Below are 113605 nucleotides of genomic sequence, written 5' to 3'. Positions count from 1 at the left end.
GAGCGCTGGGCACCCGGACGACGGATGATCAACGCGTACGGCCCCACCGAGACCACGGTGTGCGCGACCATGAGCGACCCGCTCTCCCCGGGATCCGGCGTACCGCCCATCGGCCGGCCGATCGCCAACGCCCGTGTGTACGTGCTGGACGACCGGCTGCGGCCGGTGCCGCCGGGCGTGACGGGAGAGCTGTACGTCGCGGGCGCGGGCCTGGCTCGCGGATACCTCCGCCGGCCCGGCCTGACGGCGGGGAGGTTCGTCGCCTGCCCGTTCGGCCCCGGTGAGCGCATGTACCGCACCGGCGACCTGGTGCGCAGGCTGGACGACGGCCAGCTGGAGTACGCCGGCCGCGCCGACGACCAGGTGAAGGTGCGCGGATTCCGCGTCGAGCCCGGCGAGGTCGAGGCCGTCCTGGCCGAACACCCCGCCGTCGCCCGGGCCGCCGTCGCGGCCCGGGACGACTCACTCGTCGGCTATGTCGTCCCGCGCCAGGACACGGCCCGGGACAGCGACTTGGAGGCGGACCACGTGGGCGAGTGGCAGGACGTCTACGACGCCCTGCCCATCGCCCCCGACGCAGCGGCCTTCGGCCACAACTTCGTGGGCTGGAAGAGCAGTTACGACGGCGGACCGATCCCCCTCGAGCAGATGCGGGAATGGCGGGACGCGACCGTGACCCGCATCCTGGCTCTGAAGCCGCGCCGGGTGCTGGAGGTCGGTGTCGGCACCGGTCTGCTGCTCTCGCAGATCGCACCCCGGTGCGAGACCTACTGGGCGACCGACTTCTCCGCCACCGCGATCGACGCCCTGACCGCCCAGGTCGCGAAGGAGGAGCGGCTGGCCGGGCGCGTGGTGCTGGAGACCCGTCCGGCACACGACACCGACGGGCTGCCGGCCGGTGAGTTCGACACCATCGTGATCAACTCGGTGGTGCAGTACTTCCCGTCCGCCGACTACCTCGCGGACGTGATCGGGAAACTGATGAACCTGCTCGCCCCCGGGGGCGCGCTCTTCGTCGGCGACGTCCGCAACCTGCGGCTGCTTCGCCCGCTGGCCACCGCTGTCGAGCTGCACCGGGCCGGCGACGGCTCCGACCGCTCGACCGTGCGCCGCGCGGTGGAGCAGGCTCTCAGGGTGGAGAAGGAACTCCTGGTCGACCCGGACTTCTTCACCGTCCTGCGCGAGCACGGCACGGACATCGGCGCGATGGCCGTGGAGGTCAAGCGCGGCCGCCACCACAACGAACTGACGCGGTACCGCTACGACGTGACGCTGCACAAACCGCTCGTCGCCCCGAAGACCCCGGCCGCGTCCGTCGAGCTGGCCTGGGGGCGGCAGATCACCGGGACGGCCGGGCTGCGCGAGCTGCTCGCCCAGCCGCCCGCCGAGGTGCTGCGGATCACCGGGGTGCCGAACGGCCGTGTGGTGGGGGAAGCCGCCCTTGCCCGGGCGGTGCAGCACGAGGACGGGCCGCTCGCGGAACTGCTGGAGCGGTTGCACGCCCAGGAGGAGAGCGACCTCCCCGACCCTGAGGACTTCCACGCCCTCGGCAGGGAGTTCGGCCGCACGGTGGCCGTCACCTGGTCGGCCACCGCGGCCGACGCCGTGGACGTCGTCCTCGCCGGTCCGCGGGCGCTCCCCGGCTCGGCGTTCGAGCCGGCCGTGGCCTCCGGCCGGTCGCTGTCCTCGCTGACCAACCGCCCGGCCGGCAGCCGTGGCACCGGCGCCCTCCTCGGCGAACTCCGGGACTGGCTGCGCGGGCGGCTGCCCGACTACCTGGTCCCGTCGGCGTTCGTCGCGATGGACGCGCTGCCGCTGACGGCCAGCGGCAAGCTCGACCGCCGCGCACTGCCCGCCCCCGACCTCGGCACCGCCGCTGTCGGACGGGCGCCGCGCACCCCGCAGGAGCAGGTCCTCGCGGAGCTGTTCGCCGAGGTGCTCGGGCTGGCACAGGTCGGGGTCGACGACAGCTTCTTCGACCTCGGCGGACACTCGCTGCTGGCGACCCGTCTGGCCTCCAGGGTCCGGGCGACCCTCGGTGCCGAGCTGGAGGTCCGGACCCTGTTCGAGACCCCGACCGTGGCCGGGCTGGCGGCCCGTCTGGACGGTTCCGGAGCAGCGCGGCCCGCGCTGACCGTCCTCCCCCGTCCGGAGCACCTGGAACTGTCCTTCGCCCAGCGGCGCTTGTGGTTCCTGCACCGGATGGACGGACCGAGCGCCACCTACAACATGCCGCTCGCGCTGAACCTGACCGGCAGCCTCGACCGGCCGGCCCTGCACACCGCACTCGCGGACGTGATCGCCCGGCACGAGAGCCTGCGGACGGTCTTCCGTGAGACCGACGGCGTTCCGTACCAGATCGTGCTGAGCACCGCGCTGGCACACCCGGCGCTGCCGGTGGTCGAACTCGACGAGAGCCGGCTGGCCGAGCGCCTGGCGAACACGGCCCGGCGCGGCTTCGACCTGGCAGCGGAGCCGCCGGTCCGGGCCGAGCTGTACGCGCTCGCCCCCGACCGGCACGTGCTGCTGGTCGTGGTGCACCACATCGCCGCCGACGGCTGGTCGATGGGGCCGCTCTCCGGCGACCTCGCGACGGCCTACGCGGCGCGCTGCCGGGGCGAGGAGCCGCAGTGGTCCCCGTTGCCGGTGCAGTACGCCGACTACACCCGCTGGCAACGCGACCTGCTCGGTGACGCCGCCGATCCCGACAGTCTGTTCGCCAGGCAACTGGCCTACTGGAAGGACGAGCTGACGGGCATTCCGCAGCAGGTGCAGCTGCCCGCCGACCGGCCCCGGCCGCCGGTGGCCTCCCAGCGGGGCGACCGGGTCGTGGTCCGGCTGGACCCCGAGCTGCACCAGGCGCTGCGGGACCTGGCCACCGCACGCGGGGCCAGCATGTTCATGGTGCTCCAGGCCGGTCTCGCCGCTCTCCTCAACCGGCTCGGCGCCGGTACGGACATCCCGATCGGCAGCCCGATCGCCGGCCGCACCGACCAGGCACTGGACGAGCTCGTCGGCTTCTTCGTCAACACGCTGGTGCTGCGCACCGACACCAGCGGCGACCCCTGCTTCAGCGAACTGCTCGGCAGGGTGCGGCAGAAGGCGCTCGCCGCGTACGACCACCAGGACGTGCCCTTCGAGTACCTGGTGGAGGTGGCCAACCCGGTGCGGTCGCTGGCCCATCATCCGCTGTTCCAGATCATGCTGGCCCTGCAGAACGCGCCGCTCGGCGAGTTCGCCCTGCCAGGACTGGAGACGGGCCACCTGGAGGCGCCGACCGGGACCTCCCGGGTCGACCTGACGTTCAGCCTGGCCGAGCAGTTCCGCCCGGACGGAGGCGCCGACGGCCTGGTCGGCGCGGTGGAGTACGCCACCGATCTGTTCGACGCGTCCACGGTGGAGCTGCTGTTCGAGCGCTGGGCCCGCCTGCTGCGCGCGGCGGTCGCCGACCCCGGCCGGCCGATCAGCCGGATCGACCTCATGTCCGAGGCCGAACGCCACCGGCTGCTGTACGGCTTCAACGACACGGCGTCGGAACTGCCGTCGGCCTCGGTGCCGGAGCTGTTCGCCCGTCAGGTGCTGGCCGGTCCGGACGCGGTCGCGGTCGTGGCGGGCGGCACCGAGCTGACCTACGCGGAGCTCGACCTGCGGGCCGGTCGTCTGGCGAGGGCGCTGATCCGCCAGGGCGTACGGCCGGAGACGCCGGTCGCGGTCCTGATGGACCGCTCGGCGGAGCTGGTCGTGGCGATCCTGGCGATCGTGAAGGCGGGTGGCGCCTACGTACCGCTGGACTCCCGCTTCCCGTCCTCCCGGATCGACCTGATCATGCGGGAGAGCGGGGCCGCCCTGGTCCTCACCCCCGAGGTGCTCGCCGCGCTCATGCGGTCCGAGCCCGCCGCCCCGTACGACGTCGACGTCGCCTGCGAACCGGGGCAGGTGGCGTACATCATGTACACCTCCGGCTCGACCGGACGGCCGAAGGGCGTGGCCGTGACCCACGGGGACGTGGCGGGCCTGGCGCTGACGCCCGAATGGCGTGGTGGCGGGCATGAGCGGGTGCTGATGCACTCCCCGACGGCCTTCGACCTCTCGACCTACGAGCTGTGGGTTCCGCTGCTCAACGGTGGCCGGGTGGTGGTCGCACCGCCCGAGCAGCTCGACCTCGACCTGCTGCAGCACACGATCAGCACGCACGGGGTGACCGGCCTGTGGCTGACCGCCGGTCTGTTCCGCCTGGTCGCCGAGGAGCGACCGGGCGCACTCGCCGGGGTCCGCGAGGTGTGGACCGGCGGCGACGTGGTCTCCCCCGCCGCCGCCGCGCGGGTGCTCGCGGCCTGCCCCGGCATCGAGGTGGTGAACGGCTACGGGCCCACCGAGGCCACCACCCTGGCCACCTGTCACCCGGTGCGCGACCTCCCCGAGAACGCCGCGACCGTGCCGATCGGCGGGCCGATGGCGAACATGCGCGCCTACGTGCTCGACGACCTGCTGCGGCCGGTGCCGGCAGGCATGGTCGGTGAGCTGTACCTCGCGGGGACGGGCGTGGCCCGCGGCTACTTCGGCCGCCCCGGCCTGACGGCCGAGCGCTTCACCGCCGACCCGTACGGGCCGGCCGGAAGCCGGATGTACCGCACCGGCGACCTCGCCTGGTGGCGCCCGGACGGGCACCCCCGGGCGGAGGCCGGGGGCGGCACTCTGGAGTTCGCCGGACGCGTCGACCACCAGGTCAAGCTGCGTGGCCAGCGGATCGAGCCCGGGGAGATCGAGGCGGTGCTGACAGGCTGCCCGGGCATCGCCCAGGCGGCCGTGGTCGCCCGTGAGGACCGGCCGGGAGACAAGCGGCTGGTCGCCTACCTGGTGCCCGCGCCCGAGGGTGCGCCCGGGACGGCCGAGCTGGCCGGCCGGCTGCGCCGCGAACTGCCCGACTACATGGTGCCGGCGGCGTTCGTCACCCTGGGCACACTGCCGCTGACCGCCAACGGCAAGCTCGACCGAGCCGCGCTGCCGGCCCCCGACTACGGGGCGTCGGACGCCGGGCGCGGCCCCCGGACGCCGCAGGAACAGCTGCTGTGCGGTCTGTTCGCCGAGGTCCTCGGCCGGGAACAGGTGGGCATCGACGACGGCTTCTTCGATCTGGGCGGGCACTCGCTGCTGGCCGCCAGGCTGGCCTCCCGGGTCCGCGAGACGCTCGGCCTGGAGCTGGGGCTCCGCCTGCTGTTCGAGGCGCCCACCGTGGCCGGGCTCACCGAACGACTGGGCATGAACAGTCCGGACGACGCCCTGGACGTGCTGTTGCCGCTGCGTTCGACCGGGACGGACACACCTCTGTTCTGCGTCCACCCCGGCGGCGGCATCAGTTGGTCCTACAGCGGGCTGCTGAACCACCTCGGTCCGCAGCACCCGGTGTACGCGATCCAGGCGCGCGGCCTCGGCCGCCCCGAACCCTTGCCGACGTCGTACGAGGAGATGGCGGCGGACTACGCCGACCACGTCCAGAAGGTCCAGCCGGAGGGCCCGTACCTGCTGCTCGGCTGGTCCGCGGGTGGGCTGATCGCCCACGCACTGGCCTGCGAACTGCAGGCGCGTGGCGAGCGGACCGCGCTGCTGGCGATCCTCGACGCCTACCCGGTGAAGGACGTGCGGTTCGAGGAGGAGCCGGTGCCCACCGTGCGGGACGTGCTCGTCGGGGTCCTCGACGTCGACCCGGACGAGCTGGACGACCAGGAGATCACCTACGCCGAGGTCGCCGAGGTACTGAACCGGCGAGGCAGCGCGCTGGCCGGCCTGAATGAGCGTCAGGTAGAGGTGATCGTCCAGATCATGATCAACAACGCGAAGCTCGCGGTCGACTTCGTCCCCGGCAGGTACGACGGGGATCTCCTTCTCTTCAACTCCACGATCGACCGGGGCCACGACGACGCCGGTCCGGAGGTCTGGCGCCCGTACATCACGGGCCGGATCGAATCCCACGAGATCACCACCCGGCACGACCAGATGACCCAGGCGGGATCGCTGGCCCAGATCGGTCCGGTCCTGGCCGCCAGGATCGCCGAGGCCACCAGTGATGCCGGTGACACCAACCATTCCCTTCAGGAGGACTGACCCATGACCAACCCCTTCGACGACCAGGACGGCACCTTCCTCGTCCTCGTCAACGACGAGAACCAGCACTCGCTCTGGCCGCAGTTCGCGGACGTCCCGGCCGGCTGGACCGTCGTCCACGGCCCCGACTCCCACGCCGCCTGCCTGGAACACGTCGAGCGGTCCTGGACCGACATGCGGCCCAAGAGCCTCGCCGACGCCATGAACGCCCAGCGGTAGCAGGGCCGACATGACCTCCACCGACACACTGGGCGGGGCCCGCGATACCGCGGGCCCCGCCCGGCCCGACGACCTCGCCGCGGCCCTGCTCACCTCCGGGGCCCGGCGGGACCCGTACCCGCTCTACGCCCGAATGCGGAGCGAGGACCCGGTCCATCGAAGCCCCCAGGGCATCTGGTACCTCACCCGGTACGCCGACGTCGAGGCAGCGCTGGGCGACCTGCGGCTGTCCAACGACCGGGACCGGATGACCCGCGCCTACAGCGCGCTCGGCGGCGACCTCAAAGCCTTCAGCCGGCTCACCGACCGACTCGGCCGGGTGATGACCAACACCGACCCGCCGGACCACGCCCGGCTGCGTAAACTGGCCAACAGGGCCTTCACCGCCCGGCGGGTGGAGGCACTGCGCGACGGCGTCCAGCGGATCGTCGACCGGCTCATCGACGAAGCGGTCGCGGCCGGGCCGTCCATGGACCTGATCGAGGCCGTCGCCTCCCCGCTGCCGATGTCCGTGGTCTGCGAGCTCTTCGGCATTCCGGAAGAGGACCGGCCGCAGGTCAAGAGCTGGTTCCGCCGCTTCGGCCGGCTCAGCGAGGACATCGACAAGTCCGAGGCTGCGATCGACCAGTACGAGGAGTACCTGTCCGGGCTCATCCGGCAGCGCAGGCGTGAGCCGGGCGACGATCTGATCAGCGCCCTGGTCGCCACCCAGACGCAGGACGACCGGCTCACCGACTCCGAACTGCTGTCCACCTGCTTCGTCCTGATCACCGCCGGCGACGAGACCACCACCCATCTGATCGGCAACGGCACGCTGGCGCTGCTGCGCCACCCGGACCAGCTGGCCCGGCTGCGCGCGGACCCGGGCCTGATCCGCGGCGCCGTCGAGGAGCTGGCCCGCTACGACACGGTGACCCAGGCGATCGTCCGGGTCGTCGCGCAGGACCTGGAGATCGGCGGACGGACGCTGCGTGAGGGCGAGTTGGTCTACCTGTTCCTCGGCGCGACCAACCGCGATCCCGAACGCTTCGAGGACCCCGACCGGCTCGATCTCTCCCGCCCGGGCAACCGGCACCTGAGCTTCGGCCACGGCCCGCACTTCTGCCTCGGCGGCCCGCTGGCCAAGCTCCAGGCAGAGGTGGCCGTCGGCACGCTGGTGCGCAGGCTCCCCGAGCTGCGGCTGGCCGACGCACCGGCCCTGGACTGGCGGGACAACCCGCTGCAGCGGCGGCTGACCGCCCTCCCGCTCGCCTACTGACACCTGAACGACGAAGGAGTACCGACCATGGCCCGAGAGTTCGAGGTCTGCCGGGAGCAGTACCTGCCCGTCCCACCCGACCAGGTCTGGAACGCGGTCGCCACCGGCCCGGGCAATCTCGGCTGGCTCTACCCGATGGAGATCGAGCCGCGCGTCGGCGGAAAGGTCACCCGTGGAGATGCCACCGTCGTGGCGTGGGAGCCGCCGCACCACTTCGCTGTCCGGGCAACGCAGGAAGGCGGGTTCTCCAACACGCTCAGCTACCGCATCGAGTCGTCCGACGGCCTCACGAGCCATCTGCGTATGGGAATCCACTGGGTGCACACGGGGGTCGTCGACGACGCCTGGAACTGGGACGCCAAGACGGACGTGGCCGAGAAGTACGTCGACTTCCATCAGCACGCCCTCGCCGAGTATCTCCGGCACTTCGCCGGCCGGCCGGCCGTCTACATCCGGTCTCAGCGCCGGCAACCCACCGCCGACCCGGCCGACTTCGCCACCCTGCGCCGACGCCTCGGCCTCGCCGACGACGCGGCCGTCGGTGACCGCTTCACCCTCCTGGCCCCCGGCCCGGAGCGTGAACCCGTGGAGGTGGCCGTCGACTGGCTCAGCACCGACTTCGTCGGCCTGCGAGGCCCGGACGCCCTGTACCGGTTCTTCAACGGAAGCAGCTGGAACGTGCCGATCTGGCTCGGCCACCACCTGTTCGCCGAGGAGACCGACGAGGAGCAGATCACCAAGGCGTGGACCGCCTGGCTCGACGACACGCACGCCCGGGAGTTCTGATGGAAACGTCCACGCAGACTCTGCTCTTCGCCGCCGAACTCATCGAGGAGAACGGCACCCACACTCTCATCGTCCAGGACATGAGGAGAGATACCATCCAGTCCACTCCAGTCCCCAAAGCCATGGTCGACAAGCTCCCGGTATTCCTTTCGGCGCTCGTCGCCAAACTCCACCCGGCGCCGGCGCGACCCCGCTGGTAGCCCGCCCCGGAAGCCGGCCCGGGCGCGGGAGCGCCGGGGCCGGCGCACCGACGGCAGGGCAAGCGCGAGCGCGGACGCGCGGGGAATGCGGCACGGCGTGCAAGTCAGCCGCAGCAAGCCCGGTGAGCCATCTCTTGCTCGGCCCGCCCCACCGGCTCGTCGGCGACGGAAGAGCGACGGGAGGCCGCCAGCCTGGTGCTCCAACGCACCATCAACCGCCTCAAAGCGCGAGGCTAGTGTGGTCGCCTGGCACCGGGTTCTTGACTGTCATCGGGTTCTTGACTGTCATCGGTTGGGGGGCCGAACGGGAGGGCCGTGGAGGCGGTGTCGGCCTCGGCTGCGTCGGCGAGAGCCTCCGCGGCGGCCTTTGCGGCCTGTGCGGCGTCGTCGGCGGCTTCCGCGGGCCTGTCGTCCGAGGGCTTCTCGCGGGTTGCGGGTGACGGGGGCAGTTTCTCGCTGAAGGCCCGGGACACGCCTTCCAGTGCGGAGGTGACTTCACCGGGGATGACCCAGAAGGTGCTGCCCGCGCCCTGGGCGAGCTGGGGCAGCATCTGCATGTACTGGTAGGCGAGCAGCTTGGGGTCGGGGTCGTTGCGGTGCACGGCCTGGAAGACTTCGTCGACGGCGCGGGCCTGGCCCTCGGCCTTGAGGATTTCGGCGGTGCGGTTGCCTTCTGCGCGCAGGACGGCGGACTGCTTGTCGCCTTCGGCGGTGAGGATCTGCGACTGGCGTTGCCCTTCGGCCCCGAGGATGGCGGCCCGCTTGTCCCGCTCGGCCCGCATCTGCTTCTCCATCGCGTCCTTGATGGACTGCGGGGGGTCGATGGCTTTGATCTCGACCCGGTTGACCCTCAGTCCCCACTTCCCGGTGGCTTCGTCCAGAACGCCGCGGAGCTGGTTGTTGATGGTGTCGCGCGAGGTGAGCGTCTTTTCCAGGTCCATGGATCCCACGACGTTGCGCAGGGTGGTCACGGTGAGTTGTTCGACGCCGTGGAGGAAGTCATCGATTTCGTAGGCGGCCGCTCGTGGGTCGGTGACCTGGAAGTAGAGGACGGTGTCGATCTCGACGACCAGGTTGTCCTCGGTGATGACCGGTTGCGGTTTGAAGGAGACGACCTGTTCTCGCAGGTCGATGAGCGGATAGACCCGGTCGACGTACGGGATGACGAGGTTCAGGCCGGGTTTCAGTGTGCGGCGGTAGCGGCCCAGGCGCTCGACATTGCGAGCGCGTGCCTGTGGCACGATCCGAACCGCCCGCACCACGGTGAAGACGGCGATCAGCGCGACGATCACACCGGCTATGAGCAGCGCCGAGACTTCCATGGGTTTACTCCCGGGGGTAGACGAACGCGGTGGCGCCACTGATCTCCATGACGTCGACGGCTGTACCGGGTGGGATGGTCTGCGTCTCGTCGTAGGAACGGGCCGTCCACTCCTCGCCGCCGATGCGCACCCTGCCGCCCAAAGCTGTCACCTCCGAGACGGTGCGAGCGGTTTGGCCCACCAGGGCGTCGACGCCGAACCGTTCGGCCGGAGGGGCCAGCACGTGACGCACCACGAGAGGGCGTACGAACAGCAGGCTGACGGTCGCGACTGCGGTGAACACCACGAACTGCAGAGGGACCGGCAACCCGAGCGCCGCAGTCCCGGCGGTGGCCAGTGCGGCCACCCCCAGGATTCCCAGCGCGGCGGTCAGAGTAAAGATCTCCACGACCCCAAGAACGCCCGCGGTGACGAGCCAGATCAGCCAAGAATCCATGGGCGCTCCTCCTGCTGCGCACCCGCGCAGGGAAAGCGGGCCACGCTTCCCCAAGGCTGCAAGTCCACGTCAAGCACCTACAGCCCCTACGTTGCACATGCCCGCATTTATCACATGAAAACCGATTCATACTCACGGATGTAAGGGTGACACCTGGGACGGTCCGATCATGATCGTGTTACGAGCTCACAGCGCTGCCGTTCCGACCGACCACCGGGCCGGGCCGACACCCCGGTGCGCTGGAAGAGCGCACCGGGATCGGCCATTCGCGTTGCGTTGGCCGCAGCGTTCGCGTGTGCGGAATCCCGGCCGCCGAACCCCTGAGGTACTGCGGGAACTAAGGAAATGAGCAGCCCCAGGGGATCTCGGATCGCCGGTGGCCGATCAAGGGCGGATGCCGCAGTGGGAGAAGAAGAGCAGCCGGCGCGTTCGAGCGACCTCGCTTCCAGGAGGTTACGGACCGTGCCGTGGGCGTACGTCTTCTGCGTCTTCCCCGTGGGCCTCCTCGTGCTGGCCTCGTCGTTCGCTCGTTGGGTGCGGCCGAGTGGCGATGAATGGTGCTTCCTGCCAGTCATCCGTGAGCACGGATTCTCCGGGATGGTCAGCAAGTTCTACTTCCATGACAACGGGCGGGCCATGAATGGTGTGCTGGTCTGGCTCTACGGGAGGTTCGGCGTCGCGGGGCACCAGTGGTTCGCCCCGCTCAGCGCCGTGTTCGTGCTGGGGATTCTGTGGGCCTTGACCGCGCTGGCCCTGCGCCGGGCGGCATTCACCGTGCCGCGCGGGGTTCCCCTTCTTGTGGCGTCCATGGTGGCGGTGGTCTTCCTGCTGGGCTCGCCCAACACGTACAAGACGTTCTACTGGCCCGCCGCGTCCGTCTCGCACACTCTGCCGCCGGTCCTCGCCTGTGCGGCGGTGATTCCGTTCCTCCTCGCCCGGTCGCGCGGGGGCAGGGCCGTCGCACTGGCCATCGGGCTCGTCATCGGCCTCTGTATCGGAACGTTGTCGGAGCAGGCCACGATCGTCGTGCTGGTGGTCCTGCTCGCCTCGCTCGTGCTGACCTTCTGGACGGCGGACGGGCAGCGACGCCGCCGGTTGCGGGTCTGGTTCGCCGTCGGCCTGACCGGAACGGTGGGCGGTGCGCTGATCCTGGTGACATCTCCGGGCTCGCGGCACCGACGGGGCCGGTTCGGCGCGGCGAAGGACACCTCGCTGATCGCCCCGGATTCGCTGGCCGGGGCTGCCCGCAGCTTCGGGCACATCATGATCGACACGTTCTCGGCGTGGCAGTACCTGGGCGCGGTCGCGGCGGGTGTCCTGCTCGGACTGGTGATGCGGGGCCCCGGCGGCGCCACGCCGGTCTCACCCCGCCGCCCGGTCCTGCTGGTGGGCGCCGGGGCCGTCACATTCCTCGTCAGCGGCTATCTCGCCACGCTCGTCGCGTATCCCGTCTTCCACGCCGGTGTGGTCGCCTCCACCCGGCTCTGGAACGACTTCCTCTTCCTGTACATCGCGCTGCTGACCGGCCTCGGCATCCTGCTGGGGCAGGCGCTCCAGGGATTCCGGCCACACGACGGAGCCATGCGCTGGGGCGCCGCGGTGCTGTGCGCCGGCACATGTATCGGCCTCGCACCCCCGCTGATCCACCTGGGAAATCAGATGGAGGCGAGGGCGCACGACTGGGAACGGCAGGACCAGTGGATCCGCGCCCGAGTGGCACACGGGGCCGAGGTCGTTCCGTACACACCGACACCGATCGGCAAGATGACGGAGCCGTTCGGCAACGGGAAGCGAAGCTGGTCGACGGCGTGCGTCGCCCGCTACTACGGCGTGAAGCACGTGGACTACTCGCCGCAGTTGCCCTGACTGCCCGTGCCAGCGCCTCTCGGCGCGTTGAAGGCCATCAGCGGGTGGCGCCGAGGTAAGCCCAGAAGCCGCCAGAACTTGATCTTGGCGGATGTGATGCTCGGTCCGCTCAGCGCAGGCTGGCGGTCGGGAGTGCGTTGACGCGGTTCTCGTACTCACGGCGGGCCTTGCGCTGGGCCGGGACTGCTGCGGTTCCGTCGAGGGGCTGACAGCGGGCGAGGAGTTGGCGGTGGACCGCAGGCGCCGCGGTGATGCGCAAGGTGTAGCCCTGGCCGCGGCGTACGGTCACGCCCTGGTCGAGCGTGGCGCGCTCGGCGGGCTCCAGGTCGGTGGCGCGAAGAAAGTCGGCGATCTTGCCCGGCATGTCGAGGACCACCGGCAGCTCCTGGGCCGGGGCGCCCGTGTCGACGGCCGTGTACTCGGGCAGGAGATCGGCGACGACCGTGCGGATGGCGCCGCGGCTGACGTCGTGGTCGCGGGCCAGGGCGGCGATGGACCGGCCCTCCAGGTACGCGGTACGCACGGCGGCAGCGTTCGCTGCCGTGACGGCTGGGCGGCGCCCACCCTTGTTGCCCTTCGCTTCGGCGGCCCGCAATCCGTCGTAGGTCAGCTCGCGTTGGAGATCGCGCTGGAGCTCCCCGGCGGCCGCGAGAGTCTGCACCATGAACTTCACGGTGGACAGCAGTTCTCCGGTGCGCGGGTGGCGGGCGGTGAGGTCCATCGCGGAGAACGCGCCGTCGTGGATGCGCAGGGCGAAGCGGTCGCGGTGCAGGATGTCGAGCACGTCGAGGATGTGCCCGGTGCCGCGTACGAGGCGGAACATCTCGGAGATGTGCACGGTGTCGCCCGGCCGCGCGTACGTCAGCGGCTCGCCGAACTTCGGGCGCTGAAGCGGGTGGAGGCGACTGGAGGTGCCGGCCGCCTCCTCGAACGGGATGGGGTCTTCGATCCCGGTCTCTTCCAGGACGAGGTTCTGCCGGGCGGTCGACTGCTGGTCGGTCGGGACGCGCTTGTAGACCAGGTTCGCCACCGAGGACCCCTTCCGGACGGTGGATCGGACCCTATCTGTCGTCAAACCCTGTCAGCAATCATCATCGGGTCTGATTGGATTCGAGCCGCCGTGAACCCACGGATTGCATGGGTTCATTGGCCGCGTCGGCCGCCTGTCGCCAAACGATCGTTTGCCGACAGGAGGGCTGGAGCCCGAGTTCAGACGTTGGCGTCCTCGACGGCGACTCGGCGCACTGTGCGCAGCGTCGACCGGAGACTGTCCAGATCGGTCGAGCCAAGGGCGAGGCGGATCGCCTGTGGTGTGTGCGTCGAGGTGGTGAACGGCTCCGCCGTGGTGACCGAGATGTGTCGGCGCGCGAGGGTGGCGGTCAGGCGGTCGGCGCGCGCGTCGTCGGGCAGTGGCAGCCAGGTGAAGTAGGACGAGGGGTGGCCGATGAGCGGGAGGCTCGTCAGCTCCTGCCTGACGAGAGCTTGGCGTGTCTTGGCGTCGTCTCGTTTCTGCGCTTCCAGGTGGTTCACTGTGCCGTCGTCGAGCCAGCGGCAGGCGATGGCGGTGGTGAGGGCGGGGGTGTTCCAGGTGGTCGCCCGGATGGCGCGTTCGAGCGAGGGCACCGCAGGTGGCGGGGCGAGGACGAAGCCGACCCGCAGGCCGGTGGCGATGCTCTTGGACAGTCCCGAGACGTAGACGGTGATGTCCGGCGCGGTTGCGGCCAGAGGCGGTGGAGGGTCCTCGACCAGGTAGGCGTATGAGGCATCCTCGATGATGAGCGGACCGTGCTGTCGAGCGATCCTGATCAGGCGGGTGCGGTCGGTTGCCGACATGACCCAGCCCAGAGGGTTGTGCAGGGTGGGCATGGTGTAGACCGCGCGCACCGGACGGGTCGCGCACAGATTCTCCAGGGCATCGAGATCCGGTCCGTCGGCGGTGGTGGGGATGGGCTCCAGGTCGAGATGGAAGGCGTGCGCGAGCACCTTGAAACCCGGGTAGGTGAGCGCGTCGACCGCGACGATGTCGCCTGCGCTCAGCATGGCCATGATGGTGATGGCCAGGCCGTGCTGGGCACCGTTGGCGATGAGGATCTGATCCGCGTCGGCGGTGATTCCCCGACGTCTGAGGTGTCGTGCGATGGAGGCTCTGTCCTGTGGACGCCCTCGATGCGGTTGGTAGCGCAGCAGCGAGTCGAGATCACCGGAGGCGGCCACCTCTCGCAGGGCCTGCCGCAGGAGATCGGCCTGGCCGGGCAGCGACGGGTAGTTGAAGTTGAGGTCGACCGCGTCTGTGGCAACGGCTTGCTGATCGATGCCGTGACCGGCGGGGACGGCGATGTCACGCACGAACGTGCCGCGGCCCTGTTCCCGGCTCACCAGGCCCATCGCTTCCAGCTCGGCGTACACCCGGGTCGCGGTCACCACGGCGATGCCCTCGCGGGCGGCGAGCCCGCGGTGCGTCGTCAGCCGCACCCCCGCGGCGAGGCGCCCGGTCCGGATGTCGGATGCGAGCGCGTCGACCAGCTTTTTGTATCGCGAGGCTGCCATGCACCGGATTGTATCCATGACAATTCTTTGACTGTCCTGCTCGCGGGTCCTTACCGTCGAGTCCCACTCATCCGGAAAGGACAGCCGTCGTGCACATCGCCATCCTCACCTTCGAGGGTTACAACGAGCTCGACTCCCTGATCGCGCTCGGTGTGCTCAACCGCATCGAGACCGATGACTGGCGCGTCACCATCGCGACCCCCAGCCCCAAGGTGACGTCAATGAACGGGGTGGTCATCGAGCAGATGTCCACTCTTGAGGAGGCCTGCGCAGCGGACGCCGTCATCGTCGGCAGCGGCATCGCCACCCGCGAAGTCACCGAAGATCCGGCGATCATGAACGTCCTGCGGGGCCTGGACCCCTCGCGCCAGCTCATCGCGGCGCAGTGCTCCGGCGCGCTCGTGCTGGCCAGGCTCGGCCTGCTCAACGACATCCCCGCCTGCACCGACCTGATCACAAAGCCCTGGGTCGTCGCCGCCGGCGTCGAGGTACTCAACCAGCCCTTTTACGCCAAGGACAACATCGCCACCGCAGGCGGCTGCCTGGCCTCGCACTATCTCGCCGCCTGGATCATCGCCCGCTTTGAGGGCAACGACGCCGCCGAAGGCGCGCTGCACTACGTCGCCCCGGTCGGTGAGAAGGAGGAATACGTCGAGCGCGCCTGGCGCAACATCACCCCCTACCTGCCCGCTCCCGCACCGGCGTTCCTCTGACCAACCAGTCGCAAGCAGCGGGCCGACCAGGAAGCCGCGACCTTTGCAACGACATCCGGACGGCGCAGGATCTCCGGAGCTACCGCAGCGGCGACGTGATCCTCCCTCGACAACTCCGCGACCGCCGTCTCCCACGCGGTCTCGTCGAACCACTGGGCACGGGTCGGGCAATACCACTGCTCAGGGTGGCTGTTGGCAGTGGTCACGGGTCCTCCCCTTCGGTCAGGCCGCTTCGGTGAAGCCGGTGCTGGTCAGATCCTGCTCGGGCAGGGGAGCGAAGTCGACGTCGAGTTTCGGGTCGTACGCCTCCGGCTTGATGCCTAGTTCGTGGGTGGAGTACTCGCCGGACCGTTTGATGTGCTCGGTCAGGTACGGCGAGATGTGGGCCAAGTCCTCCGGGTCGATCTCCCAGCCCTCCTCAAGGAGCTGACGGACGATCTCCGCGATGTCCAGGGCGTTGTGGAAGATCACCGCTTCGTGAGCAGGGCGTTGAACTTCATCGCTTTCTCCTTCTCGATGGGGTCGTTGTCGGCGAGGACGCCCTGGTTGCCGAAGCCGACCCGCTGGAGAACCGGTTGAACGACTCGACCTTGTTCGTCGCGGCGGTCACGCGCCGGCGAAGCGGCGCGTGACGAGAGGTACCGCAGCAGCTGGACGGTTCGGATCACCCGGCCGACCTCGCGGAACGCGGTGTAGGTGGAGTTCTTGTGCGAGCCCGATCGCAGCCGTTTCAGCAGTGTCGAGGAGGAAATGGCGCCCTCGCGTACGGAGACAGCGACCCGCATCCGCGCCTTGTGAGCGAGGCAGGCCAACGGCGCGATCCGCTTGACGACCGTGTAGTCCCGCAGTTCGGAGGCGTCCGCCGCATCCGCTTCCCCGGCGAAGTCGGTGACCTTCGGCGAGGCGATGCCGTCCACCCACATCGCGGTGGCGCCGAGCTCGTCCAGCCACGCCAGATACGAGAACAGACGCTTGAAGTGCGACCAGCTGGGGCCCTGGGCGGTCTGCTTCAGCCGGTTGAACCGCGTCGTGCCGTCGCTGTCGCGCTCTTCCAACAGCCGCAGCATCCCCGCCTGCTCGGCAAGGCTCATCCGGTCGTGGATGCCGCAGCAGATCGAGGCGTTCACCTCCGTGCGGATCGTGGAGGTCATCGTGTCGAAGGTGGAGAACGCCGGCAGTTCCAGCCCGGCCGCCACCACCTTCTCCAGCGCGATATTGATCAGGTCGGCGGGCCGGTTCTTCGACACGGCCTCCTTACGGATCGCCGCCTCAGCGATCTGCCGCGCCTGGGACTGCCTGTACTTCGTCCCCACCCGCTCGCGCACCTCCGTACGCTGCCGCTCAGCGGTGCGGCCCGTCTCGTACAGCGGGAGCGTGCCCTCCGGTAGCTCGACCGTACGGTGGACGAAGTCGACCACCATCTCCGGATACTCATCCGGCTTCGGGAACCGGCCCATCCGTTGATACGACTTCAGCGCCAGCAGCAACGCGAGCTGATGACCGTCGGAGTCCATCCGCTCAGCGGCCCACGCAACCTCCTCCCGCGTCGGCGCGAAGAACAAATGCAGCTCATGCGCGGTGATCAACCGCTTGAACCGCGGATACGCGGTCCGCTCAATCGAGGTCACAAGTCCCGCCCCAGGCCCAGAGATCAGTCAGTATCAGCACCACCGACCTTCGGCCAAATGGGTGACGGCTGTTACCGCACAGGGCGACAAGATCAAGTTCTGGCGGCTTTTGGGCTTACCTCGGCGCTACCCCATCAGCGGCGGCTTGGGATGAAGGCGCGTGCACCGTTGGCCGGGTCGGCCACGGAGCGCCCTGCCCGTCCCCGGACTCACATCACGCTGCTGTTCCCGCAGCCCGGGCACGCGTGAAGTGGTTGGCCAAGAGCTTCTGAAGAAGGCTGTAGGCGAGAACGGGGAGCAGGATCTGCGGCCGGTCGGGCATCGCGGTGGTGATGAGTACGGCGCCGGCGCTGCTGTTGCTCATACCGCAGGCCAGGGTCACGGACGTACCGGCGCGGGCCTCCAGTCGCAGGACTCGGACCGCGAGGCGGCCCCAGGTGAAGGCCAGACCACAGACCACCGAAGCGGTGCCCGCCCCGGCCACGAGCAGCAGCGGACGGGGGTGGGAGAGGAACTGGCCGATGGCACCGCTGGCGTTGATATAGGTGAGGGCGAGCGAGGCGAGCAACGCGCCGAGGGCAGCGATGGGGAGTACGGCCCGCGACGTGGGGCCCGGCAGGAGAAGGCGGCAGACGATGCCGGCGACGCAGGGCAGCAGCACTCCGGTCAGGGCGAAACTTCTCCCCACGTCCTGGACGGCGGAGGCCAGGGTGTGCGCGTAGTCCGGGCTGAGCAGAGGGGTCAGGGCACTGACCGTAGCGGGGACGGTGATCGGGCTGATGAGGGTGGAGACGAGGACAAGACCCAGCATGGTCGACTCGTCCCCGCGTCCCCCGCCGCTCCATACGGTGGCTCCGGCGGCCACCGGCATGACTACGGTCAGGATCATCGCGGCGGTCATGCCGCTGCCGCCGTCGGAGTCGGGTGAACAGCGCAGTGCGATTGCGATGCCCGGGATGATCAGCAGCGGGGCCGTCAGGTGGAGCGCCAGTCCGGCCAGCAGGATGCGGGGGCGGCGCAGTATCCGGGCCAGGGCGTGCGGACAGGAACGCAGACCAGCGGTGAAGAGGACGGTGGCGAGCAGGATCTGAGCGGTGTTCACGCCGACGCTCAGGTTCGTGCCAACGGAGACGCTGTGGATCCGGCGCAGCCACAGGCCCGGCGCGGGAAGAACCGCGGCGGCGGCGTAAGCCGCGCAGGAGGCCCAGCCGAGCCGTCTGCGAAGGAATTCCAGGGGCCGGAGCGTCGGATGCACGGACTCTGTCGCGGTCAGCATGGCGGGGACGTTATCGCCGCAGACGGGCCCGCCGGGCCGAATGAGTATGCCAGGGGTACACGTGCTCAGGATGTGTTCAGGTTGGGCCTGGCAACCTCTGGCGGCATGACATACGAGAGGCCGTAGCGCCCTGCCGCTGGCAGCTTCACGGCTCGGTGGCCTGGAACAAGGTCCCCGAGATCGGGCCGGGTGCACAGCCGCATCGGCTCTTCGCTGTCCCGGGTGACGCAGCGTTTGCCGCCGCCGGGGGCGGCGAGTGCAAGCGGCCCGTCGCCAGCGGCGGTAGGCACTTCGATCCGATGGGACCGGACCCGGCCTGGATCCGCACGCCGGTGTCGAGCGGGTTGCCGTGCGGGACTTCGACGACAGGGGCCGAGACGCCCGTGGTGTCCGTGGTGTCCTTGGTCGCAGCGCCGGCAGCGGGCCTGGTATGGAGGTGGGCGTCGGCCTGCCGCTGGAGCTGCTGCCGCGCGAGTTCGTTGAGAGCGACGGTCGGTGCGAGCCTCACGAGCGCCGCGACGGTGAAGGCCACCAGGGTGAGCCTCCCGGGCAGCGCGTGGGGCCCGGGCCCGCGTCGGTGGAACCCTAGGAGAGGCTGGCCGGGCCGGACCAACTCTCAGCGCTGCACGAGGCCCCCGGCCATGGCGATAGGGACGGCCGGGAGAGGGAACTCGGTCGATGTGAGGTCGACGGGCTGCCCCACCGCGGTGCACGTGAAGCGGACGGGATCGAGCGCCAGGTGCCCTGCCACGGCCGGAGCCTGGGACTTGCCGGCCTGAGGGCCGCCCGCAGGCGGGCGGTGAGCTCAGTGAGGTGGAACGGCTTGGTCAGGTAGTCGTCACCGCCGGCCGACATCCCGGGGAACCGGTCGGTGATCGTGTGGTGTGCCGCGAGGAACACGAAGGGGCGAGGTACCCGTTGACCCGTAGCGCATGGCACACGTCACGGCCGTCCGATTCCGGCATTCCGACGTCCAACGCGACCGCGTCGAAGCCTTGGACGGCCAGGCGCAGGGCGCTCGCACCGTCCCGGGCGGGCGCTGCGTCGAAGCCCTCGTCGCGCAGGCTGCTCAGGGAGTAGGTCGCGTAGGGCGCGGTCATTCGTTACGACGAGGACATGGCAACGTGTCACCGGATGGTCGCCTGCGCGTACCCACCGAGTACGCGCAGGCTGCCAGGGCCAGCCATGCGGTAGCGAAGAGCCAGCCGCTGATGACGTCGCTGAACCAGTGCACGCCGAGGTAGACCCGGGTCAGTCCCACGGCCGTGCCCCAGATGCCGATCAGGACGGCGGCCAGGCGCGGCATGCGCGGGCCGCGTAGGAACAGCGCGGCGGTCAGGAGCCCCGCAGTCATCGCGCCGGTCGTGGCATGGCCTGACGGGAAGGACCAGCCCGAGGCATGCGTCGCCCAGTCTGCGAGCGGTGGCCTGGGACGTGCGACCAGCATCATGACGGCGTAGCGCAGCGCCTGCGCAGAGCCGAGACAGAGCGCCATTGCGGCGGCGGTGATGACCCGCTGCCGTATGGTGCCGCCCACGGACAGGCCCGCCAGGATGACCACGGCGAAGGGGATGACGCCGGTGCCGGTGGCGGTGACCGCACGGGCCATGGTCACCGCGGCGCCGGGCCGGTGCGTCAGAGACCAGTGGTGCAGCGCCGCGTCGCCGGGCAGCGTCCCCTGCGTCGAGTGGAGCACGGCCACGGTAACTAGAACAAAGGCTGCCGTAGCGGTCAGGGCCACCCAGCCACACAGGCGTGCGGGTGGGCGGCGGGTCACGCTGCGGCCAGAGGGACGAGGGACAGCAGGCGCGACACGAGGGGCAGCGCGAGGGGGGCCGCAGCGGAGGCAGGGGTGGCATGGTTGCGTGGGACGGACCAGTCACCAGATGCGCGGCACTCCTCGGGTGTGGCTACGTGCAGTTGTTCGCACCGCCGGTCTTCATGAACAGCCGGCCTCAGCAGGGAGTCGACCCTCAAGGCGGGGACAGTCCTCATGGGGACGGCCAGCGCGGCAATCGCGGCCAGGGTTCCCACGCGGCGGGCCTGCCACCGCGCGGGAAGCGTTGCCACTTCGACCTTTCTCGGCCCGTACGCCAACCCGTCGGTGATGAGGCTGTCGACCCAACTGAGCGCCCGGCGGGCGAAGTCGACGCTCTTGAAGTACATGAGGCCGGCTATGGCCGAACCGGCGTACGCGAGTTCCATCAAGGTGCCTCATTCCGGCGTTTGGCCGCCCGCCGGGAACGGAGGAGCTCGGCTGCCAGCGGCAGCAGGGACACAGCGACGATCAGGGCGATGATCGGCAGGAGATAGCGGTCGACGTTGGGGACAGAGGCGCCGAGCGCGTATCCGGCCAGGACCAGACCGACAGTCCAGACCAGGCCGCCGACGACCTGCCAGATGGTGAAGACCCGGGCCGGGACGTTCAGAGCCCCGGCGAGCGGGTTCAGGACCGTGCGCACAACGGGGACGAAGCGGGCTAGCACGATCGCTTTGGCGTGGCCGTAGCGCTCCAGAAGTTCCTCGGCGCGCTCGGCGCCCTCGTGCAGGCGCTTGGAACCACTACGGGAGAGCGCCGCTCCGCCTGCCCGGCGCCCGAGGAGGTACCCGCACTGGGCGCCGGCCAGCGCACCACCCGCCGAGGCGACGAGGACCCAGGGCAGGGACAGCGTCGCCGCCTTGTCAGCGGTGCCCGCGCACAGCAGTCCCGCGGTGAAGAGCAAGGAGTCGCCGGGCAGGAAGAAGCCGACCAGCAGCCCAGTCTCGGCGAACAGCACCACAGAGACGCCCAGGACACCGAAGGTCGCCAGCAGCGACTGGGCATCGAGGAGGTTCACCGCGAGTGGAGATGCGGCGAAGACGGGTACGGCCATGAGTGGGTGGCCTCTCACTGAATGCGGGCAGGGGGCAGCAGGGCTGGAACGACCGGGCGAATGCAATCTCGTAGACGGTCTACAGGACTGTAGTCGAACTGGAGGTGAGGGAACATCATGTCGGGGGGGGCGAGAGCGGAGGCGGGGAGTTGGGGGCGAGCGCGCTCGCGACTCATGGATCGTTGGCCAGGTGCAGCACGGCAGGTTGGCGAAGCCTTCAACGAGCGGATGAAGGGAATGTCTTGGCCGACGACCTCCGTAATGAACTGCCGGAATCCTTCAGCCGTTGGAGCCGCCTGCGTCCGCCGTGATCAGCAGGCAGGTGGCGGTCGGATGGTCGTGCCGGCCCCGGGCCTGCCACCAACCCCGTATGGAGGCGACGACAAACGCGGCGGTGTCGTGATCGGTGCCGGCGTTGATCCACCCGGTGTTTGCTGCGACGTCGTAGCTCCCGCAGTGGATCGCCTTGCCCGGTCCCTGCCGGTCCAGGTTCTTCGCCGAGGGCGGGGCCGGGAAGCTCCCTCAACTCAGGGTTCGCAGCAATACGAACGGCACACATACCGCGCAGGCGGGTGAAGGCCCGGCCCGGCGCCTGCTCGAGAGGCCAACCGGTAGGGATCATCGAACACGTGGCGGTGCGCCTGACCGCTGTGGAGTGGCGGAGGGCTGGCTAGGCTGCGGAGGGCCGGAATGCGCGTGCCACGTGCGAAGAACGTCTGGAGCCGTTCGAACCTGTTGCGCTGGGGTACGCCGTCCCTGGCGGCGACCCTTCTGCTCCTTCCGCTGGTCTACCACCCGGCCGGGGCGTCCCATGCCCCCGCCGCAGCGCTGCTCGACGGCCCGGAGAGCCGGAGCAGCGCTCGCGTGTGTGAGCGCACGATGGTTGGGGTGGCACACGAGGACGACGATCTGCTGTTCATCAATCCGGAAATTCAGCAAGCCGTGGGCCCACGGTGTGCGTTCAGCACTGTCTACTTGACCGCCGGGGATGCCGGCCGCCAGTACACCGGGGGCGACTACGTGCAGAGCCGGGAAGAAGGCGTCCGAGCCGCGTACGCCGAAATGGCAGGTGTCCCGGACCGCTGGACGAGGAGTGACCTCCATGTGAGTGGCCACACCATCGCCTCCTACAGGCTGAAGGGGAAGACCAGCGTACGGCTCTCCTTCCTCCGGCTTCCCGACGGCACTCCAGACGGCAGCGGCACCCCGACGTACTCCCATCAGAGCCTGCTGAGACTCTTTCGCGGCGAGATCCGCACGATTCAGCCCGTGGACAGCACGCGGAGCTACACGGAGCAGCAGCTCATCGACACTCTCTCCGTTCTCGCCGAACAGGACGGCATCAAACGGATCCTCACCCTCGACTACGACAACGCAGCCTTCGGACACACGTATACGCAGGGCGCCGACCACAGTGACCACGGAGTGGCCGGACGGTACTTCCGACGCGTCGCCTTCCGCTTGCCGGGCGGTGTCATGACGGAGGTACGGGGTTTCCTCGGATACGACATGTCCCGTCTTCCAGAAAACCTCAGCCCGATCCGGGGCCGGCAGAAGGACGCGATCTTCCAGTCCTATCGCAGGGGTGCGGGCTGCGAGTCCAGATCGTGCCCGGCCGGGCACTACATGAGCGGGAAGTACCAGCAATGGGTGCGCCGTGAGTACTCCCTCAGGCCCCGGACGGCGCAGCCCGGCCAGATCGTGTCGGCGATGGGGCTGGCGAATCAGGCGGGACGCCACGAACGCTGCCTGAGTTCGGCGGGGAATTCGCCGGCCTCCCACAAGGCGGTGGACGTGAACACCTCCGACTGCGACGGCACATCCGGCCAGGACTGGCACATCCACGCCGGCACCATCGAATCAGCGTCCGGACGGCTCTGCCTGACCGCTGCCGCGCGACGGGCCACCACGTCGGTATGCGCCCACAGCCCTCGGCAGAGGTGGGCGATGGACAAGTACGGACGGATCGAATCCGGCGGACGCTGCCTGTTCCAGGACGACTTGGCAGCCAGAGATCCGCGACTGGTCCTGCGCCCGTGTGCTCCTCTACGACCTGAGCTGACCTGGCACACGCCGGGATAGCACGGTGAGCCGGGAGAGCCCGTACATCTGCCCGCCGTCCGTCGCAGTCACGGGCCGGTGGAACACCGGGTCCACACGGGCCGGGGAGCCAGATCCGGGTCAGCCCGTCGCATGGGTGATCCGTTTCAGGTGGTAGTAGTCGGCAACGCAGGTCCCGGGCCACAGCGTGCGGCCGTGATTGCCGAAAGGATCGCGCATCTGCCCCACCGACGTCGGTACGTACGGCAGGACTTCGGCACCCTGCCGTACCTGCTCCCGCAGACGTCCGTCCTGGCGATCCCAGTGGGCCGCCCGGTCGGCCATGTCCCGCTCGAGGCCGATCAGGGGAACGGCGAGCCCCACGCAGGTCACCGCGCACAACAGCGCCGCCGCAGCCGTCAGCGCAGCGGCGGATCCGGGGGCGTCGCGCAGGGTTCTGCCCAGCAGGGCGCCGACTCCGGCGAGCAGCAGTACGTACACGAAGAGGTAGTCGTTCCAGGTGCGGGTTCCATACGTCAGCATGCTGTGCCCGAAGGCGGGCAGGGTGATCAGGGTGCAGAGGTATCCGGCCACCAGGAGCGCGGCCACGCCGGCCAGGGCAGGAAGGAGCGGCCGGCTGAGCAGCGGGCCGTCTGTCCGCGCGTCGGCGTCACGCAGCAGGACGCCCAGCAGAACGCCGACGGACACCGCGCCAAGGTAGGTCCAAGTGGTCAGGACGATGGTCAGGATGTCGCCGAACATGCGCAGTGCCGTGCTCAGCGACTGAGGGTCCGCGATGGACGTGGCATCGGTGCCGAACCGGGCGCGGCGTACACGTGAGCCGGGCGACGTGTAGAGGACGATCACCCCCACGAGCAGGGCGGCCAACGCGACGCCGCACCAGCGGCGGGTGCGGGTGCGCTCGGGCCCGGGCACCCAGCGGAAGCTGAGGAGCAGCGCGGTGCAGAGCAGCACACCCGCCGTGACCGATGCCCCTTCGGACAGAGTGCCGATGAACAGACCCGCCAGGACACAGACGCAGAGGGCGAGTACGTGTCCCCGACGCGTCCGGGCCCGCAGGAACGGGATCACCGCCGCGGCTGCCAGGACCGGGGCGAGTGTGTGGGAGACGGAGGAAGCCGGCCAGTAGAACGTCTTGTACGTGTTCGGGGTGGCGAAGAGGAACACCGCCACAACCATCGAGGCGACGAGGAGCGGGACCCCGCGTGGTGCGGTCCGCCCGGCACGGTGCAGGACAGCGACAACCAGCGCCCACACGGCAGTAAGGATCAGCACCCCGCTGACTGCGGCGTACCACTGGTGCCCCGCCACGCCGAAGGACCCGTACAACGCGACCATCAGGGCGTTCGCGATGCGCCCGTTGTCGTGGAGGTAGAACTTCCCGATCATGCCCGCGACGCCGTCGTCCCGCAGCACGGGCAGGAAACACCAGTCGTCGCCGCCGGGCCGCACCAGCCGGCCGATCCACATCGCCGCGCCCAGCAGGCCCAACGGGAAGACGGCCAGGACGGCCGCCCAGAACGCGGCGCCGAACCTGGGTCCGGTGCCGCGGCCGATCTGGCGATACGTGTCCCCGGTGGACTGCGGGGTGCCTGCCGTTCCCGATGTCTCCGTGGTCATGGGTGTGACGGTGCCATTCGTTCGATGCCTCTGTTGGGTGTGGCGGGGTGGTGCAGTACGAGTTCAGTCGCCGGTCCGGCCGGAGCGGGTGCCGGCAGTCACCTGCTCGGGCTCCGGTGGCAGGGAAGCAGCCGCGCCGGAGGTGATCGCCCACCGGGCGACCAGGAACGAGAACGGAGTGGCGAGAATCCCCGCAGCAAGGGCAGCGATGTTCTTGCCGATGCCGAGATGACTCACCCCGATGTAGAGAAGGGCCCCGGAAAGCACGAGATTGACGAGGCTCGACAGCGGATAGCGGAGAAACGACCGCCATGTCGGCCTGATCCGCAGAGTGATGAAGGAGTTGAGCATGAATGATCCGACAATACTGACGCAGTATCCAATGAAATGTGAGGCCAGATACGGGATCCAGCTGTTGAGTGTCGCGTACGTTGCCAGATAGACCGCTGTATTGACGACGCCGATCATCGCGAAGGCGAGGAACTGGCGCAGGGTGCGGGATCATGCGGAACCGGAGGATTTCGAAGCACTGCTCCTGGTGCCTATCGGCGGCTTCGGAGCAGGCGGGCCCGGGTGGTCACTTGATTCCCGGACCAGGTAGTGCGGCCGGTTCTTCGTCTCGCCGTAGATACGCCCGACGTATTCACCGACGATCCCGAGAGTCACCAGCTGAATCCCACCGAGTGCCACCACAGCCGTCAGCAGACTGGTGAATCCCGGAACTCCGACGCCGTTGCGCGCCACGCCCACGATGATCCACAGGGCGTATCCCATCGCGGCCAGGGCAAGCAGCAGACCCGCGTAGATGGCGAGACGCAAGGGACGATTGTTGAAGGAGATCAGCCCGTCGATGCCGTAGTTGAGCAGCCGTCTGCCGCCCCACTTGGAGCGCCCCGCCACCCGCTCGGCATTGTGATATGTGAAACTGACGGTATCGAAGCCGATCCAGGAGAAGATTCCCTTGGAAAAGCGGTTCGACTCGGGGAGGGAGATCACGCTGTCCACCGCGCGCCGTGACAGCAGCCGGAAGTCCCCTTCGCCGTCGACCACAGACACGTCCATGAAATGGCCCATGGTGCGGTAATAGGAGCGGCTGACGAATGATCGCAGCAGCCCTTCACCCTCGCGGTCCCGGCGGGCGATGACCTGGTCGTAGCCATTCCGGTGCAGCTCCAGCATCCGGGGCACGAGTTCGGGCGGATGCTGAAGGTCGGCGTCCATGAGAACCACAGAATCACCACGGCACATCCGCAGCCCGGCCAGCATGGCAGCTTCCTTGCCGAAGTTGCGGCTGAAGGCCGTATAGCGGACCCGTTCGTCGGTGAACGCCAGGTCGGTCAGCCGGGTCCTGGTGAGGTCATCACTGCCGTCATCCACATAACAGACCTCGAAACTCTCACCCGTCGGCTCGAGGACGTCGACAAGCGTACGGTGAAACACCCCTACGGCCTGCTCCTCGTTATAACACGGCACGACGATCGATAGTTGACAGTTCCTCATCCATTCCCCAATCAGGCGCGGGCATGAGCCCAATTGACCAAGATCATATTCCTGCAGCCTGACAAAGTAGCTGATCGACAGAAGGTGGCGGGGCGGTTCGGATTTCTATCCGGCCGAGTCGGCACCCGTGGCAAGCACCACCTGATCCGCGACGGACGTGGCATCCCGCTCAAGGTCATCACGACCGCGGCCAACGTCAGGACGTCACCCGGACGCTCCCCTTGGCCGACGGCATCCCGCCCTTCGCGGGCCGCCCAGTGCGGCCCCGCCGCAGACCTGGAGCTCTGCTTGGAGACAAGGGATACGACTCCAACGCCCCCGCGACGCACTGCGTCATCGGCGGATCCTGCCCATCATCTCCCGCACGGCATCACCGAACATCAAGGGCTTGGGCAAGCTCCGTGGCGGCCGTCATCGGTCCGCCTGGTACTCCAGCTTTAGATCGTGATCTTCATGCTGGAATCGCGGCTTGCCACGCGTGACTGGCTTGGGCTCCTGGCGGCGGCCTCGGGCTGGTGCGTAAGGTTCCCGGATGTTCGAGACACCAGAGGCGTTCGCGCGCAGCACTATCGAGCGCGAAGGAGAACGCGGAGCGGCGTGGCTCGCCGAACTGCCCCGGATCGTGGAAGAGCTGCTGGAGCACTGGGAGTGCGTGCCGGACGGGGAGGTCATGCACGGTGGTGTCGGAGTCATCGTCCCGGTGCGGCGGAGCGCCGGGGACACGGCTGTGTTCAAGGTGTCGTTTCCGCACCCCGGCAACGTCCACGAGCCAGATGCCTTGGCGGCGTGGGGTGGGCGCGGAGCCGTTCTGCTGCACGAGCGCGACGATGAGCGGTTCGCGATGCTGCTCGAACGTGCCCAGGCGTCAACGCTGGCCGAGATCGAAGACAGTGAGGAGATCGTGACGGTAGCAGGGCGGATCAGCCACCGGCTGGCCATCCCCGCGCCTGCCGGCCTGCCCCGGCTGCGGGAGCAGGCCGACGCCTGGGAGGAGCAGGTGCGCAAGGACGCCGAGGAGCTGACGCACCCGCTGTCGCCCTATGTGGTGGACGCCGCCGTGGCGACCATCCGCGAGCTGGGTCGCATTCAGCCGGACACCCTCATCCACGGTGACCTGCACGCCGGAAACATCCTGCGCGCCGACCGCGGGCCATGGCTGGCAGTCGACCCCAAGGGGTACGCGGGCGACCCGGCCTACGACGGCGGCACGCTGCTGAAGTCACGTGCGCTGACGCTCCTTGAATGCGACGACCTGCGTATAGCTCTCCACCGCGCCTTGGACGTCTTCACTGAGGCCGCGGAACTCGACCGCGACCGCACCCGGCGTTGGGCCCAGTTCCATGCCGTCCAGGCCGCATTCTGGGGCCGCCGTCATGGATTCCGTATTGCGCGCGGCGGACCACGCCTGGACTGGCTCACCGAATTCGCGGACCGCATGGCGGAGTTGCTCACGGCGCCGCACTTGGGATCGTGATCCTTCCGGCGGGGCGGAGCGGGAACGGGTGCGGCCACCAGTGATCATCGTGGTCTGTGAAGACAACGAACGATCAAGCAGTGGCCGCAGGTCACAGCGGACGGCATGCAGCACCTGCTCAGCCGGGCCGGCCGCAGGGCCAGGGGCGCTGGGAGGTGTGGTGCCTTCCGCACCGTGTCGGCAGCGCTGTCCCTCTCGTCGGGCGACGGTCTTGTCCGGGTGGAGGGGGCAGACAAGGATGGGGATCTTGTGCCGCGGTGGGCGGTACAGCGGAGGAGGGGCACAGGAACGTACGCACAGCACGGTTCCCGGGCGACGCAGCGGGGCGGGTATGGACGGACCAGGACTGGTTGGAACTGTTCAACAAGCGCAGCAAGCAGGTGTTCGACACCGAGGTCGCCGGGACCCCGGGAATCGCGGTGGACCGGGCGGGCCGCGTGGTGGTGCTGGTTAGGGGCGCGGCGAAGGGCACCTTACACGTGACCCGCCAACAGCCGGACGGGAGTTGGACGGAGCCGGCGGACCTGGGCGAGCCGATCGAGGGTGATCCCGTGGCCTCCCGGGCGGCCGACGGCCGGATCGGGGTGTTCTATCGCGGCCCCGGCAATGAACTCCGCGTCCTTGCTGAGAAAGGCGACGGCGGATGGGGGCCCGCCCTCACGGTGGCTGGGGAAATGACCGGGAACCCAGTTGTGGCACACCTGGCCGACGGCCGGATGGTGCTGCACTACATCAACGCCGAATACGGTGCGTTGTGGCATTGCTGGACCGCGTCGGCCGGACCAGAGGGATTCGCCCCCGAACTGCTCGGCGGTGGCAGCGCCGTTGCGCTGGCCGCCGGGCGGCTTGCGGACGGGCGTCAGGTGGCCTGGCACGTCAACGACCGTGGCGAGCTGTGGGAGATCGCGCAAGAAGGTCCCAACTCCAGCTGGGGCGGCTTCACTTACCAGGGCAATGGCGTGACTCCGACCCTTGCGGCGGGGATCGACGACAGGGGACACGCCCACCTGGCGTGGATCGATGACTCGGCGCTGACCGTACGGACCCGCAGGGGCGACGGCGTCTGGACGGACCCGGCCACCACCCGCCCCGACAGTGAGGAAGAGGGAGAGGAGTACAACCCCGGATACTCCGGCACCCCCTCGGTGATCTACCACCCGGCCACCGCGACGCTGGCGATCCTCACCTACAAAAGCCTCGCCCACTCCGCCTACTTCACCCCTCAGGGAACGCCACCCGAAAGGTCCGACGGCGCCTGGAATTCTGAATGCTGGGCCGTCAACATGGAAGAGCAGGTCGGCGGCGGCGTCGTGGCGGTTCCTGGAGGAGACGGCCGCATCGTCATGGCCTACATCACCAACGATCCCCGGCCCCGGCTCGGCGTTTCCGTCCTCGGCGCGCACATGTAGGCGTCACGCCCCGTCGATCCGCGCATCTTCCCCGTGCTCGGTATTCAAAGCGCCGACGCCGTTGCGCGGCGGGCAACGCGGGGTGAGGACAGGACCGGTCAACAACGCCCGTCCTGCCTTCGCCGCCTGGAGTGCGGACGAGGCTCCGGAGGAGTGGGCCTCTTGTTATTTGGGAGGGCCGGCTTGCCCGGCGCCTGAATGGGGTCCGGCCCCAGGGCCCCGGGGAGAGTCGCGATCGCCCGGTTTGATCATGGAATTCCGTGGAGGGTGAGGGTGGCTGCGGGATGGGTGTGGGCTCGTCGGCCGCTGGCGATGTTGGCCCATCCGGCGCGGTGGAGGGTGGCGCGGGCGAGATCGCGCAGGGCACTCATGACCGCGGGGGTGTGGTGGCGGCGGATCTGGCTGTCGTCTTCGGCGGAGGTCACGTCTTTGGTCCAGTGGACGGTGTTCTCAATGATCCAGTGGCCGCGTACCCAGGCGGCGATCTCAGCAGGAGACGCCTGGTGGGCCGCGAGATCGGTGACGGCGTAGACCGTCTCGGTCTGCCACTTCGATGTGCCGGTTCGGCGGCGTTTTCGGTGGATGCGAACAACCTGGCGGGCATGAGGAAACAGCAGGCCGTCCACGCTCACCACCTTCACCTCGCGGACCTCGTCACGGCCGTGTCCGCGGTCGCGGGAGCGGTTGAGGACCGGTGCCTGCTTCCAGGGCAGATTCGTCAACTGGCGAGCCAGGGTGGGCTGGTTGTCTTCACCGACAGCAAGTAGTGAGCCTGTCGGTCCTCGACGAGGTAACGGGCGTGGCTCGTCTGGGCGTGCAGTGCGTCGACGGTGACGACGGAGCCGGTCAGCTCCTGATCATCGAGGGTGTCCAGCAGCGGAGCGAACTCGGGTATCTCGTTCGTCTTCGCGCCGATCTCGCGCAGAGCGGCAGTCAGCGCATCGTGGTGGCGCACGGCGGTCAAGACGAAGACGCGGCTGCCGTCCGCGCGGACCGCTCCGCGCAGGCATTTGCCGTCCACGGCGAAGGCCGCCCGACGCGGTCGCGGCCGATCCGTCTCGCGTCGGGCGGTGTGGTGGGCGCGGCGCTGCTCGCGCTCGACGGTCCCGTCCGGGCCGGTCGGGCTGACCGGGCAGGGCTGGAGTGCGGTGAGCCTGGTGAAACCGGCGGCGGTGAGTAGCCCGGGGTCGAGGCGGGCGAACACGTCGCGCAGCGTGCGCTCGCCCGGCGCCTTGAACCGTCCGGTGAAGGGATCGAAGGGGCAGCCCAGGCGGGCCAGGACATCCTGGTCGCAGTGGCGTACCCACTCGGCGATGGCGGTCAGGGAGTTGTGTCCGGCGCTGGTGAGCGCACACACCCCGACCGCGAGCAACGTTGCCAGCCGGAACCGCACCCCGCGCGGATTACGCGGATCGGGCACCCGGGCCAGCGCGTCGAGCAGCCCGGACGGCACCAACGCCTCGGCCCGTGAGACCCCGGACGCGGCCTGCGGCAGGAGCGGAGCGGACGGGAAGGATGACGGCGCAACGAGCACGGCGACCTTACCGGGCCCGAACTGATGCGCCGCTCGGTGCGGTGAGTTCTTTGGTCATGAAGACGCGGCTGGTGCCCAGCGGATCACAGGGCACCTCGCCCAGACGCTTCCACCCGTGCTTCTGGTAAAAGCCGGGGGCCTGGAAGGTGATCGTGTAGAGCACGGCTGTGCGGCAGCCACGGGCGCGGGCCTCGTCCTCGGCCTGCCGGAGGATCCGTGTTCCCAGCCCGCCGCCACGCAGCCGGGGCGGCAGGTAAAAGAGGTCGAGGAAGAACAGCCCGAGCGAGGTCCGCCCGGTCAGCCCGCCGACCACCTGGCGCGTTGCGGGATCACGGACCAGGACGCCCAGAGATCTGCGGTCCGCGATTCCTGTGTGCTCGATGTTGAAGCGGTCCAGCGCGTCGGAGATCGCTGCGACGTCCTGTGGGGTGGGGGCGTCGGTGAGCACGAAGCCCGTGCGGGGTTCGGACTGGTGGGAGCCGGTGACGGCAGTGTCGGACGAAGTCATGATTGCTCCAATGTGTGTGCGGAGGCGGTTCGGCCCTGCGCGCGGGTGCGGTGAGGGTGAGCCCGGCGCACGTGCTGACGCTAGGACGGGGACGCTTCGACGGACGTCGAAGGGACGTCGGAGACAATGGACACCGTGGACATTCAGCGCGCAGGTCAGGACGTGGGGGTGGACCTGGCAGGGGTGGCCAAGCTGCTGGCCGACGGCACCCGGGCTGCCTTCTGCCTGGCGCTGCTCGACGGCCGGGCGTGGACGGCGAACGAGCTCGCGCGTTACGCCGGCATCGCAGCGTCCACCGCGACGTCACACCTGAACCTGCTCGTGAACGGCGGACTCCTCGTCGAGGAGCGACACGGACGCCACCGCTACGTACGGGTAGCCGACCGCAGAGTGGTCGAACTCATCGAGAGCCTCGCTGCGCTGGCTCCACAGCGCAACGCCCGGCCACTTTCCCTGTCGGCCTCCGGCCGACAGCAGGCACTGGCCCGCGCCCGGCTGTGCTACGACCACCTCGCCGGAACCGTCGCACTGGCCATCACCGACGCAATGGTCGAGCGCGGACTGCTGGAGTGGGGACCCGAGCCGGCCCTGACCGGCAACGGCGCCCTCTGGCTGTCCGAGACCGGCATCACAGTGCCCACCGGCTCACGCCGACCACCGGTACGCGCATGCCTCGACTGGACCGAGCGCCGTCCCCATCTGGCTGGCGCCGTGGGCGCCACGCTGTGCACCCACGCACTCACCTCTGGATGGATGACGCGCATCGGCACCACCCGCGCTCTCCTCGTGACACCCGCAGGACGCGAGGCATGGAACGACCTCCTCGGCCTGCCGCCGACTGAACTCTGATCCTGAACCGGGCCGGACTCCATCTCCTCCGGAAGCGGGTTCTCCTCGCCCAGTAGTCGATGCGGAACAAGTACCTTCTCGGCACTAGGATCTGGACGTGGCGATCAAGTATGAGTGGCAAGGCGACTTCGACGACGCATCCCTCAACAGATTGCACGCCGACGGTTTCGGCTCCCCGGTCGCTCAGACTGACTGGCAAGCACGGCTTGAGCGCCACAGCCTTGGCTGGGTCTGCGCGAGGGAGAACGGCAATCTGATCGGCTTCGTCAACGTTGTCTGGGACGGCGGAGCACACGCCTTCATTCTGGACACGGTGGTCGCCCGGCATCTTCGGTCAAGAGGGGTTGGCGCCGCGCTTGTCGCAGTCGCAGCCAAAGAAGCCCGTGCCGCGAAGTGCGAGTGGCTCCACGTCGACTTCGAGGAACATCTGCGTTCGTTCTATTTCGACGCCTGTGGCTTCCGGGAGACAGCAGCAGGGCTGATCGCGTTGTAACACCACGGGCCGACCCCCTCGGCCCCGTGCACACCGCCCCACTCATTCCCAGCGGTCACCCACCGTGTCGGCACCACAAAACCTGAGCCAGAACCCGAGAAATGACGTCGGTTCGTGGGACGGCCCGCCGCCCGGAAGGGCGTCGGGCCGTCGAAGCGGGTCAGGTTGAGGTCAGCCAGTTTGGGCGGAGTCGAGATGGCGGGTGTCACCGAGGCTGACGACTTGGCGGTTGTGGAAGAAGTCGTCTTCGCGCAGTGTGGTGATGCTGCCGGAGGGCGCCCGGAAGCTGGCATAGCCGGCTGACTCGATCGGCATCTTGATCCAGGACGCCACGACGCACGTGAGAGAGCCGCCGTGGGTCACGATGATCTGGTGTTCGCAAGGGTTCCGCAGGATCTCGTCCATGGCTGCGTAGATGCGCCGTGCCCACGACGCCTTGGTCTCCGCACCCTGCACGCCCTCGTCGTGGTCCATCCGTTCCCCGGCAGCCGGCGGTGGGATGAAGCGCCGGTCGAGCCACTCCTGCGGCCTCCCCTCCGCCTCGCCGTAGGACTTCTCCCGCAGCCTGCGATCCAGGACCGGCTTCACGCCGAATGCTTCGGCCACCTCATTGGCCGTCCGCAGGGTGCGCTGCAGATCCGAGGAGAACAGCTCCACCTCGGCGCCGTCCGGAATCTGGGACCGCATTGCCTGGGCGATGGAGACCGCCGCACGGACGCCGGCGGACGTCAGCTGCGAGTCATGCCATCCGCCAACAACTCCCTCGACGTGATGTGTCGCTTCCGGATGGGTGACGACGTAAAGAGTGCGCATGAGTGCGTGCCCTCCTGTATGTAGCGTCCTGCCTGGTTGCAGGCCGTAACTATGGAAGAGCGGGTTCGGAAGCATCAAGCGGGTTCTTCGGCTCGGGCTCGGGTGCTGGCGAGGCGGTGGGAGTCGGTGCCCGTCTCGATGATGGTGCCGTTGAAGGTGAGGCGGTCGACGATGGCCGCGCAGAGGCGGGGGGCGGTGAAGGTCTTGGTCCAGCCGCCGAAGGACTCGTTGGAGGCGGCGAACGCTGTTCTTCTCCTCGCGTTCGGTCAGGACCTGGAAGAGGAGTTCGGCTCCGTGGCGGTCGAGTTCCATGTTGCCGAGTTCGTCAATGCACAAAAGATCGACGTGGCCATGGCGGACGATGGTCTTGTTGAGCTGCTTCTCGTCGGCGGCCTCGACCAGTTCGTTCACCAGCTTCGTGGCGAGCGCGTAGCGGACGCGGTAGCCCTTCATCGCGGCCTCGGTGCCCAGCGCGATGAGCATGTGGGACTTGCCGGTTCCGGAGTCGCCGATCAGGCAGAGCGGCTGGCTCTTCTTGATCCATTCGCAGCTGGCGAGGGTATGGATGGTCGCCGCGTCGATGTTCGGGTTGGCGTCGAAGTCGAAGGCCCGAAGCGACTTCTCCCGCGGGAAGCCCGCTGCCTTGATCCGTCGTTCCGAGCGCCGACGGGCCCGGTCGTCGCACTCGGTCATCAGCAGTTCGGCGACGAAGCCGCGGTAGGTCATCTGGTCCTTGACCGCCCGGTCGGCGATCTCGTTGAACTCGTTACGGATCGACGGCAGCCGCAGCAGGCGGCAGGCGGTGTCGATCGCGGCGTCGGACGCCTCTTCGGTCAAGCCTCGCTGGCGGGGCAGAGTCACTGTGCTTCTCCCTCATGGTGGTCGCTGCCGCTCGTGCGGCGGCGTCGTAGCAGTTGGTCGTAGAGGGTCACCGACGGCAGTGGTCGGGTGTCCGGCGGCAGGTGCGCGAGGCGCCACTCGTGCAGCAACGTGACGGTCGCCGGCGTCTCGCCGGGCAGCCCGGGGGCGGATGCGCCGACGGTCGGCTCGTCCTCCGCCTGGGCGGCCTTGCGGGCTTCCAGGGCAACGGCATCAGCGGTCGGGGCGCCGGCCCGCAGGGCGGTCGCCAGACCCGCGACAACGTGTTCGTGGGCGAGGTGCCGGTTCAGCAGCAGGACCTCGATCAGCGCCCGGGTGCCGTCCCGCTCGCCCGCCGTAAGCCTTGCGGGCCTGGGCCCACCAGGCGTCATGGACCGGGATGAACTTGCCCGCTGACCGGGCCTGTTCCAGGGCCGAGGCGCCGGGGAAGGCGCCGGGCCTTCGGATGAGCGCTTCGAGGTTGCGGTGCGGATCAGGGTACGGCGGCCGCTCCGGTTCTGCTTGGGCAACTGGGCCAGGGCCAGCCGGGTGGTGGTGCTGTGGTCGGCCGCGGTGTAGCTGCCTGCATTGCCCGGCCGCAACACGGCGGCCGGCCACGGGCTCCCCCGACCCGCCCGGCCCATGGTCGACGAACGCGACCAGCGGACGATGCCCGAAGGTTCGCTTCCAGGTCGCGGTGGCGCCCTGCTTCTCGGAGTGCGCCAGGACCAGTACGCCGTCGATGTCCACGATGACCTGGCCGTTCGCGTCGGGGGCATCGGCCCTGGGCCAACTTCCTTACGCGCTCGCGCGCTTCGGCCCTGGCCCGGCGGATCGCCGCCAGCGCATGAGAGCCGGCCCCGGCCAGGGTGTCCACCAGGCTGGAGTCGGTGGGATCGGAGGCCACTGGTCCGAACAGCGCGGGCTCGGTCCGCAGCACCGTCAGGTCTGACAGGCAGTCCCTCTGACAAGCAGTCCCCGCGCACGCGGCCGCCAGTGCGAGGTCCCAGAAGGATCTTGCCCGGCTCGTGCACCGCCCTCGGCTTGCGCCACGGCGCCGGCGCCGCCGATATCGCCGTGTCCAGACCGGTCTTGCGGACGGTGTCCGCCGGCAGCACCCCGCAGGCCTGCGAGACCACCGCGCCGCCGTCGCCCTGGCCGCGGACAGTCAGATACGGCCCGATGCGCTTGCTCACCTGCTGGCAGGACCCTCACCGAGTCCCATCGTTGCAGGTCAGAAGCACTCTCCGTATATCTGATCAAAACCCGGACAAGCCCGCTCGCAAGGGCGCGAGGTTAGCCGTTTTCCCGGCCCGGCAGGGGCGCGCCCTCCAGGAAGGCGTGATAGGTCTCGACGGCTTCCGGATCGATTTCAGGGCTGGAGGGACCGTAGCGGGTGTCGGTGCGGTCCCGCTTCGGCCCGGAGACCCAGAACTCCTCGTTGGTCTGCACGTCGTAGAAGTTCGCATCGGACATCCCTCCTGCCCGCCGCAGTGTCCTCCCGTGAAAGAGCCCAGTGCTCCAGGTCTTCGAGAAGTCCACCCACCCGATCCACGAGGGTCCGCGGTCGGTGTTGTAACCAGTCATCAACTGCACGAACATGAGACGTCGAGGCATACGCTCAGGGTCCAGCACAGACCGCACTTGTGACCAGCCATTTTGCGGGCACCTACGAGACCCCGCGCCACCGCCGACAAGAGCTCGGACAGGTGGGTACGGCCCGATGCGCTCGTTCACCCGGAGAGTCCTTCCTTGCAGCGGGCAGAACCCCTGGCAAGTCCCATCGTTGCAGCTCAGCAGCGCTCTCCACCTCTCCGGTCAAGACCCGAACGCGCCCCCTCGTGAACGCCCGAGGCCAGGTGATCACGCAGCAGACAAGCTTGAGGAACGCTTCGTGGATGCCATCGCGGATCTCCCAGCGGACTCACAGGCGGCGAAAGCCGTGGATCCGGCGTTCGCGCGTTCCACGACCCAGCGGCCGGCGCCAAGGCCGGAGCAGTGTGGCACGCCGCGTCGTGCGATGACGGGCTCGATCCCACGTTTCCACAACAGGCGGCGGTACGTGTCGAAGTCGTAGCCACGGTCGGCGAACAGTTGCCGCGGCCGGTGGCGGGGCCTGCCGGTACGGCCCTTGACCGGGCACGGAAGGCTTCCCGGCAGGGGGCCGTGGTGCCACGTCTCACGGCCTCGGAAGCAGAGCCCCTCAGCCAACACCATCGGGCGGCGGCTCAGCGAAACGCGGACACCCCCGCGAAGAACACGGTCAGGACCGTGCACGCCGTCCCGCCGGCAACAAGGGCCGCCTGGGCCCGTCCGTTCCCAGCGAGGCGTGCCGCCCAGCCCGCACAGCAAGCGAGGTTGAGCGCGACCGACAGCGCAAGGAACAACGACAGCATCTGGACCTGACTCATGGCATCCCTCCGGGATTCTCCTCACGCCGGGCGGCGGAGGCGGATGCCGACACGGTCCGCGTCCAGGCACCTGTCCCGCTGCCTTCCGCCCACGGGTTGGACACACGGACGGCAAAACCCCATGTCCGGGACGTACGCTTCGCCATGTCCAGGAACGTCCTGGACACCACGCCGGATACGCGGGACGCACACGACAGTCGGGACAAGGGCGGTGGAGGAGATCCGGGCAGCACAACAGGGCTGCGGCGAGGAGGACTTCACGACGCGGATCAGGGCTCTGGGCGCGTTCCACGCGGAGCATCTGGCGGACGTCGCCCCCTATCGCCTCCTCGCGCGGCAGGCCAAGGTCTCGCCGACCACGGTGAGCGACTGGCTGCGCGGGGAGCGATTCCCCCAGGACGTCGCCAAGCTCAAGGTCGTCGTACGGGCCCTGCGGACCATCGCGCTCCCGCTCGGGATCCTCGACGACGACGCGGCCGCACGCCTCCTCGACGAGGAGGGGTGGGCGCGAGTCCATCGTGCGGAGGCCGGCCGCAGGGCCGATGCCGTCGGCCACGCGGTCCTGCGCGCCCAGGCCAGAGCCGCCCTCTCCCGCGGTGCCACCGCCGACCCCGCTGCCCCGGCCACCGGCCTGCTCCCCGTGCACGCGGTGCGGGACGCCGCGCCCGCGGCCCGGCTCCCGCAGTCGCCACCCCTCCCCCGCTCGCGCCCCGTCGAGGCCTGGAACCCGCGGCACCTCGGCGTCAAGCCCGCCATCGAGGTCCCCGGCGCCCCGGGCGACCTGCCCCTCTACATCCCGCGCGACCACGACCGCGCGCTGCGCCGCACGCTGCGGGGAATGAAGGCGGCGGGCGGCATGCTCCTACTCGTCGGGGAGCCGTCCGCCGGAAAGAGCCGCTCGGCCCACGAAGCCGTACGCGACGAGCTCTCCGACTGGTGGCTGCTGCGCCCGCAGGACGTGGCCGAACTCCAGGAACTGGCACGGGTGACCAGTACGGCGCCCCTGCCCACCGCGCCCGGTCTGATCCTCTGGCTCGACGACCTCGACCGTTTCCTCTGCGCGCACCCCGCCCTGACCGCCCCCACCCTGGTACAGCTCCTCGACCCCCGTACCCCCACGATCGTCGTCGGGGCCCTGTGGCCCGACCAGTACGACCGCCACAGCGATCCGGGCGGAGCCGACTCCGAACACGACACCCGATCCGCCGCGCCCGCGGCGCGCGACATCCTCGCCCTCGCGGTCACCGTTGACGTCGCCGCGGAGTTCAGCAACAGCGAACGCGAACGGTCCCAGGAGATCGCCGACAAGGACCCGCGGATCGCCGCCGCGATGCAGGTCGCGGACTTCGGCGTCGTGCAGACCCTCGCGGGCGCCCCCATTCTGGAACGGCGCTGGCGCCACGGCAACGCATACGGCCGCGCCCTGATCACCGCCTCCGTCGACGCCCGCCGGCTCGGTGCCCCGGAGCTCATCACCCCCGCCTTCTTGCGTGCCGCTGCCCCCGGATACCTCGACTCGGCCTCCTGGGCACGTGCCACCGGCACCTGGTGGGACAGCGGCCTGCGGTACGCCACGGCACCCGTTGACGGCGCAACGGCAGCCCTCTCGCCCCGGGCCGGCAGCGAACCCGGCAGCGTCGTCGGCTACACCCTCGCCGACCACCTGCTCCATGTCGGTACCCGCAGGCGGGACTTCGAGGCCGTGCCGGACAGCGCCTGGCGCGCACTCCTGGCCACATCCGACAGCCATGACCTGGTACGCATCGGCTGGAGCGCACAATGGCGTCTGCTGTACGAACTCGCCGACAGCTTCTACGCCGCCGCCGGAGCCGAAGGAGTCCTGCACCGGGCGCGGTTGCTGCGGACCCGTGGCCGCACGGCCGAGTACCTCGCGGCGCTGGAGTCGCTGGCCGCCGAGGGGAACCCGGAGGCGGTCAGCCAGCTCATCACGCACGTCCAGCGGGACCTGGTGCAGGATGACCACGAGACACAGATCGCACTGCTGTCGCCGTACGCCGACGCCCACGAACAGGCCGCCGACGCCCTCGCGGACGCGTTGGCATCCGCCGGGCGCCACGACGAGGCGATCGCCGTTTGGACGCGCCTAGCGACGGGCGGCGACGGGGAGGCCGCGCGGAACGCCGCCGAGGCGCTGCTGACGGCCGGCCGGCGGGACGAGGCACTCGCCCTACTGCGGGAGGGCGCCGGCCGGGACTCCGGCGTACGGGACAATCTCGTCGCCCTGCTCCTCGACGACGGCACGGCGAACAGCGCCGCCGAGGCCGAACGCGTGCTGCGGGCCTGGTCGGCCGAGAACCCCGACGACTTCACCTGCGAGCAACTACGCGTGGACCTGCTCGTCGCGGCGAGCCGCCTCGACGAACTGGAGGACATGGCGGTCGACGGCTCGGAGGCCGCCAGGCGCTTCCTGACCAGCCACTGGCGGGAACACGCCGCCGAGAACCCGGGGATTGTCGCCCACGCGTCGGCCGTCTGCGCGGCCTGGAAGCCCTCGCCGTACGGACCGTGGGCCGAGATGCACCTGTACGAGGAACTGGGCATGGTGGAGGCGGCGCTTGACGTCGCGCTCGCTTTCGAGCGTGACCACGGCCACAACGACGACCTCGACACCGTCGTTGCGTCGATGCTCGTGGACGCCGGCCGGTGGGACGAGCTGACCGCCCGCGCGGAAACGGGGAACTGGCGTGCCCAGGATCGGGTGGCGCTCACCCTCGCCGAGCAGGGACGGATCGCCGAGATCGAGGAGCGCGCGGCCCTCGGTGATCTGCCTGCCCGCTCGTACCTGTCCGATCACCTGGAGCAGAGCGGCCGCGTGGACGAGGCCATCGCCCTCTGGCGCCACGCCATGGCCGCGGGCGAGGACGACGGCAGGAGGCGGCTGGTCAGCCTGCTCGAACGACATGGCAGGGACGTGGAGTTGCTGGCGCTGCTCCGCGAGGAGACCAGGCCCCTGGGCAAGTACGACGCCCGGCGGCTCGCCGATCTGCTGGGCAAGGCCGGCCGTCTCGCCGAACTGGCGGACCGAGCGGCGGCGGGTGACTACTACGCGGACGCGGAAGTGGTCAACCATCTCGCGGAAAGCGGCCACGTCGATGAGTTGTGCCGCCGCGCCGTCGCGGGCAGCGGCAGCGCCACGCGCGCCCTGCTGTACCTGGCCGACCAGGAACCGGAGGCCGCGCCGGGACTGCGCGGCCTCATGGAGTACGGCCTGCGGCTCGACGGCACGGTGGCCGCTCCGGGTGAGCCGGGCCAGGACGGTGTCCTGTGCGGGTTCGGCTCGCCGGCCTGAGCATGGGGCGGGGTACGCGGAGTGGGGACGCCGGTCCAGCAGGAGACCTTCTCCTGAGGCACTCTCAGTCGCCTCCAGACCTCCCCCGCCCACAGTGCGACGCAGGCATGGTCGAGTACGCCTCGAAAGCCAAGAACCCGTAAGAACCCGCAGCTCAGCGCACGCGCCCCCTGGGCTTCAAGGGCACCGGGGGCAATGCTGGGGCAGGGATCGGTGCACCGTCATAGCCACGTACAGTGCCGAACCGGCCACCGTTCATCCAGTCCTCCCGCGCCTGAGTGATCTCGTCCTGGTTCCTGGCCACGAAGTTCCACCACATGACGATCTCCTCCTCGAAGGGTTCACCACCCAGAAGCATCAGACCCGCGTCGGACTCCGCACGCAGAGGGAGTTCGGCGCGGCCGCAGCCGAGGTAGAGCATCGAGCCGGCCTCGACGGGGACGCCGTCGACCTCCGCCGCGCCGGACATCGACAGCACGGCGTACTCGAAGTCGGGGTCCAGCGGGAGCCGCGCCTCGGCGCCCCGGCTCAGGGCGAGGTCGGCACCGACGATCGGGGTGTAGGCGGTGCCGGGCGAGGTGGCTCCGTCCAGTTCGCCGAGGATCACCGTGGCCGTGAGGCCGGGGGCGGTGACGGTCGGCAGGTCGGTGTGGTGCTGGAAGTGCGGTTCGACATCGCGGTGGGCACCGGGGAGCGCGACCCAGAGCTGGGCGCCGTGCAGCAGCGCGGCATGCGGCTTGGGGCTCTCCTCGGAGTGGCTGATCGCGCGGCCCGAGGTCATCAGCCCGAGTTCGCGCGGGCGCACCGTCTGAAGGCTGCCGAGGCTGTCGCGGTGCAGGACCTCCCCCTCGTGCAGCCAGCTGACCGTCTGCAGGCCCATGTGGGGGTGGGGTGGCACCTGCATCCCGGGTTCGTCGGCGATGTCGTCGGGGCCGTAATGGTCGACGAAGGCCCAGGCCCCGACCATGCGACGGCCCAGGTTGGGCAGCAGTCTGCGGACCTCGGTGGACTCGCCGAGCCGGACCCGGCGCGGGGTGAGGAGTTCACGTACCGGTTCGGCGACGACGAAGCCCCGCCCTCCGCAGACGGAGGGCACAGCCTGGCGATCGAGATTGCTCATGGCGCTCAACCTATTCCTGTGCGAGTCCGGGCGTGCGGCACCCACGCCGAATATTTAGTGGAATGTTAAACTACCTCTGGGTGTTGTGGCCCTTGGACGCGCACGGGACCGGCCCGGCGGGCACCCTCGACCGAGGAGGTCACATGAGCGACACGTACTACGAGTTCGGTACCGCCGCAGAGCGCTGGGAGCGCGCTCAGTTCTTCTTCGAGTCGAAGGAGTACACGACCGCGGCCCGGATTCTGGGCGGGCTCGTCGAGGAGGTCCCGGAGCAGGTCGCACCGCGGCTGCTGCTCGCCCGGGCCTACTACCACTCGGCGCGGCTCGGCCGGGCCGAGGCGGAACTGCGGGCGGTACTGGAGCGCGACCCCGTGGAGCACTATGCGCGGCTGATGCTCGGCCGCACGCTGGAGCGGCAGGGCCGTCGGGCCGAGGCGGGCACGCAGCTGCGGATGGCGGCCGCGCTGTCCGGCGACTTCGGCCCCGGCAGCGGTGTCCGGGCCGCCGTCCCCGGTGGCAGCGCGTAACCAACGGCCCGGTGGCGGCGCGCAGCCGGCAGCCCCGTGGGGGCGTGCAGGCAACAGCCCCGTGGCGGCGTGCAGCCGGCCTCTCCGACGGGCCGCACCCGGATATCCGGGTGCGGTCCGTCGGCGCCCCGTGATACTCCACTCGACCATGAATGCACTTCGAACCACCCGTCTGCTCCTGCGCCCGATGGGCGTCGCCGACGCCGAGCAGATCATCGCGGGCGCGCCCGCGAACGGGGCGTCCTGGGCTCCCGGGTACCCCTCCCCCGGTGACCGGGCGGCGGCCACCCGATTCCTCGGGGCCTGCGCGGACATCGGAGACCCGAGCCCGTTCGGTTCGTACGAGATAGCGCGCCGCGAAGACGGGCTGGTCATAGGCGGGATGGGTTTCCACGGGGCGCCCGACGCGCAGGGGCACGTCACGATCGGCTACGGGCTCGCGCCTTCGGCCCGCGGCATGGGGTACGCGTCCGAGGCACTTCGCGCGCTGCTCCACTTCGCCCGGGACCGCGGCGTCGTCTGCGTGCACGGGGACACGGACCTCGACAACATCGCCTCTCAACGTGTGATGACCGCAGCCGGCATGCACCTCGTCGACGAGGACGCGCAGCTGAAGCACTACCGGATCGACTGGGACGGCTCCACCGGGCAGCAGTGACCGGAGACGGTACGCGGCAGAGCCCGCCGGGGGCCTCCCGGCGGGCTCTGCCGTTGCGCACTCGCCCGGCGCGGCGCCACGTGACCGCGCCGCACCATACGCACCTGTCCGCGCCGCGATTCCGCACCGGCCGGTGCGGAATCGGCCGGCCGGTGGGGCGGGGGTCAGCCCACGGCGGTGGCGGCCCGCTTCACCTCTCCGTTCCCGGCGGTGACCGCGGCGGGCCTCGGCACCAGCAGTCGTTCGGTGAGATAGCCGAAGAGCAGACCGAAGGTGGTCCAGAGCGTTACCTGGACCGCGAGCGTGGCCAGCCGGAACTGCCACAGCAGGGTGGCCGGGAAGTCCTTTCCGACCTCGTTGAACGACGGCAGGAACGCATAGGAGAGGCCGATCAGCAGCACATAGCCTGCCGCCGCGGCGATCGTCGCGTTCCAGTGGCCGAGGCGAGGGGCCAGCCGCTTGCCGAGGATGACGGCGGCCACGGCCAGCAGCACGCTCAGGGCCACCATCAGGAAGAACAGCGCGGTGCGTTGGCCGATCGTGTCGGGGTTGCCGACAGCCGGCGGATTGGCCGGGTACTTCAGGAACGGCACGATGTACACGGCCAGCAGGGCCGCCCCCGAGATCAGCGCAGCCGTGGCCCGCGGGCCGAACCGGCCCATCCGGCCGAGGGCGTAGCAGAAGACGAGTGCGGCGATGCCGCCGATGGCCACGCCGAAGACGAGCACACCGGTGGCCAGGCCGGCCGTGGACTGCATGGTACGGCTGACGAGTTCCTCGCCGCCGCCGTGGTCGTGGCTGTGCGCCTCTTCGAGGGCGATGGCCGCGTCCACCCGGGACTCACCGAGGAAATAGGCGACGAGCAGCGCGAGCGCACCCGCGACGAGGCCGGCCAGCATGCCGCGGACCAGCAGGGCTCTGACAGATATGGAGTTCATGAGGGATTCCCCTGGATCAGCCGGATGGATCAGTGGCAGGGGAAACCGAGCAGGTGGCGCCCGTCGTGGACCCACTCGTGCACGCCTTCGCCGGAGATGAGCGCGGTGGCGCCCTGCTCGGCGCCGACGAAGTAGAGCAGGATCAGCATGACGATGCCGAAGAGGACCGCCCAAGGGGCAATGGCCTTCAGCGAGATGGGGGTGATGGCGGGTGCGCCGGTGGCGGGGGCAGCAGTCTGTGCCATGGCAGAACCTCCTGTGGGAACACGCGTCCCGATCGTGGTGCCTGAGACGAAGGTGCTGGGTCTGACTTCCCGCACAGGTACGGGTTCACAGTGGCGCGACCGTGCCGGATTCTCACCGGACTTCCGTCACACCCTCGTCATGTCGTCGCGACCATACCGCCTGGACGCGGACGCCGCCATGGTGCCGCCGAGGGGGCCGCGGGCCCCGGATGCCATGGTGTGCTTGGCCAAGTGGCCACAGTTCAGGGAGTTGAGAGCGGTCTTGACGGTACGGGTGATGTTGATCTCACCGGCGATGAACGCCGCGTTGCGCGAGGCCCGGTTCGCGGGTGATGCCCCGCTCGACGAGTCCGGGCTCCGGCAGGCCCGGGCCGCGGCGGAGGCGGTACCTGACGCGGACCTGATTCTGCACGGGCCCTCCGGACGCTGCGCCCTGACGGCCGACGCACTGGGGCTCCGGTCGACTGCCGACAACGCCCTCGGTGACTGGGAGTTGGGCCGGTGGACCGGCGCACGGCTGGAGGAGGTGGCTGCGCGCGAGCCGGACGAGGTGGCTGCGTGGCTGGCCGATCCGTCAGCCACGCCGCACGGCGGAGAATCGCTGCTTGACCTGTGTGCCCGAGCGGGCACCTGGCTCGACTCGCTGCACGACAGTGACGCGGGGCGGGTACTGGCGGTGGTCGAGCCTGCCGTGGTGCGGGCCGCGCTCGTTCAGGCGCTGGCCCTGCCGCCGCAGGCATTCTGGCGTCTCGATGTGGCCCCGCTGACCCTGACGGAGTTCAGTGGCAGGTCGGGGCGGTGGAACCTGCGCTGCGGCCGGCCGCTCACGGCGGAAGCGGCCGCCTGAGCCGCGGACGGAGCGGGGGAGAAGCCGGAGAAGCCCCGGTGCGCGTCGGGCTCCTCGTCGAGGTGGGGACTGGATCCTGCTCGTACCGCCTTTGCGGACCGAGCAGCTGCCGGTCGCAGGTGATTTCCCCGGCATCGTCAGGCGGGGTGGTGAGGGCAACCGGGTAGGTTCCGGCCATGGTTGATGACTGGCGGACGGACCGGATCGGTAGTGCCCTGCGAGGCGAGAACCCCGCAGTCCTGCGGCGCTTGAACGCGGGGTTCGCGGCTATCGGCGATGTGCAGTTCCTCCCGGGCTACTCAGTGCTCCTGGTGGACGATCCCGAGGTGGAAAGACTGTCGGACCTGCCCGTGGAAAAGCGGCTGGCCTTCCTGTCCGACATGGATCAACTCGGAGAAGCAGTCGAGCGAGCGTCCCGTCGCATGGATGCGGCCTTCCGGCGGGTCAATCTGGAGATCCTGGGCAATACCGACGGGTTCCTGCATGCGCACGTATGGCCCCGGTTCGACTGGGAGCCGGCCGACTTGGTGCGAAGGCCGGTATGGCTCTATCCCCACGACAGGTGGACCGACCAGCGGTACTCACTCGGTCCGCAGCACGACTCGCTGCGCGAGGCGATCGGGGAAGAGCTGGACCGGAATGCAATTCCGGTCACAGCACCGGCGGCGGTGCCTAACCCCGGTACGTCTCCAGCAGCCGGAGCCAGATCTCGCTGATCGTCGGGTAGGCCGGGACCGCGTGCCAGAGCCGGTCGAGGGGTACCTCGCCCGCGACCGCGACGGTCGCCGAGTGCAGCAGTTCACCGATCCCGGGGCCCACGAAGGTGACACCCAGCAGGATCTCCCGGTCGAGGTCGACGACCATGCGGGCCCGGCCCCGGTAGCCGTCCGCGTACAGGCCGGCACCCGCCACTGCCCCGAGGTCGTGGTCGACGGCCCGGACCCGGTGGCCGGCCCGTTCCGCCTCGGCGAGGGTGAGGCCTACCGAGGCTGCCTCCGGGTCCGTGAAGACGACCTGGGGGACGGCCGCATGATCGGCAGTCGCTGCGTAGGGGCCCCAGCGGTCGTCCTCCCGGAGCGGTACACCCTGGGCGCGGGCGGCGATCGCGGCCCCGGAGATGCGGGCCTGGTACTTGCCCTGGTGGGTCAGGAGCGCGCGGTGGTTCACGTCGCCGACGGCGTAGAGCCATGTCGTGCCCTCGACCCGGCAGCTGTCGTCGACGGTGAGCCAGGAGCCCGGCTTCAGGCCGACCGTCTCCAGGCCCAGGTCGTCGGTGCGCGGGGCACGGCCGGTGGCGAAGAGGACCTCGTCCGCCTCGACGCGTTCGCCGTTGTCGAGCTCCACGGTGACCGGTCCGTCCGGGTCGCCGCGCCGTACCGAGGTGACCGAGACGCCGGTACGGATATCGGCTCCCGCCTCGGTCAGCGCCTCGGCGACCAGCTCACCGGCGAACGGCTCCATCCGGGGCAGCAGTCCCTTGCCGCGGACCAGCATGGTGATCTCGGCGCCCAGGCCGCCCCACACCGTGGCCATCTCGACGCCGACCACTCCCCCGCCGACGACGGCGAGGCGCCCGGGGACCTCCTTGGCGCTGGTCGCCTCCCGGCTGGTCCAGGGGCGGGCGCCGTCGATACCCGGCAGACCGGGGACCACGGCCCGGCTTCCCGTGCACACGGCGACGGCGTGCCGGGCGGTGAGCCGGTGCTCCGTGCCGTCGGGCGCCGTGACGGCGACCGCTTTCGTGCCGGTCAGCCGGCCGTGGCCGCGGTAGATGTCCGCGCCGATGCCCTCCAGCCAGGCGACCTGTCCGTCGTCCTTCCAGTGGGAGGCGTACGCGTCGCGGTGGGCGAGGACGGCTGCGGTGTCCAGCGGCCCCTGGACGGCTCCGGCGAGGCCCGGGACACGTCGGGCGTCGGCGCGGGCCACGACCGGGCGCAGCAGGGCCTTGCTGGGCATGCACGCCCAGTACGAGCACTCTCCGCCGATGAGCTCCGACTCCACGATCGCGGTGCTCAGCCCGGCGGCCCGGGCGCGGTCCGCCACGTTCTCACCGACGGGACCCGCCCCGATGACCACGACGTCGTACACGACAGGCTCCACAACATGTGTCATGGGCTCCATCTTGACCGGGGGTGTGGGCGGGGGCCACATGGGCAGGCGGAATAGCGCAAGGCCAGGCACCGTTGTCCCGGACACGTCCGAACGGGCACAGGAAGAGGTAGCAGAGCATGAGCACCGTAGAGCTCACCAAGGAAAACTTCGATCAGGTCGTCAGTGAGAACGAGTTCGTCCTGATCGACTTCTGGGCTTCCTGGTGTGGCCCGTGCCGGCAGTTCGCGCCGGTCTACGAATCGGCGTCCGAGCGTCACGCGGACCTGGTCTTCGCCAAGGTCGACACGGAGGCGCAGCAGGAGCTGGCGGCGGCGTTCGAGATCCGGTCGATCCCGACGCTGATGATCGTCCGGGACAACGTGGCGGTCTTCTCCCAGCCCGGCGCGCTTCCGGAGGCGGCGCTGGAGGACGTCATCGGCCAGGCCAGGAAGCTGGACATGGACGAGGTCCGCAAGTCCGTCGAGGACCAGCAGAAGGATCAGAAGTAGGCGACGCTTGCAGCACGACGGCCGGGCCCGGCCGGTGATGGCCGGGCCCCGGCCGGTTCGTGCGATGGCGGCAGCCGTCCGGGGAGTGGTGACGCGGCGTCCTCAGCCGTTCGCGTTCGGCTCCGGGTCTGTCTCCGTGCCGGATTCCGCGTTGCCGGTATCCGCGCCGGGTACCGCGTTGCTGGTCCCCGCGTCCGACTCCGCGTTCGTCTCCGCGCCTGATTCCGCGTCTGTTTCCGAGATCCGGACCGAGAGCCCGTAGTCGAGTTCCGAGCCGTCGATCAGCAGCGCCTCGACGGTGTGTGTCGCGGGGTCGATGTCGGCCACCATCCCCTCACCGGAGTACCGGGGGTAGCCCGTCTCGCCCATCTCCCCGGTCGCGGCCACGACCGCCGAACGGATGGCGTTGCCGTGGACCCGGGCGGCCGGTGAGGCCCCCGTACGGGGGACGTCGGCGGACGCCTCCTGAGCAGCGGACACCTCAGGAGCGGAGTCCGTGTTCCCGGAGCCGTTCTCGTTCGCGCCCTCGTCCCCGGAGTCCTCGCTCTCGGTGCCCTCGTCTTCGGCGCTCTCGGTGCCTTTGTCTTCGGCGGCCTTGCCCTCTTCGCCCCTGTGGTCGGTGAATGCGGGGACCAGCAGGATCTCGTACCTCTGCGGATGACTCATGGTCATGACGCTAGGCAAGGGGTGTCCGCCGCGCATGTTGCCGCGCTGACGCGCGGGCTCAGCTGGACTCCCGGTGGACGGCCCGGGCTCTCAGCAGGTCGTGCCGCTCGGGTTCCGTCCTGGGGCGGCGCACCAGTCGGTCCACGAGATCGGCCAGCGGCTGGACCGTCGCCAGCTCCATCCGGACGCTGCTGAGCCGTGGGCGCAGCAGCCGGCCGAGCATGGAGTCGTCCGCGCCCACCACGGCGGCCTGGGCGGGTACCTCGATGCCCGCGTCCTGCAGTGCCCGCATCACGAGCATCGCGTAGCTGTCGTCGTGGGCGAAGACGGCGTCCAGGGCGAGCGAGCGCCACCGGGCGGCGAGCGCGGCGGCCGATTCCTCGTCGTAGCTCAGTGGCAGCGCCTCGATCCGGGCGCCGCCGGCCGTGGCGGCCTGCCGGGCACCGGCGAGCCTCGGGGCGGCGAACAGGGCCGGGCCGGGTTCCTCGGGCATCACGACGCCGATGCGGCGCCGGCCGCGCTCCAGCAGATGGCGGACGGCGCAGGCGCCGACCTCCCGCTGGTCCATGATCAGCGCGTGGGCCCCCGGCACCGGATGCGGTCCGAGGGTGATCACCGCCTTGGCGCCGGAGCGCCGGAGCACCGCTATGCCCTGAGGGGCGAGGGGAACGGAACCCGGCACGATGACGGCGACGGGCCGGAGCTCGGCCCAGGCACGGGCGGCGTCATCGGCGTCGAGTCCGAGGGAGCCGTACTGGACGACTGTGTAGTCCAGGCGCCGCAGCCCCGTCTCCAGCTCCCGCAGGAATCGGAGGTGCAGGGGGCCGGCCGGGAAGTTTCCGGTGGGCAGCAGCACCATGCGGGAGTGTCCTGCTCGCAGGCTCCGGGCCGCCGCGTGGGGTACGTAACCGAGTTCGGCCGCCGCCTCCCGCACCCGGCGCCGGGTCGGATCGCTGATCCGTACATCCGCGTTGTTGTTGAGTACGTAGGACACGGTGGCCCTGGACACCCCGGCGAGTCGCGCCACGTCGGCGCTGGTCGGGACGGGGCCTTCGACGGACTGCTCGGGTAACTGACTCATGGCGTCGGGCAGTCTTCCAGACCTGTGCGGCGTGGGTACGCTCCGGGGCATGGATGACGGTGCGATGGTGGGGTTGATCGGCCGGGTGACCGGAACGGTGGGCCCGGGCCTGGTCGGCGAGGTGATCGTCCGGATCCGTGGCGGGGCCGAGCACTTCCTCGCCTATCCGGCGTCGGCCCGGGAGCGCATCGAGCCCGGAACGGTGGTCACAGTGATCGAGTATCTGCCACCGCGGACGGTGTATGTGGCCCCGGCGTACGGAAGTTGAGGTTCCCGCACGGCGCCCGCGCTGGGCCCGCGCGCCCCTGGGGTCAAGAATGCGGCAAGGTTTCGCACACGTCTTCTCCACCGCCTCCGCCAGGAGAAGACTCCCCCCGATCAGCGGCGCCGGCGGGGCGCTGCGACAAGGGGGCGCATGCCGATGGTCATCGGCGTCACGGCGGGTCTCGCACTCGCCGCAATCATCGTGTTGATCGGAATCTTCAAGCTCATGTGGCGGGTGGCCGAGCCCAATGAGGCTCTGGTCATCTCGGGCTCCAAGCACCGGACCGAGGGTCTCGGGCAGGGGATGGGTTTCCGTATCGTCACCGGGCACGGAACGCTCGTCATGCCCGGTGTGCAGGCGGTGCGGAAGATGTCGCTGGATCTCAACGAGACCGAGCTTTCGGTCGATTGCGTCACTCATCAGGGGATTCCCCTGAGGGTGAGGGGCGTTGTCATCTTCAAGGTGGGGGACGACTTCGTCTCCATCGCCAATGCCGCACGCCGGTTCCTGGACCAGCAGAAGATGATGTCGGAGCGGGTGCACAACGTGTTCGCCGGTCATCTCCGTTCGATCGTGGGCGGGTTGACGGTCGAGGACATGATCAGGGACCGGGAGAAGCTCACCGGCCAGACGCGCGCCGCCTGCGGCACCGAGATGGAGAAGCTCGGCCTGATCGTCGACTCGTTGCAGATCCACGAGATCGAGGACCCGACCGGCTACATCAAGAATCTCGCCATGCCGCACGCGGCCGCCGTACAGCGCGATGCCCGTATCGCGCAGGCCGAGGCCAACCGGCGGGCCACCGAGGCGGAACAGCAGGCCGCGGCCCGGATGTCGGAGGCGACGCGGGACAGCGAGATCCTGCAGGCCGGGTACCAGGCCGAGCGGGACAAGGCGGCTGCCAGCTCGCGTCAGGCCGGTCCGCTGGCCGACGCGGCGGCCCGGCAGGAGGTCGTGGTCCAGGAGACCCGGGTCGCCGAGCTGGAGGCGCAGCGGCGCGAGCAGCAGCTCCAGGTGGACGTCCGCAAGCCGGCGGACGCGCAGGCATACGAGAAGCGCACGCTCGCCGAGGGTGAGCGCGATGCCCGGATCTCGGCCGCCGAGGCGAAGGCCAAGGAGACCGAACTCGCCGCGATCGCGGAAGCCAACCGGGTCAAGACGGCGGCGCTCGCGGAGGCGCAGGCCACCGAGGCGCGCGGCGCCGCGGCCGCGAAGGCGACCCGGGCGACCGGCGAGGCGGAGGCCGCGGCGGCGCAGGCGAAGGGGCTGGCGCTGGCGGAGTCCACCCGGGCCAAGGGTCTGGCCGAGGCCGAGGCGATCAAGGCCAGGGCGGCCGCGCTGGCGGAGAATCAGGAAGCGGTCGTCGCCCAGCAGCTGGCCGAGAAGTGGCCGGAGATCGTCGAGGCGGGTGCGGGGGCGTTCAGCAGTGTGGACCACATGGTGCTGCTGAACGGGGCCGATGGCATGTCGGAGATGTTCGCGAAGGCTCTGACGATGGGGGGCACCGGGCTGGGCCTGGCCCGCCAGCTCCTGACCACGATGAGCCGGGACGAGCCGCAGGAGGCCGCACCGCGGGTCAACGGCAAGGTACCCGCCGCACCCGAGCCGCCCCGCTCGACGCGGATCACGGTGACGGACGGTCAGGAGGACAGCCGCTCCTGACCGGTGGGGCGGGAACCGTCGTGGTGGCCGGTGCATGCCCCTGACCGGGGTGCGCACCGGCCGCTGTCACGGTTACCGCGCCGGCGGGCGGCCGTGCTCGTTCGCACACATCGCCCGCTGACGCGGAGGCTCCCGCCCCGGCAGGCGCGGCCGGTTCGGGAGACCCGCTCCACGCGGGAGGCCGCGGAGGTCCTACGGTGTTGCGATGACCATCCAGCACCGCACCGACAGCAAGGACGGCTCGGCCGACTTCCCCGGCCGCACCGGTCCCACCGCCACCTCCCAGGCCGACCCGCACGATGTGGGCCCGGTTCGCACCTCGTACGCCCCCGACCGGGACGGCGACCCCGATCCGGGCGAGATCGTCTGGACCTGGGTGCCGTTCGAGGAGAACGACGGGCGTGGCAAGGACCGTCCCGTGCTGGTGGTGGCGCGCGAGGCGGCCGGCACGCTCCTCGCCGTGCAGCTCTCCAGCAAGCAGCACGACCAGGACCGGGAGTGGGTGGCTCTGGGGGCGGGTCCCTGGGACAGTTCCGGCCGCCCGTCCTGGGTCGACCTGGACCGGGTGCTGCGGGTGCACGAGGACGGGATGCGGCGTGAGGCGTGCGCGCTGGACCCGGAGAGGTTCGCCCTGGTCGTGGTGCGGCTGCGGGAACGCTACGGCTGGAAGTGAACGGCCGCGCCGGCCCGTCACGGCCGCACGGGTGTTCCCGTGCCGCCGTGGCGGGCCGGCGACCCGAACGGCGCAGACCGGCCACCGCGTACGACGTCGAAGCCTATGGCTCAACGTCAGGGTGAGAGTTGACCCCGGCGAGCGAACGCCTGATCGAATGCGGCCCTGGTGGGCGAATCGTCATCGCGGCTGAGAATGCCGAAGACGATCTGCTCGAAGTGGCCCGCGAAGCGGCCGTCACCGGTGAGCAGCGCGCGGAACACGCCCGCCACCTCGCCGGGGTCGTTGCGGAACACCCCGCACCCCCAGGCGCCCAGCACCAGCCGTCGGTATCCGCGCACCGCCGCGACCTCCAGCACCCGTTCGGCGCGGGCGGCGAGCGCGGGACGGATACGGTGCGCCGACTCCGGGGTCCGGTCACGGATCACCCCGGCGTTGGGGGCCGGCGATGTGAGGAATCCCGCCGTGTACGGGGTGTCGAGCAGCCGGCCCCGGTCGTCGCGGAAGACCGGGACGCCCGGTGAGTGGATGACCCGGTCGGTGTAGAAGGCGCTGCGTTCCGCCCGGTGGTGGGCGTAGTACTCGGGGGCCCGCAGCAGGGTGGCGTACAGCGCGGAGCCCCGGCACAGGGCCTCCTCCTGCGCCTGTGCCCCGTTGAGGTAGCCGCCGCCGGGATTGCGCGCGGAGGCGTAGCTCAGGACGGCGACCTTGCCCGTCCCCTCCCCGGTCAGCCGGGCGGCCGCCCGCAGGCTGCTCTCGCCGGTGACCTCGATCCGCGGCGTACGGTCGCGGTCCAGCGCCGCGACGGGCACCGGCCCGGGGCCGTACAGCCTGGTGCCCGAGAGGGCGGCGGTCAGCGCACGTTCGATGCTGACCTCGCGCCCCTGCACGGTGCGGTAGCCGCCCGCCTCGACGATGGATTCGGTCTCTCGCGCGATTCCGCGCAGCCGGGCGCTCACCCGGCCTCCCCCTTATGGTGCATACGGGGCATGGTCAACGCTCCCGCGGCAAACACGCAACCGAGTTTCCGCCGCACAGGGGCACCCTTGTGCGATCCCCCGACAGCGGTTTGGCTAGGACGGACGCACCGGAATAAGGAGGCCCGGCATGTCACCCGACACACCTGGCGACCATGGTCCGCCCACGCTTGTCCCGCCCCTCGGCGAGGGCGAGGCGGAGGATCTACTGCGAGGCATCTGCTTCAAGACAGGACCGCCCGGCGTCGTGGGGGTCGAGCTCGAGTGGCTCCTTCACGATCGCGACCGACCCCGCCTTCCTGTTTCGCACCACCGTCTCGAAGCGGCCGCTGCGGCCGTCCGGGCGCTGCCCCTGAGTGCGGCGCTCACCTTCGAACCCGGCGGCCAGCTGGAACTCAGCTCGCGCCCCGCCGATTCCCTCATGGCGTGCATCAACGACACCGCCGCCGATCTCCTGGCCGTACGTGACGCACTCGGCCGGCTGGACCTCGCTCCGGCCGGGCTCGGTGTCGATCCCTGGAATCCGCCGCGCCGGCTCCTGCACGAGCCCCGCTACGACGCCATGGAGATCGCGCTCGACCGGTCCGGACCCGCCGGCCGCGCCATGATGTGCACGACCGCGTCCGTCCAGGTCTGTCTGGACGCCGGAGAGGAGGAGCCGGGGCCGCTGGGTTACGGACGGCGCTGGCAGCTGGCCCATCTGCTCGGGGCGGTCCTGGTGGCGGTGTTCGCCAACTCGCCGTTCCGGCTGGGCCGGCCGACGCCGTGGCGGTCGACGCGGCAGTCCCTGTGGGCGGACCTCGATCCCCTGCGCACGCTGGCCCCCGCCGGTCAGCTGCCGCCCCGCGAGGCCTGGGCCTCGCACGTCCTGGACACGCCCGTGCTGTGCATCCGGGGCGACGAGGGGCCGTGGGCCGTACCGGAGGGGCTCACCTTCCGTGAGTGGATCCGCTCCGGGATACCGCGACGGCCCGGCCGGGACGATCTCGAGTACCACATCACGACGCTCTTCCCGCCGGTGCGGCCGCGCGGGCATCTGGAGCTGCGCATGATCGACGCGCAGTCCGGCGACGACGGCTGGCTCGTGCCGCTCGCCGTCACCACCGCGCTGTTCGACGACCCGGAGGCCGCCGAGACCGTGTACCGCACCGTCAAACCGCTGGCCGAGACCGCGGGCGCGCTGGCCGCTCCGCGCAATCCGCTCTGGGTCGGGGCAGCCCGCGACGGCCTGACCGATCCGGAACTGCGGGCGGTGGCGGCCGCCTGCTTCGTACTCGCGCTGGAGGCACTGCCCCGGATGGGTGCGACGCGGGCCGTGCAGGACAAGGTGGCGGACTTCCACGACCGCTATGTCGCCCGGGGCCGGTGCCCGGCCGACGATCTGCGCGCACTGTTCACGACGGATCGGGCGCACGGTCCGCACCACCCGAAGGGGACCCTCTCATGACCGACTCCCCCGCTCCTTCGCCGTTCGGAACACAGAGTCCGGACGGCCGGGACGACGAGGCGACCCGGGAGCGCGCGCTCGCCGCACTGCTGACCGCCCGCGAGCGCACCACGCTCCTCACCGACAGTGTGGACGACCACGAACTCACCGCTCAGCACTCGCCGTTGATGTCGCCCCTGGTGTGGGACCTCGCCCACATCGGCAACCAGGAGGAACTCTGGCTGCTGCGCGGGGTCGCCGGACGGGCGGCGATGCGCCCCGAGATCGACGGCCTGTACGACGCCTTCGAGCACCCCCGCGCCACCCGCCCGTCCCTGCCGCTGCTGGCGCCGGCCGAGGCCCGGTCGTACGCGTCGGAGGTGCGCGGCAGGGCCCTGGACGTGCTGGATTCCACCACGCTCGGCGACCGTCCGCTGGTCCGGTCCGGCTTCGCCTTCGGAATGATCGCCCAGCACGAACAGCAGCATGACGAAACCATGCTGATCACCCATCAGCTCCGGTCGGGCCCAGCGGCCCTGACGGCGCCGCAACCGCCGCGGCCCACCGACGCGGCCGCCCTGCCGGCCGAGGTCCTGGTGCCCGGCGGCCCGTTCACCATGGGCACCTCCACCGAGCCGTGGGCCCTCGACAACGAACGTCCCGCGCACCGCCGTGAGGTGCCCGGATTCCACATCGACACCGCCCCGGTCACCTGTGGCGCCTACCGGGCGTTCATCGAGGACGGCGGATACGGCGAGCAGCGCTGGTGGGCGCCCCAGGGATGGGCGATGGTCCGTGAGCACGAGCTGACGGCGCCCCTGTTCTGGCACCGCGACGCCGGACAGTGGCTGCGCCGCCGCTTCGGCGTGACCGAGCCGGTGCCGGCCGACGAGCCGGTGCTGCACGTGAGCTGGTACGAGGCGGACGCGTACGCCCGCTGGGCCGGCCGCAGGCTGCCCACCGAGGCGGAGTGGGAGAAGGCGGCCCGCCACGATCCCGGGTCCGGGCGCTCCCGCCGCTATCCGTGGGGCGACGAGGATCCGACACCGGAGCGGGCCAATCTGGGACAGCGCCATCTGCGGCCCGCGCCCGCGGGGGCGTACGCCGCAGGGCGGTCGCCGTCCGGCGCCGGCCAGCTGATCGGCGATGTGTGGGAGTGGACGTCGAGCGATTTCCTGCCCTATCCGGGCTTCGCTCCGTTCCCGTACCGCGAGTACTCGCAGGTGTTCTTCGGGCCGGACCACAAGGTGCTGCGCGGCGGTTCCTTCGCGGTGGACGCGGTGGCCTGCCGGGGCACGTTCCGCAACTGGGACCTCCCGGTCCGGCGGCAGATCTTCTCGGGATTCCGCACCGCGAGGGATCTCTGATGTGCCGTCATATCGCCTACCTGGGGCCACCGGTGGCCCTGGGCGAGGTGCTGACGCAGCCGGTGCACTCGCTCGTCCGGCAGTCCTGGGAGCCGCGCAGGCAGCGGTTCGGGACCGTCAACGCGGACGGTTTCGGGGTCGGCTGGTACGCGGACGGGGACCCGGTGCCGGGCCGGTACCGCCGCCAGGGCCCCGTCTGGGGCGACCAGACCTTCGCCGATCTGGCCAGGGTGGTACGCAGCCGCGCCCTGCTCGCCGCGGTCCGGGACGCCACCGAGGCGGACCCGGACGGCGAGGCCGCGGCCGCGCCCTTCAGCGGGGGCGGCGTACTGTTCAGCCACAACGGCGCGGTGAAGGGCTGGCCCGGATCGGCGGCGCCGCTGGCGGCCACCCTGCCCCCGGCCAATCTGCTGAGGCTCACGGCCCGCTGCGACTCCGCCCTGGTCTGGGCCCTCGTGCAGCACCGGCTGACCGCGGGCGACGCACTCCCGCAGGCGGTCGCGGACACCGTGCGGGAGGTCGCCGAGGCGGCACCCGGATCCCGGCTCAATCTGCTGCTCACCGACGGCGACACGATCGTGGCGACGGCCTGGGGCGACACCCTGTGGCACCTGACCGAGCCCGGCCGCCACACGGTCGTCGCCTCGGAGCCGTACGACGACGATCCGCGCTGGCGCGAGGTCCCCGACCGCACCCTGCTCACCGCGAGCCGCGCCGATGTCCTGCTGACCCCGCTCAAGGAGCCCACCCCGTGAGTCCCTTTCTGCTGACCCGCACCCTGCCGGTGGACGCGACGGACGCGGCGCTGCGCGCCGATGTGCTGCACGGTCTGACCCGGCACCCCAAGACGCTGCCGCCCAAGTGGTTCTACGACGCCCGCGGCAGTGAACTGTTCGAGGAGATCACCCGCCTGCCCGAGTACTACCCGACGCGCGCCGAGCGGGAGATCCTGATCGGCCGGGCCGCCGAGATCGCCGCCGCGTCCGGTGCCAGGACCCTGATCGAGCTGGGCTCGGGCTCCTCGGAGAAGACCCGGCACCTGCTGGACGCGCTGCCGGAGCTGCACAGCTACGTACCCGTCGATGTCAGCGAGAGCGCGCTGCGCGGCGCGGCCGGGGCGCTGCTGGAGGAGCGGCCCGACCTGTCCGTGCACGCCCTGATCGCCGACTTCACCGCCGGGCTCTCGCTGCCCGGCACTCCGGGTCCGCGACTGGTCGCGTTCCTGGGCGGCACCATCGGCAATCTGCTGCCGCAGGAGCGGGCCGTGTTCCTGAAGTCGGTGCGCTCCCTCCTGATGCCCGGTGACGCGCTGCTGCTCGGGACGGACCTCGTCAAGGACCAGGACGTACTGGTCGCGGCGTACGACGACGCGGCCGGGGTGACCGCGGCGTTCAACCGGAACGTGCTGTCGGTCGTCGACCGGGAGCTGGGTGCGGACTTCGCGCCGGACGACTTCGAGCACGTGGCCCGGTGGAATCCGCACCAGGAGTGGATCGAGATGCGGCTGCGGGCCCGCCGGGCGCTGACGGTGAAGATTCCGGAACTGGACCTGGTCGTGCCGTTCGAGGCCGGTGAGGAACTGCGGACGGAGGTGTCCGCGAAGTTCCGCAAGGCCGGTGTGGAGCGCGAACTCGCCGATGCGGGCTTGCGGCTGACTCAGTGGTGGACCGATTCCGCGGACCGGTTCGCGCTTTCGCTCGCCACAGTGGACTGAGCCAGCCGGGCCAGCGCGCGGCGGCCCGCGAGGCTGCCTGCCGGGATCGGCGCCAGGATGTGGATCTCGGCGGTCAGCCCGGCCGCCCGCACCACCCGCCACAGCGAGGCGGCCAGTGGGTCGTCGCCGACGAACGCGGCGGCGCCTGCCGGGGCTCGGCGCTCCGCCGTTGCGCCGAGGTAGCGGATGCGGACCGGCTGGACGCCGGCGCCGGCGTCGATCGCCGCCTGGAAGGCCGCGGGCCGGAACCGCCCGCCGGGCCCGCGGCCGCACCACGTACTGCCCTCCGGGAAGACCACGACGCGCGACCCGCCCCGCAGCGCCGAGGCCACCGCGCGCACGGTCGCCGGCAGCGCGCGCAGCCGGTCGCGCTCGACGAAGAGGGTGCCGCCGAGCGCGGCCAGCGGGCCCAGCAGCGGCCAGTGCCTGATGTCGCTCTTGGCCAGCATCCGGCCCGGGCACACGGCCGCCACCAGGGGGATGTCGAGCCACGAGACATGGTTCGCGACGACGAGCGACCCGGGCCCGCCGCAGGACGCGGCCGGCCGGCCGACGACCCGTACGCGTACGCCGAACGCCCGCACCACCCCGTACGCCCAGCGGCGGGTCAGCCGCTCCCGGGCCTCCCTGCCGAGGAGCAGCACGAGGGGTGCGCCCAGCGCGCCGGTGAGGGTGAGGGCGCAGCCGGCGAGCAGCAGGGCCGCTGCCCGCAGCGGGTGGCGGGCCGGGCCGTCGTGTGCGGCGCAGGCGCGTGGGGTGCAGGGCGAGGCGGGCAGCCAGGTGCTCATTGCTGGGGGGCCAGCGAGAGGAAGTGGCGCAGGTAGCGCGGGTCGGTGTCGCGCAGCGACAGAAGGACGTACAGGTCGGCGACGTTGAAGTCGGGGTCGTGGGCGGGCGCCCCGCAGACCTGGGCGCCGAGCCGCAGATAGCCCCGCAGCAGGGGCGGGAGCGCGGTGTGGACTGCCGGGCCGCCGGGCAGGGGGGCGCTGGGCTGCCAGAGGCGGTGCGGGGTGACCCAGCGGTCATCGGGCGCCAGGTGCTTCGTCCGTACGGTCTCCCAGGCCCGGGCGGCTGTCGTGCCGCCGTCGGAGAGGGGTATCGAGCAGCAGCCCGCCAGCCAGTTGTGCCCGCTGCGCTGCATGTAGCGGGCGAGGCCGGCCCAGATCAGCGCGATGACGGCGCCGTCGCGGTGTGCCGGGTGGACGCAGGAGCGGCCGACCTCGACCAGGTCGTCGCGGATGGGAGCGAGGCGGGTGAGGTCGAACTCGCTCTCGGCGTAGAGACGTCCGGCGATCCGGGCCCGCTCGGGCGGAAGGAGCCGGTAGGTGGCGACGACCTCGCCGGTGGCCGTCTCCCGGACCAGGAGGTGGTCGCAGTACGCGTCGAAGGCATCGCTGTCCAGACCCGGTTCGGGACCGTCGAGCCGGACTCCGAACTCGGCGGCGAAGACCTGGTGGCGCAGGCGCTGGGCGGCGCGTATTCCGTCCTGGTCGACCGCGAGCGACACGCGGTAGCGCGGCGGGCCGGCGGGCGCGGACCGGGCCGTCTGTGGCACCGGCACGGATGTCGGGGCGGCGAGGTGCGCGGTGGGGGAAGCGGTGAGGGGAGCGGTGGGCAGCGCAGACATGGCGGACTCCGGGGACGGGTCGGCAAGGGCGGCTGCCGGGCCACCGCGGTGATGCGGCGGCCCGGCCCCTTACTTCTTCCGTCACCGGCTGGATTCGACGTGACCGCCATGGAGAGCCGGGATGTGCGACGGCTGAATCCCGAGGTGCGCAGGTGTTCCGGCGCACCTCACCCGGCCGGCCGCAGGTGCGCGGGGGCCTGCTCCCGCCTCACCGGGCCGGCCGGAGCTGCCCACGTGTTCCGGCGTACCTCGGTCTCACCTGGCCGGCCGGGGCCGCGCAGTTGATCCGGCCCATCTCACCGGGCCTGCCGTGCGGCTCAGCTGCCGGCGAGCGCGTCGGTGATCTTCGCCGAGGCCGCCTTGGCCTCCTCTGCGGGGTCGCCGCCCTGAAGGACCGCCGTCATGTACGGCTTGATCGGGTTGTCCGCCTCGACCGCCGCCCACTGCGGGGAGTTGGGGGTCGCGTGGCCGCGCGTGGCGCCTTCCGCCATCGCGGCGGTGCTCTCCTCCCCTTCGATGACATGGGCCAGGGAAGGCTTGTTGGGCACGTAGCTCATGGTCGTGGCCAGCTCCTCCTGCCACTTCGCACCGGCCAGCGCCTTGATCACCTCGTAGCCCGCGCTGCGCTGGTCCGCCTTGGCCGGGACGATCAGGTCGGAGCCGCCGGTGAATACGGAGCCGGGCGCCTTCGCGGTCTTTCCCGGAATCGGGAAGTAGCCCAGCTTCCCCTTGAGTTCGGGATTCTTCTTCAGGATCAGCGTCGAGGTGCTCGGCGTGGAAATGATCTGCGCGACATCGCCCTCGGCGAACACATCGCTCTGCGGGGGCTTTTCCTCGTCGGCATCCTTGGGTCCGTCACCCAGGGCCTGGAGTTGCTGATAGAACTCCATCCCCTTGAGCGCGGCCGGGGTGTTGAGGGAACCCTGCCACTCGCCGCCCCTGCCGTCCGCGAGTTCACCGCCCTCGTCCCAGATGAACCCGGCGAGTACATACCAGTTCTGCCCCGGCAGATACATTCCCTGGTTTCCGTCGCGGTTCAGCTGCTCGCTGTCCGCGATCCACTGTGCGCGCGTCTTCGGCGGATTCTTGATGCCCGCGTCCTTGAAGAGGTCCTTGTTGTAGATCACCACGCGGTTGGCGGCGTACCACGGGATTCCGTACTGGACGCCGCCTATGCTGCCCGGCTCGGCGAGACCGGGCAGCCAGTCCTCACTGCCCAGGTCACGCATGGACTCCAGGGTGAGGTCGCGCAGATTGCCGCTCTCCGCGTACTGGGCGACCTGGGTGTTTCCGACCTCGATGACATCCGGCGTGTCCTTGCCGCCGAGCGCGTCGATCACCTTCGGGCCGATGCCGCTCCAGCTCTGGATCTTGAATTCCAGTTCGACCGCCGGGTGAGATTCTTCGTACGACTTCTTGAAACGGTCCAGGAAGTCAGCGGTAACGCTGTCCTTCATCAGCCAGACCGTGACCTTCGTGCTGCCCGAATCGCCCGAACCGGGGATCACGCCGCACCCACCCAGTGCGACGGTGGAGATCAGGGCAACGGCTCCAATGAGCATGCGGTTCTTCACGGGGTCACCTTCTGCGAAACGGCAGGACAAATTGCGGACCCGGTGTGGGGGACTGCGGGCTGCGCTCGCACGGGCGTGGCTGGATTTTGGTATGGACCAATAGTTTGGTCAAGGGCGGTTCCGGACACACTCTCGCACGGCGACCTCTCGCGAACCTGGCCTAGGTGGGGCACCTTGGTAAGGGCGAGAGGAGATAAACCATGTCAAATCACACGTATCGCGTCACCGAAATCGTAGGAACCTCCCATGAGGGCATCGACGCCGCCATCCGCAACGGCGTCGCAAGGGCTTCGGAAACGTTGCACAATCTCGACTGGTTCGAGATCACCCAGGTACGCGGCCAGATCAAGGATGGCCGAATCGAGCACTTCCAGGTCGGTCTGAAGGTCGGCTTCCGGCTCGACGAGAACGGGTGACGCGACGCGCGCCCGGCTCAGGTCCGTCCTTCCCGCTCCTGTGCGTCCTTCAGGGCGGGCGAGGCCTGCGTCCAGCGGGCGCGCACCACGGCGAATCCGGCCTGTTCGGCCGCGTCGCAGACCAGTTCGTCGTCGTCCACCAGCATCCGCACCGTGTTGCCGCGGCCCAGCCTCTCCAGCACCTCCAGCTTGCTCCGGCGGGCCGGCCGGCGGTCGTCGTTGCGCCGCATGTGGAGGCGCCCCTCGGGCAGCCCCTGCCTGGCCAGCCACGCCTCGGTGTCCTTGCGGCACCGCTCCGGCCGGCCGGTGAGGTAGACGACCTCGCACTCCTCGGCGGCGCTCAGCGCCAGTTTCACGCCTTCGGCCAACGGCGGGTCGGCGGGCGCCGCGGAGAAGAAGCCGGCCCAGTCGCGCCGGGGTCCCTCCAGGAAGTGCTGACGGTGGGCGGTGTCCGCGAGCGTGCCGTCCAGATCGAATACGGCCAGCGGCCGGGCGTCGTCTCTCATGGGCCCAGCAAACCAAGGCGCGGCGGTGACCGGCCACCCGGCGCGGCGCCGACTGCCGCCCGGCCCTCCCCGGACACACGCGTACGCCTGGAATCATGCTGTTCGTCCCGCTCAGCCGCCCCGAACCGTATGGAGCCCCCGCCCCCATGACCACCCCTCACGATCCGTACGTCAGGGTCCGAGGTGCCCGCGAGCACAATCTGCAGGACGTCGGGGTCGACATCCCGCGCGACACCCTCACCGTCTTCACCGGAGTCTCCGGCTCCGGGAAGTCCTCGCTGGCCTTCGGCACGATCTACGCGGAGGCGCAGCGCCGCTACTTCGAATCGGTCGCTCCGTACGCCCGGCGCCTCATCCATCAGGTCGGTGCGCCGGCGGTCGGCGACATCACGGGCCTGCCGCCCGCCGTCTCACTGGAACAGCGCAGGTCCGCGCCGGGCGCCCGGTCCTCGGTCGGCACGGTGACCACGCTCTCCAACTCCCTGCGGATGCTGTTCTCCCGGGCCGGGGAGTACCCGGAGGGGGCCGAGCGGCTGGACTCGGACGCGTTCTCGCCCAACACCGCCGCCGGGGCCTGCCCCCGCTGCCACGGGCTCGGGCGAATCCACCGCACCACCGAGGAGTTGCTGGTCCCCGACCCCGGGCTGTCGATCAGGGCGGGTGCGATCGCCGCCTGGCCGGGGGCATGGCAGGGCAAGAACCTGCGCGATGTGCTGGACGCCCTCGGCCACGACGTGGACCGGCCGTGGCGCGAGCTCGGCGCGGCCGAACGGGAGTGGATCCTGTTCACCGACGAGCAGCCGGTGGTGACCGTCCATCCGGTGCGTGACGCGGACCGGATCCAACGCCCCTACCAGGGCACGTACATGAGCGCACGGCGCTATGTGATGCACACCTTCGCCGAGTCCAGGAGCCACACCCTGCGGGCGAAGGCCGAACGGTTCCTGACCAGCGCGCCCTGCCCCGTCTGCGGCGGCAGCCGGCTTCGGCCGGAGGCCATGGCGGTCACCTTCGCCGGCCGTACGATCGCGGAGCTTGCGGGGCTCCCGCTCACCCGGCTGGCGGGTGTGCTGTCGGCGGCGGGCGGCGATGAGACCGCCCGGGTGCTGACGGCCGACCTGCTGGCCCGGATCGAGACGGTCACCGAGCTGGGGCTCGGCTATCTCAGCCTGGACCGCACGGCTCCCACGCTCTCCTCCGGCGAACTGCAGCGCCTTCGGCTGGCCACCCAGCTGCGCTCGGGGCTCTTCGGTGTCGTCTACGTCCTGGACGAGCCGTCCGCCGGTCTGCACCCGGCGGACACGGAGTCACTGCTCGCGGTGCTCGGCCGGCTCAAGGAGGCCGGGAACACGGTCTTCGTCGTGGAACACCAGATGGACGTCGTGCGGCAGGCCGACTGGCTGGTCGATGTGGGGCCGCTCGCCGGTGAGCACGGCGGCCGGGTGCTGCACAGCGGGCCGCCGGCCGGGCTCGCCGGCGTCGAGGAGTCGGCGACGCGCCGCTTCCTCTTCCCCGAGGGCCCCCCTCCGGTACGTGAGGTACGCGCGCCCTCCGGGTGGCTGCGGCTGCACGGCGTGGACCGGCACAATGTGCGCGGTGTGGACGCGGCCTTCCCGCTGGGGGTGTTCACGGCCGTCACCGGCGTTTCGGGCTCGGGCAAGTCGACGCTGGTGGGACAGGTACTGGCGGGCGTGCTGGCCGACCGGCAGGGCCCGGACGCCCGGGAGCCGCAGGTGGAGCGGCCCGGGTCCGGCTGCGCTTCGGCCGAGGGGCTGGCGGCGATCGACCGCCTGGTCCAGGTCGACCAGAGGCCCATCGGCCGTACGCCCCGTTCCAATCTGGCCACGTACACCGGGCTCTTCGACGTCGTGCGCAAGCTCTTCGCCGGGACCGGTACGGCACGCGAACGGGGGTACCGGGCCGGCCGGTTCTCCTTCAATGTGACGGGCGGGCGGTGCGAGACCTGTCAGGGCGAGGGCTTCGTCTCGGTGGAACTGCTCTTCCTGCCCAGCACGTACGCCCCCTGCCCTGACTGCCACGGCGCGCGGTACAACCCGGAGACCCTCCAGGTCACCCTGCGGGGTCTGAACATCGCCCAGGTGCTCGATCTGACGGTGGAGTCGGCGGCCGCCTTCTTCGCGGACACGCCCGCCGCGGCACGCAGCCTGGGGACGCTGCTCGATGTGGGGCTCGGCTATCTGCGGCTCGGACAGCCGGCGACGGAGCTGTCCGGCGGCGAGGCACAGCGGATCAAGCTGGCCTCGGAGCTGCAGCGCACCCGCCGGGGCCACACCCTGTACCTGCTCGACGAGCCGACGACGGGGCTGCATCCGGCCGATGTCGAGGTGCTGATGCGGCAGTTGCAGGGGCTGGTCGACGCGGGCAGCACCGTGGTGGTCGTGGAGCACGACATGGCCGTGGTCGCGGGCGCCGACTGGGTGATCGACCTCGGCCCGGGCGGCGGGGACCGGGGCGGGCGGATCGTGGCCGCGGGACCGCCCGCGGATGTGGCACGGGCTCAGGTCAGCCGGACGGCGGCGTACCTCCGCGCCTCACTGCCGAGCGACTGACGGCCCAACCGTAACCAACTCCCCCATTTCACGCGCGAGTTGCCGGTTCGGGCAAGTAAAGGTGAATGAAACAGTAAAGAAACTTGACGGTTAGCTGGTCCAGACCAATCATGGGCATGCCTCGCGGCCGCTCCTCGCCGTGCGGCACGTGACCCCGGCCGGGAATCACAGGAACGGCCCGCACCCCTGACCGGGTGCGGCAGAGCCGCGCATCCGCCCGTTGTCTCACCCCGCTGGGAGCTGCCCCATGAGACGTCCAAGAACAGTCGGCGCCGTCCTGAGCGCCTTGGCCACCGTCGTCGCGTCCGCCGGCCTGGTCCTCGGATCAGGCGCCGGCGCACAGGCCGCCGCAACCGCCGCCACTCCCCTGCCCGCCCATGTCTTCGCCCCGTACTTCGAGGCATGGAACGGCGACAGCCCGGCCGCCCTCTCACAGGCGTCCGGCGCCAAGTACCTGACCATGGCCTTCATCCAGACGGAGGCCCGCGGTTCCTGCACCCCCTACTGGAACGGCGATGCGGGCACACCCATCGCCCAGTCCGAGTTCGGCGCCGACTTCACCACCATCCGCTCGCGCGGCGGTGATGTGATCCCGTCGTTCGGCGGCTACTCGGCCGACAACGGCGGCACCGAGATCGCCGACAGCTGCACGAACGTCGACTCCATCGCGGCCGCGTACGAGAAGGTCATCACGACCTACGACGTGTCCCGCCTCGACATGGACATCGAGGACAACTCGCTGGAGAACAGCGCCGGGATCGACCGCCGCAACAAGGCGATCAAGAAGGTCCAGGACTGGGCGGCCGCCAACGGCCGTTCGGTGCAGATCTCGTACACCCTGCCCACCACGACCGGCGGACTCGCGGCCAGCGGCCTCGCCGTGCTCAAGAACGCGGTCTCCAACGGCGCCCAGGTCGATGTCGTGAACCTCATGACGTTCGACTACTACGACGGTGCCGCCCACAACATGGCGCAGGACACCCAGACGGCCATCACCGGCCTCAAGGGCCAGCTGGCCAAGCTCTACCCGTCGAAGACCGACGCCCAGCTGTGGGGCATGACCGGCATCATCGAGATGCCGGGCATCGACGACTACGGCCCGGCCGAGACCTTCACGACGGCCGATGCCACCTCGGTCTACAACTGGGCCGTCTCCAAGGGCGTCAGCACACTGTCGTTCTGGGCGCTCCAGCGCGACAACGGCGGCTGCCCCGGCACGGGCGGGAGCGACACCTGCTCCGGCATCGCGCAGGACACCTGGTACTTCAGCCACACCTTCGCCCCGTTCACGAGCGGCGGCACCGGTCCGGTGACGGACGACTACTCGGTGGCCGTAGCCCCCGCATCGGCGACGGTCGCGCCGGGCGGTTCGGCCACGGCCACGGTGAAGACCGCGGTCACCTCGGGGAGCGCCAAGACCGTCGCACTGACGACGAGCGGGGCGCCGGCCGGTGTGACGGCGGCGCTCAGCCCCACGTCGGTCACGGCAGGGGGCACGTCGACCCTGACCGTGAACGCCTCGGCGTCAGCCGCGCCCGGCACGTACACGATCTCGGTGAACGGCGCATCGGGCACACTCAGCCACGCCGCGAGCCTCACCCTCACGGTGTCCGGTCCGGGCGGTGGCACGGGATCGCTGGTGAACGGCGACTTCGAGACCGGCTCGCTCGGTCCCTGGACCTGTGAGTCCGGCGGCGCGGTCGTCTCCAACCCGGTGCACGGCGGTACGCACGCCCTCGCCGCGGCGGCCACCTCCTCGCAGACCGGCGAATGCGCCCAGACGCTCACCCTGTCCCCCAACACCAAGTACACGCTCAGCGGCTGGGTGCAGGGCAGCTACGGGTACCTCGGCGTCAAGGGCGGCGCCACGGCGAGCACCTGGGGTTCGTCGAGCGGCTACGCCAAGCAGTCGGTGGCCTTCACCACCGGTGCGAGCGGCACGGTGACCGTCTATCTGCACGGCTGGTACGGGCAGGGCACGGTCTACGGGGACGACCTCTCCGTGACCTCCTGACCCACGGACCGGCGGAGCCCCGGCTCCGGAGGCGGGCGGCCTCCGGAGCCGGGGCTCCGCTGTCTCAGCGGTGGACCCTGCGGGTGGCTCGCAGCCACTCCTTGTTCATGGCGGAGATCGACGGCAGGGGGATGCCCTTCGGACAGGCCGTGGCGCACTCCCCGGTGAGGGTGCAGCCGCCGAAGCCCTCGCTGTCCATCTGTCCCACCATGTCCAGCACCCGGGTCTCACGCTCGGGAGCGCCCTGGGGCAGCACGTTGAGGTGGTTGACCTTCGCCGAGGTGAACAGCATCGCCGAGCCGTTGGGGCAGGCCGCGACGCAGGCGCCGCAGCCGATGCACTCGGCGTGCTCGAAGGCGAAGTCGGCGTCCGGCTTGGGCACGGGCGTGGCGTGCGCGTCGGGTGCGGTGCCGGTGGGGGCGGAGATGTAGCCGCCGGCCTGGATGATCCGGTCGAAGGCCGAACGGTCCACGACCAGGTCCTTGACGACCGGGAACGCCGAGGCGCGCCAGGGCTCGATGTCGATGGTGTCGCCGTCCCGGAAGGACCGCATGTGGAGCTGGCAGGTGGTGGTGCGCTCCGGGCCGTGGGCGTCGCCGTTGATGACCAGGCTGCACGCGCCGCAGATGCCTTCGCGGCAGTCGTGGTCGAAGGCGACGGGGTCGTCGCCGGCGAGGGTGAGCTCCTCGTTGAGCGTGTCGAGCATCTCCAGGAACGACATGTCCGGTGAGATCCCGTCCACGTCGTAGGTGGACATGGCGCCGGGGGCGTCGGCGTTCTTCTGGCGCCAGACGCGCAGGGTGAGCTTCATGCGTAGCTCCGCTGAGTGGGGTGGACGTACTCGAAGACGAGGTCTTCCTTGTGCAGGACGGGGGCTTCGCCGGTGTCGGTGAACTCCCAGGCCGCTCCGTAGGAGAACTCCTCGTCGCGCCGGGCCGCCTCGCCGTCCGGGGTCTGCGACTCCTCGCGGAAGTGGCCTCCGCAGGACTCCGCGCGGTGCAGGGCGTCGAGGCACATCAGCTCGGCGAGCTCCAGGTAGTCGACGATGCGGTTGGCCTTCTCCAGCGACTGGTTGAACTCCTCGCCGGTGCCGGGGACCTTGATGCGGCGCCAGAACTCCTCGCGGATCTGCGGGATCCGGCCGAGCGCCTTGCGCAGCCCCTCCTCGGTACGCGCCATGCCGCAGTACTCCCACATGAGTTCACCGATCTCGCGGTGGAAGGAGTCGGGGGTGCGGTCCCCGTCGACGGCCAGCAGCAGATGGAGCCGGTCCTCGGTCTCGGCGACGGCCTCCTCGACGGCGGGGTGGGAGGCGTCGATCTCGTCGTGGTGCGGGCTGCGGGCCAGGTAGTCGTTGATGGTCGACGGGAGGACGAAGTAGCCGTCGGCAAGGCCCTGCATCAGCGCCGAGGCACCCAGCCGGTTGGCGCCGTGGTCGGAGAAGTTGGCCTCGCCGATCGCGAACAGGCCCGGGATCGTGGTCTGGAGGTCGTAGTCGACCCAGAGCCCGCCCATCGTGTAGTGCACGGCGGGATAGATCCGCATCGGGGTCTCGTACGGGTTCTCCGCCGTGATCTGCGCGTACATGTCGAAGAGGTTGCCGTACTTCTCCTCGACCTTCGCCCGGCCCATCCGCCCGATGGCCTCGGCGAAGTCGAGGTAGACGCCCTGTCCGCCGGGTCCCACCCCGCGGCCCTCGTCGCAGACGTTCTTCGCGGCGCGGGAGGCGATGTCGCGGGGCACGAGGTTCCCGAAGGCGGGGTAGATGCGCTCCAGGTAGTAGTCGCGCTCGTCCTCGGGAATCTCGTTCGCGGGCCGGTTGTCGCCCGGTGCCTTCGGCACCCAGATGCGGCCGTCGTTGCGGAGCGATTCACTCATCAGCGTCAGTTTGGACTGGTGGTCGCCGGTGCGCGGGATGCACGTGGGATGGATCTGGGTGAAGCAGGGGTTGGCGAAGTAGGCGCCGCGCCGGTGGGCGCGCCAGATGGCGGTGGCGTTGGAGTTCATCGCGTTGGTCGACAGATAGAAGACGTTGCCGTAGCCACCGCTGGCCAGCACGACGGCGTCGGCGAAGTACGTCTCGATCCTTCCGGTGACCAGGTCGCGGGCGACGATGCCACGGGCCTTGCCGTCGACGACGACCAGGTCGAGCATCTCGGTACGGGGGTGAAGTTCGACGTTGCCCGCGGCGATCTGCCGGGACAGCGCCTGGTAGGCGCCGAGGAGCAGCTGCTGCCCCGTCTGGCCGCGGGCGTAGAAGGTTCGGGAGACCTGGACGCCGCCGAAGGAGCGGTTGTCGAGGAGACCGCCGTACTCGCGGGCGAAGGGAACGCCCTGCGCCACGCACTGGTCGATGATCTCGACGGAGATCTGGGCGAGCCGGTGAACGTTGGACTCGCGGGCGCGGAAGTCACCGCCCTTGACGGTGTCGTAGAAGAGCCGGTGGACCGAGTCGCCGTCGTTGCGGTAGTTCTTCGCCGCGTTGATGCCGCCTTGAGCTGCGACCGAATGGGCCCGTCGGGGCGAGTCCTGGAAGCAGAACTGGAGGACGTGGTAGCCCTGTTCGGCCAGTGTGGCGCCGGCCGAACCGCCGGCGAGACCGGTGCCGACGACGATGACGGTGTGCTTGCGGCGGTTGGCCGGGTTGACCAGCTTCGCCTCGAAGCGGCGGGTGTCCCAGCGTTCGGCGACGGGTCCCTGCGGGGCCTTGGTGTCGGCGACGGGCTCCCCGGTCGCGTATGCGGTGTAGTCGTTCATGTCAGCTCACCACTCCGGTCATGACGGCGACGGGTACCGAGACGAAGCCCACGGTCAGCACCAGTGCAAGGATGTTGGCGGTGGTCTTCAGGACACGGTCGCGGGTTGCGCGGCCGGCGCCGAGTGTCTGCGCCGCGCTCCAGAACCCGTGCCGGACGTGCAGTCCCATGGCGAGCATGGCGACGATGTAGATGACGTTGCCGTACCAGGTGGAGAAGGTGTCGACGACGTTCTGGTACGGGTGCCCGGACTGGAATCCGCCGGTGTGCACGGTGCCGGTCGTCAGGTCGAGGATGTGCCAGACGATGAACAGCCCCATGATGATGCCGCCGTAGCGCATGGTGCGGGTGGCATAGCTCGCGCGCGGCTTGCTGTGTACGTACTTGCTCGGGCGCGCCCTCAGGTCGCGCCGGCTGAGCTGGTACGCGGAGACGGCGTGCAGGACGACGGCGGCGACGAGCACGACGCGCACGATCCACAGCGCCCACTCGTGGTGCAGGAACGGCTCACCCATCACGCGCAGCCAGTGCGCGTAGCCGTTGAACTCGTCGGACCCGAAGAAGATCTTCAGATTGCCGACCATGTGGACGACCAAGTAGAGGAGCATGATCAGGCCGCTCACGGCCATGATCACCTTCTTGCCGACGGACGAGTCCCAGAGCGTGCGCGTCATGGACGGCCGTCGGTCCGTCCGTGTTGCCAATGCCATGGACACGACGCTAGGGCCGAAGGGCCCGATCAGTCCAAGACATGGAACGCCTCATCTCCATAGGCTTGGACTATCACGAGGGGTAGGGTGCGTATATGCAGTTCCAGCAGCTCACGTATTTCGTGGCGGTCGCCGAGGCACGGCACTTCACCCGCGCCGCGGAGGAGGTGCACGTCTCACAGCCCTCGCTCTCCCAGCAGATCAGGGCCCTGGAGAACGAGCTGGGTGCCGAGCTGTTCAGCCGGGCCCGGGGCAACATCACCCTGACGGACGCGGGCGAGGCCCTGCTGCCGCTCGCGCGGCGCATCCTGGCCGACGCCGACACCGCCCGGCACGAGGTCCAGGAGCTGGCCCAGCTGCGCCGCGGCCGGGTCAGGCTGGGCGCGACCCCCAGCCTCTGCACGGGGCTGCTGCCCGACGTCCTGCGCGCCTTCCATGATCTGCATCCGGGGATCCAGCTGCTGATCGAGGAGGGCGGCTCGCACGACCTGGTACGGGAGCTGGCGCGCGGCACACTCGATCTGGCCCTGGTGGTACTGCCGCTGCCCGCGGCCTCACCGGCCCTGACCACCGTCGAACTGCTCCAGGAGGACCTTGTGGTGGTCTCCTCGGCGGCCGCCCCGCGGCCCGGCAGGGGCGGCCGCGTCAGGATCTCCGATCTCCAGGGAGAGCCGCTGGTGATGTTCCGGCACGGCTACGACCTGCGGGAGCTGACCGTGGCCGCCTGCCGGGCCGAGGGCTTCGAGCCGTCGTTCACCGTGGAGGGCGGCGAGATGGACGCTGTCCTCGGCTTCGTGCGCGCCGGTCTGGGCGTCGCCGTGGTCCCCAGCATGGTGGCCGACCGGGCCGGCCACGACCTGCGGACCACCCCGCTGGCCCGGCCCGGGCTGCGCCGTACGATCGCGCTGGCGCACCGCAGCGACGTGGCCCCGCCGCGGGCGGCACGCGAGCTGCAGCGGGTGCTGCTGGCGAGCCGGGCAGCCGCCGGACGGGCGGCACAACCGGCCCCGTCCGGCGAGTGACACCTGGGCCCGGCCCGCTCACTCCCCGTCCGGCGAATGACACCCCGTGCCCGGTCCGCTCACACCGCGTCGGCCAGCAGCAGGGAGTGGATCCGGTCCGGTGCGCCGGGCCGCGCGTAGTACCAGCCCTGAGCCGTGTCGCAGCCCAGCTCGCGGAGCTGGTCCGCCTGGGCCCGTGTCTCCACGCCCTCCACCGTCACCGCCAGGTCGAGGCTGTGCGCGAGTGACACGATCCCCTCGACGATCTTCAGGTCCACCGGGTCGGCCGGGTGGTGCTGCATCCCCTGGGTGAAGGAACGGTCCAGTTTCAGCACGCTGACCGGCAGCCGCCGCAGGTTCGCCAGGTTCGAGTACCCCGTGCCGAAGTCGTCGAGCGCTATGTCGACGCCCATCTCGGCCAGTTGGCGCAGCGGCTTCAGGAGATCGTCGTCGGCCCCGATCAGCGCCGACTCGGTGACCTCCAGGCACAGGGCCCCCGGCTCGAGACCCGAGCGTTCCAGGACGTCGACGGTCTCCGCCACCAGTCGCGGGTGGTGGAGCTGGGTCGGCGAGAGGTTGACGTTGATCCGCAGCGGACCGCCGTCGGAATGCCGCTCCTGCCAGAAGTTGGCCTGGCGGACCGACTCCTCCAGCACCCAGCGGCCGAGCGGCACGATCAGCCCGGTGTGCTCGGCCAGCGCGATGAACCGGTCGGGCCCGAGTACCCCGTGCTGCGGGTGGCACCAGCGCACCAGCGCCTCCGCGCCGTGGACCGAACCGTCGCCGAGGTGCACCAGCGGCTGGTACTCGATGAAGAACTCACCGCGCTCCAGCGCGGCCGGCAGGGCCGTGGTCAGTCCGTGCCGGGTGATGGCCCGCGCGTCCGCCTCGGCGTCGGCGAGCTCGAAGCGGTTGCCGCCCGCCGACTTGGCCCGGTACATCGTGATGTCGGCACTGCGCAGCACCTCTGCCGCGTTGCGTTCGGCGGCGGGCCCCTCGACGACCCCGATGGACCCGCGGACGGTCAGCTCACGGCCGTCGATCCGGATCGGCGTGGCGAGCACACCGAGGATCCGGCAGGCGAGTTCGTCGACCTCCTCGGCGGTGTCGGGACCCGTCGTCAGGGCCACGAACTCGTCGCCCCCGAGCCGCGCCACCATTTCGCCCTGAGCTGTCGCGCAGCTCTGCAGCCGGTCCGCGACCTCGACGAGCAGCCGGTCGCCCGCGGCGTGACCCAGGCTGTCGTTGATCGCCTTGAAGCCGTCCAGGTCCAGGTAGCAGAGACCGAATCGGCTTCCGTCCCTTGCTGAGAGCGCTTTCTCGAGACGCTCGAAGAAGAGGGTGCGGTTCGGCAGACCGGTGAGCGCGTCGTGCGTGGCCTCGTACCGCAGCCGCAGGTTGAGCAGCCGGCGCTCGGTGGTGTCCTCCATGAGTGCCAGCTGGTACTCCGGCTGCCCCTCCGAGTCGCGCAGCAGGGACACCGTCAGATTGGTCCACAGGACGGTGCCGTCGTTGCGGTAGTACGGCTTCTCGACCCGGTAGTGCTCGCGTTCGCCGCGTACCAGCTCGTGGTAGTACTTCCAGACGTGCGGGGAGTCCTCGGGGTGGACCCACTCGTCGACCCGGTAGCCGCGGACGTGGGTCTCCAGCCCGCCGAACATCCGGGTGAGGGTGTCGTTGACCTCCAGCACGTTGCCGTCCAGGTCGGCGATCCCGATGCCGATGGCGGCGTCCTTGAAGACGGCACGGAAGCGCGCCTCCGTGGCGTGCAGCGCCTGCTCGGCATGGGAACGCGCGGTGAGCGCCGAGCGGGCGATGGCCTCCTGTTCGGCCAGGGTCCGCTCGCGCAGGGCCTGGGTGAATCCGCCCGCGACCGCGTGCTGGATCCGGGCGCATCGGGACCGGCTGTCCTCGGTCGACAGTGCCTGGGGTCCGTTGCCTCCGCAGTAGAGCACCAGGTACGAGTCGACGACGCCGAGGGTGGAGCTGAGGGCGTCCGGGTCCGTGCAGTGCGCCGCGACGAGCGCGCCGCCCACCGCGCCCGCCGGTGCCGCGTCGAAGGGGCGGGCGTGCAGGATGTCGCTGAGCGTGCGCGCCAGCGGAAGCAGATGCTGCTCGAACTCCGGCCGGGTCATGGAGGTGGCGGTCGACGGGAAGATCGCCCGGCTCCATATCGTGGCGAATCTCCGGAGCCGGTCTTCGGGGCCGTCGGGCGCCGCGTCCGGGGCTCCGGACGACTGGGCGGGAATACTCACGCCTTGCGTCCCACTCCTGCGAAGCCCGAGAAGGCGAATGGGTCCTCGTTCTCCGTCACGACCGGGGTGTCGGGGCGCCAGAGCGGCATCGACACGAGGCCGGGCTCGACCAGCCGGTAGCCGTCGAAGAAACGGGTGACCTCGTCGCGCGAGCGCATGACCAGCGGGTTGCGGATGTTCTTGTACACCCCGACCGTCCCTCCGGCCTCCTCCTGCGTCAGCGGAATCCCCTCGTACGAGGCGTGGGTGATGACGAGAAGGCTGCCGGGCGCCAGCATGTCGCGCAGCTCGGCGACGGCGGTGTGCGGGTCGTCGGAGTCCTCGATGAAGTGGAGTACGGCGACGAGCAGCAGCGCGACCGGGCGGTCCAGGTCGAGAAGCTTGTTGATCTCCGGGTTGTCGCGGATCTCCTCGGGCCGGCGCAGATCGGCGGCGGCTATCACCGCGCGGTCGTTGCCGTCGAGCACGGCCTGGCTGTGTGCGACCGCGACCGGGTCGTGGTCGACGTACGCCACCTTGGCCTGCGGGTCGATCGCATGGGCGACCTCGTGGACATTTCCGAAGGTCGGTATCCCGGAACCGATGTCGAGGAACTGGGTGATGCCTTCGCCCAGTGCGTAGCGCACCGCGCGGCGCATAAAGGCCCGGTTCGCCTGCATGATCTTGGGAAGTCCCGGCATGAACTCCATGGCCTTGCGGGCCGCGTCCCGGTCCACCTCGAAATTGTGCGAGCCGCCCAGATAGAAGTCATACATTCGGGACACGCTCGGCACCGAAATGTCAATGCCTTGCGGTGCCCACGCGGGACGCTCCATCGATGTCTCCAACAAGTCGCCACGGCGATCCGGCCATGTTCATGGTCAGTGTTGACCAGAGGTTACTGATCGACCGCCAGGAGAGCGAGCCGAAACGGAAATTAGCCGTCCGTTATTGGTCACACACCCGTGGCATGTGCAACCGCCCCGTCGCTGCGTGTGACATTCGACGACAGGGCGGTACAAGAAGTTCAGAACAGGACTACTTCGGCGCGTCGACGAGCTTTGTCTGGAGGGGCACCGCGTACCATGTGCCCCCGATACCCTGGCCGTTGGTGTCACCGGGCCCGATGTCCCCGGAGTAGGTATAGACGGGCCGGCAGTCGATGGCCTGCCGCTTGAGCCCATCGGGCCGGTCGAAGGTGACAAAGCCCTTGGTGGTGACACTCTTCACATCATTCCTGGCGAGCGGGGCGACAACCGGCCGCATCGAGAGGCAGGCGCCGGTACAGGCCGACTTCATCGGCCATGCGACATCCTTCTTGAACCGGCAGACCGTCATACCGCGCTTGTCCACGACAATATCGCCGAGTTTCGGATCCTTGCGGACCGGGAGTCCCGAGAGGCCGGCCGGTTCGGCGCCGGACGGGCCGTCTGCGTTCACCGCGGCCTTCTTGCCGTCGGGCGCCACGGCGAACCAGGTTCCGCCCGCTCCCTGCCCCTGGGCGTCCCCGGGCTCGGCATCCTTGGCATAGCGGTGCACCGGCCATCCCGCCAGTGTGAGTTGCCGGGTGCCATCGGCGCGGGTGACCTTCCCGATGAGTGCGGCATCGGTTCCGGCCGCCGCCGTCACATTCCCGGCGGGCAGCGGCGGCCAGGCTTTCGCACAGTCGCCTTCGCAATTCGACGTCGGCGGGCTCGCGGCGCCCTTGTCGAAGCGGTAGAGCGTGAATCCCTCACCGTCCGTCACCACCTTGCCGAGCCTCTCACTGTCCCGGACCGCGAGCTGCCCGGCCCGCTTCGCCGAGGCAGGCTCCGGGTTCGTGTCAACTCCCGTGGCACTCCTGCCCTGTTGCGACGCGGGGCCGCGTCGTTCATGGCCATGGGTACGCGCACCGGCGTCCTCTTTGTTCAATCCGTCCACAGAATTTTCCGGAGCCTCAAACCCCCGGCACCCCAGGTCCCCTCCATCAGGGGAATCCGGCAGATGTCCGGCGTGCCGCCGTGCGGCCCGGAACATGCTCCCCGTCGTGTACGGATCACTCATCGGCCGCCTCGCCGCGGCCGTCGCACTCATATGGCTGCTGACCGCTCCGGCGCCCGCGGCCGCCGACAACTGCGCGTACGCCTCGATCGGGGAGGACGGCGGCAGCTGGGCCGTGGCCGACAGCGGTGACGGCAGCTGCCACGCCGGGCCGGAGCCCCGGCCCACTCCACCGCCGGCGCCGAAGCCGCCACCACCGCCCCCACCCCCGCCTCCTCCGCCGCCACCGCCACCCCCGCCTCCGCCTCCACCGCCGCCACCTCCCGCGCCACCGGAGCCCGAGCCCGCACCGCCGCCGCCTCCACCGCCCCCGCCGCCGTCCCCCTCGCCCTCGCCGTCCGCGCGGCCGGCACCGCCCGAACCCGTGGCCCTTCCCTCGTACCGCAGGCCGGTGCGCAAGGCTCCGGAACGCCACACCTCCCTGGTCACCCTCACCTTGATGATCACAGCCCCTGCGGTGTTCGCCGTCGCCGTGCTACGGCCCCGTTCACGATGACCTCCGGAGACGCACATGTCGGAATGGCTTGTTCTCACCCTCGCCATGGTGGCGGCCAGCGCCGTCGTACTGACCATCGCCGTCCTCAACAACCGCCGGCTCCCGGAGGACGACGACCCGTCCGAAACCCCTGACGTCATCGAGTACATGACGATGATGATCGGCGTGGTCTACGCGATCGTGCTGGGGCTGGCCATCGCGGGCGTCTGGGAGGGCCGCGGCGCCGCCCAGGAGTACGTCCGCCAGGAGGCCCAGGCGCTGCACGAGGTCAGCGAGCGCTCGTCCGTGTACCCGGACGACGTGCGCACCCGGATCCGTGCCGATGTCGACGCCTACGTGGCCTATGTCGTCCACGACGAGTGGCGGACCATGAGCGAGCGCGGCTCGCTCGGCGACCGGGGCGCGGAGCTGCTGGGCCGGGTGCGGGCCGATGTCACGGAGTACCGGCCGAAGACGGACCACGAGGGGCAGGCGTACCAGCCACTGGTCGACCAGGTCGCAGCGGCCGACGACGCACGCAGCGCACGCGGGGAGAGCGCCGGAGCCACCATGCCGGGGGTCGTCTGGTTCGGGCTGATCACCGGAGCGCTGGTGACCGTGGGGCTGATCTTCACGCTGCAGATCCGGAGGACCTTCCGCGAACTCCTGCTGGCCGGTCTCTTCAGCGTGCTGATCGCCTTCCTCCTCTTCCTGATCTGGGACTTCGACGCACCGTTCGGCCGGGGCATCTCGGCCACCGCCGCCCCCTTCCTCGACCTGTTCCCCGGAGCGGCGGGCGGATAGCACTCCCCCGGCCCCGGGCGGGTGCGCCGCCCGGGGGACACCGGTGCCCCATTCGCCGGACCCCGATCGCGGGCAAAATGCGCCACTTCTAGCGTGAGCCGCATCGAGGTGCATTTCTGACGCTTTGTGGAAATCCGTTCCGCAGCTGCTCCTCGGGGACCCGGAGGATTCACCATGCGCGCAATACGTGTCACCCCCGTCGCTCTGCTCGGCGCCGCAGCACTCGCCCTGACCGCCCCGGCCGTGACCGCGTATGCCGCTACAACGGGCGGCCCGTCCGCCGGCGGGAGCGGGTACACCGTCACGCCGTCGGTGATCGCGCCCGGCGGCCAGGTCACCCTGGCGGCCCGGGGATGCTCCACGACGGCCACGGCGTCCTCGGGGGTGTTCGACACCGTCACCATCCCGAGGAACGGCAGCAGCAGGGCAACGGTCGACTGGGACGCCAAGCCGGGCGCCGCCTATGAGGTGACGTTCACCTGCAACACGTCACCGAGCTCCACGGCCAAGGTGAACCTCACCATCAGCGCGGCCACCAGCACACCCACCACGAGCTCGACCAGCTCGACGAGCTCCGCGGTGTCGCCGGCATCAACGGCCTCCCCGGCCGGTGTGCAGGGTGGGCTCGGCGGCAGCATCGACAGCATGAACTCCGGCGAGATCGTGGCCGGTACCGCGCTGGCGGTGGTCGCCGCGGCCGGCACCGTGTTCGTGGTGCGGCGGCGCAAGGAGAACCGTTCGCACTGAGCGGTTCGTCCTGCAGAACGGAAGTCGCCCCGGGTCCTGGTAAAGGACTCGGGGCGACTTCGGTTATCGGGCCGGTGGGTGCGTCTCTACGGTCAGACCGACCCATGGCTCATCCTCCGGCGGCGCATGATGTACATGCCTCCGCCGAGAGCCGCCGAGGCGGCCAGCCCCGCACCGACACCCATCTCCGCCGGGCTCGCGGCCATCGAGCCGCCGAAGCCGCCCTGTGCGCCGCGGCTGTTGAGCACGGTGAAGCGGTGACCGGCCGTCCGGTCGGTGCCGTCGCAGCGCACCGTCAGGTTGTAGGAGCCGGGCGTCGCGTCGTTGAGGATCCGGACCCTGGCATGGCCGACCCGGCCCGCCGAAAGGCGCGTGGTCCGGAAGGCGTTGGACGAGACACTGCCGCCCCGGCCGCAGCCCTCCGCGCTGACCTGCATGGCCGCGCCCTGGTGAACGCGCTCGGGGTCGACGGTCACGTTGTTCGGACCGTTGGGGCGACCGTTGCCGTTCCCATTGCCGTTCCCGTTCCCGTTGCCGTTCCCGTTGCCGTTGCCGTTGCCGTTGCCGTTGCCGTTGCCGTTGCCGTCTCCGTTGTCCCAGTCGCCCGGGTCGCTCCAGTCGTTCTGGTTGTTCTGGTTGTTCTGGTTGGTCCCGTTGTTCTGACCGTTCCCGACGTCTCCACCGGCAGCTGCCATCGGGGCACCGAGCCCGAGAGCGGCGACGGCGGTCGCGGCGACAACGAGAGCGCGTGTAGCACGCATCGTTCGAACCTCCAGTGGGAAGCGCCCCGGAGCTCTGTGTGCGCCGGGAAGGATCGACGAGAACGCCTCCCATGACGAACCCTCACCAGATCCTTGATCCACCGCATTTCGGCACTGCTCCACCCCGGTGATCCGACACACCGTGCGCGCACCCCCGAAACTGATGGATCCGCAGGTCACAGAGCGTCAGAACTTTTATCTGCGCACTACTCCGATGAGCATCCGCATCCGCTCCCGCCACCCGTTCGCACTTCCCTGATCGCCGCCCGGCCGCCCCGCGCCTAGCGTTCCCCTCGTCGCGACGAAGGGAGAACCATGGGCCGGGACAACTGGCGACCCGAACGGATCAGACACTCACCCTGGGGCGCGCTCGCCCTGGCGATGCTCACCGGTCTCGCACTGATGCGGAACGGCGCGGAGCTCTCGCCCGGCCCGCCGCAACCGGTCGCCGCCACCTCGGTCGGCCACCAGAAGGACGCCCCCGGCGCCCCGGTGGCGGGCCCGACCGTGAAGCCGCTCGCGTACGCGCCCGCCGCACGCGTGGCCATTCCGGCCATCCAGGTCGACGCACCGGTCATCGATGTGAACCTCGACGAGAACGGCTGGATCGGGACACCGCCCCCGCAGGACCCCAACCTGGCCGGCTGGTACCAGAACGGCATCGCGCCGGGACAGCTCGGCACCTCCGTCATCGTCGGCCACGTCGACAACCAGGCGGGACCCGCCGTCTTCTACGGTCTGGGCTCGCTGAAGCAGGGCAATCGCATCGAGGTCTCCCGCAGCGACGGCCAGGTCGCGGTGTTCCAGGTCTACGGCGTCGAGGTGTTCTCCAAGAACGACTTCCCCGGCGCCCGGGTGTACGGAGACACCGGTCAGGCGGAGCTGCGGGTCATCACCTGCGGCGGCGGGTTCACGAAGGCCAACGGTTACGACGGCAACGTCGTGGCCTTCGCCCGCCTCGTCGAGACGCGCTGAGGGGCAGCTGCCGGGAGCCGGAACCCCGCCTCCCGGCAGCTGTTGCCGCACGCTTCAGCGACGCGGCGGCACCGTGATCCGGTATCCGTCCTCCAGCAGCTCCGGCAGATAGCGGCGCAGCGCGGCCACGCTCTGCGAACGGTTGCCGCCCGCATCGTGCGAGAGCACCACCACGCCGGGAGCCGCACCGCCGCGGACCCGGCGGACGATGCTGTCGGTGCCGGGCACGGTCCAGTCAAGGGTGTCCACGGTCCAGGCCATCGGTTCCATGCCCATCGCGGCCCCGATCTCGAAGGAATTGCGGTTCCAGGCTCCGTAGGGCGCCCGGTACCAGAGCGGCGGAGCTCCGGTGATCTTCTCGATCACGTCGCTGGTGCGGCCCAGTTCGTCGGTGATGCCGGCCCGGGAGAGCTTGGTGACCAGCGGGTGTGTCCACGAGTGGTTGCCCACGGTGTGCCCGTCATCGGCGATCCGGCGGACCAGATCCTGGTTGTCGTGGGCCATCTCCCCGCAGAGGAAGAACATCGCCCGTACGTCGTACGTGCGCAGCGTGTCCAGGATGTGCGGGGTGTAGAGCGGATCGGGACCGTCGTCGAAGGTCAGCACCATCGCGCGGCCGATGCCGGGCAGCTCCTCGAAAGGCCGGGTCCGGACCGGTGGCAGCGCGGGGCGGTAGCGGGGCGGCGTGTTCGCCGTCATGGGCCTCAGCCGGTAGGCCGACGGACGGGCCCGAAGGGCGGCGGCCCGCGTGCCCGCGGCGCCGGCGGACGGCGGAGCGGCGCGCCGCAGGGGGGTGCCGACGGGGTCCGCGACGACGAGCCGCACAGCGGTTGCGGCGGCCAGCCCGGCGCCCAGCCGCAGCAGTGTTCTGCGCAGGGGCAACCTCTGATCATTTTTCATGACCAACTGCTCGCACGTCCGCTCCCCCACCCTCCTCAACGACACCGGCTGCGGAGGGTTTTGCACCCAATGGGGGGAGCGCATCCGCGCAACCGGGAACCGCACGCCGGGGCACTCCCCGGAGGCCGGGCCGGGGACGGGATCAAGAGCCGATAGCCTCACTGCCGTGACAGATCAGCAGCCTCACCGGTTCGAACGTGGCACGGACGGTCCGAAAGTGATCGTGGCGGGCCTCGACGGTTCCGGTTCCTCCATGCGCGCCGGGGCCTACGCCGCAGGACTCGCCCGTCGTCAGAAGGCCATGCTCGCCCTCGTCTACGTGCAGCCCGTGCTGCCGGCGGGTGCCGCGCTCGGTGCGCCGGTCGGCGATGCGACCGGCGAGGTCGCAGAGGGTCTGGTGAGCGAGATCCGGGCGTCCGCGGAGCGGATGAAGGACATATGGGATGTGCGCTGGGAGTTCCACACCTTCCGCGGTGATCCGTACAACGGGCTGGTGACGGCAGCGGACGAACTCAAGGCGGACGCCGTCGTGGTGGGCGCGTCGGAGTCGGCGGGACACCGGTTCATCGGCTCGGTGGCCGTCCGTCTGGTGAAGGCGGGCCGCTGGCCCGTCACCGTGGTTCCTTAAGGCCTCTCCCCCGCATCGGCGCCGCCCGACCGTTCACCGCACCATTCGCCGCTCCGTGCGACCGCTCGTCGCACGGGGCGGCGTTTGTCCTGTTCCCCCAGGCGTGAATGCGTTCGTATACGCCAGTCAGCAGCGAGGCGGCAGGGGCCTCCGCGGGAAAGGGCGTGCGGCATGACCACGACGACCGATGAGCGGGACCTCGCGGATCTGCAGCGCGAGCACGGACCCGCCCTCTTCCACTTTCTGCTCGGTCTGACGTTCGGCGACCGGCAGCGGGCCGAGGACCTGCTCCAGGAGACGCTGGTGCGGGCCTGGCAGCACCCGGAGGCCTTCGACGGCCCGTACGAATCCATGCGGCCCTGGCTGTTCACCGTCGGCCGCCGGCTGGCGATCGACGCCCGCAGGTCACGGCTGGCCCGGCCGGCCGAGGTCGGCGACGCCGTACTGGAGAGCGCCCCGGGCGGCGAGGACACCGCCGAGTCGGCGGTCGCCGCCCTCGATGTGCGGGAGGCGGTGCGCACCCTCAGCCCGGAGCACCGGGCCGTGCTCGTGCAGATCTACTTCCGCGGGCTGAGCGTGGGCGAGACGGCCCAGGTGCTCGGGATACCGGCCGGCACGGTCAAGTCCCGCTCCTACTACGCGCTGCGCCTGCTCTCCCGTAACCTGCCCGGTTACTCCAGCAGATCCTCCTCGCTCAGCAGCGGCAGCAGGGCGGCCGCCTCCGCGACCGCCACGTAGTCGGCGCAACAGCGGTCGCAGGTCCGCAGGTGGCGCGCGACGTCGCGGGCCTCGGCGGCCGTGAGCGCGTCCAGGACGTAGGCGCCGAGCAACTGCCGCATATGCGGTCCCTCCCCGGGGTCGGCGGTCATCTCCACCTCATGTCTGTGCCGGATCGGGTCCGACGGATCCTGTCCTTCTGGCCACGCGGGGCGCGCTCCCCCGGTTCAATGCTGCGTGAGGGCCACTGGGGCCCCGAGCCCCGGGCAGTCCCCGGCACGGCACCGAGAACGGGAAGAGGCGAGACGGAATGCGCCCGGAACGTCATGACGGAGCAGGCAGCGGCGGGCTGCTGGTCCCGATGGCCTGGATGTGCGCGGAGTACCACGCCGACGAGTTGTTGCGCACCGGCGATCTGATGAAGCCGGCGACGCTGGAGTTCCGGGCGGGGCGCGATGCGCTCGCGCTGACCATCTTCCTCTCCGACGGTGCGGTGGCCGGGGCCCTGCCCGCCACCCGGGTGGACGAGCTGCGTCTGCTGACGGCGTACGGGACACCGTGGCGCCGGTGGGTCTGTGAACGGCTCGGCGCACTCGCGGCCGCCCCGGGCGGCCCGGACCCCGATCTGGCGCTGGCCCGGGTGGCATGGCGGTGGCTCGAGGAGACCGAGCTGCTGGCGGCCGACCTCGAGGCGATCGGCCCGCTGCCCTGGGAGAGCGCCGGGGACGAGGAGGACCCGGACGGGCAGGAGACGGTCCAGGTGTGGACCCCGGCCTGGCAGCTGGGCCTGCCGCTCGGGCATCTGGCGATCCATCTGTACTGAGCCCGTACCCGGACCGTACGGCGCCCCTGCGCCCGTGTCCGGCATCGCTCAGGAACCGTGCACCCCGGCACGGTACTTCGGCAGCCGCACCGTGATCCGCATGCCGGCGCCGATGCCGGTCTCGATGACGAGCCCGTACTCGTCCCCGTAGACCTGGCGCAGCCGTTCGTCGACGTTGAGCAGGCCGATGCCGGTGGACTTGCCGCCCTCGCCGCGCAGGATGTGGCGCAGCCGGCCGGGGTCCATGCCCGTGCCGTCGTCCTCGATGACGACCTCGGCCTCGGAGCCGGCGTCCAGGGCGCTGATGGTGATGCGGCTGGAGGTGACGGCCCCTTCGAGTCCGTGCTTGACGGCGTTCTCGACCAGGGGCTGGAGACAGAGGAAGGGCAGGGCGACGGGCAGGACCTCGGGGGCGACCTGGAGGGTGACCGAGAGCCGTTCACCGAACCGGGCCCGGACGAGGGCCAGGTACTGGTCGATGGAGTGCAGTTCGTCGGCGAGGGTGGTGAAGTCGCCGTGGCTGCGGAAGGAGTAGCGGGTGAAGTCGGCGAACTCGAGCAGGAGCTCGCGGGCCTGCTCGGGGTCGGTCCGGACGAACGAGGCGATGGCGGCCAGTGAGTTGAAGATAAAGTGCGGGGAGATCTGGGCGCGCAGGGCCCTGATCTCGGCCTCGATGAGCTGGGTGCGCGAGCGGTCGAGCTCGGCGAGTTCCAGCTGGACGCAGACCCAGCGGGCGACCTCGCCCGCCGCCCGTGCCAGGACGGCGGACTCGCGCGGGGCGTACGCGATCAGGGCGCCGAGGACCCGGTGGTCGACGGTGAGCGGCACCGCGACGGCCCACCGCAGCGGGCAGTCCAGGTCGTCGCACTCGCTGCGGAAGGCGGTGTCACGGCCGCCGGCGAGGAGGTCCTCCACCTCTTCCATGACGTGCCGGGCGTGGTGGCCGCCCGCGCCGTCCCAGACCAGGACCCTCTCGCGGTCGGTGAGGCACAGGGCGTCGGTGCCCAGCAGCGATCGCAGGCGGCGGGCCGATTTGCGGGCGCTCTCCTCGGTCAGTCCGGCGCGCAGCGGGGGCGCGGCGAGGGAGGCGGTGTGCAGGGTCTCGAACGTGGCGTGTTCGACGGGCGTGCCGACGTCGCTGGTGCGGACGGGGCGGGCGGTACGACGGCCGGCCAGCAGGCCGGTGCCGAACAGGAGCAGGGCGAGCAGCACGATGACGGCGTATCCGGCCCCGGTCATCGGTGCCTCCCGGAGGTCAGGGTTTCGGGCAGGTGGAAGCGGGTCATGGCGGCGTTGGTTCCGGCGGGTATCCGGGCCGGGGTGGCGAGCGAGACCAGGATCATGGCGAGGAAGCCGACCGGCACGGACCAGACGGCCGGCCAGGCGAGCAGGGCGTGCGGCCAGCCGGGCGGGCGCACCGCCCCGCTGACGGTGATCGCGACGGAGAGCAGGGCGGATCCGCCGCCCAGGACGAGTCCCGCCACGGCGCCGGGCGGGGTGAGCCGGCGCCACCAGATGCCGAGGACCAGCAGGGGGCAGAAGGAGGAGGCCGAGACGGCGAACGCCATTCCCACCGAGTCGGCGACCGGGACCCGGCTGACCATCAGTGAGCCGGCCAGCGGTACGGAGATGGCGAGGACGGTGGCCAGCCGGAACTGGCTCACCCCGCGCGAGGGCAGGACGTCCTGGGTGATGACGCCGGCGACGGCCATGGTCAGTCCGGAGGCGGTGGACAGGAACGCGGCGAAGGCACCGCCCGCGACGAGCGCCCCGAGCAGATCGCCGCCGAGCCCGCCGATGACCCGGCCGGGGAGCAGCAGCACGGCGGCGTCCGCGTCGCCGCCCCGGATGAGCTCGGGTGCGTACAGCCTGCCGAGGGCGCCGTAGACGGGCGGCAGGAGGTAGAAGACGCCGATGAGGGCGAGGACGGCGACGGTGGTGCGGCGGGCGTCGCGGCCGTTGGGGCTGGTGTAGAAGCGGACGACGACGTGCGGCAGGCCCATGGTGCCGAGGAAGGTGGCGACGATGAGGCCGTAGGTGGCGTAGAGCGGATGGTCGGCGCGGAAGACGGAAAGCTGCTCGTCGAAGGTGACGCGGGGCCTTCCGTCGCCCTGCCAGGCCAGCACCAGGAAGAGGGCGGGGACCAGCAGCGCGGTCAGTTTCAGCCAGTACTGGAAGACCTGTACGAAGGTGATGGAGCGCATGCCGCCCGCGGCGACGGCCAGGACGACCACCACGGCGACGAGGATGTCGCCGAGCCAGCCGGGCGCCCCGGTCAGGATCTTGAGGGTGAGTCCGGCGCCCTGGAGCTGGGGGACGAGGTAGAGCCAGCCGGCGCCGACGACGAGCACGCTGACGAGCCTGCGTACCTGCCGGGATTCGAGCCGTCCCTCGGCGAAGTCGGGCAGGGTGTACGCCCCCGAGCGGCGCAGGGGTGCGGCGACGAACACGAGCAGCACCAGGTAGCCGGCGGTGTAGCCGACCGGGTACCAGAGCATGTCGGGTCCGTGGACGAGGACGAGTCCGGCGATGCCGAGGAAGGAGGCGGCGGAGAGGTACTCGCCGCTGATCGCGGCCGCGTTCAGCCGGGGCCGCACGGTGCGGGAGGCGACGTAGAAGTCGGAGGTGGTGCGGGAGATCCGCAGCCCGAACCCGCCGACGAGGACGGTGGCGAGAACGACGGCGGCGACGGCCGCCACCGCGTACGTGCGGCTCACGGTGCGGGGCGGCCTTCCACGAGCCGGGCGAAGTCGCTCTCGTTGCGCTCGGCCCGGCGCACGTACCACCAGGCGAGGAGCGTCAGGGGCGGGTAGGCGGCGAAGCCGAGGACGGCCCAGACGACGGCGTCGCTGTGCAGCGCCTCGAAGGCCAGGGGCAGGGTGGCGACCACGGCGGCGAGAGCGCCGAAGGCGGTGAGTCCCGCGCGCAGTTGGCTGCGCATCAGGGAGCGGACGTAGGCGCCGCCGAGGGCGGTCTGTTCGTCGATCTCCGACTGGGTGCGGTAGCGCGGCAGGGGCCGCACCCGCCGTGGCTCCCCCGTCACCACTTCACGCCGGGGCGTCGACTCTGCGGACATGGGGCCGGAGTGTACGCAGCACCGTGCCCCGCTGGGAAGGGGTCCGGGCGTGGGTAGGCGCTGGTCAGCGGCCGGTCTGCCGCATCAGCAGATCGCGCAGCGCGCGGGTGTGGCGGCGGCTGACGGCAAGCGAAGCGGTGCCGATGCGCACGCTCATGCTGCCCGCGTCCAGACGCAGTTCGTCGATCCGGCCGAGCGCCACGAGGTGGCGGCGGTGGATGCGGACGAATCCGCGGGCGCGCCAGCGCTCCTCCAGGGTGGTCAGGGGGACGCGGACGAGGTGGCTGCCGGTGGCTGTGTGCAGCCGGGCGTAGTCGCCCTGGGCCTCGGCGTACGTGATGTCATCGATCGGGACGAAGCGGATGACACCGCCGAGTTCGACGGGGATCTGGTCGTGCGCCGTGTCGTGGACGGGCGCGGAGCGGTCGCCGACCTGTTCGGCGACGCGGCGCACGGCCTCGGCGAGCCGTTCACGGCGTACGGGCTTGAGGACGTAGTCGACGGCCTTGAGGTCGAAGGCGTGCACGGCGAAGCCCTCGTGGGCGGTGACGAAGACGATGAGCGGGGGCGCGGCGAACCCGGCCAGCAACTGGGCGACGTCGAGCCCGGTGAGGCCCGCCATATGGATGTCGAGGAAGACGACGTCGATGGCGGCCGGGTCGTCGGGCCCGGCCTCGACGGCGCTGCCGATGCGCCGCAGCGCCTCGGTGGCGCCGGTGGCTCCCTCGGCGCTGCGGATCCGGGGATCGGCGCGCAGGAGGTACAGCAGTTCCTCCAGGGCGGGTTCTTCGTCGTCGACGGCGAGTACGCGGAGCATGACGCCGGAGTTTAGGGGGTGTGCGACGGAGTGCGGGGGTGGAGTGCCGTTCGCGGGGAGCGGGGAGCCCAGCGCTGGACGGCGGCGGGGCGGCGGCTGTCGCGGCTCACTCGCTGAGCGCCCTATTTGAGCAGTCGGGACAGCCGGCGGTCCGCCAGGGGTTTGCCGCCTGTCTGGCAGGTCGGGCAGTACTGGAGCGAGGAGTCGCTGAAGGACACCTCGCGGACGGTGTCCCCGCAGACCGGGCAGGCCTCGCCGGTGCGTCCGTGGACCCGCATCCCGCTCTTCTTCTCGGCCTTGAGCCGTCCTGCCGCCAGCCCGCTGGAGCGTGCGACGGCGTCGGCCAGCGTGGTGCGCAGAGCCGTGTGGAGCCGGGTGATCTCGTCGTCGGTGAGGTGTGCGGTGAGTTTGAACGGCGACATCTTCGCGACGTGCAGGATCTCGTCGCTGTAGGCGTTGCCGATACCGGCGATGAGCGACTGGTCGCGCAGGGCGCCCTTGATCTGGCGCCGTTCCCCGTCGAGCAGCGCGGCGAACGTGTCCCTGTCGAAGGACGGGGCGAGCGGGTCGGGCCCCAGGCGTGCCACCCCGGGGATCTCGGCCGGGTCGTGCACCAGGTGGACGGCGAGGCGTTTGGTGGTGCCGGCCTCGGTCAGGTCGAAGCCGTCGCCGCCGGTGAGGACGGTACGCAGGGCGAGGGGTCCCTTCCCCGGGCGTGGCGGGGTGGCGGGGAAGGTGTCCTTCCACTGGAGCCAGCCGGCCCGGGCGAGGTGGGTGACCAGGTGCAGCGGACCGACGGCGATGTCGAGGAACTTGCCGTGCCGCCGGACGCCGGTGACCGTACCCCCGTGCAGGGCGGTGAGCGGCGGGTCGTAGGTCTTCAGGACGCTGATGGCGAGCGGCAGGACGCGGTCGATCTCCTTGCCAGCCAGGTGGTCGTCGAGGAAGACCCGCAGGGCTTCGACTTCCGGCAGTTCGGGCATGGTTCCCAGCCTGCCGCAGGCTTCGCCGCGGCGCCTACCGAAGGCCGTACACGCGCCCGCCCGCGCGCCTACCGAAAGCCGTACACGCGCCCGCCCGCGCGCCTACCGAAGGCCGTACACGCGCTCGGCCGTGGTGGCGAGAACGGCGTCCCGCTCGTCGTCGGAGAGCCCGTCGAGGAGTGCGAGCGCGGACTCGACGACCTCGGTGTACGTCGCCGCGAGCCTGCACACCGGCCAGTCCGAGCCGAACAACAGCCGGCCGGGCCCGAACGCGTCGAGGACGGTGTCGGCGTAGGGGCGCAGACCGTCGACGGTCCAGGTGCGCACGTCGGCCTCGGTGACCAGGCCGGAGAGTTTGCACACGGTGTTGGGCAGGGCCGCGAGCGCCCGCACGTCACCGGCCCAGGGGTGCAGCTCCCCGGTGGCGACGGGCGGTTTGCCGGCGTGGTCGAGTACGAAGGTGAGCCCGGGCAGCAGTCCGGCGGCCCGGACGGCTGCGGGCAGCTGATGGGGCTGGACCAGCAGGTCGTAGACGAGTCCGGCGTCGGCGACGGCGGCCAGTCCGCGCAGGACGTCGGTGCGCAGCAGCCACTGCGGGTCGGGTTCGCCCTGGACCTGGTGGCGCAGCCCGACGAGCCGGTCGCCGCCGGGGAGCTCACGCAGTGCGGCCAGGGTGTCGGCGATGTCCGGCGCGGTGAGGTCGCTCCAGCCCACGACGCCGGCGACCAGATCGCTCCCGTCGGCGAGCGCGAGGAACTCGGGGGTCTCCGCCGCGACGGTCACGGTCTGGACGAGCACGGTCGCGCACACGCCGTTGGCGCGGGCCTCCGGCTCCAGGTCGGCAAGGGTGAAGTCGCGCCGCAGGGGCGCCAGTTCCTCGCCGGTGATCCACTCCTGGTCGCGTACCGAGAGGTCCCACACATGGTGGTGGGCGTCGACGATGCGGGGCCGGCCGGTCATCTCACAGCTCCCAGGCGACGGGGAGGCCCGCTTCGGCGCCGTCCGCGGAGTAGTCGTGTGCGACGTCGAGGAGTTCGTCCATCCTGGCCTGCCAGGCGACGTTGACGGGGAGCTGTTCCAGTTCGGCCAGGAGCCGGGCGTAGTCGTCGCACTCGATGACGTGGAACAGGTCGGTGCCGCTGCGCCAGATCGTCCAGGAGGTGGCGCCCGCCGCACGGATCGCGCGGGTCAGTTCGGCCGGGACCTCGCGGTGCGCGGCCTCGTACTCGGCTATGCGGTCCGCGCGGACCTTGGTGTGCAGGGCGATACGCATGTCAGAGTCCGTTCTCGGTCAGCAGGCCCTCGGCGCGCAGTTCGTCCCAGAGGGCGTCGGGGATCTCCCGGCGCAGCAGTGCGGCCGCGTCGCGCACCTCGTCGGCGGAGCGGGTGCCGACGAGCACACCGGCGACGGCCGGGTGGGTGAGCGGGTAGTGCAGCGCGGCGGCGCGCAGCGGGACGCCGTGCGCCTCGGTGACGGCCTTCAGGTGCAGGGCCCGGTCCAGGAGGTTCAGGGGTGCGGCGGCGTAGTCGTACGTCGCGCCGGGGCGCGGGTCGGCGAGGAGCCCGGAGTTGAAGACCCCGCCGACGACGACGCTGCGGCCGCGGGCGGCCGCGGCGGGCAGCAGGTCGTTCAGGGCGGACTGGTCGAGAAGGGTGTGGCGGCCGGCGCAGAGCACCACGTCGACGTCGGTCTCGACGACGAAGCGGGTGAGCATCGCGGTCTGGTTCATGCCGGCCCCGATGGCCCCGACGACCCCTTCGGCGCGCAGCTTCTCCAGTTCCGGGTAGGCCTCGCGGAAGGCGGCCTCCGCGTGGTCGTCCGGGTCGTGGAGGTAGACGATGTCGATGCGGTCGAGGCCGAGGCGGTCCAGGCTGTCCTCGATGCTGCGGCGGACACCGGCGGCGCTGAAGTCCCAGCGCCGACGGTGGGTGGTGCGTACGGCGAAGCCCTCGGAGAGCGATTCGGATGCGGCGGCCTCGCCGTCGGGCAGCGGGTCGAGCACCCGTCCGACCTTGGTGGACAGCACGTAGGCGTCGCGGGGCCGGTCGCGCAGGGCCTCGCCGAGCCGTCGTTCGGAGAGGCCCAGCCCGTAGTGCGGTGCGGTGTCGAAGTAGCGGACGCCCTCGTCCCAGGCCGCGTCGACGGCGGCCGCGGCCTGCGCCGGTTCCACGGCGCTGAAGAGATTGCCGATGGCAGCCGCCCCGAAGGACAGCTCGGTGACCTCGACCGCACTGTTTCCCAGCCTGTTGCGCCGCATGCTTCCGCCGCCCTCCCCGATGATCGCTTCCTGCACACAGCGAATATTCATCGGATCACTTCAGTGCGTCAACACCTGAGAGCTCATCAATTGCGGCAGAAACCCCGAGATCTGTCCGATCTATGGGGCGGATCGCCCTTGGACGCCGGATCCCGGACGGTCACGGCGCGGGCAGCAGCGCCAGCAGTGCGGCCACCTCGTCCTCGGCGCAGCGCCCCAGCCGTTCCAGATCCGGCAGCGCCTTGCCGTCGGCCACCAGCCCGATCTGGACCGTGGAGCCGTACGTGGTCAGGGCGACGGCCAGGGACTGGCCGCGGGCCAGCGGCGCCATCGGGTAGAGCGCCCGCAGCGGGCAGCCGCCGAGCGAGAGGGCCGAGCGCGGCAGCGGCACACTGGTGACCAGTACGTCGAAGAGCATCCGCGCGGCGTTCCCGGCCAGCGGAGCGCCGAAGCGGTGGGCCAGTGACGGCAGCTGATCGGCCAGTACGGCCACCGCTCCGGCCCCGCGCAGCGGCCCCGCGGACTTGTTGCGGTCCATGGCGCCGCGGACGGCCCGCAGCCGCTCCCAGGGGTCGGGTTCGGAGACGGGCAGGCCGAGCAGATAGGCGGAGAGCCTGTTGCCGGTGGCGGCCGTACCGCCGGGGCGGCGCCGGGAGACCGGGACCAGGGCGCGCGGATCGGCGCCGGGCAGGGGTTCACCGCGCTCCAGCATCCAGCGGCGCAGCGCGCCCGCGACGACCGCGAGCAGCACGTCGTTGCTCGTACCGCCCGCCGCCCGGCGGATCCGCTGCACCGAGGCGAGGTCGAGGTCGGCGGTGGCCAGGCGCCGGGTTCCGCTGGAGCTGGCGCTGAGGGCCGGCGCGCCGCGCAGATCCAGGCGGCTGGCGCGCACCAGGGAGGCCCCGACACCGAAGGCCCGGCCGAGGTCCTCGATCCGGCCGAGGGCGAGACCGGCGACCTGGCGCGGGCCCGGCATCCAGGAGCGCGGCGGCACGGGACGCGCCCGGCCGGCCGGCGCCCCGGGCCGGCCGCGGCCCGCGACCGAGGCGATCTCGTCGAAGATCCCGGCCCCGATGGCGACGGCGCGCATCCCGTCGGCGAGCGCGTGATGGAGCTTGACGAGCACGGCGAACGGGCCGTCGGGTGCGCCGCCGATGACGTACATCTGCCAGGGCGGCAGCCCCCGCCGCAACGGCTGCTCCATCAGCTCCCCGGCGAGCCGGGTGGCCCCCGCCATGAACGCGTCCTCGTCCCCCGCCGCCGCCTCGGGCAGCTGCACCTGCTTGACGTGCCGGTGGACGTCGAAGTCCTTGTCGGCCGACCAGGCCGCGCCGCCGACGGGCAGAAGCACGTCACGCACCCGCATGCGCAGCCGCGGGATCGCGGCGGCCCGGGTGCCGAGCAGTTCGAGGAGGGCTTGCGGGCCGGGAACCGGACCCGGGCCCGGGGAGAAGACGGCGAGCGCACCGAGGTGCATGGGGTGTGCATCGGACTCGAGGTGCCAGAAGGCCAGATCGAGAGGTGCCAGTAGCTCAGTGCCCAACGGGTCCTCATGTCATCGAAAACGAAGACTGACGGACTCGCAGTCAATCTCCCACAGTCGGTTACGGTCAAGTACAGACATGTTACGTTCTGTTACTTTCCAGTAGTGCTCAATCCCGGCACCAGAAAGCCGTCCGCACCGGATCAGCCACGTGGCGGAATGATGAATTCGCACCAGACGCACTTGCCGGTGCCCCGGGACTCGACGCCCCAGCCGTCCGCCAGCCGGTCGACGAGCATCAGTCCACGGCCGGAGACTCCCGACTCGCCCGCGTCCCGGCGGCGCGGCAGTGCGCTCGACCGGTCCTCGACATCCACCCGCAGCCGCCGCTCGGGCCCGGTGAGCACCCGGATGGTGACGATCGCGCCGCCGTCGGTGTGCATCAGCGCGTTGGTGGTCAGCTCGTCCGCGGCCAGTTCCACCTCGTCGGCCCGCTCCTTCGCACCCCACGCCCGCACCGCCGCACGGATCATGTGCCGCGCCGAACTGAGCGCCTCGGGGTCGTTCTGCCCCACGTGCTGCTGGAGGCGGCCGCCGGGCTGCGGGGCGTGCGCCGCCTTGCGGCGTAGCAGCAGCACCGCGACATCGTCCTCGCCGCCGCGCTCGTCGACCGATTCGCAGAGCCGGTCGGCCAGCTGCTGAAGACCCTGGGGGCCGTTCCTGATCATGGCCGTGAGCAGCTGCACGCCCTCGTCGAGGTCGGCCCCCGGCAGCTCCACCAGCCCGTCGGTGAACAGCACCATGGTCTGCCCGGGGTCCAGCTCGACCGTGCTGACCGGATACTCCAGCCGCCCGAACTCGGCGGAGAGCCCCAGCGGCAGCCCGCCCTCGACGGGCACCCTGTGGCAGCTCCCGTCGGCCTCCCGCATCACCGGGTCCACATGGCCCGCCCGGACCACCTGCACCACACCGGTGGTCAGGTCGGCCTCGGCGTAGGTGCAGGTCGCGAAGCGGTCGGTGTCGAGCTCGTGCAGGAAGACGGAGGCCCGCGCCATCACCGTGGCGGGGCTGTGCCCCTCGGCGGCGTAGGCCCGCAGCACGATGCGCAGCTGGCCCATGACGGCCGCCGCATGGGTGTCGTGCCCCTGGACGTCCCCGATGACGGCGCCGACCCGCCCGCCGGGGAGCGGGATGACGTCGTACCAGTCGCCGCCGATGTCCCGGCCGAGCCGCGCCGAGCGGTACCGCACGGCGATCTGGGCGCCGGGCACGTCCGGGATCCGGCGCGGCAGCATGGCCTGCTGGAGCCCCTGGGCGAGGTCGTGCTCCTGCTCGTACAGCATGGCGCGCTGGAGGCTCTGCGCGATGGAGCTGCCGAGGGCGACCAGCAGATTGCGCTCGTCACCCGTGAATCCGTCCTTGTCGCTGTAGAGCAGGCCCAGCGCGCCGATGGGGCGGGCTTGCGCGATCAGCGGCAGATAGGCGGCGGAGGTGATGCCCAGGTGGCTGATGTGCGGCCACAGGACCGGGTACGACTCGGCGAAATCCGCGGCCGACTCGATGAAGCGGGGAGCGAGCGTGCGGACGACCTCGCTCATCGGGTACTGCTCGTCCGTCCGGGTGTAGCGCGTACCGGGCACGAAGGCACCGTCGGGCCCGTCGGCCACCAGGTGGATGCGCCCGGCCTCGATCAGCCCCATGACCAGGCTGGTCGCCCCCAGGTGGGCCAGCCCCTGGGAGTTCTTGAGCACGGCGATGACGTCCTTGACGGTACGGGCGTGGGCCAGCGCGGCCGTGGTGCCCTCCACCAGGCTGGTGCGGCGACGCCGCTCCTCGTCCAGTTCGTGGCGGGCGGTGGAGTCGGCCAGTTCCTGGGTGGCGTCGCGGACGATGCCGATGATGCGGCGCGGACGCCCGGTGGCGTCGCGCCGGACGAAGCCCTGCGTGTGCGTCCAGCGCAGCGTTCCGTCACGCCGCTGCATGCGGAAGTACGCGCCGTACTCGTTGAGGCCGCCCTTGAGCGCCTGCGCGACCATGGCGTCCAGACGCACGCCCTCGTCGGTCGGCACCCGCGCCCCGAGCGTCTCCGGCCGGTTGTCGTACTCGTCGTCCCTCAGGTCGAACACGTCGAGGGCCGCCCGGTCCATGTACATGAGGCCACTGTCGAGGTCCCAGTCGAAGCTGCCCATACGGTTCAGGGCGAGACTGAGGTCCGGGTGGGCGGGCCAGTCGTCCGGGAGTGACAGGGCACCCGCTACCCGATCATCCATGTGGGCAACTCTGCCACCATTTGTCCGATTCTTCGAATGAACCGTCCATCAGGTGAACGTGCGATAGGACACATTTCCGGAGTGCTCCGCAGGGCCGTTTCCCAAGGATTTTCCAGGACCGGCAAAGGTACGGGGCGCCGGATATCGCCGCAGACCACCGCCCCGCTCAGAAACCGGGCGGGGACAGCGGCTAACGTGTGCGTCGGGGTGGAGTAAGCCAAGCCTTACCGCGGCCCGCCCCGCTCCTGCTCGCCCGTTCTAAGGAACAGCCCTCCATGACACGCCCCGTCCGCGTCGCCATCGTCGGAGCCGGTCCCGCCGGCATCTACGCAGCGGACGCGCTGCTCAAATCCGACGCCGCCGCCGACCCGGGTGTCTCCATCGACCTGTTCGAGCGGATGCCCGCCCCCTTCGGCCTGATCCGTTACGGCGTGGCCCCCGACCACCCGCGGATCAAGGGCATCGTGCAGGCGCTGCACCAGGTCCTGGACAAGCCGCAGCTGCGGCTGTTCGGGAACGTCGACTACCCCAACGACCTCGGCCTGGACGAGCTGCGGAACTTCTACGACGCCGTGATCTTCTCCACCGGCGCCGACGCGGACCGCGCGCTGGACATCCCCGGCAGCGAGCTGGACGGCTCGCACGGCGCCGCCGACTTCGTCTCCTGGTACGACGGCCACCCCGACGTGGCGCGCACCTGGCCCCTGGAGGCCGAGAAGGTCGCCGTGCTGGGTGTCGGCAACGTGGCCCTGGACGTGGCCCGCATCCTCGCCAAGACCGCCGACGAGCTGCTGCCGACCGAGATCCCCGCCAACGTCTACGACGGCCTGAAGGCCAACAAGGCGCTGGAGGTGCACGTCTTCGGGCGGCGCGGACCGGCTCAGGCCAAGTTCAGCCCGATGGAGCTGCGGGAACTGGACCACTCGCCGAACATCGAGGTCATCGTCAACCCCGAGGACATCGACTACGACGCGGGCTCGATCGAGACCCGTCGCGGCAACAAGCAGGCCAACATGGTCGCCTCCACGCTGGAGAACTGGGCGATCCGCGACGTCGGCGACCGGCCGCACAAGCTCTTCCTGCACTTCTTCGAGTCCCCCGTGGAGATCCTCGGCGAGGACGGCCGGGTCGCCGGACTGCGTACCGAGCGCACCGAGCTGGACGGCACCGGCAACGTCAAGGGCACCGGCAGCTTCACCGACTGGGACGTGCAGAGCGTCTACCGCGCGGTCGGCTACTACTCCCAGGAACTGCCCAAGCTCCCCTTCGACGTCGCGTCCGGCACGGTTCCGCACGCCGCCGGGCGGGTCCTGGCCGGCGGGGAGCCGATGGAGTCGGTGTACGTCACCGGCTGGATCAAGCGGGGACCGATCGGTCTGATCGGCCACACCAAGGGCGATGCCAACGAGACGGTCGCCTGCCTGCTGGAGGACCACACCGCCGGCCGGCTGCCCGCGCCGGCGCAGCCCGACCCGGCCGCCGTCACCGAGTTCCTGGAGGCCCGCGGCGTGCGCTACACCACCCGCGAGGGCTGGTACCGCCTGGACGCGCACGAGCGCGCCCTGGGTGAGGCGCAGGGCCGCGAGCGGGTCAAGGTCGTGGAGCGCGACGCCATGCTGGACGCCTCCGAGCCCGGCAACTGACACGACGGCGACGGCCCCGGAGAGCCCCCTGCGCGGGGGTCCTCCGGGGCCGTCGCCCTTGCGTACGCGGCATCAGCGGCCCTGGAGCGCCTTCACGTTGTCGCCGAAGGTCCAGCCCTTGGACCCGTCCCAGTTCAGCGACCAGGTCATCAGGCCCTTGAGGCTGCTGCCGTAGTGGTTCCAGGCCTGCGAGACGAGTCCCGGCGCCATGTAGCCGCCACCGGCGCCCGGCTGCGCCGGCAGACCCGGGACCTGCTTGTCGTACGGCACCTTGATCGTGGTGCCCTGGATGACGAGCCCCTTGTCCAGACAGTCCGTCTGCGCGGTGAAGCCCGCGACCGTGCCCGCGGAGTACGAGTCGCCCGAGCAGCCGTACATGCTGCCGTTGTAGTACTGCATGTTCAGCCACCAGAGCCGGCCGTTGTCCGCGTACTTCTTCACGATCGGCAGGTACGCGCCCCAGATCGAGCCGTACGTGATGCTGCCGCCGGTGACGTAGGCCGTCTCCGGTGCCATCGTCAGGCCGAAGTTGGACGGCATCTGCGCGAGGACGCCGTCGATGATGCGGATCAGGTTGGCCTGCGAGGCGGAGAGCTGGTTGATGTTGCCGCTGCCGGTCAGGCCGGTCTCGATGTCGATGTCGATGCCGTCGAAGTTGTACTTCTTCAGAATCGGCACCACCGTCGAGACGAAGCGGTCGGCGACCGCGCTGGAGCTGAGGTCGATCCCGGCGGCCGCACCGCCGATCGACATCAGGGTGGTGAGCCCGGACGCCTTCGCCTGGCACATCTCGGCCGGCGTCGGGACCTTGACGGTCGAGTCCATCCCGTCCTCCCACAGCACGGTGCCGTCGGAGAGGATGACCGGGAAGGCCGCGTTGATCACGTTGTAGCCGTGCTGCGGGATACGGCTGTCGGTGACCGGGATCCAGCCCAGCGGCGGGTGCACACCGTTGGACGCGCCGTCCCAGTTCTCCCAGTAGCCCTGGAGCACCTTGCCCGTCGGCTTCGACTTGACCGCGCAGGTGTCGTCCTGCGCCGAGCTCGGCGTCGCCGCGACCAGCATCTGTACGATGCACGCCGCCGCGAGGCCCGCTCCCAGCAGACGTGATGTCCGACCGAACATGCCCGGTTCCCTTCGTGGGGTGGATACCAGAGCAGCCATGAACGCCATGCCCCTGACAATCGGGGAGGAGCAGGCCGGCTGCGATGCGGCACACGCTAAGGAGGTCCAGACCTTTCGTCAATAGGTCTGGACCATCGGCGGACGCAGGCTCCGGTGCGACGGCACACCGGAGCGCTGCGCTCAGATGGCCGTCTGCGGCTCGTCCGTCATGAGCGGTACCAGGTCCTGCGGCGGATCGTCCGGGTCGACGGGGGTGCCGGTCGGCTCATCGGTCGGAAGCTCCGGGAAGGGCTCCGGGTACTGGTCGGTGGGCTCGTCGGACGGCACACCGGTCGGCGTGGGGCAGTTCGTCGGCGGCCGCGCCGGCGCACCGGCCGGCTCCCGCGTCGCCGCCACGGCCTCGCCGGGCGACGTCGGCCCGGCGGAGGTCGGACAGTCCCCGGGCTCGGGGGTCTCGCGCGTCGGCGACGGATCCACCGGCTTCTTCGACTTCTCCGGCTCTCCCGGGCCCTTCGACCTCTCCGGCCTGCCGGGTTCCGCCGGCTCCTTCGGCCCCGTCGAGGGCGCGTCGGGCAGCGGCCCGGTGATATCGGTGCCGGGACCGTAGGGCGGCGGCACCTCGGGGGTCCGGTCCCGCGCGCCCTCGTCGCCGGACGGGCGCTCGATCCAGACGCCCTGCTCCACGTCCACGATGACCAGGTCCGTCACCGCCTTCGCGGCCGGCTCGACGACGACGATCCGCGCCGGGTCGTAGCCGTCCCACTTCGCGCCCACGCCGGCCACCGCGCCCCCCGCGACAGCGGGCCGGCCCAGCGGGTTGCCGCAGGCGCAGCGGACGCGCGGGAGTCCGCGGGTGTCCACCATCACCGAGGTGCCCGCCTGGAGCACGGACTCGAACGCGGTGACGGACCCCGCGCGGAAGCCGTGGTTGGCGACCAGGGTGTCGGCGCGCAGCACGACGGGTGTCAGGCCGCGCAGAAAGTCCGGGACCGCCGCACGGGCCACACCCGCGGCGTGCGCGAAGGCAGCCTCCCGGGCCGGGTCGGCGGCCAGGAGGCGGATCTGCTGCGTGACGTCGCAGGAGGAGACGGAGCGGGTGCCCCCGTAGAGACCCGGGGTCGATCCGGGCAGGGCGTGCGGGGCCTCGCCACCGCCGACGGACGACGGGGACGCGGGTGGGCCCGTCACGTCCGGCGTCGCACCGGACGGCTTCGCCGTCGACCCGGTGAAGGGGTCGGGTCCCTGCGCGGCGGCCGGCACGAGAAGCACGTCCCCGGCGCCGGCCGTTCCCCTGGTGCCGCTGCCGCCGCCCGAGGTCTCCCGCGCGCAGCCCGCGACGACGAGGATGCCTGCGGACAGCACGGCGAGCGAGGCCCGGCGCCAAGGTATGGACGAGTGCACGAAGAGGTCTCCTGCCTGGTCACCGGCGCGGAACAGTCCCCTCATGTCTGCCGCAGTTCCCTCTCTCCCGCAAGTCGGCGCCACACGGCGGGCGCAGGGCTCCGGAAGGCCGGACGACCACCGCCTTGAACGTGTTCAAGAAAGCCTCTAGAGTCAGCCCGACAACACTTGAACGTGTTCAAGGCGGGGGTTGGGCCATGTCGGTCCTGGTGGGTCTGATCGTGATGCTGGGGATGCTGGTGATCGTGCCCGCCGGACTGCGACTGGCCGACGCACCGGACCTGGACCGGATGGCGCGGCTGTGGCCGGTCTTCGCCGTGCCGGGGGCCGTCGCCCTCTGGCTGCCGCGCGGACCGGCCGCCACCGCCCTGGCCCTCTGCTACGGCCTCGGCACCGCGCTCCTCGCCCTGCACATCCTGCCCCGGCTCCTCAGGCGCCCCGCTCCCCTGCGCTCCTCCCGGACGGCGCCCGCCGGGATCGCACTGCTCACCGCGCTGGTGACGCCGTCGGTCGCCGCCGCCGCGCTGGTCGCCGAGCGTTCGGGGCATCCCCTGTTCGGTTTCGGCCTCGGGATCCTGGCGCTGACCGTGCCGCACTTCCACTTCGCCGGATTCGCCGCGGCCCTGGTCTCGGGGCTGGTCGGCCGCGTGGCCGGCAGCGCGGCGGGCCGGTTCGCGGCACTGAGCGTGCCACTGGGGACCTTCCTCGTCCTGCTCGGCTACTTCATCGGCGACTGGGCCGAACTGGCCGGGGCCGTCGTGCTGACGGCCGGGATGTGGACCGTCGCCCTCCTGACCTGGAACACGGTCCTGCCCACCGCCCGCGACCGGGCCACCCGGCTGCTGCTCGGCACCTCGGCCGCCGTGCTCGCGGTGACCATGGTGCTCGCCCTGTGCTGGGCCCTGGGCGAGGCCACCGGCCTGCCGCACCCCGGCCTGGCCTGGATGGCCGCCACCCACGGCGTGGGAAACGCCCTGGGCTTCGCTCTCTGCTCGGTGCTCGCCTGGAAGCGCCTGAGCCGCCCCACCACCCACGAAGGAAGGCCCGCATGAGCACCGTCACCTATCCCGAGGTGGGCGCCACCCGCCTCGGCCCGCTCCCCGACGGCTACCACCACCTGCACCACCGCACCCGGATCGGCCACGGCCGCGCCGACTTCGAGGCCGCGGGTGCCGCGATCACCGAGTTCCGCATGCACCGCGTCTCCGGGGCCGGGGTGGAGGCGTCGGCACGGCGCGCCGAGGCCGGTGGGGCCGTTCGGGTGTCGCTGGGGGCCGGCCTGTTCCGGTTCACCGCACCCTGCCGGGTCATCTGGGCCGAGTACGGTCCCGAGCGCATCGGATTCGCCTACGGAACCCTGCCCCGGCACCCCGAGTGCGGCGAGGAGTGCTTCGTGGCGGAGCTGGCGGACGACGGAACGGTGTCGTTCACCGTCATGGCGTTCAGCCGGCCGGCCCGCTGGTACGCGCGGCTCGCAGGGCCGCTCGTACCGGTGGCTCAGCGGTGGTACGCGCGCAGGCTCGGCAGCGCACTGCGCCGGATCGTCGCGGAGGGACACGAACACCGCGGCTGAGACGCCGGGGAGGGCCGGCGGGCCGATACTGGAGGCAATGGACTGGTTCAACGCAGACGGGTACTGGCTCGGCCGGCTGATCTTCCAGAAGGCCCTCGCCGTCATCTATCTGACCGCCTTCCTCACCGCCGCGCTCCAGTTCCGGGCGCTGATCGGCGAACGCGGCATGCTGCCGGCCCCGGACCTGCTGCGGCGCACGGACTGGCGCACCGCCCCCGGGCTCTTCCGCCTCCACTTCTCCGACCGGTTCTTCGCCCTGGTCGCGTGGACGGGCTGCGCGATCGCCGTCGCACTGATCGCGGGCGTGGACAACCGGGTGCCGCTGTGGGCGGCGATGGCTTTGTGGGCCGTGCCGTGGGTGCTGTATCTGTCGATCGTGCAGGTCGGCGACACCTGGTACGGATTCGGCTGGGAGTCGCTGCTCCTGGAGACCGGCTTCCTCGCCGTCTTCCTCGGCAACGCGGACACGGCGCCGCCGGTGCTCGTGCTGTGGCTGCTGCGCTGGGTGCTCTTCCGGGTGGAGTTCGGCGCCGGACTGATCAAGATCCGCGGCGACGCGTGCTGGCGCAAGCTCACGTGCCTGTACTTCCATCACGAGACCCAGCCGATGCCCGGTCCGCTGAGCTGGTTCTTCCACCGCCTCCCCCGGCCCCTGCACCGGGCCGAGGTGGCCGCCAACCATGTGGTCCAACTCCTCGTCCCGGTCCTGCTCTTCACCCCGCAGCCGGTGGCGGGCATCGCGGCGGGCCTGATGGTCCTCACCCAGCTGTGGCTGGTGCTGTCGGGGAACTTCGCCTGGCTCAACTGGCTGACGATCGCGCTCGCCCTGTCGGCCGTCGACTGGTCCCTGGTCGCCGGACCGCCCGCGCAGTCCGCCGCGCCCCTCTGGTACGAGGTGGTGGTCATGGCCGTCACCGCCCTGGTCCTGTTCCTCAGTTACCGCCCGGCCCGCAACCTCGTCTCGCGCCGGCAGGTGATGAACCGCTCCTTCGATCCGCTGCACCTGGTCAACACGTACGGGGCGTTCGGGAGCATCAGCCGGGTCCGGCTTGAGGTGGTGGTCGAGGGCACCGGTGAGCGGGTCCTCCACCCGGGCACGGTCTGGAAGGAGTACGGCTTCCGCGGCAAGCCGGGCGATCCGCGCCGGCTGCCGCGTCAGTTCGCCCCGTACCACCTGCGGCTCGACTGGATGATGTGGTTCGCGGCGCTCTCGCCCTCGTACTCCCGCCCCTGGTTCGGGCCGTTCGTGCAGCGGCTGCTGGAGAACGACCGGGACACCCTGCGGCTGCTGCGGGACAACCCGTTCCCCGGCGCCCCGCCCGCGCACGTCCGCGCCAGGGTGTACCGCTACCGGTACACGACCTGGCGCGAACTGCGGGACACCGGGTGCTGGTGGCACCGCACCTACGTACGGGAGTTCATGCGCCCGGCACCGGGCCCCTCCCCCGTCAGCCCGACCAGGCGATCTTGAACACCCAGGCGTGCCGGCCGGCCTCGCGGGCCGCTGCCGGCACGTCGATCACCAGCGAGCCGCCCGTGGTGCGCCAGGTGAGCGGCCGGTCGTGGCCGAGCAGGGTGATCCGGTCCCCGCCGCGGACCGGCACCGGGGCCCCGACGGTCAGGGTGGCGCCTGGCCTGGCCAGGGAGTGGATGTAGAACGCCTTGTCGGGCCGGACGGTGAACCGCAGGTCCTCGCCCAGTTGCGGCATCCGCGACCAGTACGTGGTGCCGTAGACCGCCTCCCCGTTGGTCTTCAGCCACTGGCCCGTCTCGCGCAGCCGGCGCTGCATGATGTCAGGGATGGTGCCGTCGGCCTTCGGTCCGATGTCGAGCAGGAAGTTGCCGTTCTTGGAGACGATGTCGACGAGGGAGTGCACGATCTCCTCGGCCGTCATGTACTTCTCGTCCGGCGTCTGGGCGTTGTAGCCGTAGCTGTACGGGTCGAGGCCGCGGCTGGATTCCCACTTGGCGGTGACGATCCGGTCGTACGTCGTGTACTCGGGCGTCGTGAAGTCGTGCGACTCGATCCCGGAGCGGTCGTTGACCGTGACGTCGAGGGGACGGGCCCGGTTCTTGGCCCGGTTGAAGTACTCGGCGAGCACCCGGTGGCTGTCGTTGTCGCCGCCGATGTCGCACCAGATGATCTCGGGGTCGTACCCCTCGATCAGCTCCAGCATCTGCGGTCCCTGGAACTCGGTGACGTAGTCCCTGCCCGCCGTGTGGCCGGTGTACGGGACGGGCTCCAGGGTGTACGGATTGCGCGGGGCGTGCCCCATCCACGGATGGTCCGGGTTGAACCACTCGGGCATGGAGAAGTACAGCCCGCGGTGGAGTTCGGGGGCGTAGCGCCGCGAGGCCTCGAAGAGTTCCTTGATCACATCGCGCTTGGGGCCCATCTTCACCGAGTTGCGGTCGGAGAGCTTGGTGTCCCAGAGCGCGAAGCCCTCATGGTGCTTCGAGGTCAGGACGTGGTACTGCGCGCCTGCGTCCCGGAACAGCTCCACCCAGGAGCGGGGGTCGAAGCGTTCGGCGCGGAACTGCGGGATGAAGTCGTCGTAGGCGAAGGACTCGCCGTAGGTGTCGCGGTGGTGGGCGTGGGTGGGGTTGCCGGGGTCCTGCATCTGGTTCCAGTACCACTCGGCGTACTGCGTGCCGACCGGCGCCCAGGCCGGGACGGAGTAGATGCCCCAGTGGATGAAGATCCCGAACTTCGCGTCCTGGAACCAGTACGGCGCCTGGTGGCTGGAGAGGGACTCGTCCGTCGGCGTGTAGTCGGGTACGCCGAGGGTGAGCGAGCGCCGGACCGTCGCCGCCCGCTGCCCGCGGCCGTCGGCGACCACGCTGCCGTCCTGGGCGGTGCCGGGCGAGGTGCCCGGTCTGTTGCGGATCCCGATGCGGACGCGGGCCTGGTCGCCGGGGGCGAGCCGGGTGATGCGGGCGGGTGCGACGGTACGCGCGCCTGGCACGTCCACCGAGAGGGTCAGGCCGTCGGCGGCGAGGATGCCCACGGTGCCCGCGTTGACGACGGTGGCCTCGACGCTCTGCGCGCCGTGGTCCAGCAGCGAGGTGGTGGAGTGGGCGTCGCGCACGGCCAGCGCCCGTCCCTCGGCGGCGGGCTGGAGGGAGAGGGCGAACATGTGCAGGCTCGGCCTGTCCGCCTCGGCCGGCCCCGTGGTGGGAAGCGTCAGTGCGACGGCCTCGCGCGTCGGGTCCAGCGCGATCTCGGACACGGCGATGGAGACCGGGTGCGGGTCCTTCGCCCCGTCGGGGCCGTAGCGGTACGCGGACGTCAGGGCGCCGCTGCCGGAGTACCAGTCGGGTCCGCCGAGCGCCTGGGCCGAGGTGGTGCCGTCGGCGTAGTGCACGGTGGCCTGGCCGGAGGCGGCCCCGTAGCTGCACGAGGTGAGGAAGAGCGCGGCGAGGTAGCGCCCCGCCGGGATGCCGATGCGCTGCCCGAGGGCGACGACGTTGTTCCCTGCGCCCGCGCCGGCTGCCGGGAAGCGGAATACGGCGCCGGCTATCTCGCGGTCGCCCGCGGGGAGTTCCTCGCCGGGGAAGGTGTAGCCGGAGCCGTCGAAGTCGCCGCCACGGGCGTCGGCGGTGTCGATGCCGTCATTGTCGAACCAGTCGTCCAGCGGGACGGGGACGGCCGGGGGTACGGCCCCCCAGTCACCGCTGCGAAGCGTCTCGGGGTCGGGGGCGGCTCCGGTTCGCGGAGCCGCTTCGGCGGTGGCGGGGGTGAGCAGGGCGGCGCCGACTGCCACCCCTGCCGTCATTCCGAGTACATGGCGCCTGGGAAGTTCGGTCATGACGTCCGATGATTGGAGCGCGACGCGAACCTGTCAATGCAATCTTCCAGACAGAACGAAACTCCTCCCCCGTATCCATCGGATGACTGACGGGAGAAACCGGTACGGGCCGGACGTCGGACGCCCGGCCCACGCCGGTCCGGCTACCGGTCGCCCTCGCGTGCCCGCAGCAACGTGCTGATCTGCTTGACGAGTTCGTCGTCGCTGGTCACCCGCTCACCGGAGACCAGTGCGCCCAGGCGCTCGGCGGTCTGGAAGTCGTACACGCGCTCCTGCTCCTCGCCGGGAACATGGCCGTACTCCTCCTTCGCCCGGAAGCCGACGGTGAGGTCCACGGCCTTGGCGATGATCCAGGTGAGGATGAACGAGAAGGCGATCACGGAGACGATGGCGACGAGCTGCTTGCCGAGCAGGCCCCAGCCGCCGCCGTAGAAGAGACCTTCCTTGCCGCTGACGCGTGCGGTGGCGAAGAGCCCGACCATGACCAGACCGATCAGGCCGCCGACACCGTGCACGCCGACCACGTCGAGCGTGTCGTCCACGTTGAACCGGAACTTGAGCGTGATCGCGAAGGCGCACACCGCACCGACGACGAGACCGGTGATGACCGCGCCGAGCGTGTTGATCTCACCGCAGGCCGGGGTGATGGCGACCATGCCCGCGACGGCGGACGAGACGACGCCCATCGTGGTGACCTTGCCGGTGCGCCACTTCTCCACCAGCGGCCAGGTGACCATGGCGCCGGCGGCCCCGAGCTGGGTGTTGATGAAGGCCGCCGCGGCGGTGCCCTGGTCGCTCAGCGCGGAACCGGAGTTGAAGCCGAACCAGCCGAACCAGAGCAGCCCGACCCCGATGACCACGAGCGGAATGTTGTTGGGCCGCTCCTCGCGGCGGGCGAAGTCGCGCGGCGCCCGGAGCACGAGGGCGACCGCGAGGCCGGCGACACCGGAGTTGAGCTCCACCGGGAGACCGCCGGCGAAGTCGAGGGCGCCGAGGTGCTTCACGATCCAGCCGTCCGGATCGAACACCCAGTGTGCGATGGGGATGTAGACGATCAGCAGCCACAGCACGACGAAGACGAGCCAGCCCCTCATCGTCGCGCGGTCCGCGATCGAACCGCTGATCAGCGCCACCGTGATGATGGCGAAGCCCATCTGGAAGGTGCTGTAGACGTAGGTCGGGATCGCGCCGGTCAGTGTGTTCAGCTCGATGCCGCGCATGAACACGTGATCGAGGTTCCCGATGATTCCGGCGCCGCCGACATCCGGACCGAACGCCAGGGTGTACCCGATGACCCACCAGAGGAGCGTGCCGAAGGCCAGCGCGGCAAAGCTCATCTTGATCATCATGAGCACGTGTCTGGTACGCACCATGCCGCCGTAGAAGAACGCGAGGCCGGGCGTCATCAGCAGCACCATGGCGGTGGAGGCGAGCAGCCAGGCGGTGTCCCCTGAGTCGTACGCGGCCGGCATCGGCGCGGGAGCGGTATTCATCGGCGGATCCTCGTGGGGGTCGATGGGGAGATGTCAGGGCTTGCGCAGGTCGGGGGCAGGGTGGCCGGTGAGCAGGCGGCGTACGGCCTGCCGGGCGGCTTCGTGCGCGGCGGCGACCCTGATCGGGCTGTCTTCCAGCAGCCGCAGCCAGGCGCCGCAGTCCCGGGGCAGGACGCTGACCCCGTACAGGACACCGAGACCGGCGAGCGATTCATGCAGTGCGGCGGCGAGTTCGGTGGCGGGGACGCGGTCGGTCACGACGAACAGTGAGGCGACATGGTCGTGCCCGGCGAACACGCCCGGCCCCAGGACGCCTTCGCCCTGCCGCCCGGGCATCAGGCGCAGGGTGTCGACGGCGAGCAGAGTGCCGTCGGGCCGGCTGATGTGCAGGTCGGTGGCGAGCACCCGGTAGGCGTGCCGTTCGCCGCGGGCCAGCCGTCCGGCGGTGAGGGTGTCGCCGACGACGACGGTGGCGCCGGGTGCGACGGTGACCTCGGTGCGCTGGTAGAAGCGCGCGTCCTTGAACGGGATCAGCGGGTCCGGCAGGTACTCGACGTAGCTCCCGGCCTCGGCCGTCAGGTGCACCCGCTGACTCGCGTAGTCGTGCTCCATCCGGAAGATCTTGGTGGCGGCCTGGGTGGTCAGATGGACCTGGGTGTCCGGGCCGCAGCGGAAGTCCATCCGGTACCGGTCGGCCTGGGCGACACCGCCCCCCGTCGCCATCAGATAGACGTAACTCATGCCGGGCAGCGCGGGATCGATCCACAGCGGGCGCATGATCTGCAACGGTGTCTTCTGGTAGCGCTCGACGAGTTCGGTGCGCTCGCCCCGTACGGCGAAGGCCAGGTCGAGGATGCCGACCTTGGCCGGGGAGCCGGCGGCGAGCGTGTCCGGTACGGAGGCCAGAGCCAACACGTCCGGGGGGACGCGGACAGCGGCGTAGTACTCCTCGGCAAGCCGGTCGGCGCGCGGCCGCGGCGGGGCGAGCGGCATCTCAGATCAGCACCTTGCGGCGCGATTCGAGGTAGACCGCGATGTCGTCGATGCCGACGCCGGTGAGGCAGTCGGTGAGGACGACGGGGCGGTTGTCCCGGACCCGGTGGGCGTCGGACTCCATGATGTTGATGTCCGTGCGCACGTACTTCGCGATGTCGATCTTGTTGATGACCAGCAGATCGCATTCGGTGATGCCGGGGCCGCGCTTACGGGGCATCTTCTCGCCCTCCGCGGTGTCCAGCACGAAGAGGAAGAGGTCCACGAGGGCCGGGCTGAAGGTCAGGGTGAGGTTGTCGCCACCGGACTCGTAGAGCAGTGTGTCGGTGTCCGGGAAGCGCTCCAGCATCTCCGCGCCGGCCGCCAGGTTCATGGTGGGGTCGTCGCGCACGGCGGTGTGCGGGCAGGCGCCCGTCTCCACACCGACGACCCGCTCGGGTTCGAGGACCCCGGCCAGGGTACGGCGGACGTGCTGGGCGTCCTCCTGGGTGTAGATGTCATTGGTGATGACGGCGGGGCGGTGGCCGCGCTCGATCAGGATCGGCACCAGCGCCTCGATGAGCGCCGTCTTGCCGGATCCGACCGGTCCGCCGATGCCGACCCGCAGTACGTTGTCGTCCATGGTGCTCCTTGTGTGAGTCGGGGTGGCCATCAGCTGGCGAAGAGCCGTGCTTCGGCGCGTTCATGACGGCCGGACATGATGTCCGAGGCGAAGACGGTGGCGCCGACGTCCTCGAGTTCCCGCCGCAGCGCCGCCTCGACGGTTGCCTCGATGACGGGAGCGGCGCCCCGCAGGAGGGTCTGCGCCGTACGGTGGTCGGTCAGCCGCAGCCGCAGGGCGGCGCCCGCGAAGCTGACACAGAAGGCGAACAGGTCGGCGGCGACGGCCTGGCGCACCGGCACGCCCGTCGCCGCGTAGATGACCCCTGCGGCCACTGCCTGGGTGCCGGGCGCCTCGCGGCGTACGACCCGGTCGAAGTAGTCGCTGATCTCCGGGCGGCCGAAGACCTCCTGCCCGAGGTCCAGCAGCTGCCGTCCGGTCCGGGTGGCGGCCTGGCGCATCTCGCGGCCCAGCTTGGTCGCGAAGAGGTGCTCGTCGATCCGGACGGCGGCCGCCGGGTCGCCCGCCGCGGTCGCGCGGTGGGCGAGGGCGAGCGCGGTGGCGTCTGCGGGGCCGACGCCGTGCAGCAGCAGGTCCTGGAGCAGCAGCGGCAGGCCGTCGGGGTCGACGGCCTTGGCCTGGGCGAATCCCTCCAGACTGTGGGACAGCGTGTAGAACCCGCTCGGGAAGGCAGAGTCGGTCAGCTGGAGGCTGACCAGCAGCGGCCCGAGCCCGGTACCGGTCCCTTTCACCGCGCTCACGATGTCTCCGGAGGTATCGCCCTCGTCGCGGTACATCTGCCCTAGACCAGGAAGAAGAGATGGTTGAGGGGCAGCGTCTCGGCCGGGTCGATGGTGGCGACCTTGCCGTTGAGCGTGACCTTGAACGTCTCCGGGTCCACCTTGATGTCCGGCAGCACGTCGTTGCGGACCATGTTGTGTTTGCCGATGGTCCGGGTGCGGCTCACCGGCAGGATCAGACGGTCCAGGCCCAGCTCGGCCGGGACCCCGGCAGCGATGCCGGCCTGGGACATGAAGGTGGCGTGCGTCGACGGCAGGGCCTTGCCGTACTGCCCGAACATCGGGCGGTAGATGACGGGCTGCGGGGTCGGCAGTGAGGCGTTGGGGTCGCCCATCTGCGCCCACGAGATGATGCCGCCCTTGATCACCATCTTCGGCTTGGCACCGAAGGAGTGAATCGGCCAGAGCACGATGTCGGCGAGCTTCCCCTTCTCGATCGAACCCACGTGATCCGAGATGCCGGTGGCGATGGCGGGGTTGATGGTGACCTTCGCCAGGTAGCGCAGCACCCGCTGGTTGTCGTTGCGGGCGGAATCGCCCTCCATCGTGCCGAGCTTGTCCTTGCAGTGGTGGGCGATCTGGAAGGTCCGGGTGACGGACTCCCCGACCCGGCCCATGGCCTGGGAGTCGGACGAGACCATGCTGATCACACCGAGGTCGTGCAGGACCGACTCGGCGGCGATCGTCTCGGCCCGGACCCGGCTGTCGGCGAAGGAGACGTCCTCGGGGATGTCATGGCTGAGGTGGTGACAGACCATGACCATGTCCAGGAGCTCGTCCACCGAGTTCTTGGTGTAGGGCAGGGTCGGGTTGGTGGAGGACGGCAGGATGTTCGGCTCGCCCGCGACCCGCATGATGTCGGGGGCGTGGCCGCCGCCCGCGCCCTCGCTGTGGAAGGTGTGGATGGTGCGGCCGTCGAACGCGGAGCGGGTGTCCTCGAAGTAGCCGCTCTCGTTGAGGCTGTCGGTGTGGATGGCGACCTGGACGTCGTACCGGTCGGCGACGTTCAACGCGTTGTCGATCACGGCGGGGGTGGCGCCCCAGTCCTCGTGGACCTTCAGGGCGCAGGCACCGGCCTCGATCTGCTCGTTGAGCGCCTCGGGCAGGCTGCCGTTGCCCTTGCCCATGATGCCGAGGTTGACCGGGAAGGCCTCGGCCGCCTGGAGGAACCGGGCGATGTTGTACGGTCCCGGCGTGCAGGTGGTGCCGTTGGTGCCGTCGCTCGGCCCGGTACCACCGCCGATGAGCGTGGTGATGCCGTTGGTGAGTGCCTGCTCGGCCTGCTGCGGTGCGATCAGGTGGACGTGGCTGTCGATCGCTCCCGCGGTGGCGATGAGGTGTTCACCGGCGATGCACTCCGTGCCCGCCCCGATGACCAGGTTCGGGTGCACATTGTTCTGGACCTGCGGATTGCCCGACTTGCCGATGCCGGCGATGAGGCCGTCCTTGATGCCGATGTCGCACTTGACGATACCGACGATGGGGTCGATGACCACGACGTTGGTGATGACGGTGTCCAGTGCGCCCTGGGCGGCGGTGACCTGCGGATCGGAACCCATGCCGTCACGCATGGTCTTGCCGCCGCCGTAGAGGATCTCGTCGCCGTACTGGCCCTCGCTGTAGTCCTTCTCGACCTCGACGACGAGGTTGGTGTCGGCGAGGTGGAAGCGGTCGCCGACCGTCGGACCGAACATGTCGGTGTACTGCTTGCGCGGCAGGATGGGCATCAGCGCGAACCCTTCTTCTTTTCCTTGGTGGCCTGGGAGACCTTGGAACTCTTGGCCGGGCTCTTCGCCGGGCTCTTGGCCGGGCTCTTCGCGGGGCTCTTGGCCGGGCTCTTGGCGCCGGGGGTGTTCTGCGCGCCCTGGAATCCCAGCTCGATCGCCTTGCGGACGGCCTCGACGCGGGCGGGATGGGAGGCGAGGCTGCCGTTGAGCAGTCCGCTGAAGCCGACGAGACGGCCGGTTCCGCCGTACGCACACAGCTCCACCTCGCGGGAACCGCCGGGCTCGAAGCGCACGGAGGTGCCGGCGGGGATGTTGAGGTGCATGCCGAGCGTCTCCTGGCGGTCGAACAACAGCGCCGAGTTGACCTCGAAGAAGTGGTAGTGGGAACCGACCTGCACGGCGCGGTCACCGGTGTTGCTCACGGTGAGCTTCAGCGTGCGGCGGCCCGCGTTGATCTCGATGGGGTCCTTGCCGTACAGATACTTCTGACGGAACGTCATGCGATGCTCCTGATGCCTCGGTCCGCTCCATCGGCGGACGGGTGGTGGTGATGATGGCCGTGCGTCTGCGCAGGTCCGTGAACGTGCGAGTGACCGTGTCCGTGGGCGTGCTCATGGCCCTCGCCCGGCGGGTGGGTGTGGGAGTGGCCGTGGTCGTCCGCCGCGGTCAGCCCCGCCGCGACTCCGTCGTCGCCGTGGTCGGCCCACCGCCGCCGGGCGTCGGCCACCCGCTCGGCCAGGACCCGCCGCAGCGCGGACGCCGCTACGAGCGGACCCGCGCGGTCCACCGGCACCTGTGCCCCGCCGGGTGCCTCCGCCGGCGCGAACGCGGCCGGGAGGAGGGTCACGCGCTCCGCGCCGAGCAGCATGCAGCGCCGGACCCCCTCGGCCGGGTCCGGGTCCCCGCCGGTGAACGCGACCTCGACCAGGGCGTGCCGGCCGTAGCGGCGCACCAGCGCGGCGATCCGGTGGAGTTCCGCGTCCTCGAACGGGTCGCCGGACGGGGCCGTGAGCAGCAGAGCGGAGCTCTCGGGCACCCGGCCGGCCGCGGCGCGCAGCCAGGCGACGAGGTGCTGCGCGGTGCCGAACTGCTCGGCGAGCAGGACGCCGCCGCGTTCGCCGGCCGTCACCGCGCGCAGCGTACGGGCGGTGTCCGCGACGAGTTCGGGATCGCGGCCGAGCGTCATGGGAACGACCACGCTCTCCTCGCCCCGGCGCCGCTGCGCCGCGATGGTCCGGAACAGTTCGCGCCCGCTCGGCACGACGCTCACTCCGGGGTCCACGAGTGCGTCCAGCGCACGCCCGTACGCGGCCTCGTGGCCGCACACGGCGATGACGCCGGGTTGTCCGGCCACGGGGTCAGCCGCCGATGGGGTCGTGGCAGGACACGAGCTTGGTCCCGTCCACGAAGGACGCCTCGACCTGGAGGAGCCCGAGCATCTCCCGGACGCCGGGCATGGTGTCCGCCTCGCCGACGACATGCCGGCCCAGTTCCATGCAGTCCGCGACGCTCTTGCCGTCGCGGGCCGCTTCGAGGATCGCCTCGGTGATCAGCGACACCGACTCGCTGTAGTTGAGCTTCAGACCGCGACCCTGGCGCTTGCGGGCCAGGTCGGCCACGACGTAGACGAGCAGTTTGTCGATCTCGCGAGGTGCGAGGTTCATCGTCAGTACCTTCCTCGGGGACGTACGGGGTGAGGGCAGGAGGTCCGTTGGGCGCGGGCGCTGTCAGCCGCTCCGGCGCAGGCGGGGCAGCAGCGGCACGGCCGCCAGCAGCACCCAGGTGGTGAGGATGAACGGCCAGGTGAAGGTGTGGCCGCCGAAGGGCTTGAAGAAGGAGGTCAGGGAAGCCGTGAGGCCGGTGCTGGCCGCCGCGCCGAACAGCGCGTAGGCGCCGGTCCAGACCGTGTTGGCCATGAAGACGGCGCCGACGGCGAGGGCCACGAGCACCGCGTTGTATCCGTAGATGCCGTTGGAGATGAGCGCCGTGGGTGCGCCCAGCGCCCATGCGGCGACGATGCCCATCACGCTGCCGGCCGCGGCGTAGAGCACGACGCGCAGCCCGGCCAGGGCGAGTCCGACAAGCATGATCAGCCCGACGTACCAGCTCTCGACGAGGAAGACCTGCGAGACGTTGTTGAAGAAGGCGTGCCACAGGATGTCCCAGGACATGGCCGTGTCACCGGTCGTGGTGCTGGCCCCGGAGACCGGGGCGCCGTGCCAGACCCGCTCGAACGAGGGGGCGCCCACCACCATCACGCCGGATACCAGGCAGAAGGGCGCGGTCAGCGGGGTCAGCCCGTACGGCGTGAGGAACGTGCCCAGGGCGGCCATCAGGAGCGTGCACATCATGGCGCCGACGACCGTCAGGATGTAGGTGGCGACGTGGTTGCCCAGCGAGGAGACGAGGGCGATGCCGGTCAGACAGCCCGCGTAGCCCTGCAGACCGAGCGCGATGCCCGCCCGGTCGACGGCCAGCGCGTAGGCGGTCGCGGTGGCGATCAGCGTGCCGAGCGTGGCGAACAGGCCCGTCTCCCAGCCCGCCGCCCACAGTCCGGCCAGGATGGCTGCACCGGTCAGCAGTCCTGGCTGGAGGTCGACCTGTCCGACGCCCCGCAGTGAGGCCAGCAGGTACGCGGACGGCTGACGGCTCTCCAGGCGCCGGAAGATCTCCGGCTCGGCAAGAGTCAAGGCGGGCTCCAGCGACTCGACGGACGGGTGCCCTTCCGAGGAAGACAGCGGAAGGGCAATTCACCACAAAAGCCATGGAGTCATAAATATGACGGATTGTCGCGAGATGCTCACCATCGGTAGCCCGGTCGGGTGTCGCCGCGAGGCGTTCCGCCTGCGGCGCCCCGGGGCACCGCAGGCCACTTTGTAGGTTCGCGGGATGTCCCAGAAGATGCGGCTGCACCACCGCACCCACCCGGATCACCATCCGGGCGTACAGCTCCCGGTCGTGGGTGCCGTGGCGATCGGCGGCGCCGTGGGGGCCGCGGCCCGCTACGGCGCCGAACGGCTCTGGCCGACCGGCGCTTCGGCCTTCCCGTGGACGGTGCTGCTGATCAATACCGCGGGGTGCTTCCTGATGGGGATCCTGATGGTCACCCTGAAGCTGCGCTTCCCCGGCGCACCCCGGCTGCTCAGTCCACTGCTCGGCACCGGCGTGCTGGGCGGATTCACCACGTTCTCGCACTACACGGACGACGTGCGGGAGTTGTTCGAGAACGGTCAGACCGGTTATGCGATCGGCTGCCTGCTGCTCACGGTGGTGGCCGCCCTGGCCGCCGTCACCGCGGGAGCGTTCGCGGCCCACTTCGGCTTCGGCCGCTCCTACGGCACGGGGAGCGAGGCACCATGACGGACTGGCTGCTCGTCCTCGCCGGCGGCCTGATGGGCGCCCCGCTGCGCTATCTCCTCGGGGTGGACGCGAAGTTCCGCCTCCACAGCACCTTCCCGTGGGGCACCTTCGCGGCCAATGCCGGCGCGGCGCTGTTCCTCGGCTTCATCGCCGAGTCCGTGGCCGTCGGTGAGCTGGGGGCCCGGCTGAACCTGCTGCTGGCCACCGGGTTCTGCGGCGCCCTGTCGACCTGGTCGACGTTCTCCTACGAGCTGCTGACCCTGACCTCGGCCCGCCGGCTGAGCCTGGCGGCCGGCTATCTCGTGCTCACGGTCGGCGTGGGCGTGGGTCTCTCGTTCGCCGGCGCAGCTCTGGCGCGCACGGCGTTCTGAGCGGCACGGCGTTCTGAGCGGCACGCCGCTCCATGACCGAGCTCCGGACCCGGCCCCTTACGGGGACCGGACCGGAGCTCGGGCGAGGCACTCAGTCGATGCCGGGCAGGATGTGCGGCTCGGCGAGGTCGTCCTCGTAGCCGGCCAGCCGGATCGGTGCGGACCTGGCCCAGACGTCGATGTTCTGGAGCTTCTTGGGTCCGGTGGCCCGCTTCGCTTCGGCCGGCCGGTCCTCGTGCTTCGTCAGTTCTGGTGTCGTCACCGCGCACTCCTTTGTGTCACGTGGCCCCGGGCATCGCCGACGCCCCGGCCTCATTACCGGGAATCAGCCGCCCGTGCGGGGCGGGGCAGGAACAGTTCGGTCGCGGTGGCGCCGGGTACGGGGCGGGACGGCGACTTGGTTGACAAGCCTGTCCCAGGACGGTCGAGGAAGGTTCGTGGACTCCTCGATGACGTCCGTTCACATCAGAGTAACCAAATGAGCGCGTCCGCGCTCGATGGAACGTGTGCCATCGGTCACTTTCAGCCACCCGGTACGGAAAAGACCCGGCCAGGAGTATCTCCTGACCGGGTCCTCGACAGCACGGTGGAGCCGCACCGTCGGACTGCTACCAGTTGGCGGGCGCGTAGTCCTTCAGGAAGCAGCCGTACATCGCCTCGCCCGCTTCCCCGCGGACGATCGGGTCGTAGACGCGGGCGGCGCCGTCGACCAGGTCGAGGGGGGCGTGGAAACCCTCCTCGGCCAGGCGGATCTTGTCGGGGTGCGGGCGCTCGTCGGTGATCCAGCCGGTGTCGACGGCGGTCATCAGGATGCCGTCCTTCTCGAACATCTCCTGGGCGCTGGTGCGGGTCAGCATGTTCAGCGCGGCCTTGGCCATATTGGTGTGCGGGTGACCCGCGCCCTTGTAGCCACGGCCGAACACGCCCTCCATCGCGGACACGTTGACCACGTAGGAGTGCTTGGCCGCCGTCGCCGCCATCGCCGGGCGGAGCCTGCTGATCAGGATGAACGGCGCGGTGGAGTTGCAGAGCTGGACTTCCAGCAGCTCGATCGGCTCGACCTCGTCGACTGTCTGGATCCAGCTGTTGGTGTGGTGCAGGTCCGGGACGAGCCCGCCCGCATCGATCGCCGTGCCGGCGGCGATGCGCTCCAGCGAGGCGGAGCCGGTCACCAGGGCCAGCTCGGTGACGTCCTGGGCGCTCAGGCCCTCCTTGCGCGCGGCGGGCAGCGCGGCCACCCGGTCGACACTGCCGCTGCCGAAGGTGCCGATCACCTCGGCGGCCGGGAGCTCGCCCGCGGGCAGCGGGGCGGACTCGGCACCGAGCAGTTCGCTGTAGGCCTGCGGCGAGCGGCGGACCGTCTGCGCCGCGTTGTTGATCAGGATGTCGAGCGGTCCTTCGGCGGCCACCGAGTCGGCGAGCGCGAGGACCTGGGCGGGGTCACGCAGATCGATGCCGACGATCTTCAGACGGTGGATCCACTCGTCGCTGTCCGGCATCGCCTTGAAGCGGCGGATCGCGTCGTTGGGGAAACGGGTGGTGATCGTGGTGTGCGCGCCGTCGCGCAGCAGCCGCAGCGCGATGTACATGCCGATCTTGGCGCGTCCGCCGGTGAGCAGCGCCCGGCGCCCGGTGAGGTCGGTGCGCGCGTCGCGCCGCGAGCGGTTCTCGTGCGCGCACGACTGGCAGAGCTGGTGGTAGAACGCGTCGACCTCGACGTACCGCGTCTTGCAGATGTAGCAGGACCTGGGCCGCTGAAGCACCCCGGCGATCTCGGCACGGGCGGAGGAGGACGGCAGGACGCCCTGGGTCTCGTCGTCGATGCGGTCCGCCGAGCCGGTCGCGGTGGCCTCGGTCACCGCCTTGTCGTGCGCGGTCTTGGCGGCCCGGCGCTCCTGGCGGCGCCGCTGCTTCACGGTCCGGTAGACACCGGCGGTGGCGCGGCGCACCGCGATGGCGTCGGGGTGGTCGACCTCGATGGAGTCGAGTTCGTCGAGCACGCCCAGGCAGACGGCCAGCCGCTGCGGGTCGATACCGGGACCGAACTCCTCGATACCGGGCGCGAGCTCCGGGCTGTCCTCTGTCACCGTCATTGCCGTTCCTCTGTACTCGTGCCGCCGGACTGTCTCGGCGGACCATGGCGCGGAACCGCTCCGGGCTCACGAGGACTGGCGTCCACGGGACCGAGGCCCGGCCGCGGGCTTCTGCGCAAAGCCGCCGTACTGCGGGCCGAACGCCCCGGTCAAGTTTGCCATGATTCGCACGCTGCTCCATTCGGGTGCGCCCGGCGGCCGCCCCCGGCAGGGGAAAGCCCCTCGTATCCATTGGCATGAACTCGTCCGGGCGGGGCAGACGAGCCCTGACGCACTTGGCAACAAGGAGGGGCGACATCATGGCGACCACGACGGAGCAGAACCGCAGAGCCCTGTGCGACGCGGACACGCTTTCCGGGCGGGACAGCGCGCCCGCAGGCGCGGCGTCCCCGGAGCTGCCGTGGATCGAGAACACCGGAGAGGTCGCACCGAAGGACGCACGTGCGCTGTCGAAGCTCTTCCTCGACCGGCTCCAGGACCTCGAGGAAGGCACGCACGAGTACCAGTACGCGCGCAACACCCTCATCGAGATGAATCTCTCGCTCGTGCGGTACGCCGCCTCGCGGTTCCGCAACCGCGGCGGCGACGACACCGAGGACATCATCCAGGTGGGCACCGT

101 protein-coding genes, 8 pseudogenes and 1 riboswitch (2 of these 110 only partly in view) are annotated in these 113605 nt (G+C 70.5%); of the genes and pseudogenes, 42 read left to right on the top strand and 67 right to left on the bottom strand.

The window, feature by feature from the left end; all coding sequences use genetic code 11:
• The 5 genes in view from OG782_RS34620 to OG782_RS34600 are tightly spaced (at most 27 nt apart) and all read left to right on the top strand, a layout consistent with a single transcriptional unit that may run on beyond the window.
• Positions 1-6102 carry the end of a non-ribosomal peptide synthase/polyketide synthase gene (locus OG782_RS34620; RefSeq protein ID WP_406457888.1) on the top strand. It extends 17862 nt beyond the left edge of the window, so only the last 6102 of its 23964 coding nucleotides appear in the window; its start codon lies off the left edge, out of view; the stop codon is at positions 6100-6102.
• A gap of 3 nt (positions 6103-6105) precedes the next feature.
• Positions 6106-6321, top strand: a complete 216-nt coding sequence (locus OG782_RS34615; protein ID WP_328376842.1) for an MbtH family protein — start codon at positions 6106-6108, stop codon at positions 6319-6321.
• Positions 6322-6331: 10 nt separating this feature from the next.
• Positions 6332-7579, top strand: a complete 1248-nt coding sequence (locus OG782_RS34610) for a cytochrome P450 (protein WP_406457886.1) — start codon at positions 6332-6334, stop codon at positions 7577-7579.
• A 27-nt stretch (positions 7580-7606) separates the two neighbouring features.
• Positions 7607-8365 (top strand): SRPBCC domain-containing protein, encoded by a 759-nt coding sequence (locus tag OG782_RS34605; RefSeq protein ID WP_406457884.1) that lies wholly within the window; start codon positions 7607-7609, stop codon positions 8363-8365.
• Positions 8365-8565 (top strand): hypothetical protein, encoded by a 201-nt coding sequence (locus tag OG782_RS34600; RefSeq protein ID WP_406457882.1) that lies wholly within the window; start codon positions 8365-8367, stop codon positions 8563-8565. The genes OG782_RS34605 and OG782_RS34600 overlap by 1 nt, the downstream gene beginning before the upstream one ends.
• A gap of 233 nt (positions 8566-8798) precedes the next feature.
• Here the strand turns inward: OG782_RS34600 and OG782_RS34595 are convergent, their stop codons facing one another.
• Both OG782_RS34595 and OG782_RS34590 read right to left on the bottom strand, forming a co-directional pair.
• The gene (locus OG782_RS34595) at positions 8799-9887 is read right to left on the bottom strand and encodes an SPFH domain-containing protein (protein WP_406457880.1); all 1089 of its coding nucleotides are present in this window, start codon (positions 9885-9887) and stop codon (positions 8799-8801) included.
• A gap of 4 nt (positions 9888-9891) precedes the next feature.
• A complete protein-coding gene (locus OG782_RS34590) occupies positions 9892-10323 on the bottom strand; it encodes an NfeD family protein (protein ID WP_406457878.1) in 432 nt (143 codons plus the stop codon).
• A 462-nt stretch (positions 10324-10785) separates the two neighbouring features.
• On the opposite strand from OG782_RS34590, the gene OG782_RS34585 reads away from it, so the two are divergent.
• A complete protein-coding gene (locus OG782_RS34585; RefSeq protein ID WP_406457876.1) occupies positions 10786-12189 on the top strand; it encodes a DUF6056 family protein in 1404 nt (467 codons plus the stop codon).
• A 109-nt stretch (positions 12190-12298) separates the two neighbouring features.
• Here the strand turns inward: OG782_RS34585 and OG782_RS34580 are convergent, their stop codons facing one another.
• Both OG782_RS34580 and OG782_RS34575 read right to left on the bottom strand, forming a co-directional pair.
• Positions 12299-13219, bottom strand: coding sequence for a recombinase family protein (locus OG782_RS34580; RefSeq protein ID WP_406457874.1), 921 nt, complete (start codon positions 13217-13219; stop codon positions 12299-12301).
• Between the two features lie 179 nt (positions 13220-13398).
• Positions 13399-14736, bottom strand: a complete 1338-nt coding sequence (locus OG782_RS34575; protein ID WP_406457872.1) for a PLP-dependent aminotransferase family protein — start codon at positions 14734-14736, stop codon at positions 13399-13401.
• 89 nt (positions 14737-14825) lie between these two features.
• On the opposite strand from OG782_RS34575, the gene OG782_RS34570 reads away from it, so the two are divergent.
• Complete coding sequence (locus OG782_RS34570; protein WP_406457870.1) at positions 14826-15449, top strand: DJ-1/PfpI family protein; 624 nt, start codon at positions 14826-14828, stop codon at positions 15447-15449.
• On the opposite strand, the gene OG782_RS34565 is transcribed toward OG782_RS34570, so the two are convergent.
• The 8 genes and pseudogenes from OG782_RS34565 to OG782_RS34530 all read right to left on the bottom strand — a co-directional run.
• The gene (locus OG782_RS34565; RefSeq protein WP_406457868.1) at positions 15416-15655 is read right to left on the bottom strand and encodes a DUF6192 family protein; all 240 of its coding nucleotides are present in this window, start codon (positions 15653-15655) and stop codon (positions 15416-15418) included. The genes OG782_RS34570 and OG782_RS34565 overlap by 34 nt on opposite strands.
• A gap of 16 nt (positions 15656-15671) precedes the next feature.
• Positions 15672-17077, bottom strand: a pseudogene (locus tag OG782_RS34560) (Tn3 family transposase).
• Between the two features lie 214 nt (positions 17078-17291).
• The gene (locus OG782_RS34555) at positions 17292-18353 is read right to left on the bottom strand and encodes a bile acid:sodium symporter family protein (protein WP_406457866.1); all 1062 of its coding nucleotides are present in this window, start codon (positions 18351-18353) and stop codon (positions 17292-17294) included.
• A gap of 145 nt (positions 18354-18498) precedes the next feature.
• The gene (locus OG782_RS34550) at positions 18499-18885 is read right to left on the bottom strand and encodes a hypothetical protein (RefSeq protein WP_406457864.1); all 387 of its coding nucleotides are present in this window, start codon (positions 18883-18885) and stop codon (positions 18499-18501) included.
• 564 nt (positions 18886-19449) lie between these two features.
• Complete coding sequence (locus OG782_RS34545) at positions 19450-20055, bottom strand: phosphatase PAP2 family protein (RefSeq protein ID WP_406457862.1); 606 nt, start codon at positions 20053-20055, stop codon at positions 19450-19452.
• Positions 20056-20126: 71 nt separating this feature from the next.
• Positions 20127-20558, bottom strand: coding sequence for a hypothetical protein (locus OG782_RS34540; protein WP_406457860.1), 432 nt, complete (start codon positions 20556-20558; stop codon positions 20127-20129).
• Positions 20558-21226, bottom strand: a complete 669-nt coding sequence (locus OG782_RS34535) for a DedA family protein (RefSeq protein WP_406457858.1) — start codon at positions 21224-21226, stop codon at positions 20558-20560. The genes OG782_RS34540 and OG782_RS34535 overlap by 1 nt, the downstream gene beginning before the upstream one ends.
• A gap of 282 nt (positions 21227-21508) precedes the next feature.
• Positions 21509-21697: pseudogene (locus tag OG782_RS34530) on the bottom strand (ISAzo13-like element transposase-related protein); the annotation flags it as partial.
• Positions 21698-21916: 219 nt separating this feature from the next.
• Here OG782_RS34530 and OG782_RS34525 point away from each other — a divergent pair.
• The gene (locus OG782_RS34525) at positions 21917-23308 is read left to right on the top strand and encodes a ricin-type beta-trefoil lectin domain protein (RefSeq protein ID WP_406457856.1); all 1392 of its coding nucleotides are present in this window, start codon (positions 21917-21919) and stop codon (positions 23306-23308) included.
• Between the two features lie 99 nt (positions 23309-23407).
• On the opposite strand, the gene OG782_RS34520 is transcribed toward OG782_RS34525, so the two are convergent.
• Together OG782_RS34520 and OG782_RS34515 are read right to left on the bottom strand one after the other, a co-directional pair.
• Positions 23408-24907 carry a DUF6056 family protein gene (locus OG782_RS34520; RefSeq protein ID WP_406457854.1) on the bottom strand — a complete coding sequence of 500 codons (1500 nt, stop codon included), beginning with the start codon at positions 24905-24907 and terminating at the stop codon, positions 23408-23410.
• 63 nt (positions 24908-24970) lie between these two features.
• A pseudogene (locus tag OG782_RS34515) lies at positions 24971-26407 on the bottom strand (glycosyltransferase).
• Positions 26408-26939: 532 nt separating this feature from the next.
• Here OG782_RS34515 and OG782_RS34510 point away from each other — a divergent pair.
• A complete protein-coding gene (locus tag OG782_RS34510; RefSeq protein ID WP_406457852.1) occupies positions 26940-27881 on the top strand; it encodes an aminoglycoside phosphotransferase family protein in 942 nt (313 codons plus the stop codon).
• A 350-nt stretch (positions 27882-28231) separates the two neighbouring features.
• Positions 28232-29290 carry a hypothetical protein gene (locus OG782_RS34505; protein ID WP_406457850.1) on the top strand — a complete coding sequence of 353 codons (1059 nt, stop codon included), beginning with the start codon at positions 28232-28234 and terminating at the stop codon, positions 29288-29290.
• A 248-nt stretch (positions 29291-29538) separates the two neighbouring features.
• Here the strand turns inward: OG782_RS34505 and OG782_RS34500 are convergent.
• Positions 29539-30824 (bottom strand): annotated as a pseudogene (locus OG782_RS34500) (ISAs1 family transposase).
• 7 nt (positions 30825-30831) lie between these two features.
• Positions 30832-31332, bottom strand: coding sequence for a GNAT family N-acetyltransferase (locus tag OG782_RS34495; RefSeq protein WP_097968167.1), 501 nt, complete (start codon positions 31330-31332; stop codon positions 30832-30834).
• Positions 31333-31458: 126 nt separating this feature from the next.
• Here OG782_RS34495 and OG782_RS34490 point away from each other — a divergent pair, with 126 nt between their 5' ends.
• On the top strand, positions 31459-32181 hold the full coding sequence (locus tag OG782_RS34490) for an ArsR/SmtB family transcription factor (protein ID WP_406457848.1): 723 nt from the start codon (positions 31459-31461) through the stop codon (positions 32179-32181).
• Between the two features lie 97 nt (positions 32182-32278).
• Positions 32279-32674: a GNAT family N-acetyltransferase gene (locus OG782_RS34485; protein ID WP_406457846.1), complete on the top strand. Its 396-nt coding sequence runs from the start codon at positions 32279-32281 to the stop codon at positions 32672-32674.
• A 171-nt stretch (positions 32675-32845) separates the two neighbouring features.
• Here the strand turns inward: OG782_RS34485 and OG782_RS34480 are convergent.
• From OG782_RS34480 to OG782_RS34450, 7 genes and pseudogenes are all read right to left on the bottom strand, one after another.
• Positions 32846-33466: pseudogene (locus OG782_RS34480) on the bottom strand (histidine phosphatase family protein); the annotation flags it as partial.
• Positions 33467-33561: 95 nt separating this feature from the next.
• Positions 33562-34348, bottom strand: a pseudogene (gene istB, locus OG782_RS34475) (IS21-like element helper ATPase IstB).
• Entirely contained in the window at positions 34345-34737 is a 393-nt protein-coding gene (locus OG782_RS34470) for a hypothetical protein (RefSeq protein ID WP_406459481.1), read from the bottom strand. Before OG782_RS34470 ends, istB begins: the two are co-directional and overlap by 4 nt.
• 93 nt (positions 34738-34830) lie before the next feature.
• Positions 34831-35541 (bottom strand): annotated as a pseudogene (locus OG782_RS34465) (transposase); the annotation flags it as partial.
• Positions 35542-35641: 100 nt separating this feature from the next.
• Positions 35642-35821 carry a hypothetical protein gene (locus OG782_RS34460; protein ID WP_406457844.1) on the bottom strand — a complete coding sequence of 60 codons (180 nt, stop codon included), beginning with the start codon at positions 35819-35821 and terminating at the stop codon, positions 35642-35644.
• A gap of 388 nt (positions 35822-36209) precedes the next feature.
• Positions 36210-36508 (bottom strand): annotated as a pseudogene (locus tag OG782_RS34455) (IS5/IS1182 family transposase); the annotation flags it as partial.
• A 65-nt stretch (positions 36509-36573) separates the two neighbouring features.
• Positions 36574-36756 (bottom strand): hypothetical protein, encoded by a 183-nt coding sequence (locus OG782_RS34450; RefSeq protein ID WP_406457842.1) that lies wholly within the window; start codon positions 36754-36756, stop codon positions 36574-36576.
• A gap of 211 nt (positions 36757-36967) precedes the next feature.
• Here OG782_RS34450 and OG782_RS34445 point away from each other — a divergent pair, with 211 nt between their 5' ends.
• The gene (locus OG782_RS34445; protein WP_406457840.1) at positions 36968-40066 is read left to right on the top strand and encodes a hypothetical protein; all 3099 of its coding nucleotides are present in this window, start codon (positions 36968-36970) and stop codon (positions 40064-40066) included.
• A gap of 154 nt (positions 40067-40220) precedes the next feature.
• Here OG782_RS34445 and OG782_RS34440 read toward each other — a convergent pair whose 3' ends face one another.
• Positions 40221-41186 (bottom strand): pirin family protein, encoded by a 966-nt coding sequence (locus OG782_RS34440; RefSeq protein ID WP_406457838.1) that lies wholly within the window; start codon positions 41184-41186, stop codon positions 40221-40223.
• 143 nt (positions 41187-41329) lie between these two features.
• Between OG782_RS34440 and OG782_RS34435 the strand changes: the two genes are divergently transcribed.
• Both OG782_RS34435 and OG782_RS34430 read left to right on the top strand, forming a co-directional pair.
• Entirely contained in the window at positions 41330-41713 is a 384-nt protein-coding gene (locus OG782_RS34435; protein ID WP_406457836.1) for a tetratricopeptide repeat protein, read from the top strand.
• A 148-nt stretch (positions 41714-41861) separates the two neighbouring features.
• Positions 41862-42371, top strand: a complete 510-nt coding sequence (locus tag OG782_RS34430) for a GNAT family N-acetyltransferase (RefSeq protein WP_406457834.1) — start codon at positions 41862-41864, stop codon at positions 42369-42371.
• Positions 42372-42535: 164 nt separating this feature from the next.
• Here the strand turns inward: OG782_RS34430 and OG782_RS34425 are convergent, their stop codons facing one another.
• Both OG782_RS34425 and OG782_RS34420 read right to left on the bottom strand, forming a co-directional pair.
• The gene (locus tag OG782_RS34425; RefSeq protein WP_406457832.1) at positions 42536-43309 is read right to left on the bottom strand and encodes a CbtA family protein; all 774 of its coding nucleotides are present in this window, start codon (positions 43307-43309) and stop codon (positions 42536-42538) included.
• 29 nt (positions 43310-43338) lie between these two features.
• Positions 43339-43554, bottom strand: coding sequence for a CbtB-domain containing protein (locus OG782_RS34420; protein ID WP_406457830.1), 216 nt, complete (start codon positions 43552-43554; stop codon positions 43339-43341).
• A gap of 45 nt (positions 43555-43599) precedes the next feature.
• Positions 43600-43693: riboswitch (adenosylcobalamin (AdoCbl) riboswitch) on the bottom strand.
• 138 nt (positions 43694-43831) lie between these two features.
• Here OG782_RS34420 and OG782_RS34415 point away from each other — a divergent pair.
• Both OG782_RS34415 and OG782_RS34410 read left to right on the top strand, forming a co-directional pair.
• Positions 43832-44401 carry a histidine phosphatase family protein gene (locus OG782_RS34415; protein WP_406457828.1) on the top strand — a complete coding sequence of 190 codons (570 nt, stop codon included), beginning with the start codon at positions 43832-43834 and terminating at the stop codon, positions 44399-44401.
• A gap of 176 nt (positions 44402-44577) precedes the next feature.
• Positions 44578-45117 carry a diadenosine tetraphosphate hydrolase gene (locus OG782_RS34410; protein ID WP_406457826.1) on the top strand — a complete coding sequence of 180 codons (540 nt, stop codon included), beginning with the start codon at positions 44578-44580 and terminating at the stop codon, positions 45115-45117.
• Here the strand turns inward: OG782_RS34410 and OG782_RS34405 are convergent.
• Positions 45074-46513 (bottom strand): dihydrolipoyl dehydrogenase family protein, encoded by a 1440-nt coding sequence (locus tag OG782_RS34405; RefSeq protein WP_406457824.1) that lies wholly within the window; start codon positions 46511-46513, stop codon positions 45074-45076. The two genes, OG782_RS34410 and OG782_RS34405, sit on opposite strands and share 44 nt — an antisense overlap.
• Before the next feature lie 116 nt (positions 46514-46629).
• Here OG782_RS34405 and trxA point away from each other — a divergent pair, with 116 nt between their 5' ends.
• The gene (gene trxA / locus OG782_RS34400) at positions 46630-47001 is read left to right on the top strand and encodes a thioredoxin (protein ID WP_406457822.1); all 372 of its coding nucleotides are present in this window, start codon (positions 46630-46632) and stop codon (positions 46999-47001) included.
• Positions 47002-47103: 102 nt separating this feature from the next.
• On the opposite strand, the gene OG782_RS34395 is transcribed toward trxA, so the two are convergent.
• On the bottom strand, positions 47104-47667 hold the full coding sequence (locus OG782_RS34395) for a hypothetical protein (protein ID WP_406457820.1): 564 nt from the start codon (positions 47665-47667) through the stop codon (positions 47104-47106).
• 58 nt (positions 47668-47725) lie between these two features.
• Positions 47726-48748 carry a LacI family DNA-binding transcriptional regulator gene (locus tag OG782_RS34390; protein ID WP_406457818.1) on the bottom strand — a complete coding sequence of 341 codons (1023 nt, stop codon included), beginning with the start codon at positions 48746-48748 and terminating at the stop codon, positions 47726-47728.
• A 49-nt stretch (positions 48749-48797) separates the two neighbouring features.
• Between OG782_RS34390 and OG782_RS34385 the strand changes: the two genes are divergently transcribed.
• The 3 genes from OG782_RS34385 to OG782_RS34375 all read left to right on the top strand — a co-directional run bounded on the left by OG782_RS34385 (position 48798) and on the right by OG782_RS34375 (position 51348).
• Positions 48798-49016 carry a hypothetical protein gene (locus OG782_RS34385; protein ID WP_406457816.1) on the top strand — a complete coding sequence of 73 codons (219 nt, stop codon included), beginning with the start codon at positions 48798-48800 and terminating at the stop codon, positions 49014-49016.
• A gap of 147 nt (positions 49017-49163) precedes the next feature.
• Positions 49164-50675, top strand: coding sequence for a flotillin family protein (locus OG782_RS34380; RefSeq protein WP_406457814.1), 1512 nt, complete (start codon positions 49164-49166; stop codon positions 50673-50675).
• 205 nt (positions 50676-50880) lie between these two features.
• Positions 50881-51348 (top strand): type II toxin-antitoxin system PemK/MazF family toxin, encoded by a 468-nt coding sequence (locus OG782_RS34375; RefSeq protein ID WP_406457812.1) that lies wholly within the window; start codon positions 50881-50883, stop codon positions 51346-51348.
• Between the two features lie 116 nt (positions 51349-51464).
• On the opposite strand, the gene OG782_RS34370 is transcribed toward OG782_RS34375, so the two are convergent.
• Complete coding sequence (locus OG782_RS34370) at positions 51465-52307, bottom strand: TIGR02452 family protein (protein ID WP_406457810.1); 843 nt, start codon at positions 52305-52307, stop codon at positions 51465-51467.
• A gap of 148 nt (positions 52308-52455) precedes the next feature.
• Between OG782_RS34370 and egtA the strand changes: the two genes are divergently transcribed.
• From egtA to egtD, 4 genes are read left to right on the top strand one after another with little or no spacing between them, the layout of a single operon-like run.
• Positions 52456-53772 (top strand): ergothioneine biosynthesis glutamate--cysteine ligase EgtA, encoded by a 1317-nt coding sequence (gene egtA, locus OG782_RS34365; protein WP_406457808.1) that lies wholly within the window; start codon positions 52456-52458, stop codon positions 53770-53772.
• A complete protein-coding gene (egtB, locus tag OG782_RS34360) occupies positions 53769-55118 on the top strand; it encodes an ergothioneine biosynthesis protein EgtB (protein WP_406457806.1) in 1350 nt (449 codons plus the stop codon). The genes egtA and egtB overlap by 4 nt, the downstream gene beginning before the upstream one ends.
• Positions 55118-55873 (top strand): ergothioneine biosynthesis protein EgtC, encoded by a 756-nt coding sequence (egtC, locus tag OG782_RS34355; protein ID WP_406457804.1) that lies wholly within the window; start codon positions 55118-55120, stop codon positions 55871-55873. The genes egtB and egtC overlap by 1 nt, the downstream gene beginning before the upstream one ends.
• Entirely contained in the window at positions 55870-56832 is a 963-nt protein-coding gene (gene egtD, locus OG782_RS34350) for an L-histidine N(alpha)-methyltransferase (protein WP_406457802.1), read from the top strand. Before egtC ends, egtD begins: the two co-directional genes overlap by 4 nt.
• On the opposite strand, the gene OG782_RS34345 is transcribed toward egtD, so the two are convergent.
• From OG782_RS34345 to OG782_RS34335, 3 genes are all read right to left on the bottom strand, one after another.
• Positions 56775-57620 carry a lysophospholipid acyltransferase family protein gene (locus tag OG782_RS34345; RefSeq protein ID WP_406457800.1) on the bottom strand — a complete coding sequence of 282 codons (846 nt, stop codon included), beginning with the start codon at positions 57618-57620 and terminating at the stop codon, positions 56775-56777. The two genes, egtD and OG782_RS34345, sit on opposite strands and share 58 nt — an antisense overlap.
• Entirely contained in the window at positions 57617-58459 is an 843-nt protein-coding gene (locus OG782_RS34340; protein WP_406457798.1) for a GNAT family N-acetyltransferase, read from the bottom strand. Before OG782_RS34340 ends, OG782_RS34345 begins: the two co-directional genes overlap by 4 nt.
• 317 nt (positions 58460-58776) lie before the next feature.
• Positions 58777-60033, bottom strand: coding sequence for an extracellular solute-binding protein (locus OG782_RS34335; protein WP_406457796.1), 1257 nt, complete (start codon positions 60031-60033; stop codon positions 58777-58779).
• Between the two features lie 200 nt (positions 60034-60233).
• Between OG782_RS34335 and OG782_RS34330 the strand changes: the two genes are divergently transcribed.
• On the top strand, positions 60234-60449 hold the full coding sequence (locus tag OG782_RS34330) for a dodecin (RefSeq protein ID WP_406457794.1): 216 nt from the start codon (positions 60234-60236) through the stop codon (positions 60447-60449).
• Between the two features lie 17 nt (positions 60450-60466).
• Here OG782_RS34330 and OG782_RS34325 read toward each other — a convergent pair whose 3' ends face one another.
• Positions 60467-60955 carry a hypothetical protein gene (locus OG782_RS34325; RefSeq protein WP_406457792.1) on the bottom strand — a complete coding sequence of 163 codons (489 nt, stop codon included), beginning with the start codon at positions 60953-60955 and terminating at the stop codon, positions 60467-60469.
• Positions 60956-61101: 146 nt separating this feature from the next.
• Between OG782_RS34325 and OG782_RS34320 the strand changes: the two genes are divergently transcribed.
• Together OG782_RS34320 and OG782_RS34315 are read left to right on the top strand one after the other, a co-directional pair.
• On the top strand, positions 61102-63525 hold the full coding sequence (locus OG782_RS34320) for an ABC transporter (RefSeq protein ID WP_406457790.1): 2424 nt from the start codon (positions 61102-61104) through the stop codon (positions 63523-63525).
• Between the two features lie 247 nt (positions 63526-63772).
• Positions 63773-65539, top strand: coding sequence for a glycosyl hydrolase family 18 protein (locus tag OG782_RS34315; protein ID WP_406457788.1), 1767 nt, complete (start codon positions 63773-63775; stop codon positions 65537-65539).
• A 64-nt stretch (positions 65540-65603) separates the two neighbouring features.
• On the opposite strand, the gene OG782_RS34310 is transcribed toward OG782_RS34315, so the two are convergent.
• From OG782_RS34310 to OG782_RS34300, 3 genes are read right to left on the bottom strand one after another with little or no spacing between them, the layout of a single operon-like run.
• Positions 65604-66350, bottom strand: a complete 747-nt coding sequence (locus OG782_RS34310) for a succinate dehydrogenase/fumarate reductase iron-sulfur subunit (protein WP_406457786.1) — start codon at positions 66348-66350, stop codon at positions 65604-65606.
• The gene (locus OG782_RS34305; RefSeq protein ID WP_406457784.1) at positions 66347-68296 is read right to left on the bottom strand and encodes a fumarate reductase/succinate dehydrogenase flavoprotein subunit; all 1950 of its coding nucleotides are present in this window, start codon (positions 68294-68296) and stop codon (positions 66347-66349) included. The genes OG782_RS34310 and OG782_RS34305 overlap by 4 nt, the downstream gene beginning before the upstream one ends.
• Before the next feature lies 1 nt (position 68297).
• On the bottom strand, positions 68298-69005 hold the full coding sequence (locus OG782_RS34300) for a succinate dehydrogenase (protein WP_406457782.1): 708 nt from the start codon (positions 69003-69005) through the stop codon (positions 68298-68300).
• Positions 69006-69100: 95 nt separating this feature from the next.
• Between OG782_RS34300 and OG782_RS34295 the strand changes: the two genes are divergently transcribed.
• Positions 69101-70027 carry a LysR family transcriptional regulator gene (locus tag OG782_RS34295; RefSeq protein ID WP_406457780.1) on the top strand — a complete coding sequence of 309 codons (927 nt, stop codon included), beginning with the start codon at positions 69101-69103 and terminating at the stop codon, positions 70025-70027.
• A 59-nt stretch (positions 70028-70086) separates the two neighbouring features.
• On the opposite strand, the gene OG782_RS34290 is transcribed toward OG782_RS34295, so the two are convergent.
• From OG782_RS34290 to OG782_RS34280, 3 genes are all read right to left on the bottom strand, one after another.
• Positions 70087-72261, bottom strand: a complete 2175-nt coding sequence (locus tag OG782_RS34290) for a putative bifunctional diguanylate cyclase/phosphodiesterase (RefSeq protein WP_406457778.1) — start codon at positions 72259-72261, stop codon at positions 70087-70089.
• Positions 72258-73076, bottom strand: a complete 819-nt coding sequence (locus tag OG782_RS34285; protein ID WP_406457776.1) for an SAM-dependent methyltransferase — start codon at positions 73074-73076, stop codon at positions 72258-72260. Before OG782_RS34285 ends, OG782_RS34290 begins: the two co-directional genes overlap by 4 nt.
• Before the next feature lie 202 nt (positions 73077-73278).
• Complete coding sequence (locus OG782_RS34280) at positions 73279-74283, bottom strand: SCO0930 family lipoprotein (protein ID WP_406457774.1); 1005 nt, start codon at positions 74281-74283, stop codon at positions 73279-73281.
• 508 nt (positions 74284-74791) lie between these two features.
• Here OG782_RS34280 and OG782_RS34275 point away from each other — a divergent pair.
• Entirely contained in the window at positions 74792-75559 is a 768-nt protein-coding gene (locus OG782_RS34275) for a hypothetical protein (RefSeq protein WP_406457772.1), read from the top strand.
• A gap of 174 nt (positions 75560-75733) precedes the next feature.
• Positions 75734-76306 (top strand): hypothetical protein, encoded by a 573-nt coding sequence (locus tag OG782_RS34270; RefSeq protein ID WP_406457770.1) that lies wholly within the window; start codon positions 75734-75736, stop codon positions 76304-76306.
• 92 nt (positions 76307-76398) lie between these two features.
• On the opposite strand, the gene OG782_RS34265 is transcribed toward OG782_RS34270, so the two are convergent.
• A complete protein-coding gene (locus OG782_RS34265) occupies positions 76399-77067 on the bottom strand; it encodes a hypothetical protein (RefSeq protein ID WP_406457768.1) in 669 nt (222 codons plus the stop codon).
• A 315-nt stretch (positions 77068-77382) separates the two neighbouring features.
• Here OG782_RS34265 and OG782_RS34260 point away from each other — a divergent pair, with 315 nt between their 5' ends.
• A complete protein-coding gene (locus tag OG782_RS34260; RefSeq protein ID WP_406457766.1) occupies positions 77383-78042 on the top strand; it encodes a class F sortase in 660 nt (219 codons plus the stop codon).
• 54 nt (positions 78043-78096) lie between these two features.
• Here OG782_RS34260 and OG782_RS34255 read toward each other — a convergent pair whose 3' ends face one another.
• The gene (locus OG782_RS34255; RefSeq protein ID WP_406457764.1) at positions 78097-78942 is read right to left on the bottom strand and encodes a polysaccharide deacetylase family protein; all 846 of its coding nucleotides are present in this window, start codon (positions 78940-78942) and stop codon (positions 78097-78099) included.
• A gap of 166 nt (positions 78943-79108) precedes the next feature.
• On the opposite strand from OG782_RS34255, the gene OG782_RS34250 reads away from it, so the two are divergent.
• On the top strand, positions 79109-79570 hold the full coding sequence (locus tag OG782_RS34250) for a universal stress protein (RefSeq protein ID WP_406457762.1): 462 nt from the start codon (positions 79109-79111) through the stop codon (positions 79568-79570).
• 171 nt (positions 79571-79741) lie between these two features.
• Positions 79742-80308 carry a sigma-70 family RNA polymerase sigma factor gene (locus OG782_RS34245; protein WP_406457760.1) on the top strand — a complete coding sequence of 189 codons (567 nt, stop codon included), beginning with the start codon at positions 79742-79744 and terminating at the stop codon, positions 80306-80308.
• Here the strand turns inward: OG782_RS34245 and OG782_RS34240 are convergent.
• A complete protein-coding gene (locus tag OG782_RS34240) occupies positions 80242-80439 on the bottom strand; it encodes a zf-HC2 domain-containing protein (protein WP_406457758.1) in 198 nt (65 codons plus the stop codon). The genes OG782_RS34245 and OG782_RS34240 overlap by 67 nt on opposite strands.
• A gap of 158 nt (positions 80440-80597) precedes the next feature.
• On the opposite strand from OG782_RS34240, the gene OG782_RS34235 reads away from it, so the two are divergent.
• Positions 80598-81110, top strand: a complete 513-nt coding sequence (locus tag OG782_RS34235; RefSeq protein ID WP_406457756.1) for a hypothetical protein — start codon at positions 80598-80600, stop codon at positions 81108-81110.
• A gap of 48 nt (positions 81111-81158) precedes the next feature.
• On the opposite strand, the gene OG782_RS34230 is transcribed toward OG782_RS34235, so the two are convergent.
• The 10 genes from OG782_RS34230 to OG782_RS34185 form a co-directional block, all read right to left on the bottom strand.
• A complete protein-coding gene (locus OG782_RS34230; RefSeq protein ID WP_406457754.1) occupies positions 81159-82349 on the bottom strand; it encodes a sensor histidine kinase in 1191 nt (396 codons plus the stop codon).
• The gene (locus OG782_RS34225) at positions 82346-83827 is read right to left on the bottom strand and encodes a cation acetate symporter (RefSeq protein ID WP_406457752.1); all 1482 of its coding nucleotides are present in this window, start codon (positions 83825-83827) and stop codon (positions 82346-82348) included. The genes OG782_RS34230 and OG782_RS34225 overlap by 4 nt, the downstream gene beginning before the upstream one ends.
• Positions 83824-84186 (bottom strand): hypothetical protein, encoded by a 363-nt coding sequence (locus OG782_RS34220; protein ID WP_406457750.1) that lies wholly within the window; start codon positions 84184-84186, stop codon positions 83824-83826. Before OG782_RS34220 ends, OG782_RS34225 begins: the two co-directional genes overlap by 4 nt.
• 64 nt (positions 84187-84250) lie before the next feature.
• Complete coding sequence (locus OG782_RS34215) at positions 84251-85003, bottom strand: LytR/AlgR family response regulator transcription factor (RefSeq protein WP_406457748.1); 753 nt, start codon at positions 85001-85003, stop codon at positions 84251-84253.
• Positions 85004-85125: 122 nt separating this feature from the next.
• Positions 85126-85986: an Fpg/Nei family DNA glycosylase gene (locus tag OG782_RS34210; protein WP_406457746.1), complete on the bottom strand. Its 861-nt coding sequence runs from the start codon at positions 85984-85986 to the stop codon at positions 85126-85128.
• A 102-nt stretch (positions 85987-86088) separates the two neighbouring features.
• Entirely contained in the window at positions 86089-86946 is an 858-nt protein-coding gene (locus OG782_RS34205; RefSeq protein WP_406457745.1) for an amidohydrolase family protein, read from the bottom strand.
• Position 86947: 1 nt separating this feature from the next.
• Positions 86948-87259, bottom strand: a complete 312-nt coding sequence (locus OG782_RS34200) for an L-rhamnose mutarotase (protein WP_406457743.1) — start codon at positions 87257-87259, stop codon at positions 86948-86950.
• 1 nt (position 87260) lies between these two features.
• Complete coding sequence (locus OG782_RS34195; protein ID WP_406459430.1) at positions 87261-88244, bottom strand: aldo/keto reductase; 984 nt, start codon at positions 88242-88244, stop codon at positions 87261-87263.
• A 160-nt stretch (positions 88245-88404) separates the two neighbouring features.
• Positions 88405-89787: a wax ester/triacylglycerol synthase family O-acyltransferase gene (locus OG782_RS34190; RefSeq protein ID WP_406457741.1), complete on the bottom strand. Its 1383-nt coding sequence runs from the start codon at positions 89785-89787 to the stop codon at positions 88405-88407.
• A 143-nt stretch (positions 89788-89930) separates the two neighbouring features.
• Positions 89931-91997: a SpoIIE family protein phosphatase gene (locus tag OG782_RS34185; RefSeq protein ID WP_406457739.1), complete on the bottom strand. Its 2067-nt coding sequence runs from the start codon at positions 91995-91997 to the stop codon at positions 89931-89933.
• Positions 91998-92272: 275 nt separating this feature from the next.
• On the opposite strand from OG782_RS34185, the gene OG782_RS34180 reads away from it, so the two are divergent.
• The gene (locus tag OG782_RS34180) at positions 92273-93640 is read left to right on the top strand and encodes an FAD-dependent oxidoreductase (RefSeq protein WP_406457737.1); all 1368 of its coding nucleotides are present in this window, start codon (positions 92273-92275) and stop codon (positions 93638-93640) included.
• Positions 93641-93712: 72 nt separating this feature from the next.
• On the opposite strand, the gene OG782_RS34175 is transcribed toward OG782_RS34180, so the two are convergent.
• Positions 93713-94765, bottom strand: a complete 1053-nt coding sequence (locus OG782_RS34175; protein ID WP_406457735.1) for a chitinase — start codon at positions 94763-94765, stop codon at positions 93713-93715.
• A 180-nt stretch (positions 94766-94945) separates the two neighbouring features.
• Complete coding sequence (locus OG782_RS34170; RefSeq protein ID WP_406457733.1) at positions 94946-96211, bottom strand: DUF6777 domain-containing protein; 1266 nt, start codon at positions 96209-96211, stop codon at positions 94946-94948.
• A gap of 152 nt (positions 96212-96363) precedes the next feature.
• Here OG782_RS34170 and OG782_RS34165 point away from each other — a divergent pair, with 152 nt between their 5' ends.
• From OG782_RS34165 to OG782_RS34155, 3 genes are read left to right on the top strand one after another with little or no spacing between them, the layout of a single operon-like run.
• Positions 96364-97218 carry a YndJ family protein gene (locus tag OG782_RS34165; protein WP_406457731.1) on the top strand — a complete coding sequence of 285 codons (855 nt, stop codon included), beginning with the start codon at positions 96364-96366 and terminating at the stop codon, positions 97216-97218.
• Entirely contained in the window at positions 97215-97739 is a 525-nt protein-coding gene (locus OG782_RS34160; RefSeq protein WP_406457729.1) for a DUF1990 family protein, read from the top strand. The genes OG782_RS34165 and OG782_RS34160 overlap by 4 nt, the downstream gene beginning before the upstream one ends.
• 37 nt (positions 97740-97776) lie before the next feature.
• Positions 97777-99210, top strand: a complete 1434-nt coding sequence (locus OG782_RS34155; protein WP_406457727.1) for a lipase maturation factor family protein — start codon at positions 97777-97779, stop codon at positions 99208-99210.
• Here OG782_RS34155 and OG782_RS34150 read toward each other — a convergent pair.
• The 10 genes from OG782_RS34150 to OG782_RS34105 all read right to left on the bottom strand — a co-directional run bounded on the left by OG782_RS34150 (position 99188) and on the right by OG782_RS34105 (position 109852).
• The gene (locus OG782_RS34150; protein WP_406457725.1) at positions 99188-101548 is read right to left on the bottom strand and encodes an alpha-L-fucosidase; all 2361 of its coding nucleotides are present in this window, start codon (positions 101546-101548) and stop codon (positions 99188-99190) included. The two genes, OG782_RS34155 and OG782_RS34150, sit on opposite strands and share 23 nt — an antisense overlap.
• Before the next feature lie 143 nt (positions 101549-101691).
• Positions 101692-103041, bottom strand: coding sequence for an ammonium transporter (locus OG782_RS34145; protein ID WP_406457723.1), 1350 nt, complete (start codon positions 103039-103041; stop codon positions 101692-101694).
• A 33-nt stretch (positions 103042-103074) separates the two neighbouring features.
• Positions 103075-104034 (bottom strand): urease accessory protein UreD, encoded by a 960-nt coding sequence (locus OG782_RS34140; RefSeq protein WP_406457721.1) that lies wholly within the window; start codon positions 104032-104034, stop codon positions 103075-103077.
• A 1-nt stretch (position 104035) separates the two neighbouring features.
• On the bottom strand, positions 104036-104656 hold the full coding sequence (gene ureG / locus OG782_RS34135) for an urease accessory protein UreG (protein WP_406457719.1): 621 nt from the start codon (positions 104654-104656) through the stop codon (positions 104036-104038).
• Between the two features lie 29 nt (positions 104657-104685).
• Positions 104686-105432 carry an urease accessory protein UreF gene (locus tag OG782_RS34130; RefSeq protein ID WP_406457717.1) on the bottom strand — a complete coding sequence of 249 codons (747 nt, stop codon included), beginning with the start codon at positions 105430-105432 and terminating at the stop codon, positions 104686-104688.
• A gap of 5 nt (positions 105433-105437) precedes the next feature.
• Entirely contained in the window at positions 105438-107162 is a 1725-nt protein-coding gene (gene ureC, locus OG782_RS34125; protein WP_406457715.1) for an urease subunit alpha, read from the bottom strand.
• On the bottom strand, positions 107162-107662 hold the full coding sequence (locus tag OG782_RS34120; protein WP_406457713.1) for an urease subunit beta: 501 nt from the start codon (positions 107660-107662) through the stop codon (positions 107162-107164). Before OG782_RS34120 ends, ureC begins: the two co-directional genes overlap by 1 nt.
• Positions 107659-108516 (bottom strand): cobalamin biosynthesis protein CbiX, encoded by an 858-nt coding sequence (locus tag OG782_RS34115; RefSeq protein WP_406457711.1) that lies wholly within the window; start codon positions 108514-108516, stop codon positions 107659-107661. The genes OG782_RS34120 and OG782_RS34115 overlap by 4 nt, the downstream gene beginning before the upstream one ends.
• A 4-nt stretch (positions 108517-108520) precedes the next feature.
• The gene (locus OG782_RS34110; RefSeq protein ID WP_406457709.1) at positions 108521-108826 is read right to left on the bottom strand and encodes an urease subunit gamma; all 306 of its coding nucleotides are present in this window, start codon (positions 108824-108826) and stop codon (positions 108521-108523) included.
• A gap of 63 nt (positions 108827-108889) precedes the next feature.
• Positions 108890-109852 (bottom strand): urea transporter, encoded by a 963-nt coding sequence (locus OG782_RS34105; protein WP_406457707.1) that lies wholly within the window; start codon positions 109850-109852, stop codon positions 108890-108892.
• A gap of 199 nt (positions 109853-110051) precedes the next feature.
• Here OG782_RS34105 and OG782_RS34100 point away from each other — a divergent pair, with 199 nt between their 5' ends.
• A complete protein-coding gene (locus OG782_RS34100; protein ID WP_406457705.1) occupies positions 110052-110522 on the top strand; it encodes a fluoride efflux transporter FluC in 471 nt (156 codons plus the stop codon).
• Positions 110519-110893 (top strand): fluoride efflux transporter FluC, encoded by a 375-nt coding sequence (locus tag OG782_RS34095; RefSeq protein WP_406457703.1) that lies wholly within the window; start codon positions 110519-110521, stop codon positions 110891-110893. Before OG782_RS34100 ends, OG782_RS34095 begins: the two co-directional genes overlap by 4 nt.
• 91 nt (positions 110894-110984) lie before the next feature.
• On the opposite strand, the gene OG782_RS34090 is transcribed toward OG782_RS34095, so the two are convergent.
• Positions 110985-111155: a hypothetical protein gene (locus OG782_RS34090; RefSeq protein ID WP_406457701.1), complete on the bottom strand. Its 171-nt coding sequence runs from the start codon at positions 111153-111155 to the stop codon at positions 110985-110987.
• A gap of 346 nt (positions 111156-111501) precedes the next feature.
• The gene (locus tag OG782_RS34085) at positions 111502-112986 is read right to left on the bottom strand and encodes an SDR family NAD(P)-dependent oxidoreductase (RefSeq protein ID WP_406457699.1); all 1485 of its coding nucleotides are present in this window, start codon (positions 112984-112986) and stop codon (positions 111502-111504) included.
• 299 nt (positions 112987-113285) lie between these two features.
• On the opposite strand from OG782_RS34085, the gene OG782_RS34080 reads away from it, so the two are divergent.
• On the top strand, positions 113286-113605 hold the start of the coding sequence (locus tag OG782_RS34080; protein WP_406457697.1) for an RNA polymerase sigma factor SigF. Its footprint extends 583 nt past the window's final position; 320 of the gene's 903 nt are visible here — the first part of the coding sequence; its start codon is at positions 113286-113288; its stop codon lies off the right edge, out of view.

This window comes from Streptomyces sp. NBC_00876 (assembly GCF_045207435.1).
Taxonomy (GTDB): Bacteria; Actinomycetota; Actinomycetes; order Streptomycetales; family Streptomycetaceae; genus Streptomyces.
This window is presented reverse-complemented; position numbering and strand designations above follow the sequence as displayed.

Coding starts and splice junctions, on each gene's coding strand:
- OG782_RS34615 (WP_328376842.1), top strand. CDS start 6,106: ATGACCAACCCCTTCGACGACCAGGACGGCACCTTCCTCGTCCTCGTC.
- OG782_RS34610 (WP_406457886.1), top strand. CDS start 6,332: ATGACCTCCACCGACACACTGGGCGGGGCCCGCGATACCGCGGGCCCC.
- OG782_RS34605 (WP_406457884.1), top strand. CDS start 7,607: ATGGCCCGAGAGTTCGAGGTCTGCCGGGAGCAGTACCTGCCCGTCCCA.
- OG782_RS34600 (WP_406457882.1), top strand. CDS start 8,365: ATGGAAACGTCCACGCAGACTCTGCTCTTCGCCGCCGAACTCATCGAG.
- OG782_RS34595 (WP_406457880.1), bottom strand. CDS start 9,887: ATGGAAGTCTCGGCGCTGCTCATAGCCGGTGTGATCGTCGCGCTGATC.
- OG782_RS34590 (WP_406457878.1), bottom strand. CDS start 10,323: ATGGATTCTTGGCTGATCTGGCTCGTCACCGCGGGCGTTCTTGGGGTC.
- OG782_RS34575 (WP_406457872.1), bottom strand. CDS start 14,736: ATGGCAGCCTCGCGATACAAAAAGCTGGTCGACGCGCTCGCATCCGAC.
- OG782_RS34555 (WP_406457866.1), bottom strand. CDS start 18,353: ATGCTGACCGCGACAGAGTCCGTGCATCCGACGCTCCGGCCCCTGGAA.
- OG782_RS34540 (WP_406457860.1), bottom strand. CDS start 20,558: ATGGAACTCGCGTACGCCGGTTCGGCCATAGCCGGCCTCATGTACTTC.
- OG782_RS34535 (WP_406457858.1), bottom strand. CDS start 21,226: ATGGCCGTACCCGTCTTCGCCGCATCTCCACTCGCGGTGAACCTCCTC.
- OG782_RS34525 (WP_406457856.1), top strand. CDS start 21,917: ATGCGCGTGCCACGTGCGAAGAACGTCTGGAGCCGTTCGAACCTGTTG.
- OG782_RS34520 (WP_406457854.1), bottom strand. CDS start 24,907: ATGACCACGGAGACATCGGGAACGGCAGGCACCCCGCAGTCCACCGGG.
- OG782_RS34510 (WP_406457852.1), top strand. CDS start 26,940: ATGTTCGAGACACCAGAGGCGTTCGCGCGCAGCACTATCGAGCGCGAA.
- OG782_RS34495 (WP_097968167.1), bottom strand. CDS start 31,332: ATGACTTCGTCCGACACTGCCGTCACCGGCTCCCACCAGTCCGAACCC.
- OG782_RS34490 (WP_406457848.1), top strand. CDS start 31,459: ATGGACACCGTGGACATTCAGCGCGCAGGTCAGGACGTGGGGGTGGAC.
- OG782_RS34470 (WP_406459481.1), bottom strand. CDS start 34,737: ATGACGCCTGGTGGGCCCAGGCCCGCAAGGCTTACGGCGGGCGAGCGG.
- OG782_RS34460 (WP_406457844.1), bottom strand. CDS start 35,821: ATGTCCGATGCGAACTTCTACGACGTGCAGACCAACGAGGAGTTCTGG.
- OG782_RS34450 (WP_406457842.1), bottom strand. CDS start 36,756: ATGAGTCAGGTCCAGATGCTGTCGTTGTTCCTTGCGCTGTCGGTCGCG.
- OG782_RS34440 (WP_406457838.1), bottom strand. CDS start 41,186: ATGAGCAATCTCGATCGCCAGGCTGTGCCCTCCGTCTGCGGAGGGCGG.
- OG782_RS34435 (WP_406457836.1), top strand. CDS start 41,330: ATGAGCGACACGTACTACGAGTTCGGTACCGCCGCAGAGCGCTGGGAG.
- OG782_RS34430 (WP_406457834.1), top strand. CDS start 41,862: ATGAATGCACTTCGAACCACCCGTCTGCTCCTGCGCCCGATGGGCGTC.
- OG782_RS34425 (WP_406457832.1), bottom strand. CDS start 43,309: ATGAACTCCATATCTGTCAGAGCCCTGCTGGTCCGCGGCATGCTGGCC.
- OG782_RS34420 (WP_406457830.1), bottom strand. CDS start 43,554: ATGGCACAGACTGCTGCCCCCGCCACCGGCGCACCCGCCATCACCCCC.
- OG782_RS34415 (WP_406457828.1), top strand. CDS start 43,832: ATGTTGATCTCACCGGCGATGAACGCCGCGTTGCGCGAGGCCCGGTTC.
- OG782_RS34410 (WP_406457826.1), top strand. CDS start 44,578: ATGGTTGATGACTGGCGGACGGACCGGATCGGTAGTGCCCTGCGAGGC.
- OG782_RS34405 (WP_406457824.1), bottom strand. CDS start 46,513: ATGACACATGTTGTGGAGCCTGTCGTGTACGACGTCGTGGTCATCGGG.
- trxA (WP_406457822.1), top strand. CDS start 46,630: ATGAGCACCGTAGAGCTCACCAAGGAAAACTTCGATCAGGTCGTCAGT.
- OG782_RS34395 (WP_406457820.1), bottom strand. CDS start 47,667: ATGAGTCATCCGCAGAGGTACGAGATCCTGCTGGTCCCCGCATTCACC.
- OG782_RS34390 (WP_406457818.1), bottom strand. CDS start 48,748: ATGAGTCAGTTACCCGAGCAGTCCGTCGAAGGCCCCGTCCCGACCAGC.
- OG782_RS34385 (WP_406457816.1), top strand. CDS start 48,798: ATGGATGACGGTGCGATGGTGGGGTTGATCGGCCGGGTGACCGGAACG.
- OG782_RS34380 (WP_406457814.1), top strand. CDS start 49,164: ATGCCGATGGTCATCGGCGTCACGGCGGGTCTCGCACTCGCCGCAATC.
- OG782_RS34375 (WP_406457812.1), top strand. CDS start 50,881: ATGACCATCCAGCACCGCACCGACAGCAAGGACGGCTCGGCCGACTTC.
- egtA (WP_406457808.1), top strand. CDS start 52,456: ATGTCACCCGACACACCTGGCGACCATGGTCCGCCCACGCTTGTCCCG.
- egtB (WP_406457806.1), top strand. CDS start 53,769: ATGACCGACTCCCCCGCTCCTTCGCCGTTCGGAACACAGAGTCCGGAC.
- egtC (WP_406457804.1), top strand. CDS start 55,118: ATGTGCCGTCATATCGCCTACCTGGGGCCACCGGTGGCCCTGGGCGAG.
- OG782_RS34345 (WP_406457800.1), bottom strand. CDS start 57,620: ATGAGCACCTGGCTGCCCGCCTCGCCCTGCACCCCACGCGCCTGCGCC.
- OG782_RS34340 (WP_406457798.1), bottom strand. CDS start 58,459: ATGTCTGCGCTGCCCACCGCTCCCCTCACCGCTTCCCCCACCGCGCAC.
- OG782_RS34330 (WP_406457794.1), top strand. CDS start 60,234: ATGTCAAATCACACGTATCGCGTCACCGAAATCGTAGGAACCTCCCAT.
- OG782_RS34325 (WP_406457792.1), bottom strand. CDS start 60,955: ATGAGAGACGACGCCCGGCCGCTGGCCGTATTCGATCTGGACGGCACG.
- OG782_RS34320 (WP_406457790.1), top strand. CDS start 61,102: ATGACCACCCCTCACGATCCGTACGTCAGGGTCCGAGGTGCCCGCGAG.
- OG782_RS34315 (WP_406457788.1), top strand. CDS start 63,773: ATGAGACGTCCAAGAACAGTCGGCGCCGTCCTGAGCGCCTTGGCCACC.
- OG782_RS34310 (WP_406457786.1), bottom strand. CDS start 66,350: ATGAAGCTCACCCTGCGCGTCTGGCGCCAGAAGAACGCCGACGCCCCC.
- OG782_RS34305 (WP_406457784.1), bottom strand. CDS start 68,296: ATGAACGACTACACCGCATACGCGACCGGGGAGCCCGTCGCCGACACC.
- OG782_RS34300 (WP_406457782.1), bottom strand. CDS start 69,005: ATGGCATTGGCAACACGGACGGACCGACGGCCGTCCATGACGCGCACG.
- OG782_RS34295 (WP_406457780.1), top strand. CDS start 69,101: ATGCAGTTCCAGCAGCTCACGTATTTCGTGGCGGTCGCCGAGGCACGG.
- OG782_RS34285 (WP_406457776.1), bottom strand. CDS start 73,076: ATGGAGCGTCCCGCGTGGGCACCGCAAGGCATTGACATTTCGGTGCCG.
- OG782_RS34280 (WP_406457774.1), bottom strand. CDS start 74,283: ATGAGTGATCCGTACACGACGGGGAGCATGTTCCGGGCCGCACGGCGG.
- OG782_RS34275 (WP_406457772.1), top strand. CDS start 74,792: ATGTCGGAATGGCTTGTTCTCACCCTCGCCATGGTGGCGGCCAGCGCC.
- OG782_RS34270 (WP_406457770.1), top strand. CDS start 75,734: ATGCGCGCAATACGTGTCACCCCCGTCGCTCTGCTCGGCGCCGCAGCA.
- OG782_RS34265 (WP_406457768.1), bottom strand. CDS start 77,067: ATGCGTGCTACACGCGCTCTCGTTGTCGCCGCGACCGCCGTCGCCGCT.
- OG782_RS34260 (WP_406457766.1), top strand. CDS start 77,383: ATGGGCCGGGACAACTGGCGACCCGAACGGATCAGACACTCACCCTGG.
- OG782_RS34255 (WP_406457764.1), bottom strand. CDS start 78,942: ATGAAAAATGATCAGAGGTTGCCCCTGCGCAGAACACTGCTGCGGCTG.
- OG782_RS34245 (WP_406457760.1), top strand. CDS start 79,742: ATGACCACGACGACCGATGAGCGGGACCTCGCGGATCTGCAGCGCGAG.
- OG782_RS34240 (WP_406457758.1), bottom strand. CDS start 80,439: ATGACCGCCGACCCCGGGGAGGGACCGCATATGCGGCAGTTGCTCGGC.
- OG782_RS34235 (WP_406457756.1), top strand. CDS start 80,598: ATGCGCCCGGAACGTCATGACGGAGCAGGCAGCGGCGGGCTGCTGGTC.
- OG782_RS34230 (WP_406457754.1), bottom strand. CDS start 82,349: ATGACCGGGGCCGGATACGCCGTCATCGTGCTGCTCGCCCTGCTCCTG.
- OG782_RS34220 (WP_406457750.1), bottom strand. CDS start 84,186: ATGTCCGCAGAGTCGACGCCCCGGCGTGAAGTGGTGACGGGGGAGCCA.
- OG782_RS34215 (WP_406457748.1), bottom strand. CDS start 85,003: ATGCTCCGCGTACTCGCCGTCGACGACGAAGAACCCGCCCTGGAGGAA.
- OG782_RS34210 (WP_406457746.1), bottom strand. CDS start 85,986: ATGCCCGAACTGCCGGAAGTCGAAGCCCTGCGGGTCTTCCTCGACGAC.
- OG782_RS34205 (WP_406457745.1), bottom strand. CDS start 86,946: ATGACCGGCCGGCCCCGCATCGTCGACGCCCACCACCATGTGTGGGAC.
- OG782_RS34200 (WP_406457743.1), bottom strand. CDS start 87,259: ATGCGTATCGCCCTGCACACCAAGGTCCGCGCGGACCGCATAGCCGAG.
- OG782_RS34195 (WP_406459430.1), bottom strand. CDS start 88,244: ATGCGGCGCAACAGGCTGGGAAACAGTGCGGTCGAGGTCACCGAGCTG.
- OG782_RS34185 (WP_406457739.1), bottom strand. CDS start 91,997: ATGGATGATCGGGTAGCGGGTGCCCTGTCACTCCCGGACGACTGGCCC.
- OG782_RS34180 (WP_406457737.1), top strand. CDS start 92,273: ATGACACGCCCCGTCCGCGTCGCCATCGTCGGAGCCGGTCCCGCCGGC.
- OG782_RS34175 (WP_406457735.1), bottom strand. CDS start 94,765: ATGTTCGGTCGGACATCACGTCTGCTGGGAGCGGGCCTCGCGGCGGCG.
- OG782_RS34170 (WP_406457733.1), bottom strand. CDS start 96,211: ATGAGGGGACTGTTCCGCGCCGGTGACCAGGCAGGAGACCTCTTCGTG.
- OG782_RS34165 (WP_406457731.1), top strand. CDS start 96,364: ATGTCGGTCCTGGTGGGTCTGATCGTGATGCTGGGGATGCTGGTGATC.
- OG782_RS34160 (WP_406457729.1), top strand. CDS start 97,215: ATGAGCACCGTCACCTATCCCGAGGTGGGCGCCACCCGCCTCGGCCCG.
- OG782_RS34155 (WP_406457727.1), top strand. CDS start 97,777: ATGGACTGGTTCAACGCAGACGGGTACTGGCTCGGCCGGCTGATCTTC.
- OG782_RS34150 (WP_406457725.1), bottom strand. CDS start 101,548: ATGACCGAACTTCCCAGGCGCCATGTACTCGGAATGACGGCAGGGGTG.
- OG782_RS34145 (WP_406457723.1), bottom strand. CDS start 103,041: ATGAATACCGCTCCCGCGCCGATGCCGGCCGCGTACGACTCAGGGGAC.
- OG782_RS34140 (WP_406457721.1), bottom strand. CDS start 104,034: ATGCCGCTCGCCCCGCCGCGGCCGCGCGCCGACCGGCTTGCCGAGGAG.
- ureG (WP_406457719.1), bottom strand. CDS start 104,656: ATGGACGACAACGTACTGCGGGTCGGCATCGGCGGACCGGTCGGATCC.
- OG782_RS34130 (WP_406457717.1), bottom strand. CDS start 105,432: ATGTACCGCGACGAGGGCGATACCTCCGGAGACATCGTGAGCGCGGTG.
- ureC (WP_406457715.1), bottom strand. CDS start 107,162: ATGCCCATCCTGCCGCGCAAGCAGTACACCGACATGTTCGGTCCGACG.
- OG782_RS34120 (WP_406457713.1), bottom strand. CDS start 107,662: ATGACGTTCCGTCAGAAGTATCTGTACGGCAAGGACCCCATCGAGATC.
- OG782_RS34110 (WP_406457709.1), bottom strand. CDS start 108,826: ATGAACCTCGCACCTCGCGAGATCGACAAACTGCTCGTCTACGTCGTG.
- OG782_RS34100 (WP_406457705.1), top strand. CDS start 110,052: ATGTCCCAGAAGATGCGGCTGCACCACCGCACCCACCCGGATCACCAT.
- OG782_RS34095 (WP_406457703.1), top strand. CDS start 110,519: ATGACGGACTGGCTGCTCGTCCTCGCCGGCGGCCTGATGGGCGCCCCG.
- OG782_RS34085 (WP_406457699.1), bottom strand. CDS start 112,986: ATGACGGTGACAGAGGACAGCCCGGAGCTCGCGCCCGGTATCGAGGAG.